General features: G+C 72.1%; 101 protein-coding genes (2 of these 101 running past the window's edge). 50 read left to right on the forward strand and 51 right to left on the reverse strand.

Features of this window, described 5'->3' with window-relative positions:
• The 3 genes in view from ACBR40_RS30295 to ACBR40_RS30305 are tightly spaced (at most 19 nt apart) and all read right to left on the reverse strand, a layout consistent with a single transcriptional unit that may run on beyond the window.
• Positions 1–875 carry the beginning of an N-6 DNA methylase gene (locus ACBR40_RS30295; RefSeq protein ID WP_371250946.1) on the reverse strand. The gene continues 934 nt to the left of window position 1, outside the view, so only the first 875 of its 1,809 coding nucleotides appear in the window; it begins with the start codon at positions 873–875; the stop codon falls past the left edge of the window.
• On the reverse strand, positions 875–1,456 hold the full coding sequence (locus ACBR40_RS30300) for a M48 family metallopeptidase (protein ID WP_371250947.1): 582 nt from the start codon (positions 1,454–1,456) through the stop codon (positions 875–877). The genes ACBR40_RS30295 and ACBR40_RS30300 overlap by 1 nt, the downstream gene beginning before the upstream one ends.
• A 19-nt stretch (positions 1,457–1,475) precedes the next feature.
• A complete protein-coding gene (locus tag ACBR40_RS30305) occupies positions 1,476–1,661 on the reverse strand; it encodes a hypothetical protein (protein ID WP_371250948.1) in 186 nt (61 codons plus the stop codon).
• 202 nt (positions 1,662–1,863) lie between these two features.
• Between ACBR40_RS30305 and ACBR40_RS30310 the strand changes: the two genes are divergently transcribed.
• The 10 genes from ACBR40_RS30310 to ACBR40_RS30355 all read left to right on the forward strand — a co-directional run bounded on the left by ACBR40_RS30310 (position 1,864) and on the right by ACBR40_RS30355 (position 12,994).
• Entirely contained in the window at positions 1,864–4,431 is a 2,568-nt protein-coding gene (locus ACBR40_RS30310; RefSeq protein WP_371250949.1) for a UvrD-helicase domain-containing protein, read from the forward strand.
• Between the two features lie 81 nt (positions 4,432–4,512).
• Positions 4,513–4,704, forward strand: coding sequence for a hypothetical protein (locus ACBR40_RS30315; RefSeq protein ID WP_371250950.1), 192 nt, complete (start codon positions 4,513–4,515; stop codon positions 4,702–4,704).
• A gap of 15 nt (positions 4,705–4,719) precedes the next feature.
• Complete coding sequence (locus tag ACBR40_RS30320) at positions 4,720–5,511, forward strand: serine/threonine-protein kinase (RefSeq protein WP_371250951.1); 792 nt, start codon at positions 4,720–4,722, stop codon at positions 5,509–5,511.
• 63 nt (positions 5,512–5,574) lie between these two features.
• Complete coding sequence (locus ACBR40_RS30325) at positions 5,575–6,027, forward strand: hypothetical protein (protein WP_371250952.1); 453 nt, start codon at positions 5,575–5,577, stop codon at positions 6,025–6,027.
• Positions 6,028–6,042: 15 nt separating this feature from the next.
• Positions 6,043–6,492: a PASTA domain-containing protein gene (locus ACBR40_RS30330; protein ID WP_344208632.1), complete on the forward strand. Its 450-nt coding sequence runs from the start codon at positions 6,043–6,045 to the stop codon at positions 6,490–6,492.
• A 339-nt stretch (positions 6,493–6,831) separates the two neighbouring features.
• The gene (locus tag ACBR40_RS30335; RefSeq protein ID WP_344208634.1) at positions 6,832–7,500 is read left to right on the forward strand and encodes a Crp/Fnr family transcriptional regulator; all 669 of its coding nucleotides are present in this window, start codon (positions 6,832–6,834) and stop codon (positions 7,498–7,500) included.
• Positions 7,501–7,605: 105 nt separating this feature from the next.
• Entirely contained in the window at positions 7,606–8,532 is a 927-nt protein-coding gene (locus tag ACBR40_RS30340) for a hypothetical protein (protein ID WP_371250953.1), read from the forward strand.
• On the forward strand, positions 8,516–10,549 hold the full coding sequence (locus ACBR40_RS30345) for a hypothetical protein (protein ID WP_371250954.1): 2,034 nt from the start codon (positions 8,516–8,518) through the stop codon (positions 10,547–10,549). Before ACBR40_RS30340 ends, ACBR40_RS30345 begins: the two co-directional genes overlap by 17 nt.
• Positions 10,546–11,670 (forward strand): hypothetical protein, encoded by a 1,125-nt coding sequence (locus ACBR40_RS30350; RefSeq protein WP_344208640.1) that lies wholly within the window; start codon positions 10,546–10,548, stop codon positions 11,668–11,670. The genes ACBR40_RS30345 and ACBR40_RS30350 overlap by 4 nt, the downstream gene beginning before the upstream one ends.
• On the forward strand, positions 11,663–12,994 hold the full coding sequence (locus ACBR40_RS30355) for a DUF4407 domain-containing protein (protein WP_371250955.1): 1,332 nt from the start codon (positions 11,663–11,665) through the stop codon (positions 12,992–12,994). The genes ACBR40_RS30350 and ACBR40_RS30355 overlap by 8 nt, the downstream gene beginning before the upstream one ends.
• On the opposite strand, the gene ACBR40_RS30360 is transcribed toward ACBR40_RS30355, so the two are convergent.
• From ACBR40_RS30360 to ACBR40_RS30380, 5 genes are all read right to left on the reverse strand, one after another.
• On the reverse strand, positions 12,991–15,066 hold the full coding sequence (locus ACBR40_RS30360) for a restriction endonuclease (RefSeq protein WP_371250956.1): 2,076 nt from the start codon (positions 15,064–15,066) through the stop codon (positions 12,991–12,993). The genes ACBR40_RS30355 and ACBR40_RS30360 overlap by 4 nt on opposite strands.
• Before the next feature lie 334 nt (positions 15,067–15,400).
• Positions 15,401–15,775: a DUF742 domain-containing protein gene (locus ACBR40_RS30365; protein WP_344208646.1), complete on the reverse strand. Its 375-nt coding sequence runs from the start codon at positions 15,773–15,775 to the stop codon at positions 15,401–15,403.
• Positions 15,772–18,459: a nitrate- and nitrite sensing domain-containing protein gene (locus tag ACBR40_RS30370; protein WP_371250957.1), complete on the reverse strand. Its 2,688-nt coding sequence runs from the start codon at positions 18,457–18,459 to the stop codon at positions 15,772–15,774. The genes ACBR40_RS30365 and ACBR40_RS30370 overlap by 4 nt, the downstream gene beginning before the upstream one ends.
• Before the next feature lie 167 nt (positions 18,460–18,626).
• Complete coding sequence (locus ACBR40_RS30375) at positions 18,627–19,295, reverse strand: DUF998 domain-containing protein (RefSeq protein ID WP_371250958.1); 669 nt, start codon at positions 19,293–19,295, stop codon at positions 18,627–18,629.
• Positions 19,296–19,453: 158 nt separating this feature from the next.
• Positions 19,454–20,590: a S1 family peptidase gene (locus ACBR40_RS30380; RefSeq protein WP_364456902.1), complete on the reverse strand. Its 1,137-nt coding sequence runs from the start codon at positions 20,588–20,590 to the stop codon at positions 19,454–19,456.
• Between the two features lie 183 nt (positions 20,591–20,773).
• Here ACBR40_RS30380 and ACBR40_RS30385 point away from each other — a divergent pair, with 183 nt between their 5' ends.
• Positions 20,774–21,271 (forward strand): hypothetical protein, encoded by a 498-nt coding sequence (locus ACBR40_RS30385; protein WP_371250959.1) that lies wholly within the window; start codon positions 20,774–20,776, stop codon positions 21,269–21,271.
• On the opposite strand, the gene ACBR40_RS30390 is transcribed toward ACBR40_RS30385, so the two are convergent.
• Positions 21,265–22,416: an MFS transporter gene (locus ACBR40_RS30390; protein ID WP_371250960.1), complete on the reverse strand. Its 1,152-nt coding sequence runs from the start codon at positions 22,414–22,416 to the stop codon at positions 21,265–21,267. The two genes, ACBR40_RS30385 and ACBR40_RS30390, sit on opposite strands and share 7 nt — an antisense overlap.
• 145 nt (positions 22,417–22,561) lie before the next feature.
• Between ACBR40_RS30390 and ACBR40_RS30395 the strand changes: the two genes are divergently transcribed.
• Both ACBR40_RS30395 and ACBR40_RS30400 read left to right on the forward strand, forming a co-directional pair.
• Positions 22,562–23,296, forward strand: coding sequence for a radical SAM protein (locus tag ACBR40_RS30395; protein ID WP_371250961.1), 735 nt, complete (start codon positions 22,562–22,564; stop codon positions 23,294–23,296).
• The gene (locus ACBR40_RS30400) at positions 23,272–23,838 is read left to right on the forward strand and encodes a radical SAM protein (RefSeq protein ID WP_371250962.1); all 567 of its coding nucleotides are present in this window, start codon (positions 23,272–23,274) and stop codon (positions 23,836–23,838) included. The genes ACBR40_RS30395 and ACBR40_RS30400 overlap by 25 nt, the downstream gene beginning before the upstream one ends.
• 14 nt (positions 23,839–23,852) lie before the next feature.
• Here the strand turns inward: ACBR40_RS30400 and ACBR40_RS30405 are convergent, their stop codons facing one another.
• Together ACBR40_RS30405 and ACBR40_RS30410 are read right to left on the reverse strand one after the other, a co-directional pair.
• Positions 23,853–24,116 carry a hypothetical protein gene (locus tag ACBR40_RS30405; RefSeq protein WP_371250963.1) on the reverse strand — a complete coding sequence of 88 codons (264 nt, stop codon included), beginning with the start codon at positions 24,114–24,116 and terminating at the stop codon, positions 23,853–23,855.
• Between the two features lie 146 nt (positions 24,117–24,262).
• On the reverse strand, positions 24,263–25,603 hold the full coding sequence (locus ACBR40_RS30410; protein ID WP_371250964.1) for an RNA-guided endonuclease InsQ/TnpB family protein: 1,341 nt from the start codon (positions 25,601–25,603) through the stop codon (positions 24,263–24,265).
• Here ACBR40_RS30410 and tnpA point away from each other — a divergent pair.
• From tnpA to ACBR40_RS30430, 4 genes are all read left to right on the forward strand, one after another.
• Positions 25,589–25,981 (forward strand): IS200/IS605 family transposase, encoded by a 393-nt coding sequence (gene tnpA / locus ACBR40_RS30415; protein WP_371251031.1) that lies wholly within the window; start codon positions 25,589–25,591, stop codon positions 25,979–25,981. The genes ACBR40_RS30410 and tnpA overlap by 15 nt on opposite strands.
• Before the next feature lie 177 nt (positions 25,982–26,158).
• Complete coding sequence (locus ACBR40_RS30420) at positions 26,159–26,653, forward strand: MarR family transcriptional regulator (protein WP_364456911.1); 495 nt, start codon at positions 26,159–26,161, stop codon at positions 26,651–26,653.
• 32 nt (positions 26,654–26,685) lie between these two features.
• Complete coding sequence (locus ACBR40_RS30425) at positions 26,686–26,874, forward strand: hypothetical protein (protein WP_329587413.1); 189 nt, start codon at positions 26,686–26,688, stop codon at positions 26,872–26,874.
• A 96-nt stretch (positions 26,875–26,970) separates the two neighbouring features.
• Complete coding sequence (locus ACBR40_RS30430; protein ID WP_371250965.1) at positions 26,971–28,389, forward strand: xylulokinase; 1,419 nt, start codon at positions 26,971–26,973, stop codon at positions 28,387–28,389.
• Between the two features lie 10 nt (positions 28,390–28,399).
• Here the strand turns inward: ACBR40_RS30430 and ACBR40_RS30435 are convergent, their stop codons facing one another.
• The 8 genes from ACBR40_RS30435 to ACBR40_RS30470 form a co-directional block, all read right to left on the reverse strand.
• Entirely contained in the window at positions 28,400–29,560 is a 1,161-nt protein-coding gene (locus ACBR40_RS30435) for a hypothetical protein (protein WP_371250966.1), read from the reverse strand.
• Entirely contained in the window at positions 29,557–30,063 is a 507-nt protein-coding gene (locus tag ACBR40_RS30440) for a SigE family RNA polymerase sigma factor (RefSeq protein WP_371250967.1), read from the reverse strand. Before ACBR40_RS30440 ends, ACBR40_RS30435 begins: the two co-directional genes overlap by 4 nt.
• A 61-nt stretch (positions 30,064–30,124) precedes the next feature.
• Positions 30,125–30,493, reverse strand: a complete 369-nt coding sequence (locus ACBR40_RS30445; RefSeq protein ID WP_371250968.1) for a hypothetical protein — start codon at positions 30,491–30,493, stop codon at positions 30,125–30,127.
• An 82-nt stretch (positions 30,494–30,575) separates the two neighbouring features.
• Positions 30,576–31,379 carry a TNT domain-containing protein gene (locus ACBR40_RS30450; RefSeq protein ID WP_371250969.1) on the reverse strand — a complete coding sequence of 268 codons (804 nt, stop codon included), beginning with the start codon at positions 31,377–31,379 and terminating at the stop codon, positions 30,576–30,578.
• A gap of 256 nt (positions 31,380–31,635) precedes the next feature.
• A complete protein-coding gene (locus ACBR40_RS30455; RefSeq protein ID WP_371250970.1) occupies positions 31,636–33,132 on the reverse strand; it encodes an arabinofuranosidase catalytic domain-containing protein in 1,497 nt (498 codons plus the stop codon).
• Between the two features lie 203 nt (positions 33,133–33,335).
• A complete protein-coding gene (locus ACBR40_RS30460) occupies positions 33,336–34,604 on the reverse strand; it encodes an RNA polymerase sigma factor (RefSeq protein ID WP_344208678.1) in 1,269 nt (422 codons plus the stop codon).
• A 57-nt stretch (positions 34,605–34,661) separates the two neighbouring features.
• Positions 34,662–35,036: a YciI family protein gene (locus ACBR40_RS30465; RefSeq protein WP_344208680.1), complete on the reverse strand. Its 375-nt coding sequence runs from the start codon at positions 35,034–35,036 to the stop codon at positions 34,662–34,664.
• A gap of 37 nt (positions 35,037–35,073) precedes the next feature.
• The gene (locus ACBR40_RS30470) at positions 35,074–35,733 is read right to left on the reverse strand and encodes a DUF998 domain-containing protein (protein ID WP_371250971.1); all 660 of its coding nucleotides are present in this window, start codon (positions 35,731–35,733) and stop codon (positions 35,074–35,076) included.
• 413 nt (positions 35,734–36,146) lie between these two features.
• Between ACBR40_RS30470 and ACBR40_RS30475 the strand changes: the two genes are divergently transcribed.
• Together ACBR40_RS30475 and ACBR40_RS30480 are read left to right on the forward strand one after the other, a co-directional pair.
• Positions 36,147–37,049: a squalene/phytoene synthase family protein gene (locus ACBR40_RS30475; RefSeq protein ID WP_371250972.1), complete on the forward strand. Its 903-nt coding sequence runs from the start codon at positions 36,147–36,149 to the stop codon at positions 37,047–37,049.
• A complete protein-coding gene (locus ACBR40_RS30480) occupies positions 37,046–37,906 on the forward strand; it encodes a DMT family transporter (RefSeq protein ID WP_371250973.1) in 861 nt (286 codons plus the stop codon). The genes ACBR40_RS30475 and ACBR40_RS30480 overlap by 4 nt, the downstream gene beginning before the upstream one ends.
• Here ACBR40_RS30480 and ACBR40_RS30485 read toward each other — a convergent pair.
• Positions 37,802–38,959 carry a hypothetical protein gene (locus ACBR40_RS30485; protein ID WP_371250974.1) on the reverse strand — a complete coding sequence of 386 codons (1,158 nt, stop codon included), beginning with the start codon at positions 38,957–38,959 and terminating at the stop codon, positions 37,802–37,804. The two genes, ACBR40_RS30480 and ACBR40_RS30485, sit on opposite strands and share 105 nt — an antisense overlap.
• Positions 38,960–39,001: 42 nt before the next feature.
• Here ACBR40_RS30485 and ACBR40_RS30490 point away from each other — a divergent pair, with 42 nt between their 5' ends.
• From ACBR40_RS30490 to hpnH, 7 genes are all read left to right on the forward strand, one after another.
• Positions 39,002–39,724, forward strand: a complete 723-nt coding sequence (locus ACBR40_RS30490; protein WP_371250975.1) for a polysaccharide deacetylase family protein — start codon at positions 39,002–39,004, stop codon at positions 39,722–39,724.
• 157 nt (positions 39,725–39,881) lie between these two features.
• Entirely contained in the window at positions 39,882–40,760 is an 879-nt protein-coding gene (gene hpnC, locus ACBR40_RS30495) for a squalene synthase HpnC (RefSeq protein WP_371250976.1), read from the forward strand.
• 10 nt (positions 40,761–40,770) lie between these two features.
• Positions 40,771–42,114 carry a hydroxysqualene dehydroxylase HpnE gene (hpnE, locus tag ACBR40_RS30500; protein ID WP_344208694.1) on the forward strand — a complete coding sequence of 448 codons (1,344 nt, stop codon included), beginning with the start codon at positions 40,771–40,773 and terminating at the stop codon, positions 42,112–42,114.
• On the forward strand, positions 42,111–43,103 hold the full coding sequence (locus ACBR40_RS30505; protein ID WP_371250977.1) for a polyprenyl synthetase family protein: 993 nt from the start codon (positions 42,111–42,113) through the stop codon (positions 43,101–43,103). Before hpnE ends, ACBR40_RS30505 begins: the two co-directional genes overlap by 4 nt.
• A 1-nt stretch (position 43,104) precedes the next feature.
• Complete coding sequence (gene shc / locus ACBR40_RS30510; protein ID WP_344208698.1) at positions 43,105–44,985, forward strand: squalene--hopene cyclase; 1,881 nt, start codon at positions 43,105–43,107, stop codon at positions 44,983–44,985.
• Positions 44,982–45,602: a hypothetical protein gene (locus ACBR40_RS30515; protein WP_371250978.1), complete on the forward strand. Its 621-nt coding sequence runs from the start codon at positions 44,982–44,984 to the stop codon at positions 45,600–45,602. Before shc ends, ACBR40_RS30515 begins: the two co-directional genes overlap by 4 nt.
• A complete protein-coding gene (gene hpnH, locus ACBR40_RS30520; protein WP_344208702.1) occupies positions 45,599–46,603 on the forward strand; it encodes an adenosyl-hopene transferase HpnH in 1,005 nt (334 codons plus the stop codon). The genes ACBR40_RS30515 and hpnH overlap by 4 nt, the downstream gene beginning before the upstream one ends.
• Positions 46,604–46,611: 8 nt before the next feature.
• On the opposite strand, the gene ACBR40_RS30525 is transcribed toward hpnH, so the two are convergent.
• The 8 genes from ACBR40_RS30525 to ACBR40_RS30560 all read right to left on the reverse strand — a co-directional run bounded on the left by ACBR40_RS30525 (position 46,612) and on the right by ACBR40_RS30560 (position 60,478).
• Positions 46,612–47,349: an SDR family NAD(P)-dependent oxidoreductase gene (locus ACBR40_RS30525; protein ID WP_344208704.1), complete on the reverse strand. Its 738-nt coding sequence runs from the start codon at positions 47,347–47,349 to the stop codon at positions 46,612–46,614.
• Complete coding sequence (locus ACBR40_RS30530) at positions 47,346–50,294, reverse strand: FAD-binding and (Fe-S)-binding domain-containing protein (RefSeq protein WP_371250979.1); 2,949 nt, start codon at positions 50,292–50,294, stop codon at positions 47,346–47,348. The genes ACBR40_RS30525 and ACBR40_RS30530 overlap by 4 nt, the downstream gene beginning before the upstream one ends.
• Before the next feature lie 5 nt (positions 50,295–50,299).
• Complete coding sequence (locus ACBR40_RS30535; RefSeq protein WP_371250980.1) at positions 50,300–52,066, reverse strand: thiamine pyrophosphate-dependent enzyme; 1,767 nt, start codon at positions 52,064–52,066, stop codon at positions 50,300–50,302.
• Between the two features lie 58 nt (positions 52,067–52,124).
• Complete coding sequence (locus tag ACBR40_RS30540; protein ID WP_371250981.1) at positions 52,125–53,891, reverse strand: glycoside hydrolase family 15 protein; 1,767 nt, start codon at positions 53,889–53,891, stop codon at positions 52,125–52,127.
• Between the two features lie 19 nt (positions 53,892–53,910).
• Entirely contained in the window at positions 53,911–55,008 is a 1,098-nt protein-coding gene (locus ACBR40_RS30545) for an enolase C-terminal domain-like protein (RefSeq protein ID WP_371250982.1), read from the reverse strand.
• Between the two features lie 39 nt (positions 55,009–55,047).
• Positions 55,048–56,430, reverse strand: coding sequence for an FG-GAP repeat domain-containing protein (locus ACBR40_RS30550; RefSeq protein ID WP_371250983.1), 1,383 nt, complete (start codon positions 56,428–56,430; stop codon positions 55,048–55,050).
• Positions 56,431–56,460: 30 nt separating this feature from the next.
• On the reverse strand, positions 56,461–57,837 hold the full coding sequence (locus ACBR40_RS30555) for a VCBS repeat domain-containing M23 family metallopeptidase (RefSeq protein WP_371250984.1): 1,377 nt from the start codon (positions 57,835–57,837) through the stop codon (positions 56,461–56,463).
• 97 nt (positions 57,838–57,934) lie between these two features.
• Positions 57,935–60,478, reverse strand: a complete 2,544-nt coding sequence (locus ACBR40_RS30560; RefSeq protein ID WP_371250985.1) for a helix-turn-helix domain-containing protein — start codon at positions 60,476–60,478, stop codon at positions 57,935–57,937.
• A 177-nt stretch (positions 60,479–60,655) separates the two neighbouring features.
• Here ACBR40_RS30560 and ACBR40_RS30565 point away from each other — a divergent pair, with 177 nt between their 5' ends.
• Positions 60,656–61,837 carry a hypothetical protein gene (locus ACBR40_RS30565; RefSeq protein ID WP_344208721.1) on the forward strand — a complete coding sequence of 394 codons (1,182 nt, stop codon included), beginning with the start codon at positions 60,656–60,658 and terminating at the stop codon, positions 61,835–61,837.
• A 25-nt stretch (positions 61,838–61,862) separates the two neighbouring features.
• Here ACBR40_RS30565 and ACBR40_RS30570 read toward each other — a convergent pair whose 3' ends face one another.
• The 5 genes from ACBR40_RS30570 to ACBR40_RS30590 form a co-directional block, all read right to left on the reverse strand.
• A complete protein-coding gene (locus ACBR40_RS30570) occupies positions 61,863–66,170 on the reverse strand; it encodes a trypsin-like peptidase domain-containing protein (RefSeq protein ID WP_371250986.1) in 4,308 nt (1,435 codons plus the stop codon).
• Positions 66,171–66,187: 17 nt separating this feature from the next.
• Positions 66,188–66,535, reverse strand: coding sequence for a CU044_2847 family protein (locus ACBR40_RS30575; protein WP_344208725.1), 348 nt, complete (start codon positions 66,533–66,535; stop codon positions 66,188–66,190).
• 100 nt (positions 66,536–66,635) lie between these two features.
• Positions 66,636–67,094 carry a DUF3592 domain-containing protein gene (locus tag ACBR40_RS30580; RefSeq protein ID WP_344208727.1) on the reverse strand — a complete coding sequence of 153 codons (459 nt, stop codon included), beginning with the start codon at positions 67,092–67,094 and terminating at the stop codon, positions 66,636–66,638.
• A gap of 25 nt (positions 67,095–67,119) precedes the next feature.
• Positions 67,120–68,043 (reverse strand): alpha/beta fold hydrolase, encoded by a 924-nt coding sequence (locus ACBR40_RS30585; RefSeq protein ID WP_371250987.1) that lies wholly within the window; start codon positions 68,041–68,043, stop codon positions 67,120–67,122.
• A gap of 142 nt (positions 68,044–68,185) precedes the next feature.
• Positions 68,186–68,902 carry a TetR/AcrR family transcriptional regulator gene (locus tag ACBR40_RS30590; protein WP_371250988.1) on the reverse strand — a complete coding sequence of 239 codons (717 nt, stop codon included), beginning with the start codon at positions 68,900–68,902 and terminating at the stop codon, positions 68,186–68,188.
• A 93-nt stretch (positions 68,903–68,995) separates the two neighbouring features.
• On the opposite strand from ACBR40_RS30590, the gene ACBR40_RS30595 reads away from it, so the two are divergent.
• Positions 68,996–69,733, forward strand: a complete 738-nt coding sequence (locus ACBR40_RS30595; RefSeq protein WP_344208733.1) for a siderophore-interacting protein — start codon at positions 68,996–68,998, stop codon at positions 69,731–69,733.
• Between the two features lie 3 nt (positions 69,734–69,736).
• Here the strand turns inward: ACBR40_RS30595 and ACBR40_RS30600 are convergent, their stop codons facing one another.
• From ACBR40_RS30600 to ACBR40_RS30615, 4 genes are read right to left on the reverse strand one after another with little or no spacing between them, the layout of a single operon-like run.
• Complete coding sequence (locus ACBR40_RS30600; protein ID WP_344209107.1) at positions 69,737–70,486, reverse strand: amino acid ABC transporter ATP-binding protein; 750 nt, start codon at positions 70,484–70,486, stop codon at positions 69,737–69,739.
• Between the two features lie 29 nt (positions 70,487–70,515).
• Positions 70,516–71,421 carry an amino acid ABC transporter permease gene (locus ACBR40_RS30605; RefSeq protein WP_371250989.1) on the reverse strand — a complete coding sequence of 302 codons (906 nt, stop codon included), beginning with the start codon at positions 71,419–71,421 and terminating at the stop codon, positions 70,516–70,518.
• 2 nt (positions 71,422–71,423) lie between these two features.
• A complete protein-coding gene (locus ACBR40_RS30610; RefSeq protein WP_344208737.1) occupies positions 71,424–72,383 on the reverse strand; it encodes an ABC transporter substrate-binding protein in 960 nt (319 codons plus the stop codon).
• A 15-nt stretch (positions 72,384–72,398) separates the two neighbouring features.
• Entirely contained in the window at positions 72,399–73,970 is a 1,572-nt protein-coding gene (locus ACBR40_RS30615) for an amidohydrolase (protein ID WP_371250990.1), read from the reverse strand.
• Positions 73,971–74,087: 117 nt separating this feature from the next.
• Between ACBR40_RS30615 and ACBR40_RS30620 the strand changes: the two genes are divergently transcribed.
• The 3 genes from ACBR40_RS30620 (at position 74,088) to ACBR40_RS30630 (ending at position 77,673) form a co-directional block, all read left to right on the forward strand.
• Positions 74,088–74,963 (forward strand): LysR family transcriptional regulator, encoded by an 876-nt coding sequence (locus tag ACBR40_RS30620; protein ID WP_371250991.1) that lies wholly within the window; start codon positions 74,088–74,090, stop codon positions 74,961–74,963.
• 95 nt (positions 74,964–75,058) lie between these two features.
• On the forward strand, positions 75,059–75,505 hold the full coding sequence (locus ACBR40_RS30625; RefSeq protein WP_371250992.1) for a hypothetical protein: 447 nt from the start codon (positions 75,059–75,061) through the stop codon (positions 75,503–75,505).
• Entirely contained in the window at positions 75,502–77,673 is a 2,172-nt protein-coding gene (locus tag ACBR40_RS30630) for a hypothetical protein (RefSeq protein ID WP_371250993.1), read from the forward strand. The genes ACBR40_RS30625 and ACBR40_RS30630 overlap by 4 nt, the downstream gene beginning before the upstream one ends.
• Here the strand turns inward: ACBR40_RS30630 and ACBR40_RS30635 are convergent.
• Both ACBR40_RS30635 and ACBR40_RS30640 read right to left on the reverse strand, forming a co-directional pair.
• Complete coding sequence (locus tag ACBR40_RS30635) at positions 77,600–78,016, reverse strand: DoxX family protein (RefSeq protein ID WP_344208743.1); 417 nt, start codon at positions 78,014–78,016, stop codon at positions 77,600–77,602. The genes ACBR40_RS30630 and ACBR40_RS30635 overlap by 74 nt on opposite strands.
• Before the next feature lie 162 nt (positions 78,017–78,178).
• Positions 78,179–79,039: a universal stress protein gene (locus ACBR40_RS30640; RefSeq protein ID WP_371250994.1), complete on the reverse strand. Its 861-nt coding sequence runs from the start codon at positions 79,037–79,039 to the stop codon at positions 78,179–78,181.
• Between the two features lie 210 nt (positions 79,040–79,249).
• Between ACBR40_RS30640 and ACBR40_RS30645 the strand changes: the two genes are divergently transcribed.
• The gene (locus tag ACBR40_RS30645) at positions 79,250–80,146 is read left to right on the forward strand and encodes a sulfotransferase (RefSeq protein WP_344208747.1); all 897 of its coding nucleotides are present in this window, start codon (positions 79,250–79,252) and stop codon (positions 80,144–80,146) included.
• Here the strand turns inward: ACBR40_RS30645 and ACBR40_RS30650 are convergent.
• Together ACBR40_RS30650 and ACBR40_RS30655 are read right to left on the reverse strand one after the other, a co-directional pair.
• Positions 80,141–82,129, reverse strand: a complete 1,989-nt coding sequence (locus ACBR40_RS30650) for a sensor histidine kinase (protein ID WP_371250995.1) — start codon at positions 82,127–82,129, stop codon at positions 80,141–80,143. The genes ACBR40_RS30645 and ACBR40_RS30650 overlap by 6 nt on opposite strands.
• Positions 82,126–83,376 carry a sensor histidine kinase gene (locus ACBR40_RS30655; protein ID WP_371250996.1) on the reverse strand — a complete coding sequence of 417 codons (1,251 nt, stop codon included), beginning with the start codon at positions 83,374–83,376 and terminating at the stop codon, positions 82,126–82,128. The genes ACBR40_RS30650 and ACBR40_RS30655 overlap by 4 nt, the downstream gene beginning before the upstream one ends.
• Before the next feature lie 186 nt (positions 83,377–83,562).
• On the opposite strand from ACBR40_RS30655, the gene ACBR40_RS30660 reads away from it, so the two are divergent.
• From ACBR40_RS30660 to ACBR40_RS30670, 3 genes are read left to right on the forward strand one after another with little or no spacing between them, the layout of a single operon-like run.
• A complete protein-coding gene (locus ACBR40_RS30660; protein ID WP_371250997.1) occupies positions 83,563–84,162 on the forward strand; it encodes a hypothetical protein in 600 nt (199 codons plus the stop codon).
• Positions 84,163–84,185: 23 nt separating this feature from the next.
• The gene (locus ACBR40_RS30665; RefSeq protein WP_371250998.1) at positions 84,186–85,355 is read left to right on the forward strand and encodes a sensor histidine kinase; all 1,170 of its coding nucleotides are present in this window, start codon (positions 84,186–84,188) and stop codon (positions 85,353–85,355) included.
• Positions 85,352–86,020: a response regulator gene (locus ACBR40_RS30670; protein ID WP_371250999.1), complete on the forward strand. Its 669-nt coding sequence runs from the start codon at positions 85,352–85,354 to the stop codon at positions 86,018–86,020. Before ACBR40_RS30665 ends, ACBR40_RS30670 begins: the two co-directional genes overlap by 4 nt.
• Positions 86,021–86,069: 49 nt before the next feature.
• Here the strand turns inward: ACBR40_RS30670 and ACBR40_RS30675 are convergent, their stop codons facing one another.
• Both ACBR40_RS30675 and ACBR40_RS30680 read right to left on the reverse strand, forming a co-directional pair.
• Positions 86,070–86,987, reverse strand: coding sequence for a hypothetical protein (locus tag ACBR40_RS30675; RefSeq protein WP_371251000.1), 918 nt, complete (start codon positions 86,985–86,987; stop codon positions 86,070–86,072).
• A complete protein-coding gene (locus ACBR40_RS30680; protein ID WP_371251001.1) occupies positions 86,984–87,460 on the reverse strand; it encodes a hypothetical protein in 477 nt (158 codons plus the stop codon). The genes ACBR40_RS30675 and ACBR40_RS30680 overlap by 4 nt, the downstream gene beginning before the upstream one ends.
• A gap of 244 nt (positions 87,461–87,704) precedes the next feature.
• On the opposite strand from ACBR40_RS30680, the gene ACBR40_RS30685 reads away from it, so the two are divergent.
• Both ACBR40_RS30685 and ACBR40_RS30690 read left to right on the forward strand, forming a co-directional pair.
• Entirely contained in the window at positions 87,705–89,492 is a 1,788-nt protein-coding gene (locus ACBR40_RS30685; RefSeq protein WP_371251002.1) for an ElyC/SanA/YdcF family protein, read from the forward strand.
• Complete coding sequence (locus ACBR40_RS30690) at positions 89,434–90,261, forward strand: WbqC family protein (RefSeq protein WP_344208771.1); 828 nt, start codon at positions 89,434–89,436, stop codon at positions 90,259–90,261. The genes ACBR40_RS30685 and ACBR40_RS30690 overlap by 59 nt, the downstream gene beginning before the upstream one ends.
• Positions 90,262–90,445: 184 nt before the next feature.
• Here the strand turns inward: ACBR40_RS30690 and ACBR40_RS30695 are convergent, their stop codons facing one another.
• Entirely contained in the window at positions 90,446–91,789 is a 1,344-nt protein-coding gene (locus ACBR40_RS30695; RefSeq protein WP_371251003.1) for an FAD-binding oxidoreductase, read from the reverse strand.
• Between the two features lie 179 nt (positions 91,790–91,968).
• Between ACBR40_RS30695 and eno the strand changes: the two genes are divergently transcribed.
• A complete protein-coding gene (gene eno / locus ACBR40_RS30700; RefSeq protein WP_371251004.1) occupies positions 91,969–93,243 on the forward strand; it encodes a phosphopyruvate hydratase in 1,275 nt (424 codons plus the stop codon).
• Positions 93,244–93,258: 15 nt separating this feature from the next.
• Here eno and ACBR40_RS30705 read toward each other — a convergent pair whose 3' ends face one another.
• Positions 93,259–93,738 (reverse strand): VOC family protein, encoded by a 480-nt coding sequence (locus ACBR40_RS30705; RefSeq protein ID WP_371251005.1) that lies wholly within the window; start codon positions 93,736–93,738, stop codon positions 93,259–93,261.
• Between the two features lie 107 nt (positions 93,739–93,845).
• Here ACBR40_RS30705 and ACBR40_RS30710 point away from each other — a divergent pair, with 107 nt between their 5' ends.
• Genes ACBR40_RS30710 through ACBR40_RS30720 form a run of 3 tightly spaced genes read left to right on the forward strand, consistent with a single transcriptional unit; the run spans position 93,846 to position 95,889 of the window.
• Positions 93,846–94,664, forward strand: coding sequence for a patatin-like phospholipase family protein (locus tag ACBR40_RS30710; protein WP_371251006.1), 819 nt, complete (start codon positions 93,846–93,848; stop codon positions 94,662–94,664).
• A 5-nt stretch (positions 94,665–94,669) separates the two neighbouring features.
• Positions 94,670–95,437 (forward strand): helix-turn-helix domain-containing protein, encoded by a 768-nt coding sequence (locus ACBR40_RS30715; protein WP_371251007.1) that lies wholly within the window; start codon positions 94,670–94,672, stop codon positions 95,435–95,437.
• A gap of 53 nt (positions 95,438–95,490) precedes the next feature.
• Complete coding sequence (locus ACBR40_RS30720) at positions 95,491–95,889, forward strand: VOC family protein (protein WP_371251008.1); 399 nt, start codon at positions 95,491–95,493, stop codon at positions 95,887–95,889.
• Here ACBR40_RS30720 and ACBR40_RS30725 read toward each other — a convergent pair.
• Positions 95,870–98,068: a polysaccharide lyase 8 family protein gene (locus ACBR40_RS30725; RefSeq protein ID WP_371251009.1), complete on the reverse strand. Its 2,199-nt coding sequence runs from the start codon at positions 98,066–98,068 to the stop codon at positions 95,870–95,872. The two genes, ACBR40_RS30720 and ACBR40_RS30725, sit on opposite strands and share 20 nt — an antisense overlap.
• A gap of 18 nt (positions 98,069–98,086) precedes the next feature.
• Positions 98,087–99,073, reverse strand: a complete 987-nt coding sequence (locus tag ACBR40_RS30730; protein ID WP_371251010.1) for an Lrp/AsnC family transcriptional regulator — start codon at positions 99,071–99,073, stop codon at positions 98,087–98,089.
• A gap of 85 nt (positions 99,074–99,158) precedes the next feature.
• On the opposite strand from ACBR40_RS30730, the gene ACBR40_RS30735 reads away from it, so the two are divergent.
• Positions 99,159–100,520 (forward strand): DHA2 family efflux MFS transporter permease subunit, encoded by a 1,362-nt coding sequence (locus tag ACBR40_RS30735; protein WP_371251011.1) that lies wholly within the window; start codon positions 99,159–99,161, stop codon positions 100,518–100,520.
• 5 nt (positions 100,521–100,525) lie between these two features.
• Here ACBR40_RS30735 and ACBR40_RS30740 read toward each other — a convergent pair whose 3' ends face one another.
• The 3 genes from ACBR40_RS30740 to ACBR40_RS30750 all read right to left on the reverse strand — a co-directional run bounded on the left by ACBR40_RS30740 (position 100,526) and on the right by ACBR40_RS30750 (position 104,838).
• On the reverse strand, positions 100,526–101,869 hold the full coding sequence (locus ACBR40_RS30740; protein WP_371251012.1) for a hypothetical protein: 1,344 nt from the start codon (positions 101,867–101,869) through the stop codon (positions 100,526–100,528).
• A 92-nt stretch (positions 101,870–101,961) separates the two neighbouring features.
• Entirely contained in the window at positions 101,962–102,432 is a 471-nt protein-coding gene (locus ACBR40_RS30745; protein ID WP_371251013.1) for an ATP-binding protein, read from the reverse strand.
• A 126-nt stretch (positions 102,433–102,558) separates the two neighbouring features.
• Positions 102,559–104,838, reverse strand: a complete 2,280-nt coding sequence (locus ACBR40_RS30750) for a xanthine dehydrogenase family protein molybdopterin-binding subunit (protein WP_371251014.1) — start codon at positions 104,836–104,838, stop codon at positions 102,559–102,561.
• 74 nt (positions 104,839–104,912) lie between these two features.
• On the opposite strand from ACBR40_RS30750, the gene ACBR40_RS30755 reads away from it, so the two are divergent.
• Positions 104,913–105,392, forward strand: a complete 480-nt coding sequence (locus ACBR40_RS30755; protein WP_344208798.1) for an MSMEG_6728 family protein — start codon at positions 104,913–104,915, stop codon at positions 105,390–105,392.
• Here ACBR40_RS30755 and ACBR40_RS30760 read toward each other — a convergent pair.
• A complete protein-coding gene (locus ACBR40_RS30760) occupies positions 105,308–106,411 on the reverse strand; it encodes a carboxymuconolactone decarboxylase family protein (RefSeq protein ID WP_371251015.1) in 1,104 nt (367 codons plus the stop codon). The two genes, ACBR40_RS30755 and ACBR40_RS30760, sit on opposite strands and share 85 nt — an antisense overlap.
• A 165-nt stretch (positions 106,412–106,576) precedes the next feature.
• On the opposite strand from ACBR40_RS30760, the gene ACBR40_RS30765 reads away from it, so the two are divergent.
• The 7 genes from ACBR40_RS30765 to ACBR40_RS30795 form a co-directional block, all read left to right on the forward strand.
• Positions 106,577–107,740 carry a sensor histidine kinase gene (locus ACBR40_RS30765; RefSeq protein WP_371251016.1) on the forward strand — a complete coding sequence of 388 codons (1,164 nt, stop codon included), beginning with the start codon at positions 106,577–106,579 and terminating at the stop codon, positions 107,738–107,740.
• Positions 107,737–108,414 carry a response regulator transcription factor gene (locus tag ACBR40_RS30770; protein ID WP_344208805.1) on the forward strand — a complete coding sequence of 226 codons (678 nt, stop codon included), beginning with the start codon at positions 107,737–107,739 and terminating at the stop codon, positions 108,412–108,414. The genes ACBR40_RS30765 and ACBR40_RS30770 overlap by 4 nt, the downstream gene beginning before the upstream one ends.
• Positions 108,415–108,427: 13 nt before the next feature.
• The gene (locus tag ACBR40_RS30775; RefSeq protein WP_344208807.1) at positions 108,428–109,027 is read left to right on the forward strand and encodes a sulfite oxidase-like oxidoreductase; all 600 of its coding nucleotides are present in this window, start codon (positions 108,428–108,430) and stop codon (positions 109,025–109,027) included.
• A gap of 1 nt (position 109,028) precedes the next feature.
• Positions 109,029–109,757, forward strand: a complete 729-nt coding sequence (locus ACBR40_RS30780) for a ferredoxin reductase (protein ID WP_371251017.1) — start codon at positions 109,029–109,031, stop codon at positions 109,755–109,757.
• Position 109,758: 1 nt separating this feature from the next.
• On the forward strand, positions 109,759–110,025 hold the full coding sequence (locus ACBR40_RS30785; RefSeq protein ID WP_020542957.1) for a DUF6510 family protein: 267 nt from the start codon (positions 109,759–109,761) through the stop codon (positions 110,023–110,025).
• Between the two features lie 171 nt (positions 110,026–110,196).
• On the forward strand, positions 110,197–111,615 hold the full coding sequence (locus tag ACBR40_RS30790) for an LCP family protein (RefSeq protein WP_344208812.1): 1,419 nt from the start codon (positions 110,197–110,199) through the stop codon (positions 111,613–111,615).
• A gap of 31 nt (positions 111,616–111,646) precedes the next feature.
• Positions 111,647–113,892: the 5' portion of an AAA family ATPase gene (locus ACBR40_RS30795; protein ID WP_371251018.1), read on the forward strand. It continues 418 nt past the right edge of the window; only the first 2,246 of its 2,664 coding nucleotides appear in the window; it begins with the start codon at positions 111,647–111,649; its stop codon lies off the right edge, out of view.

Raw genomic sequence — 113,892 nt, forward strand, 5'->3', positions numbered from 1 at the left:
CCGCGTATTCGCCTGCCCGGACGGCGACCGGCGGCCACACTCGGCATCATGATCACCACAAGCCCGCCTGGTTTCACGTGCGCCAGGCAATGCTGTACCCAGGCAAGTTCGGACTCACCGCGCGGTGGCAGACCGAACTCCCAGCGCGGGTCGCTGGTCAGCTCCTCATATCCCCAGCCGCGCTCGTTGAACGGCGGATTGCAGACCACGGCGTCGAACTGCGTGCCGGCGAAGGCGTCGTCACGCAGCGAATCGCCGGCTTCGATCTGCGCCGCATAACCATGAAGGCGTAGCCGGACACTGGTCAGCCTGGCGGCGTTCTCGTTCAGCTCCTGGCCCGATATGTGGATGCCGTGGCTTTCCAGCAATATGGTGCCGATTCCACAGGCCGGGTCGAGAACGGTGCCGCCCTCAGTGCTGCCGATCGCGGTCATCAGTCTCGCCACCGCTGGTGGAGTAGCAAGCAGGCGGCGGGAATGTAGATCGACATAGCGCTCACATATCCCGTCGAATGCGGCGCTCACGCCCTCCGCCTGCCCGATGTCCCTGATCTCCCTGGTCAGAGCATCATCAAGCCTGGCGCTCTCCCCCAGCAGAACCGCGCCGACCTCGGCCACCACCTCGCCCAACCGCAGATCGTCAGTGCTGCTGCGCAGCCGCTGCCAGAGTCGTTCCAGTGGTGACACCTCGACATAACGGCCGTGGTCCCGGAGCCACTGCTCCACTTCGCTCAGCGAGAAGGCAGGACTTGAGGCGGTGCCGCCCACAGGCTGGGGAAAGTCGTCGAAGCGCTTGCGCCAGTTACTCACCGCGGCCCGGCCGACGTCGGCCATCCGCGCGATGTCAACGGCATTGACCAGGACGTCGTCTTGCATCAGAGCCCCTCCTCCGGCAACCACAGCTCGTTTCCGGCATGGCGGAGCCGCCCGCGATAGTCCTCATGCCCTGGTAGCGCCCGCTCGACGGTGCTCCAGAACTCGGCCCCGTGATCGGGCCTGCGGATGTGGGCCAGCTCGTGAACGAGCACGTCGTCGATCGGGCTGGGGGGCAGTTGCATGGTGGCCCAGTGGATGTTGACCTGTCCGTCCCTCGAACACGATCCCCATCGGTAACCGAGCGGCCGGACTCGTAGTCCGTTGACCTCGACGCCGAGCCGGGTCACCCAGGGGCGCACCCGCTTGGACAGCCAGGGGTGGCCGACCCAGCGATACCAGCCGACGAGTTCCTTGGCAGGTGGGGCGTCGCCCAGCTCCCGCTTCTCCGCGAGCTTGCCGTACAGCCAGGGTCTTTTGGCCCCCACCACCTTGGTCAGCTCGGACTTCGACAGCTGGGGTGGAACGACCGCGGTAATGGAGGCGTCCCGTTCGACGGTCAGGCGTACGTTCTTGCGCCGATCGCTCACCGAGACGGCGACCTCCAGGTCACCGACTCGCAGGACTCCTGGTATTTCACTCACGGTCACCAGCATGCCAGGGTCACGCTTTGGGGATCGTCGCGTGGTTGTTCTTGACGGCGTCCCGGGCCTTGTCCGCCACCTGCTCCAGCTGATCGACGTCACCGAGGTCGGCTGTCACGAGGATCTCGAAGATCTCGCCGCGGAAGTCGGCGACGTCGGGGCGCTTGTCCCAGAAGCCGTGCCGCGGCAACGTCAACTTCGCCACGTGGTGGCCTCTCTTGATCGGTCGGTGTGCGTCAGGGGCCCAGTTTCCCAGCGACGGAGGGTCTGCGCGGTTTCTTCACGCTGTAGAGAGCGAACGGCTGTGTTGACAGCACTCTAGGAACGACTTACTACTGTCGTCAACACCAAATGCTATACCTGTGTACTAGGATCACAAGGCAGGCTCAGGTTCCCCCGGAGGTCAGATGAGCACGCTCGATCGGAACGCGGTGATCGCTGAGGAACAGCTGGCCGTCGATCACATCTACGACTGCGTCGACCAGGACCGGAAGGCTGTCGAGAACTTTCGATCCAGCAGCCTGGGAGATTGCCCGGACGCCGGGCTGTCGTCTCATCCGGACCTTCCGAAGGAGTACGGACGCCGCGAGGATCTCGGCCGACAGCCCCTGGTGATCGCTCGGATCGACCTCCTTGAGGACCCCGATGACAAGCTCACCTGGTACATCGGCCGGGCCACCGTACGAGACCGCCAAGGCGACCTGGCGTTGGTGAAGTGGACGTCCAAGGCGGCGACCGCCTGGCGCCTGGCCACTCCCGACGAGCCCGCGGATGTGCGGCGGCAGCGTCAGCTCCGCTGCGACGGCCCCAAGGTTGTCGACTACAGCGACACCGAGATCCAGGTGATCAACGCCAAGGGGGAAACCATCGCGGCTCCGGTCACCGACGACGAGCCCGACCTGTTCCTCCTCGCCGACCTGGACCTTGCCCGCGACGGCGTCATGCGTGACATCGTCGAGACGATCCAGCGCCACCAGCTCAGGCTGGTCGCCGACGAACGGAAGGGCGTGCTCGTCATCCAGGGCGGGCCGGGCACCGGCAAGACGGCGGTCGGGCTGCACCGTGTGACTTGGTTGCTCGACAATGAGCACTTCACCCCTGATCAGGTGCTCGTCATCGGCCCACACAAAGCGTTCCTTCAGTACGTTCGTGATGTCCTTCCCCGTATGGGCAGCCGAGGTGTGGCGACCGTGGACATCGCGGAGCTCTGGACGGGCGACGTCCGGGGAACCGATCCGGTCGCTGCCCGGCTGGTCAAGTCGGACGACCGAATGGCCAGGGTGCTGCACAACGCGGTCGAGAACCTCATCCGGGAGGATCTCGCCACCGAAGAGGGCTTCAACTTCCGCGGCGCGCGGCTGGACATCGACAAGGCCGAGCTTGTCCGGCTTGTCACAGCGGCTCGCGAGGCCAGGGGTTCCTACCTCGTACGGCGTCGCCGCTTCGTCGACACCGTCATCGACGGGTTGCTGACCCAGTACGCCGAGGCAACCCGGGTCAAGAAGTCCGACGGCGCGCTCCGTGGCAACTTGGAGAAGGCTCCGGCCGTTTCCACGCTCATCAACCGGATCTGGCCGTCAACCAGCGCCGAGCAGATTTATCGGCAACTGCTCGCGGACAAGGACGCCCTTGCCGCTGCGGCCTTCGGCGTGCTCACCCTCGACGAGCAGGCCGCGCTCGTCCGCCCGCCGGCCAGACGAGTCGCGGACGAGCCCTGGTCGGCCGAGGACCTCGTCTGCCTGGAGGAGCTCCGGTGGCTCCTGACCGGTGAGAACGAACGGCGCTACCAGCACCTGGTCATCGACGAAGCCCAGGACCTGACGCCCATGCAGGCCAAGTCGCTGGCCCGCTGGTGCCCGTCCGGCTCGATGACCATCCTCGGAGACCTGGCGCAGAGCACGGGCATCCGCCAGTACGACGTCTGGGAACGCCTGGCCGACATCCTGGCCGGCGCCGAAGGCTGGCACATCGCCGAACTGGGCGTCGGCTACCGAGTGCCGTCGGAAGTCATGAAGTTCGCCGCGATGCTGGGGACGGAGATCTCGCCGTCCACGGCAATCCCGGCTTCCGTTCGACCGTCCTCGCCGGACACTCTGGCGATCGTTCCGGTCCCCCGGCAGCGCATCATCACCGAGACGGTCACCAGGGCCCAGCGGTTGGCCATGCAAGACGGCGACCAGGCACGTTCCGTCGCGGTCCTGACTCCCGCGCAGGACGAGCTCCATACCGAACTCGCCCGACAGATCGCCGCCGCCCAGGAGTCCGCGTTGCCGGGAATGGGACAGCGGGTCGCCGTCATGCCCGCGCACATGGCGAAGGGTCTGGAGTTCGACCACGTCGTGGTGGTAGAACCGCATCTGTTCGCCGAACAGAGTTCGACGGGGCTTCGCCAGCTTTACGTCGCTCTGACGCGGTGCACGCAGTCCCTGACGGTGCTCCATTCGTCCCCTCTGCCTGCCGAGCTAGGCGGGCCTGTCAAGGTGCCTGTGGCTGAGATCAAGAAGACTGATGCTGTCCCTTCGTCCCAGAGTGAGCGGTTCGCCGACGGGGATGAGTTTCGAGCTTTCCTCAAGGAGCAGGCGGCGGCCAGCCGGAAGCAACCGGCGCACGCCCGCCTCAAGCACATGCTCGCCGCCGAGTTGTACGGCAACGAACGCGAGCCCGTGCTGGACACCGAGTACGCCGACATCCTCTGTGAGGACGAGCGCGGGCTCGGGTTCTACATGATCTCAGCGCAGAGCGTCGACACCTACGCCGAGCTTCGCGCCATGGCACCTCGGCTCCTGGAAGCCGAATGGGCCAGCGGCAAGCACAAGGAGATCGATCGGCTCTTCCTCCTCTTCCTCGTCCTGCCGAAGGCGCCTCAGGACCTGTGGGCGGTCGACATCATCAAGGCGCTCTTCGACGTCTCGATCATCTGGAAGACCGAGACCGGCTGGGACGGCCCGTTCGTGGAGGCCGCTCTGGGGCAGTGACGGCAGGACCGCACGGCCACGATGTCGGCTCCCCGCGAAGCTGCGAACGCCGGCGCCGAACGCCTCCATATCATGCGGTTCATGACTGCCGGGCCCGATCGGGCCGCCCTCCAGACGAACCTGCGTCAGAGCCTGGCCTGGGCTCTGATGCCGGTCTGCTGCTGCGGCGGGTTACCAATCCCCTTCATGATCGGCTATGCCGCCTATCGGCTCCGCAACACGACATTGTGGATCTTCGCGGCGGCCTATCTCGCAGTCGAGGGAGCGGTGTAAGCCTGGCCAGGACCGGTGGCGCCCAGCCCGGCCCCTGCACCGGCACAGGCATGGATCGGTCCGTACGCACTCCTCACCAAAATAGGCGAAGGAGGTCAGGGACAGGTCTATCTGGCTCGTTCTCCGGACGGCGGGCAGGTCGCCATCAAGCTGTTGCATGCACGAGTGGCCTTCACGGAGCGGGACGGCTTCCTCGCCGAGGCCAGTGCGGCCCGCCGGGTGCCAGGGTTCGCAACCGCCCGGGTGATCGACGTCGGCGTCGACGATGGGAGACCGTACATCGTCAGCGAGTACATCCAGGGTCCCTCTTTCGATCAGCTCATTCGTCTCGAGGGTCCGCGTTCCCCGGACAGCATGGTCCGGCTGGCCATCGCGACAGCCGCCGCCCTCAACGGAATCCACCAGGCGGGCATCGTCCATCGGGACTTCAAGCCGGCCAACGTCCTGCTCGCCACCGACGGCCCACGAGTGATCGACTTCGGGATCGCACGCGCCGTCGAGCGGCTCACCATTTCGGGAGGCGCCAAGGGCACTCCGGCCTTCAAGTCGCCCGAACAGGTCGAAGGCCGTCCGATCAGTCCCGCCTCAGACGTCTTCAGCTGGGGCGCGACCATGTACTTCGCGGCCGCCGGTCGCCTGGCCTTCGATGGTCCGTCCGTCTGGGCAGTCGAGAACCAGATCATCCACTCCGACCCGGATTTCCGCATGGTGCCCGTTCCTTTTCGCGACCTCCTTCGGCAGGCCATGCACAAGAGCCCGCATGAACGCCCGTCGGCATGGCAACTCCTCCTACTGCTGTCACGCTGAACTTGCTTGCATACTCAGTTCACAGCCTCTAGTCTTTGTTCGACGAGAGAGGCGGGGTCTGTGATGCGTACTCTGCGAGCCGGACGAGCCATCCACTTACTGGACATCGAGAACCTGACCGCGTCACCGTCGCCCACCGCGGCGGAGATCGCACACACCATGTCCGACTACCTGCAACGGGTGCCGGTCGGGCCTTTGGATCAGTTCGTCGTCGGCGTCAACCCGCGATCGCTCGTCGAGGTGGGCCGAGTGATCCATGGCGCTCAGATCCTCACCCGTTCGGGTCCGGACGGAGCCGACAGCGTGCTCGCCGAGATGGCCGTGAGCGACCGCGTCGACCTCCGCTTCGAACGGGTCGTCATCGGGTCCGGAGACGGCTACTTCGCCGACTTGGCCGTCTGGCTCGCCGCTCGTGACGCGCGGGTCACGGTGGTGACCCGCACCGGCCTGCTCAGCTGGCGCCTCTACGTCGCGGTCCGCGACATCACCTACCTCGACGCGGCTTTGGCCGCCTGATCCCAAGGACTCACCATGACGTACCAACCCCCTGTGCCGCCTCCCGCACGCCGGGGAATTCCCGGCCCGGCGGTCGCCCTGATCGCCGTTCTCGCCCTGGGCGCGGGTTGCGTCGGCGGTGTGGCCGTGGGAAGTGCCGGCAGCACGCCGACCACGGCCACGGCCCCCACCTGGGCGGCCTCCGCGGAGGCGTCGCAGGACACCGCTCTTCCTCCCGCCGAGAAGGAGAAGGACCGTCTCGTGAAGCTGCCCGACTTCAAGGGGCAGAACGCCGCGATCGCCCAGCAGTGGCTGGTCGATCGGGGATGGGACGAGTTCAGCGACATCAAGCTCGGCTCGCAGGACCGCTACGACACGATGGTCCTCCTGCCGGAGAACTGGACGGTGACCAAGCAGTCCCACAAGGCCGGCACCAAGGTCGCGGTCGGCACGACCATCGTGCTCACCTGTACGAAGGCGTCCTGACAGCCCCGCTCGTCCTGCGTACCGGAAGCAGCCGTCAAATAAGTACATAGAACACAGAAGCCACAAAGAACGATATCAAAAGCACATAGGTCACAGATCGGTTCCTATGGCTCGCCAGACCATGCGAACTACAGGAATATTGTTCCGTTCACTTAGAAATTTCGACTGATTCTTCGGGATAAGCCGGACAAGATACTTCATATCCGCACATCCCTGACCACTCACGCCTGGCTCCTAGATATTCCAGGGTGTAGCTTCTTACAGCTTCACATCGATGACCAAGGCGCTTAATCCGTGATAAATGATCAACTGCCCGCTACGTGGCCCATTGGCACCTTCATGCACAGACTCAGCCCGGAGGAGCGGACGGAACTGCTGGCTCTCGCGCCGCCGTCCCCGCGGCGGGCCGGCGAGCCACTCATACAGCAAGGGGACCGAGGAGGGTCCGAGGTCTACCTACTGAGGTCCATGCCAGGCCAGAGGCCCACGGCGTGCGTGAAGGTGACGGCCTACCTGGAAACGGGCGCGGCAGCCATGCTGGGCATTCGGGTCAGCGGCGATGTGGTCGGCGAGCTGGCGGCCCTGCGCAGAGAGCCGAGATCGGCCATGGTGACCACGTGCAGTCCGATGTTGGTGCACGTCATCCGGGCCCAGGCGTTCACGGACTTCCTCGATCGTCACCCCGCGGCCTGGAACGCGCTGGCCAGGATGATCGCCGACCGGCTCGACTGGGCCAACCGCAGAAGAACCGACTTCGCTCAGTTCAGCGTGCCGGTACGGGTCGCGAACGTGCTGGTGGAACTCGCAGGCCGACACGGCATCGACCGGGTGGACGGGAAACGAGACCTCGGGATCGATCTCACCCATGAGGAGATCGCCAATCTGATCGGGGCCGGAAAAGACGCCGTCTTCAAGGCCATCCGATGTCTCAAAGATCTCAAACTGATCGATCCCAGTCATCGCCGGAAGATCATCATCGACCCGGTCAGACTGGCCGAGTTCCGATAAAGCGTACTGGTACGTCTTGGGGCGAAGAGATCTTCGCCAGACTCTATCCCCGACGATCTCCCCGGCCACTCCGTGGGATCTTTTCCGCAACCACAAGGTGACGTGATGCTCGATTCCGATTTCAGCCGCCGCTTGATCATGGCGGTCGATGCAGAGGGATACGGCCGCGGCGATGATCTACGGCACGACTCGATCCAGTCGGGTCTGGCCCAGGTCATGGACCGTGGCGCCCGTGAGACCGGACTGCGCCGTGACACCTGGACCCGCCAGGAGGCCGGCGACGGCGAGGTCATCGTCCTCCCGGACGGCGAGCCCGAACTCCGGGTCATCGACGACCTGATCCGTCGCGTACGCAAAGCACTCCACGACCACAACCGCGAACGCCGGGACGACGCCCGTCTACGGATCCGCGTGGCCATCGGCCACGGCGTCGTGAAGCGCGGCGCGATGGGCTTCGTCGGCCAGGTCGTGGTGACCACCTGCCGGCTGCTCGACGCGAAGGCCGCTCGTGCCGCCCTGAAGGCGAACCCGCGCGCCGACCTGGTGCTGATCCTCACCGATCGGCTCTACGAGGACGTCGTCCGGCAGCTCCACACCTCCTATAGGCCGGAGTCCTTCACCCGACTGGAAGTGCCGACCAAGGAACGCACCGAGATCGCCTGGATGTGGATCCCCTCCGAAGACCTGGACCAGAAGGGAACCCTCGACATGGACAACCTGCCCGAGGTCGCCGACACCCTGTGGGCGCTGATCGCCGGCGGCGCCCTCGAACGTCTGGGTGCCTACGGCACCGAGACCGGCCTCGGTGGCGCCAGGAGACTGCTCGCGAAGATCAAGGCGTTCCGGTCCGAGCAGGGCCGACCGGCCGACCCGGAGTCCCGCGACGACCTGCTGGAGTCCCTGGAGAGGCTGGTGCGGGTCGACGCCGCCGCGAAGCAGTTCGCCCAGCAGTTCAACGCCGAGCAGATGACCGTCAACCTGATCACCGCCCCCATTTCCGGCGAGGAGATCAACTTTGGCATCCGAAACTGACTCGCCGCCCGAGGGGGTGAGGATCGGCGGAGAGGCCACGCCGGTCGATCTGACTGATCAGCCTCAGTCGACGGACGAGATCTTCGCGCAGGTCTCCCACGTCCAGACCGTCATCAACCACATCCACGGCAACATCGGGGGAGCCTCCTTCGGCATCTCGGATTCCCGCCCCAAGTCGCGCCGCACGTCCGGCCCCGTATCCCAGCACGAGATGGCGGAGGCTCGCACCTGCTACGTACGCCACGCCAGTTACAGGGCCGCCGCCGAACAACTGGAGAGCAACAACATGGTGGCCTTGATCGGCAACGCCGGCACGGGCCGACGGACGGCAGCGCTCAATCTGCTTCACGATGTCGTCGCCGCCCGGCCCGACATGGTGGTGGAACTCAGTCCGGCCTACACGCTGGAGAAGCTGGCCGCCCGCGAGATTCGGCCAGGCCACGGCTATCTGCTGTGTGACTGGCCCAAGGACGACGTCGAGGGGAGCATCGCTGACTTCCACGTACGGGAGATCAGGCGCCGCGTGCGGGATGCCGGAGCTTACTTGGTGATCACAGGGACGGCTACCTCGCTGCCCGACGGGGACCAGATACCCTGGCTGCCGCCGCCGGCCGGCGACGTCCTGCGGGCCCACCACGTGGCGTCCGAGATCGCTGACGAGGCGGCCGCCCAGATCACCGCCGACCATGCCATGGCCGACGTGGTGGCACTGGCGCGCGAGCTGGCCTCAGGGGTTCCGCTGGACAAAGCGCTCGACAGGCTGGAGTCCGCCGGGCGCCGTGACGTGGTCGCCTGGTTCGACGGCCCACGCACCCGGGGTGAGCTCTTCGAGATGGCTGCCATGGCCTTCACCGCCGGTCTTCCGGAAAGCGGCTTCGAGATCCTGCTCGCCCGGCTGGAGTCCATCGCCGGCATCGGCGGGGAAAAGGCGGATGCCATCTCGGCCGACGATCCGATGCCGAGCCGCCGCCTGCTCCGGGTGGCAGAGGGCTCGCTTTTCGGCCTGGCACCGGGGCGCAGGCTGGTGTTCAAGGTCGAGGGGCATCGAACGCACGTCATGCGGGAGCTGTACCAGCGGCACGGCATGCGGTTGTGGGATCCGGTCATCGAATGGCTGCATGAGTGCGCCAATCTCCGCGACCCGAGCGTACAGGCGGAGATCGCCAGGGGCGTGGCGGTTCTGGCCTCCGTCACGGACTACTCGTACGTCGAAAGCACGTTTCTCACCCCATGGGCCCGAGGAGGGGGCGTCATGCGCAGGCAGGCGACCGCCGCGATGGCCATCTCATGGTTGTGCCTGGACGAAACGACCCGTCCGGAGGTTCTGCGTACGGTCACCTCGTGGACGAGGGCATCCGCGGTCAGACCCAAATTCACCGCCAGCCTGGCCTGGTCCGGTGAGCTGGGCATCCGATTTCCGCTGGAGGCGACCCGGATGCTCTGGCTGCAGATCAAAGTCAGTGAGAAGCCGGTTCGGCACGCAGAGATCGCATTGGCTCGGCTGTTCGCAGCGCTGACCGAGGCCACCGGCAACGCCCTCCCGATGCTCGATCGGATGGCGGCTCAGATCAGCAACGACAGGCGGATCGGCCGCGCAGTCGACCCGTCGATCCGGGCGATCTTGAGTGTCCTGTCGGCTCGCGCGGACGGGGTCAGGGTCCCCACAGTCACCGCCCACCTGCGTAGTCGCCCCGAATCAGCTATCCCCCTCGCCCAGCTGTGGTCGGCGGTTCTGGTCAAGCGCCCTCACCGCAGGGACGCGCTGGCCGCCCTGTACGACGCCGTCTGCGCGTTCGACGAGCGTGACGACGACGACCGCAGCCGTGTCCGTGCCCTCTTCGCAGCGCTCGTGGAGGCGCTTCCTGCGAGGGAACGGCCGCTGCTGGCCCATGATCTGCGGCGTTACGCGATCTCCCGCAACACCGACGAGAACCGGATGGAGCTTCTCCTGTCGCTGCTCCGGATCTTCTTGAGCCCCGCTGCACTGTCCCTCGACACCACTGGAAAGCGTCCATGAGCTACCCCGTGATCAGGCAGGTCCCCCTTGAGCCTGTCGCCAGGAAAGGGTTCCTGAGCAAGCCCCGCCGGCCGATCTCCAGCCTGCCCCGCCAACTTCCGCACGAGCGGCTCGTCTTCGAATACGACGGCACGTTCGTGCTGGGCGACCGGCGGCTGCACGGTGACGAACCGCACGTGCTGCACGGCGACAGCGTCAGCGTCGTGGACGTGTCCAAGGACCACCCGGTGACGATCCACGTACCGATCAACTCCTCTGGCGCCCACGACTTCAGGGTCGCGGTGCGGTTCCACTGCACGGTCGACGAACCGATCGAGGTGGTGCGTGCCGGTCTGACCGATGTCTCCGATCACCTCGTCACCTATATCCGGGCCTACCACAAGCTCTTCGAGCTCGGCCGCGACTACGAGTTGCACCAGGTCCACGACCTGTGGACGCTCGTGCACGCCCAGGTGAAGGCCTACGCGACCCTGGTGCCGTGTGTGCTGTCCGGCATGACCGCCGAGTTCTCCGGCCTCGACGTGTACGCCCCCGAAGAGATCGCTCGGGGGCGGCGGCACTACGAGACCAGTCTGCACAACATCCAGGGCGAACACGGCCTCCGCGACGCCAGGCGCAAGCTCGACCGTGACTTCGAGCTGGACGAGCAGGACTACCTGCACACCAAGGGTCGTAGCGCCAACGACTTCACCCGGCAGGAGGCGACCCTCGACCGGGATCAGCAGATCAGCGAGGCCACGAAGGTCAGGGACTTCCTGAACAGCGGTCCTGGCGCCGCCGACAGTCTGTACGTCACGGTGCACGGCCTCAGCGAGCAACAGGTCGCCGAACGGTACGCCGCCCTGGGAGACCGTGAGTACAGCGCTGTCCAGCACAGGATGCAGCGCGAGCACGAGTTGCAGGTCGTTCAGGCTCGTGGCAGGGCCGAGGTCGTCCGGGCGGCGATCGCCCAGGGCCTGTTCAACGAGAACACCGGAAAGGAACTGCTTGCCTCGTTCGACGATGTCGAGCCGGACGCGGAGGCGAGGGACCTCGAAGGCCCGGCCTATGAGCCCCGCGCCGAGGTGACGGCCGGCGACCCCGACGACGACTTCTTCATGGAGGAGGACGTCCGTGGTTGACATCCTCCACGAGTCCAAGGCCGGCGAGCAGCGCGGACGGCGTCCCCGGCGCCGGGAGCGGCTCACGCTCGGGGTGTTCCTGCGTCGGTTCACCGGAGTCGACGAGAAGATCCTCGCAAGTGTCCCGCAGGAACGTTCCCGCTACACCAGCCTCGGCGCAGTCGTGATCAGCACCGCGCTCATCGCGGGCACCTCCATGCTGGGCGCGCTGACCCTGCTCTCGCAGGCGTCCCTGCTCTACCTGGTGCCGGTCGCGGCGCTGTGGGGCCTGATCATCGCCAACATCGACCGATTCCTGATCACCAGCCTGCACGGCGACAACGACGGCTGGACCCGCTGGGGCAACCTGCTCATCCGCCTCGCCCTCGCCGTCGTCATCGGGATCTTCATCGCCGAACCCCTCACCCTGAAGATCTTCCAGGAGCGGCTCGATCGGCAGATCCTGGTGGAGCGCGACCAGGCGATCAGCTTGACGGAGAGCCGATACAAGCAGTGCAACCCCCTCGACGGGCCAGCTCCTTCGGGGGTCGACTGCACCGGCTATCTTCTCGACGGCGGCGACCAGGCGCTCGCCATCGAACGGAACATGACGCAGAGGCAAAGCAGCCTCAAGGCCGCCGAAGACCAGTTGGCGGCAGACATCAACCGACGCCAGGAGTTGGAGGCGCTCCGCGGACGGGAGTGTAACGGCATAAAGGTGGCGAACCGCACCACAGGCGTCGAGGGCAACGGCCCTGAGTGCAAGGTCCGGACGAACGATCTCACCACCTTCCTCGCCACCCATGACATTCCCCGACAGCAGGCGGAGATCGCGAAACTGAGGACCGAGATCGGCTCGCTGACGGCCGATCGCGCCAGCGCCGAAGAGCAGCGTTCGACGGCTCTCAGCAAGAAGATCACCGCGCGCGTCGAGGAGAAGAAGCGGGCCTACGCCGACATCGGCCTGCTGGACCGATGGGAGGCATTGGGCACACTCGCAGGCCAGAGTGGCATGGTCAACTTCGCTCACTGGTTGCTGCGGATCATCTTCGTCCTGCTCGACTGCATGCCGATCATCTCGAAGATGCTGAACGGCAAGACCGAGTACGACCGCCTCCTCACACAGGAGCTGCGCGCCGGCTCAGCCTGTCACGAGGCCGAACTGAACTTCACCACCCGGCAGACCACCGGCGAGTACGAGATCAGGCTGCGCGAAGAGGAACGCCGGCTGAAAGCCGAACGCGGCCGGATCGACCGGGACCAGCGCGTCGACGAGGCCTCCAGGGACGACGAGATCGACCGCCTCGCCCGCACTTTCATGACCTCGACGCCCACGCGCCGTTAGACCACCGGATCGCCGTCGGGCTCGGGAACCATCTCAGCATCCTCCTCTGTCATGCCCGGATCGGTCCCGGTCGCGGCCAGCGTGGCGATCCGGGATGCGGCCTCGTTGCGAGCCAGTCGGCATACGGTGAGCATCGAGTTCAGGCTGGCCCGCAGGTCGTCCTTGACCGCTTCGAGAGCCGCGTCCCTACGGAGCCACGTGACCTTCCGCACCTGCCGGAAGTCGGCAGGCTCGTACGGATGGTGTTCGTAGGGCCCGGTGACCTCCCCGATGGCGATGCGGCCGGGAAGCGATTGGAGCGGCATGACCACCAGGTCTCCGGGCTGGATCTCGGTGGTGAATCTCCAGAGTTGTCCCATCCAGTTGGCGATGGTGTTGGGATTGTCCGCCGGGAAGGCGTTGCGCAGGGCGTCCGCCAGCGCCTCCCGGGTCGGGTATCGGCTGAGGTCTCCCACCTCATGCCAGCCGACGATGATCAGGCCCTCTTCCAGCGCTCGCACTTCACGCTCCCCCTCGCTGCCGCCGCGCACCAGCCATGCGCGAGGTGAGGTGTCTGCGTTCAGGAGGTCGTTCAGCGCTCCGATGACGACCGTGGAGGCATCCGGCCTTTGCAGCGCGATCGGTGCCAAGGACGGCCTCCTCGCGAAGTTGGCGGCGGAGAGCTGCGCCGGCATGCTCGCCCACCCGGGAAGCACGGAGAGGGCGTGAGCGAGCCGCTCCAGGCGATCCACCGGCACGCCCCTGTTGCGCATCCACTCGAAATTGATCGACAGCACCGACTTGCTCACGCCGGTGTAGATGCTCCACATCGCTGCCTCGTCGTGCCCGGTGCTGAACCAGGCGGTGACGGAGGGATGGGCGGCTTCCCCGAAGTAATAGCCCCGGAAGGCTGGATGGCCCTCCGCATGCCGATAGACCGCGAGGAGTGTGTCGGCCACGCCAGGAGGACAGTATTCGTCGAGGGCGTGGAGAAGGCTCTCCTCGGTCCATCTCGACAGTGCCCGGATCGCGCCTCTGCGCTTCGCGTCAGGCTGGACCGGAGCAGCCCCCAAGGAGCCGGCCTCGGCCGGTGGGAGACTGTGATCCGTGGCCGGCGGCAGATCACCGAGCGCCTGGAGTATCGCGATCACCACCGACTCGAGCACATCGATGGTCTGCTCGGTCTCCTGCGCAGTGATCCTCATCTTGCGGTGGAAGCTGCCTGGGTCGTGGTCGCCGGTGTGCGCGATGTTGTTCCGGCGTCTGGCTATCTCGGCAAGCTTCCTGCGTATCCGATCGGCCGCGATCGGCTCGCTCGGGTCCTGATCAGTCAGCTTGCCCGCGACAGCTGTCCACAGACTGACCTTGCTGACATGAGAGAAGCCTTCCGCGATCTTGTCCGGGTGCTGGAAGGTCTTGAACTCGAAGAAACGCTCCAGTGCGGCACGGAACGCGTCCTCCAGCGGCTCGGCGTTCCGGTGTACTTTCTCCACCAGCTCGACCGGCATGGACAGGCGGCTGAAGTTGTTCGGACGCGGGGATCCCGGCCTCTGCGCCAGCGCCACGGCCCGATCGATGATCTCTTGAGTGACCCAATGGTCGAGGGCCGCGACGGCCTGGGTCCATGCAGCACGGTAGAGATCAGTGACGTCGAAGGCGGCGACGCCCAATCTTTCCAGATTGCGACCGCCGTGCACGAGTTGCCGGGCATAACCCAGGTTGCGTTGATATTGCTCGAACGCATTGGGGAAATCACCGGCCCTGATGAGCCGCCGCTCACGGTACTGGCGTTGCAATTCCCGATATATGGAGATATCTGGGAAATCGTCCAGCGCCTTGATCCCGATGCTGGTTATCGACCAGCCGTTCCTTTTGGTCATCCATCCCAGGGACGCCGCCTCGCCGGTGCGGAAGCTCACTTGGGTCCACCAGAGGATCTCGCCGTGCGCGTCAGGACGTCGCAGGTCGCGTGGTATCTCAACGCGCTCCGCTATCGCCTCACGTACAGCGCCGGGCTGCATCGGGCCCCCAGCCTCACGTAGCACCTCCAGGGCTATGCGGAAAATCGGCATAATCTGCTCGGCGAAGGACATGCGACACGCCTCTCTATGCCCAAATATCAGCCTCGGCTCAGCCGCGAGGATATCAATTCTCCCCAGGAGAAAGAATCATCACGCAACACGGGTGGCCAATAAGTGCAATGAACCCGTGCTGCATTATGGCGATGCCCAGATCACGTGACTGCGGTTTATCGGACTGCCATGGCCGGCGACAGCGGCTTCGGAGGCTCGTCGTGAGCTCCCCAGGCAGGCCAACAGGCGTCAACCTCGGGGAGCGGTTTTCGACTTCTTCGGCCCCGCCCGGAGCGGGTTCCATCGCCGCACACCGCGTACGTGCGCGGACCTCGGCGAGGCAGAGGAGAGCGCGTCAGAGCGCTCTCAGGCCGTTGATCACTTCGCGGAGCAGGCTCTCCGTGGGTGAGGACGCGCGGTCGCGTTGCGGGCGGACCGCCACCAGGCCGTACTCCAGCAGGTCGCCCAGCAGCACCCTGATCACGCCGACCGGCAGGCCGACCTCCGAGGCCAGCTCGGCCACCGGCGTGGACTTGCCGGACAGGCAGGCGAGCACGCGGCGGTGCTGGGCGCTCAGTTCGGCGCCCGACGGGGCGGGCAGCCCCGTCGCGCCGACGTTCGCCAGCAGGTCGAGCGCCGAGGACGCGGGTCTCGTGCGTCCGCGCGCCACCGCGTAGGGCCGCACGACCGGCCCGGCCTCCTCATCGACCCATTCGTGCTCGCGGCTCACGATTGAGTTCCCCCATCCTGGTCGCTGTCCTGGCGGCCGCGCTGCCAGCCGGACTGGAGCGAGGAGAGCAGCGCCCTGGCCTCCTCGGGCGAGCGCTCCGGCGCGGGCGCGGGCTCCGGCGGCGGCGCCTCCTTGAGGCGCGGCGACAGGCCGTTCTGGCGCTGTCTGCGGGGCAGGCTCGCCGGGGGCCGCCCGTCGGCGGTCTGGGGCGGGCCCGCCTGCTGCTCGGCGGGCTGCTGCCCGCTCGTACGCGCCCGCCGCGGCAGGACCGCCGGCCCGTCACCGTTCCGCACCGGCGGAGCCACGGCAGGACCACCGCCGCCCCGGAACGGTGAGACGTCGGGAGCGTCGCCGCCCCGGAACAGAGAAACCTCCGGCGCGTCGCCGCCTCTGAGCGGGGAGACCTCCGGCGTGTCACCTCCGAAGGGCGAGGCCGCAGGGGCGTCGCCGCCCCGGAACGGGGAGACCTCCGGCGCGTCGCCGCTCCGGAACGGAGAAACCTCGGGCGCGCCGCCCCCGAAGGGCGAGGGCGCGTCGTTGCCCCGGAACGGGGAGACCTCCGGCGCGTCGTCGCTTCCGAACGGCGAGAGTGCGGGGGCGTCGCCGGTGCCGCCGAAGAGCGGGGCGGGGTCGGGGCGGGGGCCGAGTTCGTCGTCCAGAGGCTGGGCGGGCTGCGGGAGGGCGGGGCCGCGTCTGCTGGTGTGCACGCGCCGCGGCAGCCCCCCGTTCGCCGCGTTCCCGTTGGTCGCCGGCCCGTCCGTACGCACCACCGACACGGACACCGGCTCGAAGTCCAGCGCCTTCGCGGGCGTCACCAGCGGCTCCACGAGCGACCCAGGCACGAGCACGATGGCGGTGGTGCCGCCGTACGGCGACGGCTTCAGCGTCACCTTGATCCCGTGCCTGGCCGCGAGCATGCCGACGACGGCGAACCCGAGGCGCTCGGTCTGCGCCGCGTCGAACTCCGGCGGGCTGGCCAGCCGGCAGTTGATGGCCTGCCGGGTGGCCTCGTCCATGCCGAGCCCGCGGTCCTCGATCTCGACGGCGAAGCCCCTGCCCACCATCTCGCCGCGTACCGAGACCTCGTTGCTGGGCGAGGAGAAGGCGGCGGCGTTCTCGATGAGCTCGGCGAACAGGTGCATGAGGTCGGCGACCGCGGCGCCGGAGACGCCGGCCTCGGGCATCGGGTAGACCCGGACCCGGGTGTACTCCTCGACCTGGGCGGCGGCGCCGCTCAGCACGTCCTCCATCGGGATGACGCCGCGCCACCTGCGCCCGGCCGAGCCGCCCGACAGCAGCACCAGGCCCTCGGCGTGGCGGCGCATGCGGGTGGTCAGGTGGTCGAGCTTGAACAGAGGCTCCAGCGCCTCCGGCTCCTCCGTCTGGCGCTGCATCTCGTCGAGCAGCTTGAGCTGGCGCTGCAGCAGCGACTGGCTGCGCCTGGCCAGGTTGCGCAGCGCCTCCGACAGGCCCTCGCGGAGGTGGGCCTGCTCGACCGCGGCGTCCACGGCCGTGCTCTGCACGCTGTCGAAGGCCGCGGCGAGGTCGGCGACCTCGCTGGTGGCGTTCCTGGCCACCCTGATGGGCGGCGCCTCGGCGGCGATGTCCACGCGCTCGCCCTTGCGCAGCTTCGCCACGACGTCAGGGAGCCTGATCTCGGCCAGGTCCAGCGCGGTACGGCGGAGCGCCGCGAGCTCACGCGTGATGCGGCGGCCGAACCGTACCGAGATGAAGATCGAGACGATGACCGCGACGAGGCCGAGCGCGCCCGCGACGGCGGCCTGGACGACGATGGCGATGCCGGCCGGCTCCATCCGGCCGAGCAGCTTGTCGCCGGTGCGCCAGACGGCCTCCTGGTATTCGTCCTGCACCTGGGTGGCGATGCCGCGCCAGAGCTCGATGTCCAGCGGCTGGCCGCTGATGGTGCTCTCCACCAGGTTCTCCATGGTGACGTACCTGGGGGAGTAGTAGATCCGCTCGAACGGGGCACGCAGCTCGGTGTCGAGGTTGGCGAGGGCCTTCGGGAACAGGTACGCCCTGGAGCCGTCGATGCCGGCCAGCATGTGGAGGTCGTGCATGGTGGCGCGGCCGTTCGAGGCGATGATCAGCGCGTGCTCGCGGCTGAGCAGCTCGCGCACCTCGTCGGCGGCGATCACGCCCTGGGCCTGGAGCGAGAGCTCGACGTCGGTGCTCATGTTGAGCCGCGAGTACAGCAGGTGGATCTCGTCGGAGATCTTGGCGTACTCGGTGACCAGGCTGCCCGGGGTGAGCCGGCGCTCGTCCACCTTGCGGCGGATGTCCGGGATGCGGTCGATGGCGGCGAAAACCGTCTGGAGCTGGTTCTTCATGTCCGGCGTCAGCGCCGCCTGTACGTCCTCCGTGGCCGCGCTCTGCGTCAGGCGCTTCCTGCTGGCGTCCACCTTGGCGCGGGACTCGGCCAGGGCGTCGGGATCGGTGACGTTGTTCCCGAGGCGCTCGGCGGAGGCCAGGCGCTCCTTCTGGAGGTTGCCGATCAGGCCGTCGGAGTGGTTGATGACGCCGGTCCAGATGGTCTCGACCTTGAGCAGGTTGAGCGCCTCACCCGCCGTGGTGCTCGCGGCGAAGCCCCACAGTGCGACCAGGGAGACCAACGGGATGACGAGCAGCGTCGAGATCTTGAATCGGATGGATCTGCCCGATGCCATGACACCTGCTCCCGGATAGAAGATCGCGGGAGAGAATAGCATCGAAACGCCTGGTTTTAAGATCGACTAGCGATAAATCTGTGATATGTCGGGAAAACGGAGGCTTTGGGGCCCCTGGGGACACCCCATGTGACCTGCCGGAAACCGTCCGATCCAACCCCTGGATGTCAGGCCGCCGTCGTCAGCTCGCTGCGCACCCGGGTGGCCGTCCGGGCCAGGGCGGGACGCCACGACAGCCAGGCCAGCCAGAACGCCAGCACGCCCAGCAGCGTCACCTCCGCCCCCAGCAGCAGCCGCTCCACGAGCCCGATCATGACCCGCTCCCCCGGCAGGGCCACGTACGTGATCGCCAGCAGCCCGAACCCCCCGGCCAGCGCCACCCACTCGACGACCCGCGCCACGGGCTTCCACGCGGCGTCCGCATTCAGCCGGGGCACCAGGAGCGCCCCTGCGGCCGGCAGGCTCACGAAGGCGGCGACGGACACGTACCGGTGGATCTGCGCCGCCAGGTCGAGGTTCTGCCCGATCGGCGTCGTCGGGATGACCGCCGCCACCACCAGCGCCCCCGACCACAGCAGCAGCAGGCGCTCCGGCATCCCCCGCACCGGAGCGCCCGCGGACCGCAGCCCCGCCAGCAGGGCCAGCGACCCGAGCCCGAGCACCGCCATCGCGACCTCCGTGACGCCCCCGCGGTCGGAGACGGCGTACTCGCTGATGGTCACGTTCATGGGGTCGAGGTAGGGGTCCGGGCCGAACTGACCGGCCACCACCGCGATCACCGCGAACACGATCGAGCCACAGGCGGCGGCCGGGAGGAGCTTCTTTGCTGCGGTCATGCCACCACCATCCCGCCGCCGCCCCTCCCCCGGCATCCGGCGCCGTCCCCGATCCGCCCCTGACCCGACCCTGACCTCCTCAGGGTTCCGGGCACGGAAAGGACCGCGCAGCGTGCCCGGGTCTGGTGGGCGCGCTGCGCGGCGTGGGGGGGGAGGGATCAGCCGGTACGGAGGGTGAGGCCGTACGCGCTCAGAGCCTCATTGACCGGCTGGTGGTACGTGGTGCCGCCGACCGAGCAGTTGCCCGAGCCGCCGGAGGTCATGCCCTGGGCCTGGTTGCCCGAGATGAACGAGCCGCCGGAGTCGCCGGGCTCGGCGCAGGCGCTGGTCCTGGTCAGGCCGGTGACGGTGCCCTGCGAGTACCTGACGGAGGCGTTGTGCTGCTGGATGGTGCCGCAGCGCCAGCCGGTGGTGGAGCCGGAGCGGCAGATGGACGCGCCCACGGACGCCTGCGTGGACCCGCGTACGGTCACGTTCGCGCCGCCGGAGCCGCGCACGTACGGCGTGGCGGTGTTGCCGCTGTCGGCGGCGACCCACGCGTAGTCGTTGCCGGGGAAGGACGAACCCTGGAAGGTGCCGGACGGGTTCGAGGTCCTGTTGCCGGCCCGGCCGCAGTGGCCGGCCGTGGTGAAGCCCTGGACGCTGCCCTTGGTGACGGGGAAGCCGACGCTGCACCGGCTGGAGCCGATGTAGTACGGCGCGCCGCCGATGATGTTGATGAAGAGCGTCGGCTGCTCGGCCGTCGCCGCCACGCTCACCGCGCCGCGGTCCACGCCGGCGGCGGCGACCAGCGCCTCGGCGGCCTGGACCGTGGGCGCCTGGACGGAGACGGTGTTGGTGGTGACGTCGACGTACCAGAGGGTGGCGTTGTTCTTGGCCTTGCGGGGGGCCTGGTCCAGCTTCTGCTTGACCGCGTCGAGGTCGGCCAGGGAGCGCTGGACGACGACGGGCTGCGCGCCGCGCGCCGAGATGGCCGGAGCGGCGGCGGCGTCAGTGGTGGCGACGTTGAGCTTGCTGGCGTCGGCGTTGAGCCAGGCGCCGCCGAACGAGCCGCCGAGCTGGCTGCTCAGCGCGGTCTCGGTGGCGGCGGCGCGTTCCTCGTTGGCGAGCCGGGTGACGACCTGCGCCTCGGAGAGGCCGAGGTCGCGCTCCATGGCGTCGATCACGGCCGGGGGGACGGACGGGGAGGCTGCTTGAGGCGCGGGTTCCGCCGCTGCCGCGGCCGAGCTGAGGGGGGTGGCCAGGCTGACGGCGAGGATGATGCCGCCGGCCAGCGCACAGCGTTTACTCGACATGTGCACTCCTCGGGTGGGGGTGCTGTCAAGCTAACGGCTGGTAGGGCCGCCGTTCAGATGTTAATGAGCCCCTATTTCGGTGTTATGGCGGCTTTTTGGTCCTGGTTCAAAAGGTGACATCTCCCGCCTTAAAGGCGAACGCCGAGGTGGGCCGGTAATGTCCCGGGGCTGGAGGTGTTGTCGGTGCGCAGTGGTGTTCGTCATCTTCTCGGCGCCGGCGCGGGACTGCTGGCCACGCCGCTCGTGGCGGCGGGTTTCGCGTACGGTCACGTCCAGCTTCGCGTCGCTCCCGACTGGCTGCCGCTCGCCGCGTTCGCGGGCGCGGCCCTTCTGGTCGGCGTCCTTTCCGGATCGCGGCTCTCCCCGCTCGCCTCGCTGCTGCCCGGCCTCGCCCTGACCGGGCTCGCGGTCGCGGGGCCGGCCCGGCTCGACCTGAGCTGGCTCCGGGCGCCCGGCATGTACCTGGCCGGCGGGCAAGTGGCCGGCGCGTACCTGGCCGCCGTCGAACAACTGGTGAGTTTCGGCGCGCCGGCCGCCGGGTGCGTGCTGCTGGCCGCCTCCGCCTTCCCGTCCCGGTGGCGGGCCTGGCCGGCCGCGCCGGAGGCGCCCCCTCCCCCGCAGCCGGAGGAGGAGACGCCCGCGCCGCCGCCGCTGCCCAAGCGGATCCCGTCGCGCTACTGAGCGACGACCCGCTCCCTGCGGCCGGCCAGCACGGCGACCACCAGGTACGGCACGGCGAACAACGCGAACGCGGCCCCGTTCGACAGCCGCCCGGAGACCGCGCCGTAGCCGGCGTAGACGGCTAGCGTGATCACGTTCACGCCGAGCCCGGCCACCGACGTGACGGTGGCCCTGGCCGCCCCGCCGATCCGCTCCTGCAGCCGGGCGTCGGCCACCACCCCGGCGAGCTGGAACGCGCCGAACGCCACGGCGATCAGCACGAACCCGGCCGGATGCCCGCTCAGCGCCCCTGCCGCGAGGGCGACGGCCGCCGCCGCGACGGTGAGGCCGTAGGCCCGGTCGGGCAGCCGCGCCGCGACCCCGGCCAGCAGCCCGCCGGCCGTGGCCCCGATCCAGACGACGAGCACCAGCAGAGGCACGGTGCTCTGCGCGACGCCGGTCTCGACGCCCAGGAACGGGATGTACTCCTCCAGCGCGCCCCAGATCGCCGTGACGACGGCGACCAGCAGCAGCGCCCGCAGCACGGCGCGATCGGCGCGCGCCGCGGCGAGCCCCGAGCGCAGGACCGCGAGGTAGCCCTCCTCCCCGGCCGCGCGCGGGGCGCGGTGCTCGGGCAGCGTCAGCGCCGTGACCGCGCAGAGGACGCAGGCCGCCACGCTGGCCGCGCCGACGACGGCGTAGCCGCCGGCCGCGAAGACGGGCACCGCCAGCCCGATGGCGAGGGCGTTGGCCACGAGCCCGGCGGCCTCCGCCCGGCCCATGACGGCGGCGTAGCGGTCTTCCTGGCCCCGGCGCTGCAGCTCCTCGTACGCCAGGGCCTCGTAGGAGCCGGACGCGAGGGCGCCCTGCGCCCCCCACAGCACGAACCCGGCGGCGAAGGCCCAGAAGGACGGGACCGAGACCCACAGGGCGTAACCGGCCCCGGCCAGCAGCGGGCCGAGGAACAGCAGCAGCCGCCTCGACACGGTGTCGGCCCAGGCCCCGGACGGGACCTCCAGCACCATGCCCGTCACCGACCAGATGACGAACAGCACGGATGCCTCGGCGACGGACACCCCGGCGTCGGCGAACAGCAGCGTGTAGACCGGGTAGAGCAGGATGAATTCGCCTAAGAACGCATAGGCGTACAGCTTGAAGACGAGCATGAGGCCCTCCAGCAGGACGAACAGGATCTCCGGGAGCTCGTCGCCCCGGAGGTCCGCGCGCCCCGCGCGGGCCTGCGGCCGTCAGTCATCAATGTCGTCGGATCATGCCCGCGAGTCTAGCGGCCCCGCTGCTACCCTGCGGTGCGTGGCCAGGGCAGTGAGCGTGGTGGTGCGCTATCGCAAGGCGGTGACGTACGGCGTGCACGCGCTGCTCGCCGCGCTGGAGACCGCGCAGGTCGAGCACGAGCTGCGGCTCGGCACCACCCCCGAGGAGACCGCCGGGCACATCAGGGACGCCGGGGCCGACCGCGTGCTCACGCTATGGTCGTTCTACTCGCCGGACGCCGAGGCCATGGCCGCCGAGCTCGCCGTGGTCAAGGAGCTGAGCGGCGGGCGCGGCCTGCACATCGCGGGCGGCGTGCACGCCACGGCCGAGCCGCAGCAGGTCATCGACGCCGGCTGGGACCTCGCGGGCATCGGCGAGGGCGAGTCCACGATCATCGCGCTGGTCCGGGCGCTGCGCGAGGACGCGCCGCTCACCACCGTCCCCGGCCTGGCGATCAGGGACGCCGACGGGGTCGCGCTCCGCACCCGGCCCGCGCCGCAGCTCCCGCTGGACGCGTTCCCGTCCTTCGTGGGCAGGAACGGACCCATCGAGATCACGCGTGGGTGCCGTTACACCTGCCGCTTCTGTCAGACGCCGTTCATGTTCGGCGGCCAGTTCCGTCACCGGTCGGTGGCGAGCGTGCGCGAGCACGTCCGGGGCATGGTGGAGCGCGGGCTGAAGGACATCCGGTTCATCACGCCCACGTCGCTGTCGTACGGCTCCCCGGCCCCGACCCCGACCTCGGCGCGGTGGAGGAGCTGCTGGCGGGGGTGAAGGAGGAGCTGCCACCGCACGGCCGGGTCTTCTTCGGCAGCTTCCCGTCGGAGGTGCGGCCCGAGCACGTGACGCCGGAGGCGATGCGCCTGCTCAAGCGGTACGTCGCCAACGACAACCTGATCATCGGCGCCCAGTCGGGCTCGGACAAGGTGCTGGCCGCCTCCGGGCGCGGCCACGACACCTCACCGGTGCGCGACGCGGTCCGCATCGCGGTCGAGCACGGCTTCCGGCCCAACGTCGACTTCATCTTCGGCATGCCCGGCGAGGACGAGTCCGACCAGGCCGCCTCGCTCCGGCTCGCCGCCGACCTGGCCGAGCTGGGCGCGCGCATCCACACGCACACGTTCATGCCGCTGCCCGGCACGCCGTGGCGGGACGCCGAGCCGGCCTTCATCCCGCTGACGACGATGCGCGAGCTCGACCGGCTGGCGCAGCGCGGCGACGCCTACGGGCACTGGCGCAAGCAGGCCGAGCACTCGGCCCGGCTGGCCGAGACCGCCAAGAACTACCCGCGCCGCGCCCGGCGCAGGCGCGCCTGACCGGGCTGGGCGGGTCAGGCCGGGCGGCCCGTGTCGTCGTCCTCGTCGTGCCCGTCGTCGAAGGCGGCGGTCAGCGCCCGCTCGAACGCGTCGCTGACCGGCCGCAACGCCTGCGAGAACGCGTTGACGAGCGGCCCGATGATCTCGGACACCTCGGTCATGAGGTCGGGGCTCTTGCTCTCGGGAGGCGCCCAGCGCATGGCGTCGGCGCTCAGCGTCTCCCATTCCTCGACGACACCGTCGATGGCGTCGAGCACATGATCAGGATCGCTTGGCATGACGGCTCCCCGCGGCGAGAAAGGGGTCAACACCACGGTAACCCAGCCAGGGGCGCGGCGACCGCTCAGGCCGGGACGGAGACCCAGCCTCCCAGGCCAGGTGTTGACGTGCTCCTCCACATGAATGCGGAGGATTCCTGTGCTGCCTAGGCAGCAGCTCGCGGCACCGGGGCGGGCGAGACTGTGGGACAGGATGCTTGGCGCTTCACAGACCCCGACACCTCGGAGTATCCACGCCCTGTGACCGCCCGTCCGGCGGCAGCGGTGTACCGGTGGAGCTGATTTCTGGCGGCGTTGGTGTCGGCATTGCCGATCCATCCGCACGCCGGGTTCTTGCACACGAACCGGGCCTGACTCTCGCGCGAGCCCGGCACGGTGGTGTGGCAGCGGTGGCACTGGCGGCTGGTGCCGTGCGGCGGGACCTTGGCCACCAGGCCGCCCCGATCGGCGGCCTTGTAGGCCAGCAGATCCACCGTGCGGCCCCACGCCTCCCCGGCGATGGCCCGGTTCAGGCCCCGCTTGCGGGCGACGCCCCGGCCGGGTTCCTCCACGGTCCCCGCCGCCGAGGCCATCATGTTCACGACACGGAGGTCCTCCACCACGATCACGCTGAACCGCTCGGCCAGCATCGTGGTGGACTTGTGCTGCCAGTCGAGAGCCCGGCGCTTGGCTTTCGCACGGAGCTTGGCGATCTGGTCGTAGATGTGGCGCTCCCGGTTCGAGGCCGGAGCGCCCTTCGTACGGTGCGCGCGCCGGCGAGCGCTCGCGCGTTGCAGGCGCAGCAGCCGGGCCTGCTCCCCGCCGGTGAGCCATGGCCCGTGCGTGAGGTGCTCCCCTGTGGACAAGGCGAGGGGGACCGCGATGCCCCGATCCATCCCCACGGTCGGCCCCTGATGCGGGGCCGGGACCGGGACATGCAGTTCGGTGCGGAAGACGATGTGCCAGCCGAGGGCGTCCTTGACCAGCCGCGCCCCGGTGACCCGCCCTGCGGGTGAGCCCTTGGTGACGCCGGGCAGGTCTTTGGTCCACCGGAACCGGACCCGGCCGATCTTGGGCAGGTTCACCGCGCCCCATCTGCGGTTGATCCGGGTGATGCGCAGGTCGCGGGCCTGGGGGACATCGACGGCCATCCGCGACCGCACGCGGCTCTTGAACGCGGGCCGCCCGGCAGGATGTTTGGGGTCGAAGAAGTTCACCCACGCCCGCCGGTAGGTCTTCAGCACCGCCTGCGCGGCCTGAGCGGGCAGGTCGTTCAGCCAGGCGATCTCCCGGCGTGCCGTACGGATCGCCTCGTCGCAGTCCTTGAGCGAGGCGAGGCGGCCCTGCCGGAACGTCGTGTACTCATGCAGCAGGTTCCACAGGGCACGCGCGCAGTGCGCCTGACGGTCCAGGGCGGCGCTCTGCGCCCGGTCCAGGTCCAGCCGCGCAACGTGCACCCGGGCCCGCTTCTCCCCCTCCACGCCGGCGATCGTATCGTCCGGTGTCACGGACCAACCTTTGATTTACACAAGGGACGGCACTTACTCGGTGTCCGCCTCGTGTTCGTGACCAAATACCGGCGGGAGGTGTTCACCGCGCCGACGCGGACCTACTGCGATGAAATCATGCGGGACGCCTGCGCGAGCTTCGACATTGTCCTGGTCGAGTTCAACGGCGAGGACGACCATGTCCACCTGCTGGTGAACATCCCACCCAAGATTGCCCTGCGCGTCCTGGTCAACTCCCTCGCAGGCGGCTCGGCGCGTCACCTGCGCAAGGAGTACGACGCTTTATGGTCCCGCTCCTCTTACGCGGGCTCGGCCGGCGGCGCGAACCTGGCCACCATCAGGGCCTACATCCAAGGCCAGGACCGGCCCACTGGCTGAGGTTCAGGCCCGCTCGCGCCCTGGCGGGCACTCCCGCGCGGGTAGAAGGCGACGCTGCGCTCGACGTCGCGGACGTACAGGACGGCGTGGTTGAGGCGCTGGACCGGCATGATGATCCCCTTTCGCGGGTGTCTCGCCTTAAGTATATGAGAGTTCAACTAAAATGGGAGGGTGACGATGACGACCCGATGGCTGGACGAGGACGAGCAGCGGACCTGGCGCGCGTTCCTGGCGGCCACCCGGCACGTCCAGGAGACGCTGGACCGGCAGCTCCAGCGCGACGCGGGCATGCCGCACGCCTACTACGAGATCCTCGTGCGCCTGTCCGAGGCTCCCGAGCGCACGCTGCGCATGAGCGAGCTGGCCAGCCGGGCCGGCAGCTCGCAGAGCCGGCTGTCGCACGCCGTGGCGCGGCTGGAGGAGCGCGGCTGGGTGCGCCGCGAGCGCTGCCCGGCCGACGGCCGCGGCCTGCTCGCCGTCCTGACCGACGACGGGTACGCCGCGCTCGCCGCCGCCGCTCCCGGCCACGTGGAGGAGGTCAGGCGGACCCTGTTCGACGTGCTGGAGCCCGGCCAGGTCGCGGCGCTTGAGGCGATCTGCACCGCGATCGTGTCAGCTCCCGGCGGGACACACGGCGGAGGTAGCGCGCGAAGTGTCGGGCCGAGGCCGTAGCGTTCTCCCGGTACCCGAGCGAGGAGAGGCCGATGCACCACTCAGAGAAGGCGCTGTTCCTGGCGGTCCACGGCATCGCGGGGCGGTTCGCCGGCCAGCCCGTGCCCGTGGTCATGGAGGCGCTGCTGCGCGGCCTGCCCAAGGCCCCCGGCCTTGAGGTGACGGAGATCCGCAAGATCGCCGAGGAGATCAGCGTCGGACGCGATCCCTCGGGCTTGTGACCGCCTGATCGCGGGGGAGGGGACGGGCGAAAACGGCACGGCGGGGTTACCATTTGTCGCGTCTGATCCAGCTTGCGCCCGACAAGGAGTCCGTGAGTGACGCTGGTCGCCGGGGTCGATTCTTCGACGCAGAGTTGCAAGGTCGTCATCCGTGACGCGGAGACGGGCGCGCTGGTCCGCGAGGGCCGGGCCCGGCATCCCGAGGGCACGGAGGTCCACCCGTCGCACTGGTGGGCGGCGCTGCTGGAGGCCCTGGAGGGCGCCGGCGGGCTCGACGGGGTCGCGGCCGTCAGCGTGGGCGGGCAGCAGCACGGCATGGTCTGCCTGGACGAGTCCGGAAATATCGTACGCGATGCCCTGCTCTGGAACGACACCCGCTCCGCCCGGGCCGCCGCCGACCTCACCACCGAGCTGGGCGGCCCTCAGGCGTGGGCCGACGCGGTCGGCTCGGTGCCGGTGGCGTCGTTCACGATCACCAAGCTGCGGTGGCTCGCCGAGCACGAGCCCGACAACGCCCGCCGCACCGCCGCCGTGTGCCTCCCCCACGACTGGCTGACCTGGCGGCTGGCCGGGGCGCTCGCCTCCGGCGTCCCGTTCTCCCGCGAGGGCTGGGCGGACGCGCCGCTCGCGCCCCTCGACGCGCTCACGACCGACCGGGGCGACGCCTCCGGCACCGGCTACTGGTCGCCGTTCACCGGCTCCTACCGCACCGACCTGCTGAAGGCCGCCTTCGGCGGGACGCCGCTGCTGCCCCGCGTGCTCGGCCCCACCGACCGGGCCTACGACGGCGGTGTCCTGCTCGCGCCCGGCACCGGCGACAACATGGCCGCCGCGCTCGGCGTGGGCGCCCGCCCCGGCGACGTCGTGGTCTCGCTCGGCACCTCGGGCACCGCCTTCGCGGTCGCCGAGCAGCCCAGCGCCGACCCGACGGGCGCGGTGGCGGGGTTCGCCGACGCGACGGGCCGCTTCCTGCCGCTGGTGTGCACGCTCAACGCCGCCCGCGTCCTCGACGCCGCCGCCCGCATCGCCGGCGTCGGCCTCGGCGAGCTGAGCGACCTCGCGCTCCAGGCCCCCGCCGGGGCCGGCGGGCTGACCCTGGTGCCCTACCTCGAAGGCGAGCGCACCCCCAACCGCCCCACCGCCACCGGCTCGGTCCACGGGCTGACGCTGGCCACCGCCACCCCCGCCCACCTGGCCCGCGCGGCCGTCGAGGGCATGCTGTGCGGCCTCGCCGACGCCCTCGACGCGCTGCGCACGCGGCCCGAACGGGTGCTCATGATCGGCGGCGCGGCCCGCTCGGAGGCCGTCCGGCGCATCGCGCCGACCGTCTTCGGCGTGCCCGTCACCGTGCCGCCCCCCGCCGAGTACGTCGCCGACGGGGCCGCCTACCAGGCGGCGACGCTGCTGACCACGCCGGAGTGGCGGGGGGCGGAGGAGACGGCCACGTACGACGGCGAGGCCGTCCCCGAGATCCGCGCCCGCTACGCCCGCGCCACCGAGCACATCCTCGACTGATCGTGCCCGCTCATCGGCCCGCGGTCGGGGCGTAGGGCTCGCGCCAGAGCTCCCGGCCGGCGGCGTCGTACCCGACGACCTCGAAGCCCTTCCCGTAGATGTCGCCGTCGCGCCCGTGCCTACCCGCGAACAGCCGCACGCCGATCCCCCACGGGTCCTTCCTGGTCGTGGCGGTCGCCCTGCGCCCGTCCGGGAAGACCAGCTCGACCTCGGTCGTCCGCAGGTCGGCCACGACGCCGAACCAGCGGCGCTCGCGCTCGTGCAGCAGCACCGGGATCCTCCCCCCGCCCAGGTCGCGCAGGAGATCCTTGGCGCGTACGAGGTCGGCGGCCACCGGATCCCCGTCCAGCCGCCAGATCAGGGTCCGGTCGGGGACGTCGAACACGTTGGCGCTCAGCCCGCCGCCCAGCCGCAGCACCGTACCGACCGGCTCGGCCGTCGCCTCCGGCACGGTCAGCGGCGTGTGCGTCGCCGTGGCCACCGTCAGGCCCCGCGCGTCGGTGAACTCGAAGCCCGTCACCCGCGTCGAGGCGGGCAGGGTGACCGTCCAGATGGCCCGGGGCGCGCCGGCCGGACGCGTGATCTGCGCGGGCGTCCTTCGTCCCGTGGCCGAGACGGCGTTCACCCCCGCGACCCGGTCGCCGGCCGCGCCGAAGTACAGCGTCTTCTCGGGCGGCGGCCACGACTCGGTGGTTCCTTCGAACGACGCATCCCCGCTGACCGGCCCGGCGTTGCAGGAGGACGACGACCCGCCCGTCCTGTTCCGGTGCAGCCGGCAGAAGGCCAGGGCGCCGTCGGAGCGCCGCGCGTACCAGAGCTCCACAGCCCCGCCGAGCGCCGGGTCGTCCACGACCAATCGGTCGCCCAGCGGCGGCTTGCCCTCCAGCCCGATCTCGCGGCCGGACGCGTTCACGCCTGTGGACGGCACCGGCTGGAGAACGCCGGTGGCCACGTCCACGCCACCGCCGCCGCCCAGCCCCGTCGTCACGACGGCCACGGCCGCCGCCGTGCCCACCACCGCCGCCAGCATCCGCATCCGGTCGCGCCGTCTGCCCCGCGACCGCGCCACGACCCGGCCGGGCAGCCCGGCCGGCGACTGCGGCGCGTCTTCGGCGGCGTGCCGGAGGGTGCTCCGCAGCAGGCCCTCCACCCGCTCGTCCTCGGTCATCATGAAATGCCCTCCTCGGCCTCGCGACGGTCGTCTGACAGGGCGGAACGCAGCTTGCCGAGACCCAGGGAGGCGTGGCTGCGCACCGTCCCGCGCGAGATCCCGAGCACCCGGGCGATCTCCTCGTCCGCCAGGTCCTCGTAGTAGCGCAGGACGAGCACGGTCCGCTGCTTGCGCGGCAGCCCCTTCAGCGCCTCCCACAACCCCTGCTCCGCCTCGGACGGCAGCAGGTCTTGGCGTACGGGTGCGTCCGGCACCTCGCCGAACAGGTGCTCCCGCCTGCGCCGCCGCCAGACGCTGATGTGCAGCCTGGCCATGATCGTGCGGGTGTACGCCTCGGGGTCCTGCTTGCGCCGTACGCGGGGCCAGGCCCGGTGCAGCCTGATCAGCGCCTCCTGCGTCAGATCGGCCGCGTCGTGGGCGTTGCCGCTGAGCACGTAGCCGTACCGCAGCAACGCGTCGGCGCGATCCGCCACGAAGCTCTCGAACCTGGAGTCATCCTCCAAGATCCAACCTTTCCTCGTTCCGTCCCCCTGTAGACGGACCGAGCCCCCGAACTGTTGAACCTCACCCGGTCGCCTTGGCCTCACTCATGAGCCAGGCGCAGATCAGGGCGGTGACCACGAAGCCGGTCGTCGCGGGTACGGCGACGAAGAGGTGGAGCGGGAGGTTCCCGTCGGGCATCCAGGAGCCGTAGTCCGGCTGGAGGAAGGCGACCGCCAGCATGGCGAACGGCGCCAGCATCCCCACGAGCGGCCAAGGAGACAGGCGGGCCAGCCACGCGGCCACCAGGCTGAGCGGGAAGGGCGCGAGCGCGAACGCCGACAGCAGCTTGAGCTCGGAGTCCGAGTCACGGGTCGGCCAGTGGAGGAGCAGCAGCAGCAGCGCGAACGCCACCGCGGCCCCTGCCAGGGCGGACCTCAGGATGAGGCGCACAGCGTGATTCTGGGGCATCAGCCGCGGCCGGGTCGACGTCAGGGGCCCCTGCCGACGGGAGGTCGGCGGGGCCCCGGCCGGTTCACTTGACGGCGGTCACGAGATCGACGGACGCGAACGGATTGAACTCCTCCAAGAACCCCCTGGCCACCAGGACGCTCACCGGCACCTCGTCGTTCGTCTGCGGGAACCCGGGGACGAGCCTGCTGATCACGTGATACTGCGTGCCGCCGCCCGGCATCTGGAACGCGGGAGCGGCCGGGCCCACCTCGACGCCGAACGCGGTCCTCACGACGAACGCGTGATAGTTGCACAGGTTCATGGGGGCCGCGGAGCTGGTGTTCAGGTTCCGCGGCGGCAGTCCGCGTCTGATGAACAGGTCGCCCATCGGCGCCAGGAACGAGCCCGCGTTGCTGCCGAACCGGTCGAGCTTCATGCCGGGCTGCAGGGTGGTCGTCTTGAGCAGCAGCCGGCCGTTCGGGTAGTTGCCGGAACGGCCGAAGCCGGAGTCGGGCGGGAAACGGTAGTTGCGCAGGTCGTAGTCCCAGTAGCGGGAGAGGAAGTGCTGCGGGGAGAGGCCGCCCAGCGGCACGTAGCCGTGCAGGATCGCCCCCAGGTAGCCGGTTCTCGGCAGGACGGTCGGCCCGAGGTCGGGGTCGCCGGTGATGTAAGGGGGGCCGCAGACCCGCTTGCCGGGCACCGGGACGGCGGCCGACCCGGTGGGCGTGTCCTTGCTCGAAGACGGCGTGCTGAGCTCCAGCTGCTGCTGGACGAGCTGGGTCTCGGGCTGGACGGCGCTCTCGGCGTACGCGGCCGTGCCGCCCATGGCGCTCAACATCGTGCACAGCGCGGCGGCCAGCATGGCGCCGCGTCGGTTTTCCGGCATGACTTTCCCGTCGATCCTCAATGGCGAACGAATGAGAACTGATCACCAGAGAATGGACGGCCAAGCGCCGCGTATAGTGATCGATTCCTACATTCCCGCCATCGCCGGAATCGCAATCTCGGGCACTCTAAGAGAACAGCAAAACTCGAAGGCTAAATAGTCATATGTGGTGATTTGTATTCGATGTCGGGTATGGCGCGCTCCTCCTCGACGGCCGCGCGGCCGTCGAGGAGGAGCCGGCGCGAGCGGGCCGGCTCTACGGTGCGATCGACCAGAGCTGGCAGGTGTTGTTGAGCCACATCCACAACCGGACCGGCGTGCCGTTCGCCGTGCCGCAGTTCTGGTTGTCGAGCACCATGCCGCTGTTCTCCACCACGAGCTCGTACCGCCCGTTGCCCGCGGGCACGACCGCCCACTGCTGGCAGAGGTTGCCGAGCGGCTGCCACAGGTTGACGGCCGTGCCGAGGGCCAGCCCGCAGTTGACCGCGTCGAGCACCTTGCCGGCGTTGACGTTGGTGATCGTCCACTTGTTCGCGCCGACGCTGGTGAAGCGCCACTGCTGGCAGGCGTTGCCGAGCGCCTGCCACTGGTCGATCTGCGTGCCGTTGGCCGTGCCGCAGTTGACCGCGTCGAGCACCTTGCCGCTCGCGAGGTTCGTGATCCGGTAGGTGGCTCCGTTCACGGGGAAGGTGACGCTCTTGCTGTAGCCGACGGAGACGATGTTGGCCTGCACGGCGTTCTCCGTGGCGTCGCTCGGATAGCCGCTGGTCATGACGCCCTCGAAGAACGATCCGACGGAGCCGTTGCTGTTGTCGCCGCCGATGCCGAGGATGATGGCGCCCTGCTTGGTCATCGGGCGGTAGCCCGCCTGGGTGGGCAGCGGTCCGTCGTACCGGGTCGCCAGGCCGCCGGACTGGGCGTTGCCGTCCTTGATGGCGTACGTCGAGGTGCCGTTGTTCTTCAGCATGGCCGTCACGAACGCGGAGTTGCGGCCGGTGTTCGCGGTCCAGGAGCCGTTGCCGCCGGCGAACAGCCCGTTCTCCAGGTCGGCGGCGACGCGCGGCCCGCCCGCGCACGGCGAGAACCAGCAGAGCGTGCCGAAGTAGATCGCGTCCATGTCGCCGTTGCCGGTGTCCATGTTGTTCGTCTCGGCGTTGCCGTAGTCGAAGCAGCACCGGTCGTTGACGTGCGTGCCCTCGGTCACCATGTACATGCCCTCGGGCTGGCTGCCGGTGGCGACGCCGTTCGTCGCGTTGTTGCGGTAGCCGTTGCCCGCCGACATGTAGATGCCGTAGACCTTGTGGCCGCCCGCCGTCACGGGCAGGGCCGCCGCGTTCGCGCCCTGGTCGGCTGTGGGATTCGCGCCGCCGCCCGGGGCGATCGTGAGGTCGTTGTGGCGCGAGGTCTGGTCGTAGACGCGGACGATCGTGCAGTACGTGCCCGAGCAGAAGGAGTCCTGGGTGGCGGCGTTCGCGTAACCGCCGGCGCTGAGCACGCCGATGTTGGCCGTCGCGCCGTCGGACCAGCGTCGCACCTGGTAGAGCGGCCCGTTGTAGGAGCCGAAGAGGGCGCGGGTGGTGCTGTGCGCGGCGACGCACGGGGTGCCGCCGCTCGCGTAGATGTCGCAGGACGACGTCCCGGCCGCCTGTGCGGCGCCTGGTGGCACGGCGACCAGCGCGGTGACGACGAGCGCCGCCGAGGAGGCGACGGTGAGGGCCGTTCGCCGCCAATGGCGCAAGGACCAGAAACCCATGGTGTGCCTTTCTTGTGCGGCGAGGCAGCGCGGTGCCAGGCGGTGAAGGGAATGATTGTTAGCGCTAACATCAGCCGCCGGAGAACCGGCTTGTTAGCGCTAACATTTATGGCCATAATATTTCCGCGGCGTTTCGACCAAAGTGTCATCGCCGAGATGGCGACTGTCAATAGCCGTCGAAGGCCGGTGTCAACTCCGCGCGCTCAGGCCAGACGGGCGCCGAGTGCGGCGGCGCGGTCCAGGAACAGGTCGCGCTCGCGGGCGTTCCTGGTCAGCTCGGCCGCGCGCCGGAACTCGGCGCTCGCCTCCTCGGCCCGCCCCAGCTTGGCCAGCAGGTCCCCGCGTACGGCGGGCAGATGCGCGTACCCCCGCAGGGCCCGCTCGTCCCGGAGGCCGTCGGCGATCTCCAGGCCGCGCGCGGGCCCGTACGCCATGCCGACCGCGACCGCCCGGTTCAGCTCGACGATCGGCGAGGGCGTGAGGTGGGCCAGCAGCCGGTAGAGGGCGGCCATGCGCTCCCAGTCGGTGGCCTCCGGGGTGAGCGCGCGGGCGTGGCACGCGGCGATGGCGGCCTGCAGCCCGTACGGACCGAGCGTGCCCAGCTCCTCGGCGCGGCGCAGCGCCGCCAGGCCCCGGCGGATCAGCAGCCGGTCCCAGCGGCTGCGGTCCTGGTCGAGCAGGAGGATGGGCGTGCCGTCGGGGGCGGTCCTGGCCGGGAGCCGCGACGCCTGGATCTCCATGAGCGCGAGCAGACCGTGGACCTCGGGCTCTTCCGGCATGAGTCCGGCCAGCACGCGGCCGAGGCGCATGGCCTCCTGGCACAGCGACGGGCGGATCCAGTCGTCGCCCGCGGTCGCCGCGTACCCCTCGTTGAAGATCAGGTAGATGACCTCCAGGAGGGAGGCCAGCCGGGCCGGCAGCTCGGCGGGCGGCGGCAGCTCGATCGGGATCCTCTTGTCGGCGAGGGTGCGCTTGGCGCGCGAGATGCGCTGCCCGACGGTGGGCTCGGGGACCAGGAAGGCGCGGGCGATCTCGGCGGTGGTCAGGTTGCCGAGCAGGCGGAGCGTGAGCGCCAGCCGGCCCTCGACGGGGAGCGCGGGGTGGCAGGCGGTGAAGATCAGGCGGAGCAGGTCGTCGCCGATGTGGTCGTCGAGGGCGTCGTCCAGCTCGGCCTGCGCCGACTCCTGGCGGAGCTCCATGTCCATGCCGATCTCCTGCAGCTTGCGCTGGTAGGTGTCGCGGCGGCGGAACTGGTCGACGGCCCGGTGCTTGGCCGTGAGCGTCAGCCACGCCCCCGGATTCTCGGGCACGCCCTTGACCGGCCACTCTTCGAGCGCGGCCACCAGGGCGTCCTGCGCCAGCTCCTCGGCCAGTCCGATGTCGCCGACCATGCGGGCCAGAGCCGCGATGACCCGGGCGGACTCGATCCGCCACACCGCCTCCACCGCCCGATGCGCAACAGCTACCGTCATATGTCCTGAATACCATCAGGCCGGGGATCATGTCCCCGGCCTGGTGGAGCGGCCCGGTCAGGCCGGCGGGGCGAAGTCCTCGGGCCCGAACAGCCGCAGGACGTCCGACTCGCCCTCCCATCCCGGCCACAGGTCACGGTGCAGCTTGACGAAACGGGTGGTCCATTCCACGACCTCCTCCTTGCTCCTGACCTCGTACAGGGCGTAGCTGATCAGCTCCTTGGCCTCGGCGAACGGCCCGTCGCTGACGGTCAGCCGGCCCCCGCTCACCTCGACCCGCGCTCCCTCGGAGCTGGGGGCCAGGCCGCTGTTGTCGAGCAGGACCCCGGCCTCGGTGGCCTCCTGACCGAGCTTGAAGATGGCCTCCATGAGGTCGGCCGGCGGCGGTCCGGCGGGCTGGGCGGTGGCCTTGAACGTGACCAGGTAGCGCATCGTGAATCTCCTTCTCGTTATGAGGTGTTACAGGTGGTCAGGCGGCGTCACGGGACAGGCTCAGCGACACCAGCGACAGCCAGGTCCAGACCGCGACGATGCCGGCGACGAACATGAGGTTGGTCCAGGCGGCGCCGGCCCCGCTCGCGATGCCGACGAACGAGCCGAGGAACAGTGTGCCGGTGACGCGGGAGTACAGAGCCCAGCCGCCGTGGCCCTGGCGGGCCTGCCGGGAGGCGATGACGTAGCAGGCCGCCGCCATGCACAGGAACCCGACGCCGCCGACGGCCATGTGCAGGGTCCCGGACAGGGTGACGACGCCCGGACCCTCAGGGGTCCCCGCGGGGAAGCCCATCGCGGGGTCGGCGGGGAAGACCGCGGCGCCGATCATGCCGGCGCCGAACACGCCGACCAGGGCCGGCGCCCACCGGGCTCCCCGTCCGGGCGTCAGGGCGCGGCGCAGGCCGGCTGCCGCGGCGATGGTGGCGAGGGCGGCGACGACGAAGTTGGCGGTCTGGATCCAGCCGAGCTCTCCGTTGGCCAGGAAGCTCCACGGGTGGCGGGCCAGGTCGAAGCCCTCACGGGTGAGCGCCTGGGCCAGGGCGACCGTCACGTAGAAGGGGCCGGCGAGGACGCCGCAGCCGAGGAGCAGGCGCTGGGTGGAGACCGGGCGGGTGTGGGCGAGCTGCAGAGTCATGGTCGTCAACCTCCTGTCGCGGGACCGGCGCATCCGGACCGTCTGCCTACGCTGCGAACGGGGCGGGCCGATTTCGACACCCGCCCCCAAGATCTTTCAAGATCTTTTCGGGACGCGGCACCCCGGCCCGGCGGCGGGGTTCGCGACCGCCGCCGGACGGGGGCGGCCCGGCCGGCCCCGCCCCGGCCCCTGGGCGACCGCGCGGTCCCTCCCGGCCGCGGTCGTCCTGAAAGTCTCCGGGCATTCACCGAGCGAAACAAAGAGGTGGCGGGATTCTTCAACCGCGCGCAAACAAATGGCCCGGTCATGTCCGGCGGCTCCCTTTCCGGCCGACGCTCGGGTTTATCGCCACGAGCCAGCGGACAGCCCTCATCCATGCCATGGGGAAAAATACGCAAACGGCCGTCGCTGCCATGATGTCCGAGCATTCGAAGAAGGCGTACCGGCACTGCGAGCAGATCATGCGCAGTCAGGCCCGCAACTTCTCGTACGGTCTGCGGCTGCTCCCCGTCCCCAAGCGGCGTGCGCTGAGCGCCGTCTACGCGCTCGCCCGCAGGATCGACGACATCGCCGACGGCGACGGCCCGGCCGGGCAGCGGCTGGCCGGGCTGTCGGCGGTCCGCGAGACGCTCGGCGCACCCGTCCCCGAGGCGCACGACCTCGTGCTGGTGGCGGTGTTCGAGGCCGCGCGCCGTTATCCGATCCCGCTCGGCGCGTTCGCCGACCTGGTGGACGGCTGCGTCGCCGACGTGCACGGCAGGACGTACACGGAGTTCGAGGACCTGGTCGGCTACTGCCGGTGCGTCGCCGGCTCGATCGGGCGGCTCTCGCTGGGCGTGTTCGGCTCGGACGACGCCGAGGCTGCCACGCCGCTCGCCGACGCGCTCGGCGTGGCCCTGCAGATCACCAACATCCTGCGCGACCTGCGCGAGGACCGCTTGGCCGGGCGGATCTACCTGCCCGCGGAGGACCTCAAGCGGTTCGGCTGCACCTTGGACGTCGACGCGTCCGGCCGGTTCGTCGACCCGCCGGAGCGTCTGGCCGAGCTGGTCAGGTTCGAGGCCGACCGGGCGCGCGACTGGTTCGCCGTCGGGATGGGCCTGCTGCCGCTGCTGGACGCGCGCAGCGCCGCCTGCACGGCCACCATGGCCGGCATCTACCGGTGCCTGCTCGACCGCATCTCGGCCGATCCCCGTCGCGCGGTGGCCGCCAGGCTCTCCCTGACGACGAAGGAGAAGTCCGTGGTCGCGGTGCGCGCCCTCGCCCGCGCCGGGCGCGCGAGAGGCCGGCCGGCCGATCGCGCCGGGTTCCGTTGATCACAGCCGCGCTGCTGGCGGTGCTCGCGGCGCTGTGCAACGCCGTCGCGTCGGTCCTGCAGCGCCGCGCGGCGCTGACGGTGCCGCAGGGGCCGGCAGCGCAGGCGGGCCTGATCCTGGCGCTGGTGCGGAAACCGGTGTGGCTGTGGGGGATCACGGCGCTGATCGGCGGCTTCCTGTTCCAGGCCGCCGCGCTGTCGCGCGGAGCCGTCGCCCTGGTCCAGCCGGTCATGGTGGTCGAGCTGCCGTTCACCATGATCATCCTGTCGATGGCGTTCGGCATCGTCCTGGATCGGCGCACCTGGCTGGCGATCGGCGCGCTGTCGGCCGGGCTCGCGATCTTCCTCATCGCGGCGGCTCCCGACGTGGGGCGGTGGCTGCCCGACGCGATCGGCTGGATCGTCGCCACCGCCGTGACCGCGGCCGTCGTGGCCGCGCTGGTCGCGGTGGGGGTCCTGGCGAGGGGAGCGCTGCGGCCCGCGGCGCTGGGCGTCGCCGCGGGCATCGGCTTCGCCTTCACCGCGACGCTCATCAAGAGGTGCACGGCCATCGCCGAGGAGGACCTGAGCGCGCTGCCGCGGTCCTGGCAGCTGTACGCGATGGTGCTGGCCGGCCTGTGCAGCCTGCTCCTCCTGCAGCACGCCCTGCACAGCGGTCCCCTGGTGATCGCGCAGCCCGCGCTGACCATCAGCGACCCCATCGCCGGCATCCTCTACGGCGGGCTGTTGTTCGGGGAGCCCATCCGCTCCGGCTCATGGATCGTGTTCGAGGCGATCGGCATCGGGAGCATGGCCTACGGCGTCATCCAACTGGCCCGCTCGCCGATCGTCCAGGCCCAGAACACTCCCCTTCGGTGAGGAGACGAGACCCGCCTCGGCCGGCATCGCGGCGAACAGGGCGGAGGCGCGGTCCGCCTGGCGCCCACGCGCCCGCGCGTCGGCGAGGCGGTCCAGCGCCTCCAGCAGCGCGGCCGCGTCGCCGGTGCACGCGCTCACCCCGGCCGCGGCCATCGCCCGCGCGCCGTCGCGCCCGTGGCCGCTGATCGGCCGGTGGACGACGACCGGCAGCCCGGCGGCGAACGCCTCCTCGCAGGTCAGGCCGGAACCGTTGTCGACCAGGGCGTACGCGGCCGCCATCAGCTCGGGGACGTCGTCGCGCCAGCCGAGCGCGGGCCCCAGTCCGGCCAGGCGCAGGCGGCGGCGCAGCGCCGCGTTGTCCCCGCACAGCACGAGCGGCGTGTACCGCCCCGACCGGGCCAGAGCCCGCGTGGTCGCGACGATCTCCCCCGCTCCCCATGACCCTCCCGACACCAGGACGAGCCGGGCGCCGGGGTCCGCGCCCACGCCGCGGGCCACCCGTACGGGATCGGCCACCGCCTGCCCGAACACCGGGCGGACGACCGGCGCGCAGCGCAACGCCGGCCGACGGGTGCATGCGGCTATATATCCAATGATGTCGGGATTCGGGCACAGGTACCGGTCGTTGCCCTGGTGCAACCACAACCGGTGCACCGCGAAGTCCGTGACCAGCACCGTGCTCGGGCACGGCAGCCCGCCGCGCTCGCGCAGCCGCCCGGTGATCTGCGCGGCCAGGTGGAACGTCGAGACGACCTCGTCGGGCCGCCAGTCCTCGACGAGCCGGCGCAGGCGGGCGGCCGCGAGCACCGTGAGCGGAGACGTCCCCGGCGCCCGTTTGCCCACGAAGAAGACCTGGTAGATGAGCTCGTAGAGCCAGGGGGCGCGCAGGATCATCCAGCGGTACCCATGACGCAGCGCCGGTCCCAGCCGGAGCGGGAAGAGCAGGAGGACATCGATGATCCGCGCGTCGGCATCCTCGGCCGCGAGCCGCGCGGCCAGCTCGGCGGCGACCCCGTCGTGGCCGCTGCCCATGGACGCGGTGAGGATGAGCACCCGCCGCCTCCCCGCTCCCCCGGGCGGACGAGCGGCACGACGATGAGCCGGTTCGCCCTGCCGCTCGGGCTGGCCTGCCTGTCCCTGCTGCACGCGGCCCCGGCCGCCACCTGGCTGCCGTCGGTCCGTCGCCGGATGCCCGCGCTGGCCGGCGCCGGTGACCCCGCCCACGTGGCGCTCACCTTCGACGACGGCCCCCACCCCGGCTCCACCCCGCGTTTCCTGGACGAGCTGGGACGCCTCGGCGCCCACGCGACCTTCTTCGTCCTCGGCGAGCTGCTCGAACGCCATCCGGGGCTGGGCCGCCGCATCGTGGCCGAGGGCCACGAGCTGGCCGTGCACGGCTGGCGGCACGGCAACGCCCTGATCGCCCCGCCCGGCCGGCTGACGGCCGAGATCGGCCGCGCCGCCGCCCTGGTGCGGGAGGTCTGCGGGGTCCGCGCGGCCTGGTACCGCCCGCCCTACGGGGCGCTCAGCCTGGAGGCGCTGGTCTCCGCCCGCGCGCTGGGGCTGCGTCCCGTGCTGTGGACCGACTGGGGCCGGGACTGGGAGGCGGCCGCCACGGCGCGCTCGGTCCTCGCCACCGTGACGGCCGGGCTGCGCGGCGGGGCGACCGTCCTGCTGCATGACTCCGACCACGCCTCCGTTCCTGGTTCCTGGCGATCGGCGCTCGACGCCCTCCCCGCACTCGTGGAGCGCTGCCGGCTCATGGGCCTGCGGGTGGGGCCGCTGCGCGACCACGGCGTGGCGGCGAGCCGCCGTTAAATGCCGGTGCAGCGGGTTTCCATAATGGCGAGTCCCCTTTCCCCGCGCATTCAAACGCCAATATACCGGCGGCCCCGAAAAGTAAATGCAGCGCCAATGGAACGGAAACGAATCACCTTCAGGTTTGCGCTGCCCGGCGACGGATAATTTCCCTGTCGTGCTGTCACGAAAGGGCTATTCACAGGAGCTCGCGAAAAAGGCCCGCCGGGAGAACTTCCCGGTGGCCTCGCGGCTGCTGCCGCGCCGGCACCGCGACCACCTCATGGCCGTGTACGGCTTCGCGCGCTCCGTGGACGACGTCGGCGACGAGGAGCCTCCCGGTGACCGGCTGCGTCTGCTGGACGAGTTCGAGGCCGACCTGGCGCGGCTCTACGACGGGGAGACCCCGCGGCTGCGGCCGGTCCGCGCGCTGGCCCCCACCGTCCGGGAGTGCGCGATCCCGGCCGAGCCGTTCCACCACCTCATCGAGGCCAACCGGCGTGACCAGTCGGTCACCCGCTACGAGACGTTCGACGACCTGCTCGGCTACTGCGCGCTCTCGGCGAACCCGGTCGGCCGGCTCGTGCTGCACGTGTTCGGCGAGGTGAGCGACGCCCGGCTGGCCCTGTCGGACCGCGTCTGCTCGGCGCTGCAGATCATCGAGCACTGCCAGGACGTGGGCGAGGACTACCGGCGCGGACGCGTCTACCTGCCGGAGAAGGACCTGCGGCGGGCCGGCTGCCCGGACGGCCATCTCGCGGCGACGGCCACCTCGCCGCCGCTCCGCGCGGCGGTGGCCGTGCAGGCCGCGCGGGCCGCGAAGCTGCTGGGTGAGGGGGAGGCGATCGTCGCCACGCTGGCCGGCTTCGCCCGTACGGCGGTGGCGGGTTATGTCGCGGGAGGTCACGCGACCCTGGCCGCGCTGGCCGCCGCCCGCTACGACGTCCTGGGCCGTGCCGTGCGCCCGCGCCGCCTGCGCCTGCTCGCGGCGTGGGCGCGGGTCCTCATGACCACGAGATCGTCCGATCCGGCGCTCCAACGCCTTCCTTCGGCATGAGGGGGCCGCGATGAGTCCCCGGCCGGGCTCCGAGCCGGTGGCGGTGATCGGCGGCGGCCTGGCCGGCATCTCGGCGGCCGTCGCGCTCACCGAGGCCGGGCACCGCGTGACGCTGTACGAGGCCCGCCCGAGGCTGGGCGGCGCGGCCTGCTCCTTCCAGCGCGACGGGCTGACGGTGGACAACGGCCAGCACGTCTTCCTCCGCTGCTGCACGGCCTACCGCGGACTGCTCGACCGGATCGGCGGCACCGCGCTGGTGGATCTGCAGAGCCGGTTCGACGTGCGGGTGCTGAGCGCGGCGGGCCGGTCGGGGCGGCTGCGCAGGGCCGCACTGCCGGGACCGTTGCACTTCGTGCCCGCGCTCGCGGGCTACCGCCTGCTCGGTCCCGGCGACCGGGTCCGCGCCCTGCGCGGCTCCATCGCGCTCAGCAGGCTCGATCCGGCCGATCCCGTCCTCGACCAGGTGACGTTCGGGAGCTGGCTCGCCGCGCACGGCCAGCGGGCCCCGGCGCGACAGGCGCTGTGGGACCTGCTCGCCGTGGCGGCGCTCAACACGGGCGTCGAGGAGGCCGCGCTCGGCCCGGCCGTGAAGGTGTTCAAGACCGCGCTGCTCGGCCGGCCGGACGCCGCGGACCTGGGCATCCCCCTGGTCCCTCTGGGCGAGCTGCACGACACCGCCGCCAGGGCGGCCATCGTCCGGCGCGGCGGCGACGTACGGGTGGGGGCGAAGGTCAGCGCCATCGAGCCCGGACCGGCCGTCGTCGTGGACGGCGCCAGGATCGGGGCGTCGGCGGTCATCGTGGCCACCCGCCACGAGCAGGCCGCCAAGCTGGTGCCCCTGGACGCGGCGCCCGGCAGGGACACGTGGACCGCCCTCGACGCGAGCCCGATCATCAACGTGCACGCCGTCTACGACCGCCCGGTCATGCCGGCGCCGTTCGTCGCGGTCACGGACTCGCCGGTGCAGTGGGTGTTCGACAAGACCCGCGTCGCGGGCCTGCGCCGGGGCCAGTACCTCGCGGTGTCCGTGTCGGTCGCGGACACCTGGATCGACCGGCCGACCGCCGACCTGCGCGAGGTGTTCGTCCCCGCGCTGCGCTCGGTCCTGCCCGCCGCGCGCCGGGCCCGGCTGACCGACTTCTTCGTCACCAGAGAACGGCGCGCGACCTTCCGCCAGGCGCCCGGCAGCGGGGCGCTCCGCCCGCGCAGCACCACCCACTGGCCCGGCCTCTACCTCGCCGGCGCCTGGACCGACACCGGCTGGCCCGACACCATGGAAGGGGCCGTACGCAGTGGACTGCACGCGGCCGGCCTGGTCAGGCGGCACCTGCGACGTCAGGAGACGACGCCATGACCCTGACCCTGCCGGCCGTCGAGGCCGCCCGCGAGCTGGTGGAGCCGGTGCTGCGCGAGGCCGTCGGCCGTCTCGACCCGCTCTCCGCGCGCGTCGCCCGCTATCACTTCGGCTGGGCGGACGGCGGCGAAGCGGGCGGCGGCAAAGCGCTGCGGCCGACGCTCGCGGTGTTGTCCGGCCGGGCGGCCGGGGCGGACGTCGAGCGCTGCCTGCCCGCCGCCGCGGCGGTGGAGCTCGTGCACGCCTTCTCGCTCCTGCACGACGACGTCATGGACGACGACCCGGTACGCCGGCACCGACCGGCCGCCTGGACCGTCTTCGGCCGCCCCCACGCGCTCCTCTGCGGCAACGCCCTGCTCACCCTGGCCGGGGAGCTGCTGCTGGAACAGGGCTGTGCGGCGGCGGCCCGCGCGCTCAACGACGCCGTGCTCGCGCTCGTCGCGGGCCAGGCCCTCGATCTGGAGTTCCAGGACCGGGACGACGTGACGAGGGAGGAGTGCCTGCTGATGTCGCGGTGCAAGACCGCCTCGCTGCTCGCCTGCGCCTGCTCGATCGGCGTCACGGCGGCCGGCGGCCCCGCACCTCTGGCCGGCGCCCTGGCCGCGTTCGGAGCCGAGGCGGGCCTGGCCTTCCAGCTGGCCGACGACCTGCTCGGCATCTGGGGCAGCACCGAGGCGACGGGCAAGCCGGTGCTCGCCGATCTGCGTACCCGTAAGAAGAGCCTGCCCGTGGTCGCCGCGCTCACCGGCGGGACGGCGGCCGGTCGGCGGCTCGCCGCACTGCTGGCCAGGCCCGAGCCGCTCGCCGAGGCCGACCTGCACGAGGCCGCCCGCCTGGTCGAGGAGGCGGGCGGCCGGGCGTGGGCCGAGGCGGAGGCCGGGCGGCGGCTCGACGCGGCGGTCCGGTGCCTCGACGAGGCCGACCTGCCTCCGGACGTACGAGCTGAATTCCTGCACCTCGCCCGATTCATCGCATCCAGGGACCACTGACATGACGACTCTTGAGACCCGGAACGTGCTCACCGGAGCCGAGCACGCCCTCCAGAGCGCCTGCGACCACCTGCTGGGCCTGCGGTCCCCGGAGGGCTGGTGGAAGGGCGAGCTGCAGACCAACGTGACCATGGACGCCGAGGACCTGCTGCTGCGGCAGTTCCTCGGCATCCGCACCGAGCGGGACACGGCGGAGGCCGGCCGGTGGATCCGCTCGCAGCAGCGGGCCGACGGCACCTGGGCCAACTTCCACGAAGGACCCGCCGACCTGTCCACCACCGTCGAGGCGTACGCCGCGCTGCGGCTCGCCGGCGACCCGCCCGACGCGGCGCACATGCGCGCCGCCCGCGGCCCGATCCTGGACATGGGCGGCATCGAGGCGAGCCGGGTGTTCACCCGGATCTGGCTGGCGCTGTTCGGGGAGTGGCCGTGGCGGCGGCTGCCGGTCATGCCGCCCGAGCTGATGTTCCTTCCGCCGTGGTTCCCGCTGAACATCTACGACTGGGCCTGCTGGGCCAGGCAGACGATCGTGCCGCTGACCGTCGTGACCGCGTGCCGGCCGGTGCGCCGGCTCCCGTTCGACCTGGCCGAGCTGCGCACCGGACGGGAGCCGCGCCGGGCCGCGGGCGGAGGCTGGGAGAGAGCCTTCGGCGTCCTCGACAGGGCGCTGCACCGCTACGAGCGGCGCCCTTCGCCGATCCTGCGGCGGGCCGCGCTGAGGCGCGCCATCAACTGGATCGCCGCGCGTCAGGAGGCCGACGGCTCCTGGGGCGGCATCCAGCCCCCCTGGGTCTACTCGGTGATCGCGCTCCACCTCGCCGGCTACCGGCTCGACCATCCGGTGCTGACCAAAGCCATCAAGGGACTCGACCGGTTCACCATCAGGGACGAGAACGGACGCCGGTTGGAGGCGTGCCAGTCCCCCGTCTGGGACACCGCGCTCGCGGTCAACGCCCTGCTCGACGCCGGCACGCCCGCCGACCACCCGGCCCTCACCGGAGCCGCCGCCTGGCTGCTGCGCGAGGAGATCACCACGACGGGCGACTGGGCCGTGCGCAGGCCCGGACTGTCGCCGGGCGGATGGGCGTTCGAGTTCGACAACGACGGCTATCCCGACATCGACGACACCGCCGAGGTGATCCTGGCGCTGCGCAGGCTGGACGTCCCCGGCGTACGGCCGGCGATCGAGCGCGGGGTCCGGTGGATGGCCGGCATGGCGAGCTCCGACGGCGGCTTCGGGGCGTTCGACGCCGACAACGACCGCGTGCTCTGCACCAAGCTGCCCTTCTGCGACTTCGGCGCGGTGATCGACCCGCCGTCCGCCGACGTCACCGCGCACGTCGTCGAAGCCCTGGCCAAGGAGCGGCCCCACTCCCCCGAGCTGCGCAGGGGCGTGGTCTGGCTGCTCAGGGCGCAGGAGCGGGACGGCTCGTGGTTCGGCCGCTGGGGCGCCAACCACGTCTACGGCACCGGGGCCGTGGTGCCGGCCCTCGTCGCCGCCGGGGTCGACCCGGGACATTCCTCCGTACGCAACGCCGTGGCCTGGCTCGAACGGCACCAGAACGACGACGGCGGCTGGGGAGAGGACCTGCGCTCCTACCGTGACCCCGCCTGGATCGGCCGCGGCGCCTCGACGGCGTCGCAGACCGCCTGGGCGCTGCTCGCCCTGCTGGCCGCCGGCGAACGCTCTCCGGCAGTGGAGAACGGCGTGCGCTGGCTCGTCGAGCACCAGCGGCCGGACGGCACCTGGGACGAGCCCTACTTCACGGGCACCGGTTTCCCCGGCGACTTCTACATCAACTACCACCTCTACCGGCTCGTCTTCCCGATCAGCGCCCTCGGGCGCTACCTGCGCCGCGACACCCCGCCGGACGTCCGATGACCGGCCTGCTGATCTGCGCCGCGCTCGGCATCGAGGCCCACGCGATCAGGCGCGGCCTGCCGGCCCACCTCACGGACGTCAGGGTGGTCACCACCGGGATCGGCCCGCGCCGGGCCGCCCGCGCGGCCGGCCACCTGCACGGACAGGGGGCGGTCGCCGTCGTGGGGTTCGGCGGCGCCGTCGCCGCCGGTCTCCGGCCGGGCGACGTCCTGGTGGCCGACGAGATCCGGTTCAGGGGACGGACTCATCCCTGTCCTTGGGCCGCCCTGCTCGTGGAGGAGCTGGTCCGCGCCGGCCTGCCCGCCAGGACCGGGCCGCTGCTCACCGTCGACCACCTCGTCAGGGAGGCCGAACGCCGCCGCCTCGCCGGTCAGGGCGTGCGGGCCGTGGACATGGAGAGCGGGCCGCTGGCGCGCGCCGCCATGGACCGGCCGCTCGCCGCCGTACGGGTCATCGTCGACGCGCCGCGGGCGCCGCTGCTGCGGCCTGCGACGCTGGCCCGTGGCCTCGCCGCGCGGCGCACGCTCACCACCCTCGGCCCCTTCCTGATGCACTGGGCAGCGGCCGTCGCCCCCGAACCCGTTTCCGTCCCGCTACGCAAGGAACCGCTGCCATGACGATCCCGCTTCGGCAAAGCCTGCGCATCGGCGGCTACATCCTCGGCCAGCGGCTCCGGGGACGGACCAAGTTCCCGCTGCTGGTCGAGCTGGAGCCGTTGTTCGCGTGCAACCTCAAATGCGCCGGGTGCGGCAAGATCCAGCACCCCGCCGACGTGCTCAGACGGCGCATGCCGGTGGACCAGGCCGTCGCGGCCATCGAGGAGTGCGGCGCGCCCATGGTCTCGATCGCCGGCGGGGAGCCGCTCATGCACCCGCAGATCGGCGAGCTGGTCCGCCGCCTCGTCGGCATGAAGAAGTACGTCTTCCTGTGCACGAACGCCCTGCTGATCCCCAAGAAGATCGACGAGTTCGAGCCTTCCCGTTACTTCGCCTGGACCGTGCACATCGACGGCGTCCGCGAACGCCACGACGCGGCGGTGTGCAAGGAGGGCGTCTTCGACGAGGCGGTCGCCGCCGTGCGCGAGTGCCAGCGGCGCGGCTTCCGGGTGACCACGAACACGACGTTCTTCTCCTCCGACAGCCCGCAGACCGTCATCGAGGTGCTCGACTACCTCAACGACGAGCTCGCCGTGGACCAGATGATGATCTCGCCCGCGTACGCGTACGAGAAGGCGCCCGTCCAGGATCGGTTCATGGGCGTGCGGGAGACGCGCGAGCTGTTCCGCGAGGCGTTCAAGGGCGGGAGGCGGAGCCGCTGGCGGTTCAACCACTCGCCGCTGTTCCTGGACTTCCTCGAGGGCCTGACGGAGCTGCCGTGCACGGCCTGGGCGATCCCTTCGTACTCGCTGTTCGGCTGGCAGCGGCCCTGCTACCTGATGGCCGACGGGTACGCCCAGACCTACCGCGAGCTGATCGAGGACACCGACTGGTCGGCCTACGGCCGGGGCCGCGACCCGCGGTGCGACAACTGCATGGCGCACTGCGGCTACGAGCCCACCGCCGTCCTCGCCACGCTCGGCTCGCTGAAGGAGTCGCTGCGGGCCATCAGGAGCGGCTGAGCGAGAGGTCAGCCGAAGCGCCGCGCGAGCAGCCGGAACGGTCCGGGCGCCGCGCCGCGCAGCCTGGCCGGCAGCCTGAGCCAGCCCGGCACGAACGACTCGGGCCGGCCGTGCAGGATCGCCGCCACGACGGCCCGCGCCACCCGCTCGGGCGGGATCGGCGCCGGCCAGCCGCGCGTGTAAGGTGCGCCGCGCCGGACGAAGAAGGGCGTGTTCACCACCCCCGGCAGCAGGACGGACACGCCGACCCCCGGCGCGTGGCGCAGCTCGTGGCGCAGGCCCTCGGCGAAGACCACCAGCCCCGCCTTCGTGGCCGAGTAGACCGCCTCCCGCGCCACGCCCACCGCTCCCGCGATGGAGGCCACGAACACGACGTGCCCGCGCCCCGCCGCCAGCATCCCCGGGAGCAGCAGCCGCGTCAGCGCGATCGGCGCGGCGAGGTTGACGGCGAGCAGCCGTTCGGCGCTGCCGGCCGGCATCTCCACGAACGACCCGGCCCACCCCACCCCGGCGTTGTTCACCAGGACGTCCACGTGACCGGCCCGCGTGACGAGCTCTTCGGCCTGGGTGGCGACGTCGCAGACCACCATGTCCCCGCCCGTCGCCGCGGCGACGGCCGCGAGGCGTTCGCGGTCGCGGCCCGCCAGCGTCAGCCGGGCGCCGGTGCCCGCCAGCGCGTGCGCGGTGGCCGCGCCGATCCCCGAGGAGGCCCCGGTGATCAGCACGTGGGCGTCCGCGAGCCTCATCGCGTCGGCCCGCAGGTGAGCCGGGTGCTCGCCTGGGCGAGGAGTTCGGCCAGGTGGAGCGGGCGGTCCGCGGCTTTGGTGTGTTCGAGCTGGGTGCGGCAGCTGAAGCCGTCGGCCAGGACGAGCGTGCCCGGCTCGCTCTCGCGGACGGCGGGCAGCAGCTCGTGCTCGGCGCAGGCGAGCGAGGTGTTCAGGTGCCCGGCGGTGAAGCCGAAGTCGCCGGCCAGGCCGCAGCAGCCGCCGACGGTCTTGAGCTTGACCCCGGCCTGCTGGAGCAGGCGCTGATCGGCCTCGTAGCCGAGCACGGCGTGCTGGTGGCAGTGCGGCTGGGCGACGGCGGCGCGGTCGATGCGCGGCGGCCGCCAGCCGTCGGTGCCGGTGAGCAGCTCGGCGAGGGTCTTCGTCTGCTCGGCCAGCCGGGTGACGTCCTGGTCGCCGGGGAGCAGGTTGGCCGCGTCGTCGCGGAAGACGGCGGTGCAGGACGGCTCCAGCCCGACGATCGGGATGCCGCTCCTGAGCAGGGGTGCGAGCGTGTCCAGGGTCCGCCGCAGCACGCGGCGGGCGACGCCGAGCTGCCCGGTGGAGATCCAGGTCAGCCCGCAGCACAGGGTGCGCGGCGGCACGATCACCCGGTAGCCGGCGGATTCGAGCACGGCGACGGCCGAGGCCGCGATGCGCGGGGCCAGGTTGTCGGTGAAGGTGTCCGGCCACAGCAGCACCTCGCCGAGGTCGCCGCTGCCGCGCGGCCCCCGGCGGCGGTAGGCGTCGCTGAAGCGGATCCCCGCGAAGGACGGCAGCGGCCGGGCCGGCTCCAGCCCGCCCAGCCGCTTGACCAGCCGGGCCAGGCCGGGCGCGTGGGTCACGGCGTTGACCAGGCCGGGCGCGAACGAGGCCAGCCGCGCCCACACCGGCAGCCAGCCCATGCTGTAGTGGGCGGCGGGCCGGAGCCGGCCCGCGTAGTGGTGGGCGAGGAACTCGGCCTTGTACGTGGCCATGTCCACCTCCACCGGGCAGTCGTGCTTGCAGCCCTTGCAGGCCAGGCACAGGTCGAGGGCGTCGTGGACGGCCGTGGAGCGCCAGCCGTCGGTCACGGTGGAGTCACGGTGGCCGTTCAGCATCTCGAACAGCAGCCGGGCGCGGCCCCGGGTGGAGTGCTCCTCCTCGCCGGTGGCCCGGTAGGAGGGGCACATGACGCCGCCCTGGTGGCTGCGGCACTGGCCGACGCCGACGCAGCGCATCACGGCCCGCTGGAAGCTGCCCTGGTCGTCGGGGTAGCCGAACTCGGTCTCCGGCTCGGCGGGCGTCCAGGCGCTGCCCAGCCGCAGGTCCGTGGTGATCCCGTTGGGCGAGACGATCTTGCCAGGGTTCATCCGGTCGTCGGGGTCGAACACCGCCTTGACCTGCTGGAACGCGGTGACGACGGCGTCGCCGAACATCTTGGGCAGCAGCTCGGCCCGCGCCTGGCCGTCGCCGTGCTCGCCCGACAGCGAGCCGCCGTAGGAGACTGCCAGGTCCGCGGCCCGGTCGAGGAAGGCGCGGAAGGCCGCCACGCCGTCGGCGGTGAGCAGGTCGAACGGGATGCGGGTGTGCACGCACGCCTGGCCGAAGTGGCCGTACAGGGAGGCGTCGCCGTAGCCGAACTCGTCCAGCAGCCGGCGCAGGTCGCGCAGGTAGTCGCCGAGTCGTTCCGGAGGGACGGCCGAGTCCTCCCAGCCGGGCCAGGTGTCGGCCATGCCCGGCCCGCGCGCGGTGGCGCCGAGCCCCGCCTCGCGCAGATCCCAGAGCTCCGTCTCGGACTCGGGGTCGTCGAAGAACGCCACGTCAGGGCCGTTCCCGTCGCGGCCGATGTCCTCCAGGAGCGCGTGGGCCCGCCGGTCGGCGTCCTCCTGGTCGTCACCGGTGAACGAGGCCATCAGCCAGGCGCCGCCCTCCGGCAGCCGGGCCACCGCCTTTCCGTGCATGTGCTTGCGCGTCTCGTAGCCGATGAGCTTGTCGTCGATGCCCTCCAGCTGGAGCGGCCGATGCGCGGTGATCGGCAGCACGGCGTCGCCGGCCGCGGCGATGTCGTGGTAGCCGAGCACGACCAGGCTCCGCGCGGCCGGTACGGGCACCAGCGCCAGCTCGGCGCGGAGCACGGTGACCAGCGTGCCCTCCGAGCCGACCAGGGCCCGCGCCACGTCGAACGGCCCGCCGGGCAGCAGCTGGTCGAGGTTGTAGCCGGAGACCCGGCGCGGGATGTCGGGGTAGCGGCGGCGGATCTCGTCGGCGTGCTCGCTCATGATCTCGCGCAGCCGCCGCAGGATCTCGGCCGGGCGGCCGCCCTCGGCGGTGATCCTGGCGTACTCCTCGTCGCTCGTGGGGCCCACCCACATGCGGGTGCCGTCGTAGGTGAGGATCTCCAGCCGGACGACGTTGTCGGCGGTCTTGCCGTAGAGCTGGGCGGTGGACCCGCACGAGTTGTTGCCGATCATGCCGCCGAGCGTGCAGTGGGAGTGCGTGGACGGGCGCGGGCCGAACATCAGGCCGGTCGGCTTGAGCCGCCGGTTGAGTTCGTCCAGCACGATGCCGGGCTCGACCACGCAGGTACGCGCCCGCTCGTCCACGGAGACCAGGCGGTGGCAGAACTTCGACCAGTCGATGATGACGGCGGTGTTGCAGGTCTGGCCGGCCAGGCTGGTCCCGCCGCCGCGCGAGGTGATCGGCGCCCCGTGCTCGCGGCAGATCGCCACCGCGACCTCCGCGGCGTCCACCGTGCGCGGCACGACGACGCCGAGCGGCACCTGGCGGTAGTTGGAGGCGTCGGTGGAGTAGGCGCCCCGGCTGCCGGGGTCGAAGCGGACCTCGCCGTCGACCTCGGCGGCGAGGTCCCGCTCCAGGTCGCGCACCCGCACGTAGGGCTGCGCGGTCCGGAGGGCGGGAGCGGGAAGCGTGGCAGGACGGGTCATCACCTTCACCAGCCCATCTGGGAGATCTTGTCCTTGAACAGGGTGGTCGCGATCGACGCCTTGTGCGGCTGGCCCTTCATGAACGCCTCGGCGAACTTCTTCGCCTGCTCGTACGTCACCTTGCCCGGCATCGGCGGCTCGTTCGGGTTGACGTCGGCGTCGACCAGCGCCGGCCCGTCGTGCGCGAGCGCCTCCCCCACCGCCTCGGCGAGGTCACGGGGGTCGCTCACCTTGCGGCCGTAGCCGCCGCAGGAGCGGGCCCAGGCGGAGAAGTCGGCGGCGGGCTCGGCGAAGCGCACGCCGTGCTCGGGGTAGCCGAGCACCATCTGCTCCCAGAGGATCTGGCCCAGCGCGTTGTTGTTGTTGACGATCACCTTGATCGGCAGCCGGTGCTGGGCGGCGGTCAGGAACTCGGCCATCAGCATCGCGAAGCCGCCGTCCCCGACGAACGCGATCACCTGCCGGCCGGGGAAGGCGTGCTGCATGGCGATCGCGTACGGCAGGCCCGGCGCCATGGTGGCGAGGTTGCCCGACAGGTAGAAGCCGCGCTCGCCGCGGATGGTCCAGTGCCGGGCCGCCCAGGTGGCGATGGTGCCCGAGTCGCAGGTGAGGATCGCGTCGTCGGTGGCGGCCTCGTCCACGCAGGCCATCAGGTACTGAGGGGCGATCGGATCGCGGTCGGGCGTGCGCAGGGCGGCCATGTCGGCGCGCCAGCGGTCCATCGCCTTGGCGTACTTGGCCAGGTGCCCGCGGTCGCCGTTGCGCTCCAGCAGCGGCAGGAGCGCGGCGAGGCCCTGTTTGGCGTCGCCGATCATCGGCACCTCGGTCGGCATGCGCACGCCCGCCCTGATCGGGTCGGCCTCCAGTTGCACCACGCGGGCCTGGCCGGGCTCCGGCAGGTGCTTGGTGTAGGGGAAGTTGGTGCCGATCATGAACAGCGTGTCGCAGTCCTCGACGAGCTCCTCGCCCGGCCGGGTGCCGAGCAGGCCGATGCCGCCCACGGCGAAGGGCGAGTCGTCGGGGATGACGGCCTTGCCGGGCAGCGTCTTGATCACCGGCGCGCCGAGCACGTCGGCCACCGCCAGCACCTCGCGCCGGGCGTGCAGCGCGCCCGCGCCGGCCAGGATCGCCGGCCGCGCGGCGGCGTTCAGCACCGACGCCGCCGCCTCCAGGTCCTCCTGCCGGGGGACGCCGGGAGCGCTCAGGTAGATCGGCGCGGTGGCCGGCGGGCGGGCCGGCGCGACGCCGGGGTAGGGATCCTCGTGGGCGTCGGCGACCTGGACGTCGTTGGGGATGGTCAGGTGGGCCACTCCGCGCCGGGCGTAGGCGGCCCTGATCGCGAGGTCGACGACGCCGGGCAGCTGCGCGGGGTTGTCGATCAGGAGGTTGTACTCGGTGACGTCCTCGTACAGCCGGTCCAGGTGGACCTCCTGCTGGTAGCCGGTGCCGAGCACGCTCGTCTCCTGCATGCCGGTGATGGCGAGGACCGGCTGGTGGTCCAGCTTGGCGTCGTACAGGCCGTTGAGCAGGTGGATGCCGCCCGGCCCCGAGGTGGCCAGGCACACCCCGATCCGACCGGTGGCCTTGGCGTGCGCGGTGGCCATGAAGGCCGCCGCCTCCTCGTGGTGCACCAGCAGGAAACGGACGCGGTCACGGTGGCGGCGAAGGCCCTCCATGATGCCGTTGATCCCGTCGCCCGGCAGGCCGAACACGGTGTCCACACCCCAGGCGACCAGCCGTTCTATGAGCGATTCTGCGACGATACGGGTCATGCCCGGCGTCCTGCCCGGCCTGCTGGAGCGGAATGCTGACGAATGCGGAAAGTGTTCGTCAGTCCGGGGCCAGCGCGGCGGCGGTGTTGATGACGGACACGTGGCTGTACGCCTGCGGGAAGTTGCCGGCCTGCCGGCGGAGGGTGGTGTCGTACTCCTCCGAGAGCAGCCCGACGTCGTTGCGCAGGCCGAGCAGCCGGTCGAACAGCTCGCGCGCCTCGCGGCGCCGGCCCAGCATCGCCAGCGCGTCGGCCAGCCAGAACGAGCAGGCGAGGAAGGTGCCCTCGCGGCCGGGCAGCCCGTCCACGCCCTCCTGCTGGGGCCGGTAGCGCAGCACGAAGCCGTCCTCCATCAGCTCGCGCCTGATCGCGTCCACGGTCCCCGCCACGCGCGGGTCGTGCACGGGCAGGAAACCGAGGCGCGGGATGAGCAGCAGCGCGGCGTCCAGCCCGGTCGAGCCGTAGTACTGGGTGAAGGTGTTGCGGTCGGCGTCGTAGCCGCGCGCGCACACCTCGTCGTGGATCTCCGCGCGCAGCGCCCGCCACCGGTCCACCGGCCCGCCCAGCCCGTACGTCTCCACCGCCCGCACCATCCGGTCGGCGGCCACCCAGGTGAGGATCTTGGAGTGGGTGAACTGCCGGCGCGGGCCGCGCGTCTCCCACACCCCGTTGTCGGGCCGCCGCCAGGCCCCTTCGAGATAGTCCATGATGCTCCGCTGCAGGTCCCACGCCTCCTCCTCCACCGCGAGCCCCGACCGCCTGGCGAGGTGCAGGCATTCGAGGGTCTCGCCGTAGACGTCGAGCTGGAACTGGCCGGAGGCGGCGTTGCCGACGACGACCGGGGACGAGCCGTCGAAGCCGGGCAGCCAGTCCACGGTCCACTCGGGGATGCGCCTGGCCCCCTCGACGGTGTACATGATCTGCATGTCGGCGGGGTGACCGGCGACGGCCCGGAGCAGCCAGTCCCGCCAGGCGCGGGCCTCGGCGTCGTAACCGGCCGACATGAGCGCCTGGAGGGTGAACGTGGCGTCGCGCAGCCAGCAGTAGCGGTAGTCCCAGTTGCGCGAGCCGCCGAACTGCTCGGGCAGGGAGGTGGTCGCGGCGGCGACGATCCCGCCGGTCGGCTCGTACGTGAGCGCCTTCAGCACCAGCAGGCTGTCGCGCACGGCGGAGTCGTCGTCGCTCCGGTGGTGGCACCGGCCGATCCAGTCGCGCCACATGCGCACGGTCGCGTCCAGGGACTCCCGCGCGTCGATGGCGTGCGGGCGCGGCAGCCACGAGTGCTGCCAGGTCAGCACGAACGGCACCCGATCGCCCGGACCCACCATGAACTCCGCCGTGGTACGCCGGCTGTCCTCGTTCTGGCGCAGCGGGACGGGGGCGCGCAGCCAGGCGGCGTCGGGCCCGGCCACGGCGGCCAGGAGGCCGTGATCGTGGCGCAGCCAGGGCTCGTCGCGCCCGTAGTCGAAGCGCAGCGCCAGCTCCATGCTCATCTCGACCCGGCCGCGTACGCCCTCGACGATGCGGACCACGTCGGGCGCCTGGCCGCGCGGCGGCATGAAGTCCAGGATCCGCACCGCGCCGCCGTCACGCTCCCACGTGCTCTCCAGGACCAGCGTGCCGTCCAGGTAACGGCGGGAGGAGCAGGGCCCCGCTCCGGCCGGGGCCAGCAGCCACCGGCCCGCGCCGGGATCGGCGAGCAGGGCGGCGAAGCAGGCGGGAGAGTCGAAGCGCGGCAGGCACAGCCAGTCCACGGAGCCGTCCCTGCCGACCAGCGCGGCGGTCTGCATGTCCCCGATGAGGGCGTAGTCCTCGATCCTCCGCATCTCCCCGTCACCTCCGGCTTCACGCTGTGCGGTACGGCTGAGCGGCGTCGGCGCGCAGCGTCAGGCCGTGGCCCGGCCCCCCGGTTACCGGGGCGGCCAGCCCGCCGCTGGGGTCGGCGGCCCCGTCGAACAGCTCGGCCTCGATGCGCTGGTGATCGTGGAACCACTCGATGTGCCGCAGGTTCGGGGTGGCGGCGGCGGCCGGCAGGTGCAGGTTGGGCGCGCAGTGCGCGGAGACCTCCAGGTTGTGCCCGGCCGCGATCGCGCAGGCGGCGAACCAGCCGGTGTAGCCGCCGCAGCGGGTCGCGTCCGCCTGGAGGCAGTCCACCGCCTCCGCCTGGCACATCCGGGTGAAGTAGGCCGGGTCGCCGCCGTACTCGCCCGCGGCCACGTCGGCGCTGATCCGCTGCCTGACCAGCCGCAGGCCGGCCAGGTCGTCGGAGGAGACCGGCTCCTCGAACCAGCGCACGTCGTGCTCGCGCATCCGCTCGGCCTGCCGGACGGCCTGCTTGGCGGTGTAGCCGCCGTTGGCGTCCACGTACAGCTCGGCGTCGTCGCCGATGACCCGCCGGGCCAGCGCGACCCGGCGCAGGTCCCTGGCGGGTCTGGTGCCGGACGACTCCCCTATCTTGATCTTGACGCGGCCGATGCCCAGGTCGTGCACCCAGTGGGTGAGCTGGGCGGCGGTCGTGTCGTCGTCGTAGGTGGTGAAGCCGCCCGACCCGTACAGCGGGACCCGTTCGCGGGCCGGCCCGAACAGCCCGGCCAGCGACGTCCCCAGCAGCCGCGCCTTCAGATCCCACAGGGCGACGTCGAGGGCGGAGACGGCGTACCCGGCGAGGCCGGGCCGCCCGGCGTTGCGCACCTGGCGGACCAGGGCGTCCCAGATCGCCGGGATCGCCAGGGCGTCCCTGCCCTCGACCACCTTCGCCAGCGCCTCGCCGATGAACCGGGCCGCGGCGGCGGGCGCGTACGTCCAGCCCGTCCCCGTCATGCCCTCGGCGTGGACCTCGGCGACGACCAACGTCGTGGCGTCCCAGGCGAGCGTCCCGTCCCCTTCGGGCCGGTCGGTCGGCACCCGGTAGGCCGCGGCGGTCACCTGCTCGATCCTGCTCATGTGACGGGCTTCTACCCCGTCCGACCTCGGCAAACGAGGTCAGAAGATGGCGTCGAAGGCACCCCAGTTGTTGCCGATCGCGTCACCCGTTCCCGCCTTGAACCCGCCGCTGCCGTTGCCGAGGTAGAGGTGCAGATCCTTCGTGGCGGAGTTACGGACGATCACATCCGCCTTACCGTCACCACTGAAGTCACCGGGCGAGAAGATGGTGTCGAACGCTCCCCAGTTGTTACCGATGGCTGCGCCTGTCCCCGCCTTGAAGCCGCCGCTGCCGTTGCCGAGGTAGAGGTGAAGGTCCTTCGTGCTGGAGTGGCGGGCGATGACATCGGCCTTACCGTCGCCGTTGAAGTCGCCCGGCGAGAAGATGGTGTCGAACGCTCCCCAGTTGTTACCGATGGCTGCGCCTGTCCCCGCCTTGAAGCCCCCGCTCCCGTTGCCCAGGTAGAGGTGCAGATCCTTCGTGGCGGAGTTGCGGGCGATGACATCCGCCTTACCGTCGCCGCTGAAGTCACCCGGCGAGAAGATGACGTCGAAGGCGCCCCAGTTGTTACCGATCGCGTCACCCGTCCCCGCCTTGAACCCACCGCTCCCGTTGCCCAGGTAGAGGTGCAGATCCTTCGTGGCGGAGTTGCGGGCGATGACATCCGCCTTACCGTCACCGCTGAAGTCACCCGGCGAGAAGATGACGTCGAACGCACCCCAGTTGTTACCGATCGCATCACCCGTCCCCGCCTTGAACCCACCGCTCCCGTTCCCGAGATACAGATGCAGGTCCTTCGTGGCCGCGTTGCGGGCGATCACGTCCGCCTTGCCGTCGCCGCTGAAGTCGGGCTTCGAGAGCGCGTCCACGATGATCTGGGCGTCGGCGGCCTGGACCTGGTAGCGGTCCGGGTAGGCGGACACCTGGACCGCCTGGCACACCTCGCCGACGGGAGCCGTCTTCCAGCTGTCGCCGGGGTAGAGCCTGATCATCTTGTCGAGGAAGGCGTTGGTGGCCCACGTCGGGTTGAGGCGCTGGGCGCTCGTCCCCCAGGAGGCGCGCTGCTGGAACAGGCCAAGGCTGTCGTGGTCGACCTCCTCGCTGATGTTCTGGATGCTGGACTCCACGATGGTCGTGGCGATGGCGATCACCGCGGCTCGGGGGGCCAGGCCGCGGTCACGTACGGCCTTGATCACCATCCGGGCGCAGGAGACCCGGTAGGCGGACATGTAGCCGCGCATCTTGGCGTTGAGTGTGCTGTTGAGCTGGGTGGCCAGAGCCGCGTCGGCCGAGGTCGTGCCGTTGGGGTCGCAGGCGGCGAGCTGGTAGGCGGCGTTGAGGCGCACGGCCGGCTCGGGTTCGGCCGCCATCGCCGGGTACGCCGATAAGCCGAGAACGGTGATGACGGCCGCGGCCGTCATGCCGAGAGGGGTTTTGCGCATGACAGTCCTCCAAGGGAAGTGGGGTTCGGGTCAGAAGATGGTGTCGAAGGCGCCCCAGTTGTTGCCGATCGCGTCACCGGTCCCCGCCTTGAACCCGCCGCTGCCGTTGCCCAGGTAGAGGTGCAGATCCTTCGTGGCGGAGTTACGGACGATCACGTCCGCCTTACCGTCGCCGCTGAAGTCACCCGGCGAGAAGATGGTGTCGAACGCGCCCCAGTTGTTACCGATCGCATCACCGGTCCCCGCCTTGAACCCACCACTCCCGTTCCCGAGGTAGAGGTGCAGGTCCTTCGTCGTGGAGTTACGGACGATCACGTCCGCCTTACCGTCGCCGCTGAAGTCACCCGGCGAGAAGATGGTGTCGAAGGCGCCCCAGTTGTTACCGATCGCGTCACCGGTCCCCGCCTTGAAGCCGCCGCTGCCGTTGCCGAGGTAGAGGTGCAGGTCCTTGGTGGCGGAGTTGCGGGCGATGACATCGGCCTTCCCGTCACCGTTGAAATCGCCCGGCGAGAAGATGACGTCGAACGCACCCCAGTTGTTACCGATCGCATCACCCGTCCCCGCCTTGAACCCACCGCTCCCGTTCCCGAGGTAGAGGTGCAGGTCCTTCGTCGTGGAGTTACGGGCGATGACATCGGCCTTCCCGTCACCGTTGAAATCGCCCGGCGAGAAGATGACGTCGAAGGCGCCCCAGTTGTTACCGATCGCGTCACCCGTCCCCGCCTTGAACCCACCGCTCCCGTTCCCGAGGTAGAGGTGCAGGTCCTTCGTCGTGGAGTTGCGGGCGATGACATCGGCCTTCCCGTCACCGCTGAAGTCGGTCGCCGAGGACCCCTGGCCGCAGTTGTTGCTGGTGACGTTGCGCCAGGTCTGGCCGTTGGCCGAGCCGTAGGTGACGCCGTTGAAGGTCGGCCTGACCCGTTCCGAGCCCGCGTACCCCCAGGTCGCCGACCCGCTGCCGTCGGCGTCGTACCCCAGCTCGAAGTGCAGGTGGGGATGTCCGTTGCTGGTCGGGCCGGTCGCGCCGACCCGGCCGATCGACGATCCCATCTGCACCTTCGCGCCGACCGAGACGCTGCGCGACTGCAGGTGCAGGTACGTGGTGAAGTAGCCGCCGCCGTGGTCGATCTGGATCACGTTCCCGGCGTTGCTGTGGTAGAAGGACTGGTTCACCGTGCCGGCGGCCGGCGCGACGAGGAGTGCGCCGTCGGTCCCCTGCTGGTCGGGTTCCCGCACCATGTCGAGCGCGGGAGCGTGCGCCCAGGTGTCCAGCCGCCACTGCTGGCCGCAGGGGAAGGGGAGCTGGAGGTTGGGGGCGGCCATCGCCGGGGTCGCCGCGGCGACCAGGCCGAAGGCGGCGATGAGCGAGGTGGTGACGGCAGCCCTCATGGGCGTGTTTCTGAACATGGCATTCCTCCTGGCGCGGATCGGACGCTCCTCATCGAATCCCGCGACAGGGAAGCGGACCAGGACGTTCGACCTGACGTTCGTCCTGACGCCCGCCTCAGGTGGTCGGCGCGGCGCCTTCCTGCGTGCCGAGCCGGCGGGCGAGCTCGGCCGCGGCGGGCGCTTCCAGCGCCTGGTAGATCTGGTACGCCTGCATGAGCAGCTCCCGCGCGGCGGGATCGCCCTGCTGCTCGCCGGCGTCCGCGAGGGCCACGAGCGTGCGCGCCTGGAGAGCGGGGACCTGCTCGTCGACCCAATACCGCAGGGACCGGCGGAGGCGCGCGGTGGCTTCAGGGTTGCCCTGGCGGGCCTCGATCTCGCCCAGGCTCAGCTCGGTGAGCGCCAGCCCCCAGCGGTGTCCCTGTTCGCGGAACAGCGCGGCGGCGGCGGTCAGCGCCTGTTGCACCTCCTCCAGCCGGTGCGGCTCGTGCGCCAGCGCCTCGCCCAGCACGCGCAGGCTCTGCGCGGTGCCGATGAGGTCGCCGACCTGCTCGAAGATCGCGGCGGCCTCGCGGGCCGCCGCCTGCGCCTGCCGGGGCCGGTCGCAGGCCCGGAGCGCGCCGGAGAGGCCCCGCAGCGCGTACGCCTCGGTGAACCGCGCGCCGCACGAGCGGGCGATGCTGAGCGCGGAGGTGATGACGTCGACCGCTTCGGCCGTGTCGCCCCGTTCGCGCAGCACGAATCCGAGGCTCGTGAGCGCGAGGGCCCTGGCGAGCGGCAGGTCGGCCTGTCCCAGCCGTTCTGCGGCCGTACGCAGCTCGGCCTCCGCCTCCTGGACCCGGCCGATGAGGCTCAGCATGAAGCCGATCTCCTTGCCGGCCAGGGCGACGCCGGCCAGGTCGCCGATCTCTTCCGCGAGCGTCCGCGCGGCGTTCAGCGCCGACATGGCGGCCTTCGGATCGTCGAGCTCGATGAGGCAGCTGCCGAGCCCGCGCAGCATCGTCGCCTCGCCCGCGCGGTCGCCGGCGCGCCGGCAGGCGGACTGCGCCGCGCTCACGGCCCGCCGCCAGTCGTCGTAGTAGCCCCGCAGCTCGTAGAAGTCGGCGCTGCAACCGGCCAGGCAGCGCGCGGTCGCGGCGAGACCCGCCTCCGCGCAGGCCGACACCAGCACGGCCAGCGCCTCCCGCTCGGCCTCGAACCACTCGACGGGCCGGTCGGCGACGGCGGCGGCGGCCCGCTGGTCGGTGAGGGCCGCCGGATGGTCCCTGTCGTCGAGGTGGAAGCGCAGGCAGTCGAGGTGGTCCTGCGCGTGCCTGGCCAGGGCCAGCCAGCCGGTGGCGGCGCGGGCCAGCGCGGCGGTCCACTCTGATTGGGGAATTGCGGCTTCGCGCCGCTCGCGGGCGTACAGACGGGTGATGTCGTGGAAGCGGTAGCGCGGCTGGCCGGCCCGGTCGGAGCCGAGCGCCTCCAGCAGCCGCGCGTCGAGCAGCTCTTCGAGCACGGCGGTTCCCGCGGCGGGATCGACGCCCAGCAGGGCGGCCACCGCCCATTCGGGGAAGGACGGCACCCCCAGCTCGCCGAGCAGCGCGAACGCCCGGGCGGCCGTGGGGGTGAGCCCTTCGTGGGCGAGGTGCAGCCCCGGGCGTACGGCCAGGTCGCCGTGGCGCAGCTCGTTGAGCCGCCTGCGTTCGTCGGCCAGTCGCTCGTTGAGCGCCTCGACGCTCCAGTGCGGACGCGCGGCCAGCCGTGCCCCGGCGATCCGTACGGCCAGGGGCAGCCCGCCGCACGCCGAGACCAGCTCGACGGCCGCCGCGTGCTCCGCCCGTACGCGTTCTTCGCCGGCGACCTGGGAGAGCAGCCGGACGGCCGTCGGACCGGACAGCGGCCGCAGGTCGATGGAGGTCACGCCGGGCAGGCCGGTCAGGGGTAATCGGCTGGTGACCATCATCGCGACGCCCTTGGCCGGCAGGAGCTGCTCCACCTGGCGGTACCCGCCGGCGTCGTCGACGACGAGGAGCACCCGCTGGACGGCCAGCCGGTCCCGGAACAGCGCGGCGCGCGCGTCCACGCCCACGGGCAGGGCCGAGCCGTCCACGCCGAGCGCCCGCAGCCACTGGGCCAGCACCTCGGCGGGGTCCACGGGGTCGGCGGTGCCGCCGCGCAGCGCCGCGTAGAGCTGCCCGTCGGGGAACCACGACGCGAACCGGTGCCCCGCGTGCACGGCCAGGGCCGTCTTGCCGACGCCGGGCGGCCCGGAGAGCACCGCCAGCCTCGCGTTGTGGTTGCCCGGGTCGAGGACCGAGGCCAGGAGGGCGAGCTCGTCGTCGCGGCCGACGAAGTCGGGGGCGTCCGCGGGGAGCTGCCTGCACGTCGAGCCGGCGTCGGGGACGCTCTCGCCCGCGGGGTCGCGGTCCGTCCGGCCGGCGCGGCTCGCCCAGAACAGCGTGTGACCGGCCGCGATGAACTCCTCCCGCTCCTCGCCGTCCAGGTCCAGCGCCGTGGCCAGCTGCTCCAGCGAGCGGGGGCGCGGGCTGCGGCCGCGGCCCCGTTCGAGTTCGGCGACCGAGCGGGAGCTGATGCCCGCACGCTCGGCGAGCGCTTCTTGGGTGAGCCGGCGGCGGAGCCGGTGGGATCGAAGCAGCACGCCGAACGCGTCCCCCACGTCTTGCGCCTCCCGTGTTGGCGTCTGTGAGGGTCCACACCATATGTCGTGATCAACGTCCGGCTCAATGTCCGCTCCAACGTCGGGGTGAACGTCATGGTGCGGTGATCGCGGGTCGGCTTTGCTGAGGACGGCCGGGCCGGGCAGGGCGTCCGGCCGGACAGAAGGAGGGTCCCTGTGAAGGGAAGCATCGTGGCGGCGCTCGCCGCCGGGGTCGTGCTGTGCGGCCTGCAGGCGCCGGCCCGCGCGGACACGCCCACGCTCTTCGGCGCCTCCGTCCATCAGTCGCCGGGGCAGACGTTCGCGGCGGCGCTGGCGGGCACCGACGCCGCGTACGGCACTCCCCCGGCGCTGCGGGTCTTCTACTCCGGCGCCCCGGGGGCGTGGACCGACGCCAAGCTCAACACTCCGGGCCGGGCGACCATCGTGTCGTTCAAGTACCCGCCGAAGGACGTGCTGGCGGGCAAGCACGACGCGTATCTGCGCGCGTGGTTCGCGAGCGCGCCGCGCGACCGGGACGTCTTCTGGTGCTTCTACCACGAACCCGAGAACGAGATCCAGGACGGGCTGTTCACCGCGGCGGACTACAAGGCGGCGTGGAGACGCATCGACGGCCTCGCCGACGAGGCGCGCAACGCCCGGCTGTCCGCCACCACGATCCTCATGGACTGGACGCTCAGCCCGAGCAGCGGCCGGCGCTGGCAGGACTACTACCCCGGCTCCTCGTACGTCGACGTCATGGCCTGGGACGTGTACGGCTTCGACGAGGCGAAGTCCGAGACGATGGCCGCGCACGACGCGAGCCGTCCGGGCCTGGAGGTCGCCCGGTCGCAGGGCAAGCCGTACGCCGTCGCGGAGCTCGGCGTGCGGGACCACGCCAATCGTCCGGCGATGCTCAGGGACATCGCGAAGTGGATGCGGAACACGGCCGACGCCCGCTTCGTCACGTACTTCGACGCGTACGGCTGGCCGGAGTACGCCCTGAACGGCGACGACGCGAGCGTCCAGGCGTGGCGCGGCGCGGTGACCGGCACGCTGTTCGCCGGCACTCCGGCGCTGACCACGTCCGCCGGTCCGGCGGCGCCGACCTCGACCTCCATCGAGTGGACGACCCTGGTGGACCCCGCCCAGAAGAGCGGGTGGGTGTCATGCGCGTCGTGGACTCCCGCGACCGGCGGCAATTTCTCCGAGGGACCGCGCCGCCACGTCACCGGCAATCCCGAGACGGTCACGTGCACGAGAGGGAACCTCCTGCCGAACACGGCCTACCGGGCCCGGCTCAAGTGGTGGGACGCCGAGACCGGCGGAACGCTGCTCCACGCCGGCAACACCGTCGACCAGACGACCGCCCCGGCCTGACCGGCAGGGGGATCGCCGCCGCTCCTCAGAGCGGGCAGACGACGTCCGGCAGGCCCGCCGGGAGGCCGCGGCGCTCGTCCTCGCTGAGGTCGCGGCCGATGACGGCACACAGGTGGGATTTCCACAGCTCGGGATCGAGCCGGATCAGGCTCACGACCTGGTTGTCGCTCCTCAGCAGCGTCCTGCCGTCGTCGGTCGAGGCGAGGAACTGCTGCTTGGCGGCGAAGGTGTAGGTGGTCATCTCGACGGTGTCGGAGTCGAGCACGCGCATGAACCGCACAGACGGCCCATAAGCCAGGAAAAAACCTGGATTGCCGGACTCGTCCTCTTCGAGGATTCCCAGCGAGGATCCGTTGACATCCAGGGGTCCGAGCGGGCCCAGGATCCTGCGCGTTCGCTCGCGGTCCCGCACCGACCACAGCTCGATCATGCCGCCGGGGGTCAGCACCATGGCGTAACGGCCGCCGCGCTCGACCGCCGCCGTGACGATGGGGGTGCCCAGATTGATCCGCAGGGCCGGGTCCTCGGTCCGCCCGGCCAGGTCGACGGCGCGGAGAGTGTGCCTGGCCACGTCCGTGACCTGCACGTATCCGAGCCGGCTGTGCCGCTGCACGTGGAACTCCCCGAGGCCGGGAAACAGGTCGCGGAGGTCGAGCGGGTCGGAGAGCCGGCGGCCGTCGCGGGCGTTCCAGTGCTCGATCACAGTGCCGGAGACCGTCACCAGGTCGTCGTCCCCGCGCTCGTTCCTGATGAAGAAGAAGCGCACCCGGTCCCTGCTCCCGTCCTTGAGCAGCGGAGGAGGGCGGGTCGTGACCCGGGTCACCACGCGCAGGCCCGGCAGGCCGTAGACCGTGATCCTGTTGTGGTCGTCCACCTCGGCCACGTCGGCCGCCAGAGTCTGGGCGCGGTTGACCGCCAGGATCAGGTTCGGGTCGCTGGGGGCGGGCGGGATGGGGGTCTCGGCGAGTGTTCTCTCCTCGCCTTCGGTCTCCATGACGATCAGCCGGTCCGCGGCCTCCCCACCGTCCTTTCCGACGCGGACCAGCATCGCGCGCCCCCGGTCGATCAGCACCGGCGGGCTGAACGACCCGAGCCCGGAGTCGGCGGCCAGCCGCCAGCCCGTCACGCCGGCCTCCGCGCGATGCACCACCACCGGATGGGCGGCCGCGTCCAGGAGCGGACCGAGCTTGCCCGTGTAAGCGGGGAGGTCAGGGCCGAGGAAGCGGCGCGGCGGCGTCCCTTGCCTGGTGCCGAGGAGCGTCCACTTGCCGGTGCCCTCGTGGAGCGCGACGTTCTCCCCCGTCCGGTCGACAACGGGCCGCCTGCACCAGTTCAAGCTGCCCGGAGGTGTGTAGCGGGTCAGCTCCCGGCCGTCGGACACCCTGATCGCCCGGTAGACGGCCGTTCCCCCCTCGGAGGGCTTCCGGCACACCACGAGGACGTTGCCGTCGGCCGACACCTCGGCCTCCAGCGCGCCGCCCGCCGGCACGTCACGGCGGTCCTCCAGCTCCCTCACGGCGCCGGTGCGCAGGTCGAGCGAGACCAGAGGGCGCGCTTCGTCCTTCGGCGCGCCCACCAGCGTGCTCTCGTCCGCGCCGAACCACACCTGGAGCAGGCGGGGAAACCGCCCCGGTAGGTCCTGGAGCCGCTCGGCGGCGAGGTTCCACACGCGCAGCTGCCCGTCGAACGTCACCGTGGCGATCCGCTCGGCGCCCGGCGAGAAGGCGACGATGTTGTAGCTGCCGCTCTGCCCGCCCAGGGTGAACTTCCGCAGGGCCGCGCCGGGCAGCGAGTGCGCGGGGCCCACGACGATCTCGGACGCGGTGTGCCGGACGTCGTGCCAGATCATCTCGCCGCTCCCGTCCGGCATGTACGCGATGCGCCGCCCGTCCCTGCTGACCAGTGGGAAGGTCGGGTTGCCCGGGACGGCGAGATGCCTGCGCAGCACCCGGCCGCCGGCCTGGCGGACCGACAGGACCGCGCGGCCGCGCCGGGTCGAGGCGAGGGTCACCGTGGCGTCGGCGCTCATCGTGGCGTTCAGTATCGGCCCCTGGAAGCCCGTCACCGTCCAGGCGGCCTGCCTGAGCTGGTCATAGCGCTGGAGCAGGGCGTTCCTGGCCTCCTGCGTCGGCGAGAGCTCGTACGCGGCAACGGCCGCCAGGGCCGCCAGCCCCGGGTCGTCCTCGACCATCTCCTTCGTGAAGCCGGCCAGCATCTGTGACTTGTTGTCGTCCGCCTGCTTGGCGCTGACCCCCAGCTGGTTGACGAGGGAGGTGGCGAGGACCACGAACGTCGCGGCCACCAGGGCCAGCGCCGCCCGCCCCGCCCGCCTGCGCCGCCGCAGCGTCCGGCTCCGCTCCCGGGCCTGGGCCAGGAACTCCCGTTGCTCTCCGGTCAGGTCGTCCTCGCGCTCGCCCAGCCAGTGGCCGGCCAGCAGGGACTCCGCGACCGGCAGCAGCGCCGGCGACCGCCCGCCGTGCTGCCAGCGCCGCAGCTCGTGGGCCAGCTCCGCCTGCCCGGCCAGGAACTTCCTGTCCGTCTCCACCTGCTCGCGCAGCGCCGGCCACGCGGTGATCAGCGCCTCGTGCGCGAGCTCCGCGCTCTCACTCTCGCCCTCGCCGCCGCGCAGCACCAGCAGCCGCCGCCCGGCGAACGCCTGCGCGAGCTCCCACTGCCGGTCGTCCACCTCGTCCCTGGTGAGCCTGCGGCGCAGCAGGGTCTGGCTGCCGGGCAGCATCCGCACCAGTTTGGTCAGCAGCAGCCGCGCCGCCTCCTCCTTGTCCGGATCGCGGGCGATCAGGTCGCGCCAGGCACGCTCGGCGTGGTCCTCCAGCGCGCCCGACACACCCCCCATCCGCTTGTAGGCCGCGTACCGCAGGTAGCCGCCGTCCTGCTGGTCCCATAGCTGGCGCAGGACGAAGTTCAGCAGCGGGAGGACGCCGGGCTCCTCGCCGGCGTCGTCCAGGATGCGCCGGACCAGCCCCTGCTCGTACGCCACGGCCGGCAACCGCTCGACGGGTCTGGTGATCACCTCTTCGAGCTGACCGGCGGACATGGGAGCGAGCGGCATCGTCGTGCCGCCGAGCAGCGCGGGGCCCAGCCGAGGGTGCCGCATGACGGCGTCCACCAGGTCGGAGCGCAGCGTGACCAGGATGCGCACGCCGCCGATCGGACCGCCCGGCGGGAACAGCAGGGCGGTGAGCTCGTCGAGCTCGGCCGGGGTGCGGTTGAGCAGCGCCTCGGCCTGGTCGAGGACGACGACCGTGCCGCCGGGGGCGCCGCCGCGGATTCGGTGAAGGGTGTCCGCGAGCCCCCGGCCGGTGAGCCACTCGTCGATCACACTGGCGCTGTCCACGCGGGCGGGGCCGTACCGGCCGGACCGGACGGCCTCGTACAAGGAGGTCGCCAGCGCGAAGCGTACAGAGGAGACGCCGCCGGCGTTGAACACGAACGCCTCGTCCCCGTCCGCGCGGATCCTCGGCACCACCCCGGCGCGGGCCAGCGAGGACTTGCCGCAGCCCGAGGGGCCGTAGACGGTGACGGTGCGGGCGGCGGAAAGGGCCGTGACGACGGCCTCGACGTCCTCCTCCCGTCCGAAGAAGACGCCGGCGTCGCTCTCCTCGTACGACTCCAGACCGCGGAAGGGCGAGGGCGGGCGGAGCACGGGGCCGAGTACGGGGATCTCGCGCACTATGGTCCTGGTGTGCATCGCGTACGCCCGCTGCACGTCACCGACCGGCTGCGCGGCCACCAGCAGGCCGATCACGGCGTTCAGCCCGTCGTGCCAGACGGGGGCGCCGCTGAAGCCGGGCGTGACGTACACGGCCTGCCCGTCGGCTCTCGACAGCTCCAACCAGCCCTCACCGGTCGGGCCGCTGAGCCTGCCCGCGAACCAGGTGCCGCCCGGCGCGTGCCGGGGGAATCCCACCGCGAGCACGTCGCCGCCCCGCACCCGTCCTGGATCGGCCATGGGGAGCGGGCGGACGTCGACGATCGGCTCCGGCAGTCGCAGGACGGCGAGGTCACCGGTGCGCTCGGGGGCCCTGATCGGCACCCAGTGCTCGACCAGGGCAGGCCACGCCGGGCGCCCGCCACCGTCGATCGGAGGCTCGGACAGCGCGAACTCCACCGTGACCGCCGTCCCCTCGGCCACGGGCTCCTCGCGGGGCCGCTCCAGCGCGTCCGACACCACATGGGCGCAGGTCAGCACGAGGTCGGCGGTGATGAGAAAGCCCGCGCCCCCCGTCGTGCCGCGCGGCCCCCTGACCTGGACGACCGCCCCGGCCATCGCTTCGTAAGGGTTGCCGGACCACGTCCGCGTGGTGTCCGCCACCGAGTCCTCCTGCCGGCTCAGTCCTCGCCGGGCCGCTCGCCTCGTCTCCACGTCAAGCTCACCGAGAAGTTGGCCTCGGTCGCCGTGCTCGCGATGACGACATCCGCCTCGGCCGAGAGCGAGACCCCGAACTCCAGCACCATCTCGTCCGGCGCGTGGGCGAGCCCCTGGAAGCGCGTGACGAAGCTCTCCGCGACGGGGCGGACGGTCTCCAGCATGCGCCCGAGCGAGCGTTCCGCCCGGACGACGGTGTTGGCGGCTCTGCCCACTCGTACGAGGGTTTCGTCCACTTCGCGAATCTGGACCCGGACGAACTCGCCGTCACCCACCGGAACTTCCACCGTGCGCACAGAACGATCACTCATCGATGTCCCCTCCGTCACGGCCAGTGATCGGCTCCCGGATGCCGACACGATAGAACAGATCCGGCACGTCCGGCCGGGCAATCTGCCGATCCGGCAGGAATCAGCGCTTGGCGCTCCGCCGTCCCAGGACGAACACGATCGTGCCGATCGAGGCGAACACCACGCCCAGCCCGCCGGTGATCACCGGGGCCAGGTAGGCCGACCAGAACGTGGAGATCCGCGCGTCGGACGGGTCGTCGGGGTCGTAGGCGACGGGCACGCCCTCGCCTTGCCTGTAGGCCGGCGGGTTGTTGCCGGTGGAGCTCTGGAACGAGTACCGCCTGCCGTCGACGGTGAACTCCACGGTCGGGTACCACGTGGTGCTGCGGCGCGTGTAGCCGTCGGAATCCCGTGACGTGGTGGTCCGCGGGGTCAGCCCGGTCACGGTGCCCTCCGTCCGCTGGGCCGAGGCCAGGAAGCTCGCCGTGGAGGCGGCCAGTGCGAGGGTGACGCCGAGCAGGATCAGGCCGACCAGGGCGAAGATCGCGCCGATGAGGGTGAGGGGCCGTCCGTTGTGCATGGGACGAGTGTCCCAACACGTACGGTCAGGCGTGGGAGCGGGCGGCGGCGGCGACGCGCTGGATGGCGCGGACGGCGAGGTCGGGCTGGTCGAGGTAGATGTAGTGCGCGCTCTTCGCGGCCGTGCTCAGCTTGGCGCGCTTGGACAGGGCGAGCCACTTGCGCTGGCCGGCGGACCACGCCCGCTCCAGGCGGAGGCCGTACTGGGGGACGGCGGCCGCGAGGTACTGCTTGCCGTGCTGGACGACCTCCACGGGGATGTTCCCGGCGGAACGCACCTTGCCGTCGGCGATGACCAGCTTCTCCGGGTTTGCGCCCTGGAAGACGGCGAGGTTCTGCGCGCGCAGCTCGGCCGCCTGGCCCTTCGCGGACGCCGGGATGGCCTTCTTGACGTCGGCGAGCATCGTCGGCGACGTGGCGTCCAGCAGCACCACGCCCTTGACCCGGTCGCGGTGCTCGGGGGCGTACCTGGCGGCGATCAGGCCGCCGAGCGAGTGCCCGGCGAGCACCACCGGCCGGTCGCCGGCGACCCGGTCGAGCACCCCGGTGAGGGTCTTGCCGACGGCGGCGAAGTCCTGCTGCCCGGCGGGGGCGTCGCTCGCGCCGGCGCCAAGCCGGTCGTAGGAGCAGACCCGGTTCTTGCCGCTCAGGGTCTTCTGGAGCGGAGCCAGCTTGTCCAGCCCGTCGCCCAGCCCGGCCAGCAGGACGATGACCGGCGCGCCCTTCGCCGAGCGGCCCGAGCAGGACACGTTCACCGACCGGCCGCCGACCTTGATCTTCTGCGGGCCCGAGGAGGCGGCGAAGGGGTCCCAGTTCTCCAGGGAGGTGTTCGCCAGCGGGTCCCATTCGGCGGCCGGGGCGGCCGACGCGGCCGGGGCGCCGGCGATCCCCACACCGACGACGGTGCAGCACAGGGCGGCCACGGCGGTTGCCTTGAACGTGCGGAGCATGCTGTTCTCCAGGTGATCTCGGGGAGCGGTTCGAACCGCTGCTGTCACATCGAGAACGTTAGGGAACGGGCGCCCCCCGGGTCGTCACCGCACGGTGGACATCCGCCGGTAGCTCTCACGGGGGACAGCCGGCCGGCGGGCTCTAGTCGGGGGTGGCGGCCAGGTCGAGGGTGACGGCCAGGTCGCGCAGGCACTCCTCGAAGACGGGCTCGGCGTCGGTGTAGGCGAAGTCGAGCTGGTGCAGGACCTCCATGCACAGCAGGCCGTACAGCCTGATCCAGCAGGACAGGAAGACGTGCGCGGCTTCGGGCGGGAGCCGCCCGTCGATGGACTCGGAGTAGGCGATCAGCTGCTCGCGCTGGGACGCGGGCAGGGCGGCGAGGTCCGGCACCGGGAACCCCCGCGTCCGCCACAGCTCGGCGACCAGGTCCAGCAGGACGAACTCGAACCGGAGTGCGGCCTGGTGGCGGCTGGAGTCGGGCCGCCGGTCCGGCGGGGCGACCGGGTTGGCGAAGATCCAGCCGAACTCGGCGGGATGGGCGACGGCCCAGGCGCGCATCGCGCGGCAGGCGGCCAGCAGGCGCTCGCCGGTCGGCGCGTCGGCGTGGGCGTCGCGGCCCTGCTCGACGGCGGCGGTCAGCTCACGGAAGAAGCCCGCGGTCACCGCGCCGACCAGCTCGTCGTGGCCGGAGTAGTAGTGGTAGAGGGCCGGGCCGCTCATGCCGACCTGCCTGGCGACCGCGTTGACGGTCACGGCGGCCGAGCCCTGCTCGACCAGCAGTTTGCGCGCGGCCGCGTGGATCTCCTCCAGCGTGGCCCGGCGCAGCCTCTCCCGCCTGTTGCCGGTCTTCTGGGACATCGTCGCTCCTCCCGCTGTTGTGCCGTTGACATTCTATTGCATCTATGTTTGCTTAATAGCTCTAAATAACTTAGAGGCAGTAAGGAGCGGGACGTGCTGCGCGACCATCTGTCAGGCAAGTACGCCAGGGAGGCCACCGTCACCGTCACCGAGCAGGTGACGCCCACCGTCCGCCGGATCCGGCTGGAGACGGACCGGCCCGTCGAGTTCCCCTACACCCCCGGCCAGCACATCAGGATCCAGCTCATGGACCCGCTGTCGGTGCCGGGAATCCTCCGCCCGGGAGAGACGCTGCGGACGTACACGATCTGGGACCTGGACGCCGGCAGGACCGGCATCGAGCTGCGCGTCCACCTGTACGACGGCGACGGCATCGGGCTGCGATGGGCGCGGAAGGCCGCGCCCGGGGAGCGGGTGACGTTCTGGTGGCCGCAGGGCGACTTCTTCACCCGGGAGGCGGCCTACCACGTGTTCGTCGGGGAGGAGACGGCCGCCGCCGCGTTCGGGCCGATGCTCCGGGCGCTGGACGCCGCCGCCGAGGTGCACGGGGTGCTGGAGAGCGAGGCCCCCGAGCACGACCTGCCCATGCCGGACGTCGCCCGGCGGGTGCGCCGCGTCCACCGCCGCGGCGCGCCCGCCACCGCGTCGGCGGTGCTGCTCGGCGCCGTGGCCGAGCTCGACCTGCCCGGCAACGCCGGCGCCGCGTACGTGGCCGGGGAGGCGAGGACCTGCCGCCTCGTCCGCGACTACCTCGTACGCGAGCGCAACTGGCCACGGACCTCGATCAAGGTCAAGCCGTTCTGGACCCCGGGCAAGCGGGGCCTGCACTGACCGTCAGCCGGCCTCCTCCCGTTGGCTCAGCACGCTGGACAGGAACGCCCTGGTCCGTTCGTGGCCGGGGTTGGCGACCAGCTCGGCGGGCGGGCCGCTCTCGACCACGACGCCGTCGGCGAAGAACGTCAGCCGGTCGCCGACCTCCCTCGCGAAGGCGATCTCGTGGGTGACCACGACCATGGTCATGCCGTCGGCGGCGAGACCGCGCATGACCTCCAGCACCTCGTCCACCAGCTCGGGGTCCAGCGCCGACGTGGGCTCGTCGAACAGCATCAGCTCCGGGCTCATCGCCAGCGCCCTCGCGATGGCGACGCGCTGCTGCTGGCCGCCGGAGAGCTGGTGGGGCCGCTTGTGGGCGTGCTCGGCGAGGCCCACCCGCTCCAGGTGCTCCATCGCCGACCTCCGCGCCCGCTCGGCGGGCAGGCCGAGGACGTGGACGGGCGCGCAGGCCACGTTCTCCAGCGCGCTCTGGTGGGCGAACAGGTTGAAGCGCTGGAACACCATGCCGATCCTGCGGCGGAAGGCGGCGAACTCCTTGGGGGACCACGGCCGGTAGCGCCCCTCGTGGAGGCGGTGGCCGACCTCCTCGCCGAGCACCCGCAGGCTGCCGCCGAGCACCGGCTCCAGCCCGTTGACGCAGCGCAGGAAGGTCGACTTGCCCGACCCCGACGGCCCGATGACGCAGCTCACCTCGCCAGGCGCGACGGCGAAGTCCACGCCGTTGAGCACCTGCGTGTCGCCGTAGCTCATGCGCACGCCCGCGGCGTGCACGACCGGGGTCACGCCGCCGCCTTGGACAGGAGCCGGACGCTCCGCCCGCCGCGGACCAGCCGTACGGCGTCGGCGCCGAAGCGCCGCTCCAGCCTGCTCTGCAGGAAGGTCGCGATGGCGGTCATGAGCATGTACCACAGGCTGGCCACGATCAGCAGCTCCATGATCAGGTTGTTGGCCTTGTAGATCTGGCTGGCGTTCGTCATCAGGTCGTGCCCGGCGACCACGTACACCAGCGAGGTCGTCTTCAGCATGGAGATGAACTCGTTGCCGGTCGGCGGGATGATGATGCGCAGCGCCTGCGGCAGCACGATCACCCGCATGCGCTTGGCCGGGGTCATGCCGAGCGCGTACGCCGCCTCCGTCTGCCCCTTGTCCACGGCCTGGATGCCGGCCCGCACGGTCTCGGCGAAGTACGCCGCCAGGTTCAGCCCGAGCCCCAGCATGGCCGCGGTGAAGCCGGTCATCACCTCGTTCGTGTCCCACTTGACGCCGATCATGGTGAACGGGATCTTGAGCACCAGCTCGGGGAACAGGAACGCCAGGTTGTACCAGAAGATGAGCTGCACCAGCACCGGCGTGCCGCGGAAGAACCAGATGTAGAGCGTGGCGAGCCCGCTCAGCACCGGGTTGTGCGACAGCCGCAGGATCGCCATCCCCACGCCGAGCACCAGCCCGAGCACGGTCGCCAGCACCGAGATCTCGATGGTGACCCAGATGCCGTCCAGGATGCGGTCGTTGAACAGGTATTCGGCGACCTTGTCCCAGTGCAGGCGCGGGTTCACCACCATCACGTAGACCAGCCAGCCGGCGACCGCGATCGCGGCGGCCGCGGCCGCGAGCCGGCCCCAGTGCCGGGTCCTGACGACCGGGATGCGCTCTCCGGAGGGCCCGGTGAAGGGTTCCGTGCGCATGCTCACTTACCGCCGTTGATCACCGCGGACTGGACGGCCAGCTTGTCCAGGTTCCACGCGGCCAGCAGCTTGCCGTACTCGCCGCTCGCGATCAGGGAGTCGAGCGCGCCCTTCACCGAGTCGATGAGCTGCTGGTTGTCCGGCTTCATGCCGATGCCCCACGGGCTCTCGGTGCCCTCCAGGGCGAGGGCTTCGATGTCCAGCTTGGGGTCGTCCAGCTTGTACGCCGCCACCACGTAGTCGGTGATGGTGGCCTGCGCCCGCCCGCCGGTGACCTGAAGCATGGCCTCCTGGTCGCCGGGGAACTTCAGCAGGTTCACCGGCTTCTTGCCGGACTTGTCGCAGTCGGCGGAGTACTGCTCGGCCAGCTCCATCGACGAGCCGTTGTCGACCACGGAGACCGTCTTGCCGCACAGGTCGGCCGGGCCCTTGATCCCTGCCGGGTTGCCCTTCTTGACGATCATGCCGGCGCCGGCCTGCACGTAGTCGACGAACGTGACCTGCTTCTGCCGCTCCGGCGAGTCGGTCATGGAGGAGATGACGAAGTCGTAGCGGCCGGTCAGCACGCCGGGGATCTGGGAGTTGAACTCCTCGTCGGTGATCGTCACCTTGACGCCGAGCTTCCTCGCGATGGCCCTGGCCAGCGCCGGGTCGAAGCCGATCGCCGTCTTGCCGTCGCTCGCGTACAGCTCCATGGGCGGGTAGCCGATCGAGCTGACCACCTTCAGCCCGTCGGACTTGAGCTTCGCGGGCACCTTGGCGGCCAGGCTCTCGTCCGGCGTGATGGCGTTGATGACGTCGGCGGCCTTCTCCTCGGCGGGCGCCTGGTCCAGCGTGACCGCGGGCGCGCCGCCCCCGGACTCGGTCCCGGTCGAGCCTCCGTCCAGGGACTGGGCGCCACAGGCCGTGGTGGCGGCCAGCAACGCGCCGGCGGCCAGGACGGTGATGGTACGGATCTTCACGTGGGGGGCTCCTTCTCAGAGGCGCTGCCAGCGGACTTCGCCGCCGACGACGGTGGTGAGGACCTGGGTGCGGAGCACGGCCTCCGGCGCTTCCAGGTAGGGGTCGGTGTCCACGGCGATGAAGTCGGCGAGCATGCCGGGGGCCAGGACGCCCTTGCGGTCGCTCTCACCGGCCGCGTACGCGGCGCCGAGCGTGTGCGCGGTGATCGCCTCCGCCATGCTCAGCCGCTGCTCGGGCTGCCAGCCGCCGGCCGGGGTGCCGTCCTCGCGGGTACGGGTGACGGCGGCGTACAGCGCGGCCCACGGGTTCGGGCTCTCCACCGGCGCGTCCGAGCCGAAGGCCAGCGCGACCCCGGCGTTGAGCATGCCGCGCCAGGCGTACGAGGCCAGGTCGTGCCCGGCGAGCAGCGAGTCGACCAGCGCGATGTCCGTGGTGCAGTGCACCGGCTGCATCGAGGCGACGACGCCGAGTCTGGCCATCCTGGTCAGGTCCTCGGGGCGCAGGTGCTGGGCGTGCTCGATGCGGTGCCTCAGGCCGGGGGTGGGCCCGATCTGCTCGTACGCGTCGAGGACCAGCCGGTTGGCGCGGTCGCCGATGGCGTGGGTGGCGACCGCGATCCCGGCCGCCGCCGCGGTGCTGAAGATCCGGACGAGGTCTTCGTACGGAGTGACCGCGATGCCGGTGTTGTCGTGCTCGCCGGCGAAAGCCTGGTGCATGTGGCAGGTGTGCGAGCCGAGCGCGCCGTCGCTGAACACCTTGACCGGCCCGGTGCGGAGCCAGTCGTCGCCCTGGCCGGTGCGCCGGCCCTCGGCGATGGCCGCCTCCAGGTGGACCGTGGGGATCGCCTTGTGCACGCGGATCTTCAGCTCGCCGGCCTCGCGCAGCTCCAGGTAGGCGGCGCGGCAGTCCTCGCCGTCGATGTCGTGCACGCTGGTCAGGCCGAACGCGAGCAGCTCCTCCTGCCCGGCGCGCAGCCGGTCGCGCAGGTCGCCGGTGACCATGAGGGCGCGCAGCGGGTACGACGCCGACTCGCGCAGGATGCCGGTGGGCTCGCCGTCGGCGTACCTGACGATCTCGCCGCCGACCGGGTCGGGGGTGGTGGCGTCGATCCCGGCCATCCGCAGGGCGGCGGAGTTGGCCCAGACGGTGTGGCCGTCCACGTTGGGCAGCGCCACGGGCAGGTCGGGGCAGACCGAGTCGAGGGCGTAGCGGTCGGGCTGGACGGGCGGGTTCCAGATGTTGCTGTTCCACCGGCCGCCGAACAGCCATCCGCCCGGCCGCAGCCGCGCGGCGTGCTCGGCCACCGTGGCCAGGGCCTCGTCCAGGGAGCGCACGTCGCGCAGGTCGACGCCGCCGAGGCTCTGGGCGTACTGGGCGGTGTGGATGTGGGCGTCGTACAGGCCGGGCAGGACGGCCGCGCCGTCGAGGTCCACCAGCTCGGCTCCCGGGCCCGCGGCCTCGCGCACCTCGGCCTCGGAGCCCACGGCGACGATCAGCTCGCCGTCCACGGCCATGGCCTGGGCGACGGGCCGGCCGGTGTCTCCCGTGCCGCCGGTGCGGATGGAGGCGTTGCGAAATACGCGCATGCTCTTGGATCTTCCAGGGGTTTCGAGGAGTGGTCCGACTGACTGTAGGGGTGGCGAAAACAAGGTCGGAAGCGCTATAACCAGGACATTTAGCGCGGCTCAGAGCAAGGAACGCTTATGCTGAAGCCAGAACATCTCCGCACGCTGCGTGAGGTCGTGCGGCTGGGATCCTTCGCCGCGGCGGCCAACCGGCTCGGCTACACCTCCTCCGCCGTCTCCCAGCAGATGGCCTCGCTGGAGCGGGAGACCGGGGTGCGGCTGTTCGAGCGCTTCGCCCACAGCGTGCTGCCGACCAGCGCCGCCGAGGTGCTGGCCAGGCAGTCCGAGACCCTGCTCGCCGACATCGAGCGCATGGTGGCGACGGTCAGGGAGGTGCACAGGAACAGCGAGCCGCAGGTCCGCCTGGGCGTCTTCCCCAGCATCTGCGACCTGCTGTCGAGCGTGCTGCGGGACCTGGAGCCGGAGGAGCGCTCCGGCATCCGGCTGTCGGTGGCCGAGCCCTCGCAGCTCATCGCGCGGCTGGGCGCGGGCGGCGAGATGGACGCGGCGATCGTCTACCAGGTGGGCAACTCGGGCCTGTCGTGGCCGTCCACGCTGTCGAGGCGGTGGGTCGCCGAGGACCGCTACCGGCTCGTCCTGCCACGGACCTGGCCCGACCTGTCACCGCACCGGGCCGAGCAGCTCGTGGACCTGCCGTGGATCATGCACCATCCGGGCAGCAGCGACGCCACGCTCTTCGAGGCCATGCTCGGCCACTGGAAGCTGCATCCGCGCGTGGTCTGCCACTCCGACGACTTCAAGGTCACCCTCTCGCTGATCGGCGCGGGCCTCGGCGCGGCCCTCATCCCGGACCTCGCGCTCCGCGACCACAGCCCGGACGTCGTCGTGGTCGACCTGCCCTGGCTGAACATCAGCCGCAGCATCTTCACCCTGGTCCGCCCCGAACGCGAAAGCGCCCGCCTGCAGACGCTGCTGGACAGGCTGGCGTTCTGAGCCGGCCTTACCGTACGGGACGCCTCCAGCCACAGGTTCGATGTGATGCCGATGGGGTCTTCGGCGCGTTGACGGCAGGGCGCGTATCTACGCTCATGGCCACACCCCCCGTCCTGCTGGAGGCCGCCATGTCCGGGCCTGATCGACTGTTCACCGAGCCGAGACCGGTCAAGCTGGCGCAGGCCTGCCTCTTGGCGCAGGCGCTGATCCTCGTCGTGCCGTTGCTGATGCTGATCCAGTACTTCCGGTGGATGTCCGGCGAGTTCACCGGCCTCGCCCTCATCCTGATGGTCGTGCAGACGGCGGCGGTTCTCGGGGTGTCCGCGCTGGCCCTCCTGACCGGGAGCCGGCGCAACTGGGTGCGGCTGTCCGCGATCTGGCTCCAGGCGCTGGTCGCGCTCCGCAACCTGACCGCCATGGTCGACGACGGCGCGTCCTTCTGGGGCGCTCTGGGTCTTCTGGTCGCGGGCGTGGGGGCGACGCAACTTCTCACGGAGCCGGCCCAGAACTGGTTTCACCTGCGTGGGCGGCAGACGTCATGAGCGCCGAGGGGCCGGCCGTCCGGCCCGAGCGCCCCGGCGACGTCTGGGGCCGGATGCGGCGTCACGACGTGCTCCGGCACGCCTACCCCGGCGCGGCGCGGCACCTGATCGGGCTGGTGGTGCCCGGCCTGCTGGTGTTCCTGCCGCTCGGTCTGATCGCCGTGTCGGCGCTGGTCGTGATCGTGGACGTGGACGGTTCGGCGGCGGTGGTCAACGGCGCCTTCGAGCTCGTCGGCTCGCCTGGCGCACCGGTGCTGGTGTGGTCGGCGGTGGTGTCGGCCGCCACGGTGGCCGCACAGATGGTGGTGCTGCCCGCGACGGTGGTCCTCGCCGCCGGACGGCTGGCCGGCGAGTACGTCCCCGTCTCCGCCGCGATGCGGGCGGCGCTCCGGCGCTGGCCCGCGATGCTGGCATTGGTCCTGGTCGGCGCGGTCGTGCTCGCGGCGGACACAGCGGCCGGCCTGGGCCTCCTCCTGTGGAACGGGGCGCAGGTCACGGCTTACGGCGTGATGGTGTTCCTGCTCCTGTTCTCGCTGCCGTGCCTGCTGGCCGTGCCGGGCGTGGTCCTGAAGGAACGGTCCGCGAGGAGCGCGCTCGCCCTGGCCTACCGGCTGACGTCCGACGCCCCTTGGGCGACCGCGCTCACGCTGGCGTTCGGCGTCGTGATCTTTCCCGCGCTGGCCCAGCAGGCGGTGAACGTGGCGACGTCAGGAACACCCATCCTGCGGATCGGGCTGGGCTGGGCTCTGGCGCTGGTCGCGGTGCCGTTCCAGGCGACCGTGATCGCGCGCCTGTTCCTGCACCGCCTCGCCGTCGCGGGGATGACCATCGAGTTCAAGGAGGTCGTCGGCGGTCTGCCGGCGGGCACGCCGCGCCCGGTCAGGCCCGTGCCGGTGCTCGCGGCGCTCCTCCTGCCGACCCTGCTGTACGGCGCCGCGGCGCTGGTCAACCCGCTCGGCTGGCTGGAGGTCTCCGAGACGGCCGTCACGAAGAACGTCGACCTCTCGGAACCGCAGGCCCTCTACCTGGGCCAGGACGGACGCATGGTCATGCTCATGGACGGCTCTCGTGAGGCGAAGCTGCTGACCTGCGCGGACAGCGGGTGCGCCCGCCCTCGGCTCACCTGGGCCGAGCCGGTCGCCGTCGGCGGTGAGCCGACAGCGGTCAGCGCCCGGCTGGCGGACGGCCGCCTCGCCGTGGCGACGTGGGCGGTGGAGGGGCGCTACCCCTGGGTGTACGACGAGAACTGGCGCGCCCGGCTCAGGCTGCGGATCTGCGACGCGGCGAACTGTGTGCCGGCCCCCGGCGGCAAACCTCTCGCTGAGATGACCTGGCGCGACCGGAAAAGGGTGGTCGCCCTGGCTGCTCGGCCGGGCGGCGGCCTGGTGGTCGCACAGCTCCACGGGATCCCGGAAGACAGTGACGCCGACGAGGAAGCGCTCTCGCTCACCATCTGCGACGACCCGGCCTGTGCCCACCCGCGCGTGAAGGAGGTCGCCAAGGTCCCCGCGAACGGCCCGCGCGCCCTCGTCGCCGACGTGGACCCGGACGACCGCCCCGTCATGCTCCACCTCGATCAGGACAGCGGCGCCGTTCACGTGGTCTCCTGCGACGACCTCGCCTGCGCCCGGGCGCGGGTGGAGCAGCCTGTCGAAGGTGACGCGTCCGCTTACTTGTTCGGCGGTCGCGACCGGCCCCACGCCGTCATGGTCGTCCGGGCCGACGGCCGTCCGCTGATCGCCTACCAGGACATGGCCGACGGCACGATCAAGCTGCTCGACTGCCGCGACCGGGCGTGCTCGCGGGCTGCTTCGGCGGCGCTGACCGCGCCCGGTGACCGGCACGCGGGGCCGGCGATGGCACTGGATCGGGCGGGGCGGGCTCTGGTGGCCTTCCGCGACCTGGACCGCGACCGGATCGTCATCGCCGCCTGCGCGGAAACGCGTTGCACACGGACTCCGGTCACGGCGATCACGCGCGGTGGCGGCCTGGGCCTGGCCATGGCGGTGGACGGCCGCGGCAGGCCGGTGCTCGCCTGGCTGGACTTCGGGGACGCGGACGACTGGGACCTGGTCGTGACCACGCCGCTGAACCTCAGCGCGCGAGCGATTCCTCGGGGGTCCGCAGTGTGGACAGCGCCCAGCGGCCCGGGCCGAGGACGGCGATGAGCAGGAAACCCCAGCAGAAAAGGGCGGCTTTCTCGCCGCCGTTCTCGATGGGGAACAACGCCTGCGGCTGGTGCACGACGAAGTAGGCGTACGCCATGGTGCCCGAGCAGATGACGGCGGCGGCCCGCGTGGCCACGCCGAGCAGGACCATGGTGCCGGCGACGAGCTCGATGGCGGCGGCCCACCAGCCCGGCCATTCCGCGAAGGCCGGCGCCGGGCCGCCCTGCGGGCCGCCGAGGACGCCGAAGAGGGTGGCCGCGCCGTGGCAGGCGAACAGCAGCCCCAGCACGATCCGATAGAGGGCCAGGAAAAGGTCCTGATGCTGCTTGAACAGGGATTCCATGAAGGCGTCCTTTCACGAAATGGGAGCGCTTCCAGCAGAGTCAAGAATGTGGCTTCACCACGTCAACTCTGGTCAGTCAGGTAGATCGGCCGGGAAAAGCAGAAAGAGGGCGTTCACTTGGTTCGACGCCATTCCGATAAACATTTCGAGATGGTGAAAATTTCAACCGTCTGCCGTGGGACGGGCCCGTACGATCGCCACCGGGCAGGGCGCCTGCCGCAGCAGGCCCGAGGCCACGGAGCCGAACCGCCCGTGCGGGCTCCCGACCACCACCAGGGTCGCCTCGGCGACGGCCGCGACCGTCTCGGCCGCCCGCGCGTTCGCGACGCGGAGCTCGACGGCGAGGCCGGGATGCCGGCTCCGCCAGGGCGCGACCGTGGCGGCGAGCCAGTCCTCCGAGGCCTCCTGGAGGGCCATCGGGTCGAGCGCCGGGTACGTCATCCCCGCCCACGCCACCGGCGGCTGGTGCCAGGCGTGCACGACGAGCAGCGGCAGGCGTCGCATGGCCGCCTCCTCGCAGGCGAAGCCGAGCACGGCGTCGGCCTTGCCGTCGTCGGCCACACCGGCCACGATCGGGCCGGGGTCCGGGGTGCGCGGCAACGCGCCCCTGCCGCGTACGACGATGACCGGGCAGCGGGCGTGGGCCGCCGCGTGGCTCGCCACGGAGCCGATGACCGCCCGCGCCATCCCGCGCAGCCCGCGCGAGCCGAGCACGATCAGCTCGGCCTGCCCCGACAGCTCCTCCAGGCGCTCGGTGGGCGAGCCCTCGTACAGGTCGCCCCGCACGTCGAGCCCGCCTGCGCCGGTCCGCGCGCAGTCGGCGCCGTGCCACAGCACGTGCTCGGCGGCGCGGCGGAGCGAGTCGCGGCCCCCCGGGTCGCCCTCGCCGTACGGCCACTGCCAGGCGTGGCAGACGGTCAGGGAAAGCCTGCGCAGCTCGGCCTCGTCCATCGCCCAGTCCAGGGCCTGCATGGAGTGGTCGGAGCCGTCGTAGCCGACGAGCACGCCCAATGACTGTTCCACGGTCCCCACTCTGCGCGGACGGTGGCGGGGTGGCGCGAGGACACGGGGACCGCCTCTCGAAAGCTTGCCCATTCCGTGGCCGCCCTTGGTCCGCGCGCCAGTTCGGTTTTATGCGAGGTTTATCCGGAAGTGGGGCAAGATGCCGTTGTGGCTCCTGCCACGGCTTTTGTCGGAAGGGGACACGGGGGTGAAGGGCTGAGCACAGCGCGCATGGGAGTAGTCAACAAAGGTTTCAAACGACGGGCACGGCTCCTGCGCGAGGCGCTACGCCCCCCACGGCAGCTCACCGGCCCGCTCACCGGCACCGCGCCGGGCGCCACGGGACCGCAGGTCCGGCGCCCGCCGAAGCGGACGCAGGTCGTCGACTACGCCGTTCCGACCATGCCGCGCCTGGTGCGCTCGCCCGTCTTCCTCATCGCCCCGGTGCGCTCCGGTTCCACGCTGCTGCGCATGCTGCTGAACGCCCACTCCCGCGTCCGCGCCCCGCACGAGCTGCACCTGCGCACCGTCGGCGTACGGCTCACCCCCGGCTTCTCCGAGGCCGCCATGCTGGAGCTCGGGCTCGACCAGGTGGAGCTGGAGCACGTGATCTGGGACCGCATCCTGCACCTGGAGCTGCTGCGCAGCGGCAAGGACGTCGTGGTCGACAAGACGCCGGGCAACGTCTTCGTCTGGGAGCGGCTGAAGTACGCCTGGCCGCACGCCAAATTCCTGTTCCTGCTGCGCCACCCGATGGGCGTGGTCTCGTCGCTGGAGAACCGCAAGGAGAACACCGCCTCCAGGGAGGCGCTGGAAGCCACCGCGTGCAAGTACTTCAAGCCCCTGGAGCAGGCCCGCCGCACCCTCGGCGGCCTGACCGTGCGCTACGAGGACCTGACCGCGCAGCCGGAACGGGTCACCCGGGAGGTCTGCGCGTACCTGGGCGTGGAGTGGGAGCCCGCCATGCTGGCGTACGGCGAGCGCAACCAGGAGCAGTTCGTGCCGAACCTGGGCGACCGCAGCGACAACATCAAGTCGGGCCGCGTCCAGGCCGCCCGCACCTTCACCGGAGCGGACGGCCTGTCCCCCAGGCTCGCCGAGTACGCCGCCGCATGGGGCTACTCATGACAGCGTGAGCGGCAGGGTCGCCGTGACGGTGGTGCCGCCCTGCGGACCCGAGGTGATGACGCAGGTGCCGCCGATCTCGGCGGCCCGCTCGCGCATCGAGGTCAGCCCGACCCCCGGCGACGGCTCCTCGGGCAGCCCCACGCCGTCGTCGGCGACCGTCACCAGCAGCACGCCGTCGCCACGGTCCAGCGTGACCACGATCCGGCTCGCGCGGGCGTGCCTGCGGGCGTTGGTGAGCGCCTCCTGGACGATGCGGTACGCGGCCGTCTCGACCCCGGCGGGCAGCTCGCCCAGGGGCTCCCCCGGCATGCGGATCCGCACCCGGGGGCCCGGGGTGGCGCGGGCGAACTTGCGCAGCGCCCCGGGCAGGCCCAGCTCCTCCAGCGCGGGCGGGCGCAGGCCGTCCACCAGCTCGCGGACCGAGCCCAGCGTGGCCGTCATCTCCTCCCTGAACCGGACCAGCAGCTCCTCCACCGAGTCAGGATCGCGTTCGAGGCGGCGGCGGGCCTCGTCCAGGGTCATGGTGACGCTGGTCAGGCTGGGGCCGAGGCCGTCGTGCAGCTCGCGGCCGAGGCGGCGGCGCTCCTCGTCGCGGGTGGCGGTGATGCGCTCGCGCGAGTCGTGCAGGTCGGTGCTGAGGCGTACCGCGTGGGCCAGCTCGGCCAGGTGCTTGGCCATGACGCGGAGCTGCTGCCGGCTCTGCCGGCCGCCGGCGAGCAGCAGGCGGCCGGCGTGCTCGCCCTGCCAGACCAGCTCGATCTCGCGCGGCCGGGCCCCCAGCTCGCCGTCCGCGAACGACACCGCCGGCTCCCCCGCCACCCGTACGCCCGCGCCCCGCGCGCCCAGCGTGGTGCGCACGATCGACAGCGCCTCGGCCAGCGCGGCGGCCGGGTCGCCGGCCCGCTGCACGGCGCGGCTGAGCAGGTCGGCCGCCCGGTACGGATCGCGTTCGACGTTGAAGAGCCGGTCCACCGAGCGTTGCAGGCGCAGCCGTACGGGGTGGAAGACCGCGGCCGTGGCGAGGGCGGCGGCCAGCCCGGCGACCGTCCCGTAGTCGCCGGCGACGCTGTTGGCCGCCCAGATGAGCCCCGAGTACGTGAGGCCGGCGACGACGGCGAGCGTGCCGTACACGAGGGTGCGGTCGAGGATGAGGCGGATGCCGTAGAGCTGGTGGCGCAGCGCCGAGGCCACCACGGCGATGGGGATGCCGGCCGTCAGGAAGATGCGCAGGCCGATCACGACGGGATCCTCCGACCCCTGGCTGCCCACCCAGTAGCCCATGAAGATCACCATCGCCCAGAGGTACCAGGCGATCTGCCGGCGCACCTCGGGCGTGGCCGCCCGGTACCTGAAGCCCAGCGAGGCGACGCTCAGCAGGCTGAGCAGGATCATGGGGAGCCCGATCCACTCCTCGACGACCTCAGGGATCCGGCCGAGCGCCGGCACCCCGAACGGGTTCTCGATGGGCAGCCCCAGCTCGAACTCGGGGTCGGGGCTCAGCCCGAGCAGCAGCGAGTGACCGACCATGAGGACGAGATGGCCGTAGAGCACCGGCCGCCACCGCTTCGAGGGCAGCCGGCCGTCGGGGAAGAGCAGCGGCATGATCCCGGAGAACGTCGGCACCACCAGGAGCCACAGCCAGAGGGACGGCCAGGCGAGGTACGGCGTCAGCGGGCCGGGCGCGTACGTGTGGGTCCACGCGGTCAGCGCGAACAGCAGCAGGTAGACCGCCCAGAGCACGCCCGTGCCCCAGAGCAGCCACGGGAACAACAGCCGCGGCCGGTGCGTGACCAGGAAGGCCCCGGCCGCCGGGAACAGCAGCCCGACCGGGTCGGGGCCGCCGTCGAGCTCGTTCCAGCCGGCGAGCTGCGCGCCGAGGACGCTGGTGACGATCGTGGCGACGGGCGCGGCGGCCGCCAGGGTCCATACGACGACGAGCAGCGCCCGGCGCGTGGCCGGTGTGCTTCCGCTGGCGGTTGTCACGCGGGCTCCTTGACCGGAAGTTCCACCACGACCTCGGTGCCGCCGCCGGGGCGGGTGTCGTGCTCGTACGTGCCGCCCAGCTCCTCGGCGCGGTGCCGCAGCCGGGTGGCGCCCTCGCGGCGCTGCTCGGGCAGGCCGATGCCGTCGTCGGCCACCGACAGGCAGAGCCCGCCCGGCCGCCGCTCCACCCGGATCAGCGCGGTGGTGGCGCGGGCGTGCCTGCGCACGCCGGCCACCGCCTCGTGCGCGATCCGGTACGCGGCCACCTCCACGGCGGCGGGCAGGTCGCCGAGCGGGCCGGACACCGCGACGTCCACGCGCGGCCCCGGGGTGTCGGCCAGCGTGCGGAGCGCGCCCTCCAGGCCCAGCTCGCCGAGGTCGGTGCCGTCGAGCGCGGGCGGGCGCAGGCCGTACACCAGCTCGCGCACCTCCACGATGGCCTCGGTCATGCGCCGGCGCATCCTGGTCAGCAGCGGATCGACCGCCTCGGGTCCGCCGGCCAGGCTGATCCGCGCCTCGTCCGCGCTCAGCGCCAGCTCGGTGAGGGTCGGGCCGAGGCCGGCGTAGAGGTCGCGGCGCAGCTTGTGCCGCTCCTCCTCGCGGGTGAGGAGCATGCGCTCGCGGGAGCGCCGCAGGTCGGCGCTGAGTCGTACGGCGTGGGCGACCTCGGCGAGCTGGCGGGCCAGCATGTCCAGCAGGGCGGGGTCGGCGGGCTCGCCGGCCACCAGGAGCCAGCCCATCGAGGTGCCCTGCCACTCCAGCCGCAGCACCGTCGGGCTCGCGCCCACCTCACCGTCGGCGACCGTGCGCGAGCGCCCGCCGGGCAGCACCACCTCGACCGCGACGCCGGGGGCGCGCAACGCCCTGCGGGACGCGGCGACGGCGGAGGCCAGCGCCTCGGCCGGCCCCGGAGCCTCCTGCACCCGCCGGTTGACCCGGTCGGCCACCCGGTACGGATCCCGCTCGATCCCGAACACCCGGTCCGCCGCCCCCTGCAGCCCCACCCGCACCGGATGGAACAGCGCGCCCGCGACCAGCGCCGCCACCAGCCCCGCCGAGGAGGTGAGCGGCCGGCCGAGCGCGATGATGCCGAAGTAGACCGCGCCGACCACGGCGGTGAGCGTCAGGTAGACCAGTGCGCGGTTGAGCAGGACGAGCGCGAGGCGGCTCCGCCGCATGCCGGAGAGAACCGCCACCCGCACGAGCAGCGGTCCCGCCACTCTCAGCAGCATGAGCTTGATGGTCATGTGTCGCGCACATCATAAATCGCACGATTCACCGCGTCTCCGGCACGCATGGCCCCATGATTGTGGCGACGCCTTGCGTACCGGTTGCGGCCCGCCAAAATCGGGCGACTCGCCCTCAGGAGTGAGCGGCAGGATCGCTCCCACCGGCGATGTCCCCGGCCCCCTCCGCCGAGCACGATGAGCGACATGAAGCTCCTGAACCTCCGTGCCGCCTTCATCGCCGCCCCCCTGCTCGTCCTCGCCTACGGTGTGATCCGCATCCTCGACGGGCTCGACGGCGAACGGGGCCCCGGCCTCGCCTGGACCACCGGGCATCTCGCCTTCGTCGCGGCCCTGCTGCTGTTCGTACCGATCTACTGGCGTTTGCGGCGGATGGCGGGAGGCGGGGCGCTCGCGACCGCCACCGCGACCGCCGGCACCGTCGGCGTCGCCGCGCTGGTCGGGCAGTTCGGGATCGACCTCGTCGTCGGCTTCATGTCGGCCGACCACGCCGCCATGAGCGTGCTGTTCGATCGGGTGCAGGCCGTGCCCGGCGTGTCGTTCGCGGTCTACGACGTCCTGCCGAGCCTCTTCTACGTCGGCCAGCTCGCCCTGGTCACGCAGCTCGCCGCGCAGCGCCGGGTCAAGCTGTGGACGCCCGTGCTGGTGCTGGCCGACCTCGCGCTGCCGTTCGTGGACAAGGACCTCATCCCGCTCGGCGCGCTCTGCCTGCTGGTGTCGTTCGTGCCGTTGGCCCGCGCCTCCGCCGCCGTCGCGCCTGCTCGGCCCGCCGCCGTGTACGCATGACGCGGGCGGCAGGATGGGATGCCGTGTCCGACGTACGGTTCCTCGTCCCGCTCCGCCGCTGGGCGAACACGCTGCCCCCGATCTGGGTGGACGCCGCGCTGGCCGCGCTGATCTGGATCGCGCAGCTCTGGCCGTTCATCAGCCGCGACAACCCCGCGGGCGGGCCCTGGCACTGGTGGGGGTACGTCGTCGTCACGCTCGCCTCGCTGCCGCTGATCTGGCGGCGGCGCGCCCCGGCAGTCGCCCTGGTGGCCGCGCTCCTGGCGATCGCCTGCTACGACCTCGTGGCGGGCGTGGCCGCCCAGCCCGTCTGGTACGGCGCCATGGTCGCCCTCTACACGGTGGCCGCGACCTGCACCCGACGGGTCAGGATCACGCTGTTCGCCCTCTCGTGCGGCGGCGGGCTGCTGCTCGTCGGCTCGTCCGACACCGCGATCCGGGGCGTGGTGCTGTTCGTCACCGCCTACGCCGTCGGCCGGGCGGCGGCCGCCTCCCGCGCCCACGCGGCGGCGCTGGAGGAACGCGCCGCCCAGCTCGCCCGCGAGCGGCAGGTCGCCGCCGAGCGGGCCGCCGAACGCGAGCGGGCCAGGATCGCCCGCGACATGCACGACATCCTCGCCCACGCCGTCAGCCTCATGGTGGTGCAGGCCGAGGCCGGCCCCGTCGCGGTCGCCGCCGACCCGGCGCGCGCGGTGGCCGCCTTCGACGCCATCTCCGCCGCCGGACGGGACGCGATGGGCCAGCTCCGCCGCCTGCTCCAGGTGCTGAAGGAGGAGGAGGGGCCGCGCGAGCCGCAGCCCACGATCGACGGGCTGCCCGCACTCGCCGAGCAGGTCAGGGCGGCCGGGATCGAGGTCGTCCACACCGCGGACGGCGAGCCGAGGCGGCTGCCGCCGGACGCCGAGGTGGCGGCGTACCGGATCGTGCAGGAAGCTCTCACCAACATCGTCAAGCACGCCGGCGCGACCCGCGCCGGCCTCACCCTCACCTGGCGGGACGACGCACTGATGATCGACGTCACCGACGACGGCCGCGGCCGGGGACCTGCGTTCCCCTCCGGCGGCAACGGCCTGATCGGCATCCGCGAGCGCGCGGCCGCCTGCGGCGGCGACGCGCAGGCCGGCCCGCTCCCCGGCGGGGCCGGCTTCCGCGTCCGCGTCCGCCTGCCACTCGCGGGCAAGGCGGCGGCGTGAGCGTGCGCGTGGTCGTCGCCGACGACCAGGAGCTGGTACGCGCCGGATTCGGCATGATCCTCGACGCCCAGCCGGACATCGAGGTCGTCGCCGAGGCGGGCGACGGCGCGCAGGCCGTCGCGGCCGTGCGCGAGCACCGGCCGGACGTGCTGCTGCTCGACATCCGGATGCCGGTCATGGACGGCATCGAGGCCGCCCGGCGGGTCTGCGCGGACGGCACCTGCCGGGTGATCATGCTGACCACGTTCGACCTCGACGACTACGTCTACGACGCGCTGCGCGCGGGCGCCAGCGGCTTCCTGCTGAAGGACGTCCGCCGCGACGACCTCGTCCACGCCGTACGGGTGGTCGCCGCCGGTCAGTCCCTGCTCGCCCCCGCGATCACCACGAAGCTGATCGCCGAGTTCGCCGGCAGAGCCGCCCGCCCGACCGGCCAGGCGTCACCCGAACGGCTGTCGGCGCTCACCACGCGCGAACGGGAGACGCTGCGGCTGATCGCGCGCGGCCTGTCCAACGCGGAGATCGCCCAGGCCATGGTGGTCAGCGAGCACACGGTGAAGACACACGTCAGCAACGTCCTGACCAAGCTCGGCCTGCGCGACCGGGTGCAGGCGGTGATCGCCGCGTACGAAACCGGCCTCACCGTCCCCGGCGACCCGAACTGAGGGCCTTCGCGCTCCTCGAAGCACACACATGCGCCCGACGGGTGCCCAGTCAGCCCCTTGCCCGCTGATGGGCCAGCCAGGCGCGGCCCGCCTCAGCCGCTCGGGCGCGAGCGTCGCGGATCTCCTTCGGGCCGTAACGGGCCTTGTACTCGCGGAACAACGTCCACGCCGCGGCGATCCCGGCCACGGCCGGCCGGGGCGCGCTCTTCCATGGCGTGAGCGTGGTCAGCAGAGCATCGACCTTGCCCGGCGCGTGGCCGGCCTCGACGAGTCGGGGCGCGAACAGGGCGGCGTCCAACCAGGCCGGGCCACGTGCTGCGAATGACCAGTCCACGACCTTGACGCGCTGACCGGCGACGAGAAGGTTGCTCGCGCTGAGGTCATAGTGCAGGAGCGTGTCACCGCCCAGGTGCGCCGGGTCCAGGCCCTCGAACGCCTCCTCGAACAGCTCCCGATCGGGTAGCTCACCGATCGGTCCGTCGAGCAGAGCCCGCCCCTTGGCGACCAGCGCTTTGACATTGTCGGACACCGGCATCGCACCGTTCGGGCACGGCGTGAGGATCGCGCCGAGCAGCGCCATCGTGTCGAGCACCGGAGCCAGGTCCGGTGATGCGGGCGACAGGTCGGCATGGCGGGCGTTGTCGCCGACGTACTCCCACACCGCCGCGTGCCATCCGCCCAGGGTGTCGGCCCAGAGCATGCGCGGGGCGGGGGTGTCCTCGGGGAGGTTCTCGCCTGCCCACCGCTCCCGCAGGTGCAAGCGCGCGGCCTCGTGGGTGCGGTCGATGGCCTTGACGAACACCTGCTCGCGGTCGCCGCGCTCGATGTCGAGGCGGGCGACCACGCCCGGCATGATGCCGCCGGACATCGTCTCGGCCTTGAGGACCCTGCCGAACTGCGCCTCGACAGCGTCGATGACCGAGTCGGGCAGTTCCTCCCATGCCGTACGGGGCGCGCGGGCGCTCATGCGGTAATCCCTTCGGGGCTCGGGTCGTCGGCGCAGCCCTGGTAGCACTGGCTGCAATCTCCTGCGGTCAGCCACAGCGCTGGGTCCACGGTCAGGCCGAGGTCGCGCATGGCGTTGATGCTGTCGCCCAGCCTTGCCACGAACGCCGCCTTGTCGTTGCCGGGCTCCTCCGGATTGTGGTGGAGGAATCGGCCGGCGACGCGCTGGCACCAGTCGGCGTAGTTGTGTGTGTCGAGGATGAACGTGTGCCACCCGAGGTCAACCTCAGGCGACGGGGTGAGGCCGGCCCCGGGGTTGCGGGCGCAGGCGTACAGGAACAGGAGCGCCTGCTCGATGATGCGGCCGGCGTACTCGGTCGGCTGGTTGTGCTGGTGTGCGACGCGGGCCGTGAGCCGGTCGAACAGGTCATCGTCGATCAGGTCGGCGGCGAGGACGTCGGCGGGGTGCGTGCCGTCCGTCGTCAAGATGCTCATGTGCTTGGTTCTCCCATCGGGTGTGGTTCTGCCCTGCGGTGCGGTGTTGGTCGGGCCTCACCGTCCTCTCACCGGGGCGTGTACGGGGACTCGTGGGCCAGGCGAAGCGGGGGCCGATGACCCGCTCTTCGAGCATGACCATCGCTGACCTGCCTGGATACGAACCGCTGTCGCACTTTCGTTGCACTTGCGTGAGCTCCCGGTATCTCTCCGTGCTTCCATGGCCGTGGAAGGGAGCAGCGTCGTGACGACCGTGCATGAGTGGACCGGCCTGGAAGCCCGTGCGCTGCGGCTTGCGCTGCGAATGAGCGTGCGTACGTTCGCCCTACACCTCGGCGTGGCACCCCGCACCGTGGCGAAGTGGGACCACTTCGGCTCCTCCACGCGGCCGCGACCGGACACCCAAGCGATCCTGGACACCGCGCTCGCTCGCGCGGACTCGGCGACCCACCTGCGGTTCGAGACCTTGCTGCTGGAACTCGGTCAGGGCACGGAACAGGGGCTCAGGGTCACCCGCGTAGGACCACGAGCATGGGAGTACGAGACGTGGACGGACGACCTCGACCGGGCCGTGGTCGCTCTCGGCCGCCAGAGCTTCAACTACGCCGCAGACCTGCTGAACCGATGGCTGGCCCGCTACGACCTGCACACCCTGGACGACAAGGGCCTCTACCTGTTCGCGCGATCCACGACTTTGCTCGGCGACCTGCAGCGCGACCAGGGCGCGGTGACCGGCCCGCTCTCCGCGCGCCGCTCCTACCTCAACGCTCGCTCCGTCTACACCCAGCTCGACATCCCGCGCCGCGTCGCCCAGCTCGATCTGTCGCTCGCGGTCGTCGCCGAGATGTCGGGCCAACTGAACGAAGCCGCCCAGGAGTACGAGGTGCTGGCCGTCGACGACCGGCTCTCACCGCGCGACCGGGCACGCGCCCGCCTGTGGGTCGGGACCGCCCTGAGCAAGAACGGCAAGTACGACTACGCCGCCCGGTTGATGACGACCGCCATCCGGGAGTTCGAGGGCATCGGCGAACCCGAGGACTGGTCGGTCGCGCACCAGAAGCTCGCCCTGGCTCACCGCGGCGCGGGGAACCTGGCGGAGGCCCTACGCCTGATCGACCTCGCCCGGGCCACCGCCGTCACCGATGCCCCCATGCAACGGGTACGGCTGGAGACGGCCTACGGGCACATCCTGCTTTCTGACCGGGACACCGTGGATGATGGGCTGGTGATCCTCGACCGTGCCGCGCGAGAGGCGGCACAGCACGGGCTCGCGCACCAACTGCGCAGCATCGAGGGCATCCAGCGGACCCACCAGGGGAACGTCCGTCCTCCCCTCCCACGGCGACCAGGGAGCAGCCGAGTGAGCGTCAAGCAGCAGCAGGTCATCACCGACGAGCAGTGGCGGCACGCCCGCACCGTCTGGGGCTACCACCAGATGCGCCACGACCTGCGCCGGTGCGATGTGGCCATCGGCTTGGGCAGCCATGATCTCGGCGTCGCGCGTGCGGCCGTCAGGCTGTACCGCGCCGGATGGTTCCCGCTGCTCGTCTTCACCGGCGCCACCAGCCCCACCACCGCAGCCCGGTTCCCGCGCGGCGAAGCCGTCCACTACCGCGAGCACGCCGTGGAACTCGGTATGCCCGACGAAGCGATCCTGCTGGAGCCGAACGCGACCAACACCGGGCAGAACATCAGCCTGTCGCGGCAGGTCCTGGCGGACTCCGGAGTCGAACCTGCGTCGGTATTGCTGATCTCCAAGCCGTACATGGAGCGCCGCGCCTACGCCACCGCCCGGAAGGTGTGGCCGGAGGTCGAGGTGGTGTGCGCCTCCGAGCCGCTGGAGCTGGACGACTACGTCAGCTCGATCGGTGATCCAAAGCTGGTCGTCGACATGCTCGTGGGCGACCTCCAGCGCGTGATCGAGTACCCGAAGCTCGGCTACGCCATCGAGCAGCCCGTACCAGGAGAGGTCCATGACGCCTATCAGGCTCTTCTCCGCGCCGGATTCGACAGCAGACTTCTGCCGTCCTGACCTGCCGTACGGCGAGGTGTGCGCGATCCACCAGCCGAACCTCTTCCCCCGGCTCTCGACCTTGGCCAAGCTGTACGCCGCCGACTACTGGATCGTCATGGACGACGTCCAGTTCACCCGGCGCGACTACCAGCACCGCACGCGCCTCGGCTCACTCGACGGCTCGGGACAGGCACAGTGGCTCTCCATAGCGACCCACCTGCCGCACGGCCGTTCGACGTCCATCCGGGGAGCTCGTCTGGCCGACCCCGCGCGCTGTCGGCGTCGCATCGCGCAGCTCCTCGCCGACCACTATCGGCGCAGTATCCACTGGCCGCCGTTCAGGCGGCGGCTCGAATCTCTCCTTGCCCGGTTCGAGAGCACCGACCGGTTGGTTGACGTGACCGAGTTGTCCACGCGCCTGCTGCTGGAACAGGTCAGGTGGCCGGGACGAATTCTCCACAGCAGCGATCTGTTCGCACGGGGCGGGCGGTCGCAGCGGCTCGCCGACCTCGCGTGGCTGACCGGCGCGACGACGTACCTGTGCGGAACCGGAGGCATGCGGTACCTGGAGCCGCCCGCGTTCCAGGTTCGCTCGATCGAGATCCTCCCGTTCCGAACCCCAGCGTCGGGCATCTGGGAATCGGCTCGCGAGATGAGCGCCGTACACGCCCTGATGCTTGCCGGCCCGCATGCGCTGCGGCAGGAGTTCGAGACGCTGAAGGCGCGGGTGCTGGCGGGTGAGCCCGCGAGGTCCAGCGGGGCCGCCGGCGAGCCCAATGCGCTCTGAGTCAGGCATCCGCCGGCGACCTCCAAGCGCTCTCGGCTCCCAGCGGGCTTCCCCGGTGGATCGCCGATGTCGAGCCGGGCTCGGTCCACGATCTGACCGCCGCTCGCGCGCATGTGCTGGGGACGTTGTGTGTTCGACCCGAAGAACGGCCGGGTCGCCGGGCGGCGGCGACCCGGCCGGGGGCTCAGCCGAGGACCGGGAAGTTGGAGCGGAAGATCCCGTGCGGGTCGCGGGCGCGCTTGATGTCGCGCAGCCGCTCCAGCGTGGCGGCCGGGAACGCCGCCGCGGCCGACTCGCCGTCGCCGAGGAACGTGAACGGCTTGAAGCCGGTGGTGTGCGAGGCCAGCGCCCCGGCGATCGCGCCCATCCTGGCCGTCCCCGCCGCCGCCAGCTCGGGCACCGGCGCGGGGGCGATCATGCTCAGCAGGTACGGCTCCGCCAGGTGCCCGCAGGCGCCTCCGTCCGTCTGAGGCCGGGCCAGCGCGCCGCCGAGGTGGCGGATCTGGACCGTGGCCAGCGGCGCGATGCCCTCGGCCGTCGCCCCCAGCAGGGCCGCCACGGCGTCGTCGCCGAGGTCGGTCAGCAGTTCGCCGCGCGACAGGACGGGCATGGGCTCGGTCGGCTCGGCGCAGATGGAGCCCAGCTCGCTGACCGGCAGCTCGCCGCGCGTGTCCAGCAGCGCGCCGGGCACCGACTCCAGCGGGCGCACCAGCTCGCGGCCGGCGGCGGCGTCGCCGAGGAAGGTGAGGTCGACCATGACGGCGGCGAGGCCGCGCAGCGGCTCGGGCACCTCGGGGAAGGGCGGGAACTCGGCGAGGGTGAACCACAGGCTCAGCTCCTCGGGCGCGTTCGCGGTGATCTCGCGGAAGGCGGCCATGACCTCGGCGGCGCGGGCGGCGGGCCACAGCAGGCGGCCGCCGTACAGGCGGGCCGCGGGGAACAGCTCCAGCTCCAGCGCGGTCACCACGGCGAAGTCGCCGCCGCCGCCGCGCAGCGCCCAGAACAGCTCGGGGTCGGAGTCGGCGGTGACGCGGGACGTGGCGCCCTCGGCGTCCACGATCTCCAGCGCGCGCACGGCGTTGGCGGCCAGGCCGTGGGCGCGGCCGTACCAGCTGAGGCCGCCGCCCAGGGTGTAGCCGGTCACGCTGACCACGGGCGAGCTGCCCGCGGGGCCGGTGAGGTCGTGCTTGGCGGCGGCGGCCAGCAGCTCGCCCCACGAGGCCCCCGCCTCGACCCGCGCCACGCGCTCGTCGGGGCGGATCTCCACGGCGCGCATGCGGGACGTACGGATCAGGATCTCGCCGTCGAGGCCGCTGGTGGCGCCGTGCCCGCTCGGCTGCGTGGTGACGCGGAGCCCGGACGCGGCGGCCTGGCGTACGACGGCGGCCACGTCGGCGGCGCCCTCGGCCTCCACCACGACGGAGACCCGCTGCGGCACCGCGCGGTTCCACGGCAGCGCCGCCTGTTCGAAGCCGTCGTCGCCGGCGGAGAGCGTCAGCCCGCGCAGCGCCCTGTCGTCGATGGTCATGTGATCCCCCTGTCGTGGCGGTGTCGTCGATCGCCAAGGGTGGACCAGAGCGCTAAACGCTGGGTTGGATGTGACTTGTGCCGGACTTGTCCAAGAGAGTCAGGTTGATCTGCCCTATGTACGTGCCGACGACCATGACACCGTCGAGGGGACGGTGACGCACCGAATCTGGAGGAAACGTGTGCGCGTTCCACATCATCGACCTGGGCGCCATGCAGATCCTGGACTCCCGCGGTCGCCCCACCCTGTCGGTCACCCTCACCCTGGCCGGCGGCGCGACCGGGTGGGCCGGCGTTCCCTCCGGCGCCTCCACGGGCGCCCTGGAGGCCGTCGAGCTGCGTGACGGCGACAGCGGCAGGTACGCCGGCGCCGGCGTGACGCGAGCCGCGGCACGCATCACCGGCACCATCTTCCACCGGTTGAAGGGCCGGCCGTGGTACTCGCTCGCCGACGTCGACCAGGCACTCATCGAGCTGGACGGCACGCCGGACAAGAGCCGGCTCGGCGGCAACGCCACCGTGGGCGTGTCGATGGCCGTCGCGCGGGCCGTCGCGGCGGCGCACGGACAGCAGTTGTGGGAGTTCCTGTCCCCGTCCACGGTGCGGCCCAGGATGCCGGTGCCGCACTTCAACATGGTGAGCGGCGGCATGCTCGCCTCGAACCAGCTCGACTTCCAGGAGTTCATGATCGCGCCGATCGGGGCGCCGTCGATGGCGGAGGCCGTACGGGCCGGGGCCGAGATCTACGCCGTGCTGCGCGCGAACCTGGCCGCCGCCGGCCGGCCCACCGGGCAGGGCGACGACGGCGGCTTCGCGCCCGACTTCACCCGGCCCCGCGAGGTGCTGTCGGCGCTGATGCGGGCCATCGACGACGCCGGCTACACCGCCGCCCGCGACCAGGTCGCCATCGCGCTGGACCCGGCCGCCACCCGGTTCCGCCGCCCCGACGGCGCCTACGAGGTCGCCGGCGAGCGGCTGTCCGGCCCGGAGCTGGTCGAGATGTACGCGGACCTGGCCGCCGACTTCCCCGTCTGGAGCATCGAGGACGGCATGGCCGAGGACGACGCCGACGGCTGGCGACTGCTCACCGAACGGCTCGGCGAGCGGCTCCAGCTCGTCGGCGACGACGTCTTCTGCACCAACCCCGCCGTCATCGAGCAGGGCATCGCCGGCAACATCGCCAACGCGGCGCTCATCAAGGTCAACCAGGCCGGCACCGTCACCGAGACGATGCAGGCCATGGACCTGTGCCGCAAGCACGGCTACGCGCGCATGGTCTCCCACCGCTCCGGCGAGACCGTGGACGACTTCGCCGCCGAGCTGGCCGTGGCCACCGGCTGCGGGCAGTTCAAGGGGGGCGCGCCGGCGCGCGGCGAGCGCGTCATCAAGTACAACCGGCTGATGCACATCGCCGGGCAGCGGCCCGACCTGCCGTACGGGCTGGCCGAGCGGTGACGCGCCCTCCCCTGGTCAGCCCGCTGCGGCGGCCTCCTCCAACGCCCGGATGTCGATCTTGCCCATGCGGAGCATCGCCTGCATGGCGCGCCCGGCCCGGCCCGGATCGGGGTCGGTGATCAGCTCGGGCAGCCGGCTCGGCACGATCTGCCAGGACAGGCCCCACCGGTCCTTGAGCCAGCCGCACTGCGACTCCTCGCCGCCGTCCGCCGTGAGCCGCGCCCACAGCTCGTCCACCTCCTCCTGCGTCTCGCAGTCCACGTACAGCGAGACCGCCTCGTTGAAGGTGAAGTGCGGGCCGCCGTTCAGCGCGAGGAAGCGCTGCCCGGCCAGCTCGAACTCGACCAGCATCACCGTGCCGGCCTCTCCAGGGCCGGCGTCGCCGTTGCGCTGCACGCGCACGATGCGCGAGCCGGCGAACAACGAGGTGTAGAAGGTGGCGGCCTCCTCGGCCTGGTGGTCGAACCACAGGTACGTCGTGATCTTCTGAGTCATCGTCGAGCCCCTTTCACTAGCCTGTATGGCGTTTCGTCAACAACGCGTCGAACGGGCTCCGGCCGGATCGACACGGCGGCCGGATTTTTTTCGCGGGGAGTTCGCACATGAACAGAAGAGCATTGGTGCTGGGCGGCGGCGGGGTCGCCGGGATCGCGTGGCTGACCGGCCTGCTGGCCGCGCTGGCCGACGCGGGCGTCGGCGTGACCGCCGCCGACCGGATCGTCGGCACCTCGGCGGGCGCCACGGTGGCCGCCCAGGTCACCTCCGGCCTGCCGCTCGCCGACCTGCTGGCCCGGCAGACCGACCCCGCACTGCAGACGCCCGAGCTGGCGAGCGGGGTCGACATGGCGGAGCTGTGGACCCGGTTGCAGGCCGCGTACGGAAGCTCGCCCGACCCGGCCGAGCAGCGGCGCAAGGTCGGCGAGCTGGCCCTGGCGGCCTCGACGGTGCCCGAGGCCGAGCGGCGGGCGGTCATCGAGGCCCGGCTGCCGGTGCACACCTGGCCGGCCCGCGACCTGGTGATCACGGCGGTCGACGCGCACACCGGCGAGCCGCGCCTGTTCACGCCCGGGTCGGGGGTGGAGCTGGTCGACGCGGTGGCGGCCAGTTGCGCGGTGCCCGGCGTGTGGCCGTGCGTACGGATCGGCGGGGCGGCGTACACGGACGGCGGCGTGCGCTCGTCCACCAACGCCGACCTCGCGGCGGGCTTCGACCCGGTGCTGGTGATCGCGCCGATGGCCGAGCTGGGCGAGCCCTCGTGGAGCGGGCTCGGCGGCGCGGTCGAGGTGATCGAGCCCGACGAGGCGTCGCTGGCCGCGTTCGGCGCCGACCCCCTCTCCCCCGCCTCCCGCACGCCGAGCGCCGAGGCCGGCTACGCCCAGGGCAAGGCCGCGGCGACCAGGGTCGCGTCCTTCTGGGGGTGACCGACGTGCGGAGGTCCGCCGCGCTGGCGCCGTTCGTGGTGACGCTGAGCCCCTATGAGCTCGGCGCGGACGGCACGCATCGGGGGCTGCCCTCGTCCACGGTGTCGGTCACCATCCCCGAGGCGGACTCGCTGGAGATCGGGTGGCCTGGACGGTCCGGCTCGCGTGAGCGGTTCCGGGCCGTTGTCGCCGGTCTTCATCTGGATGCGGCCGAGTTGCGGCAGGTGGGCGGCACGCGGGGCGTGTGGCTGACGCTCAGCCCGGCGGGGGCGGGCGCGCTGCTGGGGGTGCCGGCGGCGGCGCTGGCGGGGCAGGTCGCCGATCTCGCCGACGTGGCTCCGGCGATGGCGCACCTGCCGGAGCGGCTGGCGGCGTGCCGGTCCTGGCCGCAACGCCGGGCCGTCGTCGAGAGCGCCCTGCTGGCCGGGCGGACGCGGTACAGCGGGGGTGAGGAGCTGCGGGCCGTGCTGGCGGCGCTGTCCGGGGCCAGTCGGGTGCAGGAGGCGGCTCGGCGGCTCGGGTGCTCGCGGCGTCACCTGAGCGGTACGGTCCGGCGGGAGCTGGGGGTGACGCCGAAGGAGTACCAGCGGCTCCTGCGGTTCGAGACCGCGCGTGGCGGGCTCGTGGCCGCCGCCCGTGCCGGGACGGTCAGCCTGGCGGCGGTGGCCGCCGCGGCGGGGTTCGCCGACCAGGCGCACTTCACCAGGGAATGGCGGGTCATGGCCGGGTGTACGCCTGCCGAGTGGCTGCGCGTCGAAGGACTCACCGCGTAGGGCGTGCCCAAATCTTCAAGACCGTCGCCTCCGCCCGGCCCGACGATGGGCGCATGACGTCTCTCTTTCCCCGGCTCGTCGTGCCCGACCCCGAACTCGCGTCGGCGTTCTACCAGGCCGCCCTGGGCGCTGAGCAGGTGTTCAGCGCCCCTCCGGGCGACGACGGCAGGCCCAGTGTCATCGATCACCGCGTCGGCGGGGCGTCCTTCCGGGTCTCGCCGGCCGTCGCGGCGTGGGGGTGGCTGTCGCCCGACGATCTCGGCGGGTCGGCGGTGCTCGTGGAGATCGAGGTCGACGACCCTGACGTGGTCGGGGCACGCATGGTCGCCCACGGCGCCGAGGTGGTCGTGCCGATCGAGAACCGGCCCTACGGCAAGCGCTCGGGCCGCGTCCGTGACCCGTTCGGCCACCTGTGGATCATCTCCGGAGAGCTCAAGCCAGACGTACGGTGACCGAGGCGCCCTCACGGGCGGCGAGACCCCGGAAGGACAGGGTGGAGCCGGTCAGGAGGGCGTCCCCGGCGAGCAGGCCGGCGATCGGCCGGTCCCAGGTGACCTCCAGCTCCTCCAGGTCGCGGCGGGGGTCGGACACCGCCAGCGCGGCCGTGCCGTCGCCGTGCTCGCGGGCCAGGACCGCGCACGGGGCGGAGGCGGTCAGGCCGCCGGCCGTTCCGGCGAGCCAGAAGTTCGCCGCCGTGAGGCCGAGGGCGGGCACGTGCACGGCCTGCGCGCCGGTGCTGTTGGCGAGCACCCGCACGCGGCCGGGGTCTGCCGCGCGGGCCCGTGTCTCCTCCGGCGTCGCGCCCGGCAGCAGGACGTAGTGGTAGCCGGCCGAGCGCGGGTCGACGCCGTGGTCGAGCCAGAGCGTGACGTAGTCGCGGGCGAACCCGCCGCCCGCGCGGCGCTCCCGCAGCGTGCGCAGCCGCCCGCCGGGCGCCAGGTAGCCGCCGTGGCCCTCCAGATGCGCCCAGCCCTCCCCCTGGGTGAGCCGCGCGGCGGTCCTGCGGTTGTCGACGATCGTCTCGACCGGCGTGCCGTCCTCGGCGGTGATGCCCGCGCCGAGGCAGACCACGGCGTCGTCGAGGAAGAACCACGACGCGAACGCCTCCAGCGTGCTCTCCAGCCCGCTCAGGTGCTGGCCGACAGTCGCGTACGTGCCGTCCGTGGCCCCGCCGACCCACCGCCACGGCGTACGGGTGTCGCCCCACGCGCCGCCCGCGCCGTCCGGCAGCCGCCTGGCCGAGACGGTCGTGCCGGGCAGGCGGTAGGGGTCGACGGTGGGCCAGAAGGCGTCGGAGTAGTGCTCGCCGTGGCCGTCCGCCCACCAGTAGAGCATCCCCGAGCCGGTGTGCCAGCCGCGCGGGTTCTCGCCGTTGCCGTGCTCGTAGTGGCCGATGCGGTCGGAGGACATGCTGAGCGCCGCGCACCAGCCGGGCCGCCGGTGCACCGCCCGCGCGCTCATCGGCAGCAGCCGGTGCCCGACCGGCTCGGGCGCGGCCGGCACCGCGGGATCGGCCTCGACCGCCGCCAGGCGGGCGTGCGCGGCGGGCTCCAGCGCGGGCCGGTGACCGCTCCGCGCCGCCCAGCCCTTCACCAGCGCCTGCCAGCGGGCCCGGTACGCGGCCGGGGCCACCTCGCCGAGCAGCAGGATCGCGTCGGCGAGCGCGTGGCCCCGCTCGTGGTCGCCGAAGGGGCGCCGGCCGACGGCACGCCCGCTCACGAGGTCCATGCACGCCCCGTCGCGCACGAACGGCGCGAACGAGCGCTCCACCACCTCGAAGGCCACCGGATGGGTGACCTCCCACGGCGAGCCGCGCAGCAGCGCGAAGATCACGGCCGCGCCCGACAGCAACGTCACCCCGTAGGAGCCCTGGTAGGGGACGTACGCGTGCTGGATGAACGAGCCGTCCCGGTAGAAGCCGTCGCCCTCGCCGACGTACCGGAACACCGGCGCCAGCGCGGCGACCGCGAGGTCCGCCCTGCCGTGGTCGCCGTCGAGCATGGCCCGCAGGAGCATCACCAGGCACAGGTCCACCCGGTTGGCGGCGGTGCTGGTGCCGCTGTAGGAGCCGAGGCGGTGCTGGGGGACGAAGTGGTCCACGGCCCCGGCCAGCGCGCGCCGGCGCTCCTCGCCGAGCTGCGGCTCGACCAGTGCGGACGCGTCGAGCAGCGCCTTCGGGACGCCGATCTGCCAGTGCCACCAGTTGCCCGCCGGGTAGGCGCCGGCCGCGTACACGTGCCGCCGGTAGTGGTCGATCCCGGCGGCCACCGCCTCGGCGAGCGCGGGGTCGCCGGTCAGGCCGGTGCCGGGCAGCGCGTACGCGCGGGCCATCGTCCGCAGGCGGCGCGGCGTCGCGACGAAGGAGGGGAACGGCTGGTCCGGCCAGAGCCGGCCGGGCCCCGCCGCCATCGTGTCCAGGTGACGGGCGGCGGCCCGGCCCAGTGCGGCCAGCTCGGCCCGGTAGGGTTCGGCCGCCGGGTCGTAGCCGGAGCCCGCGGCGAGCTCGCGCCAGCGGCGGCGTAAGCGGACGAAGCAGTCGTCGGGCGTGCGCGCGACCCCGGCCGGCGTCAGCGCCCCGGCCACCCCGGCCGCCGCCACCCCGCCGGCCCGCAGGAACGCCCGCCGCCGCACCCTTCCGATTATCGGCGCTCAGCCGGGCAGCAGGGCGCCGGCGCGTTTGATCGTGCGGATGATGGGGGCCGTCTCGATCTGGCGGATCGCGGGCAGCGCGCCCAGGTCCTCGGTCAGGTAGCGGTAGAAGGCCGCGTCGTCGCGGCACACGATGCTGGCCGCCAGGTTGTGCGGGCCGGTCGTCGCGCCCGCGAAGGCCACCTCGGGATGCCGGGTCAGCGCCCGTCCCGTCGCGTGCAGCTCGGCGGGCGGCACCGACATCCAGAGCTGCGCCTCCACCTGGTAGCCGAGCAGCGGGGGCAGCACGTCCATGTCGAAGAAGAGCACGCCGGCCGCGCACAGCTGCTCCATGCGGCGCTTGACCGTGGACTCCGACCAGCCGGTGGCCGCGGCGAGGTCGGCGTGGACCGCCCGGCCGTCCAGCGACAGCGCCCGGAGCAGCGCCTCGTCGCCCGCGCTCAGGGAGACGACGGGTTCGCCGGTGGAGCCGTGTCCCGGGTACGCCCGGCCGGCCTCCAGGCGGGCCACCTGGTCGGCGGAGAGCGCCGCCAGCCCGGCCCAGCCGATCCGCCCGCCGACGAACACGTGCAGCGTCCGGTGCGCCACCACCGACAGCACCCGGCTCGTCCTGGCCAGCTTGTTGAGCAGCAGCTCCTGCCGCTGGGCGGGCGTGCGCTGGAGGGTGCCGCAGGAGATCTCGGTGCCGCCGGACAGCAGGTGCACCCAGGACGTGTCGGGGCGCCGCCCCAGCGCCTCGGCGATCGAGCTCGCCGCGTCGGGCGTGCACCGCAGCCGCAGCGCCCACGACTCGTAGCCGAGCCGCCGCCCGTCCACCACGCCGACCACCCGCAGCATCCCGGTGGAGCGCAGCCGCCGGTAGCGGCGCGCCACCCGCTGGTCGGACACGCCGAGCACGTCCGCGATCCGGCTGAACGAGGCCCGCCCGTCCACCTGGAGCGCGTGCAGCAGCCCCCGGTCCACCTCGTCCAGCGTGATGTTTTCCACCACAGGAGCGTAGCTCGCACGGAAATCCGGCAGAACGGCCCGGTTTTCGGGCAAGGACCGGCATCCGTCCCCGACCTTGGCACTCATGACACAAGTGACGACCCCCACCACGACCGCGAGCTGGCGGCCGCTGGTCGCCGCCTGCCTCGGCGCCTTCATGCTGCTCGTCGACGTGACCATCGTCATGGTCGCGCTCCCCCCGATCGCCGCCGATCTGCGGATGTCGTTCGGCGACACGCAGTGGCTGCTCGACGGCTACGCGCTGGCCCTCGCCGCCCTGCTGCTGGCGGCCGGGTCCGTCGCGGACCACGCCGGCCGCCGGCGGGTCTACCTGGTGGCGCTGGCGGTGTTCGCGCTGGCCTCGCTGGCCTGCGGGGTCGCCCCGAACGGCGCGCTGCTGCTGGCGGCCAGGGTGGTGCAGGGCGCGGGCGGCGCGGCCATGATGGCCACCACGCTCGCCCTGGTCAGCGCCACCTACGAGGGGCGGCAGCGGGGCATCGCGTTCGGCGTGTGGGGCGGCGTGAACGGGGCCGCCGCCGCCGTCGCGCCCGTGCTCGGCGGCCTGCTCACCGAGCACCTGCACTGGCGGGCCATCTTCCTGGTGAACCTGCCCATCAGCCTGGTCGCCGCCTGGCTCACGCTGCGCTCGGTCAAGGAGTCGCGGCTGCCGGGCGGGGCCGGGCTCGACTGGGCGGGGATGGCGACGTTCACGGTGGCGGCGGGGGCGCTGACGTACGGGCTGATCAAGGCCGGGCAGCACGGCTGGGCGGCGGCGCGGACGCTCGGGCCGCTGGCCGCCGCCACGGTGGCGCTGGCCGCGTTCCTGGTGATCGAGCTGCGGAGCCCGCGGCCCATGCTGGACCTGCGGCTGTTCGCGAACCGGTCGTTCAGCGGGATCATGGCGGGCGCCGGGCTGCTCATGCCGGCCGCCTTCGCCTGCCTCGCCTTCACCTCGCTCTGGCTGCAGCAGTCCCTGGCGCTCGGGCCGGTGCTGGCGGGGGTGGCGCTGTCGCCGATGGCGGTCACGTCCCTGGTGGTCTCGGTGGCCGCCGCCCGGCTGCTCCCCCGGCTGTCGCCGCGCGTCGCGCTCGGCGGCGGGCTGCTGCTCATCGCCGCGGGCGCGTTCCTCCAGGGCCGGCTCGGCCCGGACACGGGCTGGACCGCGCTCGCGCCCGGCCTGGTGGTGGTCGGCGTCGGCGTGGGCCTCGCCATCCCGGCGCTCAACTCGGCCGCCATGGGCGCCGTCCCGCCGCACCGGGCGGGCATGGCGGCCGGCGCGGTCAACACGGTCAGGCAGCTCGGCTACGCGCTCGGCGTCGCCGCGCTCGGCCTGCTCTACCAGGGCGGGGGCAGGGCGGCGTACGCGGCGCTGAACGAGGTCTACCTGGCCGCCGCGCTGACCGGGCTGGCGGCGGGGCTGCTGGTCCTCGCCGCCGTCCGGCGCTGACCCGCTTACTTGTCGTACTCGTGGGCTCCGGCGTCCACGGGGCCGTCGCTGCCGTCGATGGCGCGCCCGGCGACGTCCTGGTCGCTGAACCGCGTCACGCCGAGGTCGATGGCCGGGCTGCCGGCGCGGAGCCTGAGCGGCTGGGCGGCGTCGGTCAGGTCGAACAGCGGGTCCGCCGTGACGTTGGCGGTGCCGCCCATCTGGTGCTGGCGGGCGCCGAAGAACACGTTGTGGTGGCTGTCGGTGACGCCGGGGCCGTAGGCGGTCTTGACCACGGCCTGGACGATGTTCTGGGACATGGACAGGTGCGCGTTCGTGCAGGAGGCGTCGCAGATCACGCCCTGGGAGTCGGCGTGGGTGAGGCGGACGCTGTTGTTGCGGAAGACGGTGCCGAGGACGGGGCCGTTGGGGTCGGGATCCTCGCCGGGCTCCTGCGGCCCCCTCGTCACCAGCGCGGCCTGGGTCTCCGGCCCGGTGATCACGTTGTACTCGAAGACGTTGCCCGAGGTGCCGTCGGGGTCGGACGGGCTGCCGTCGGGGTTGACGTCCCTGCTGGTGCCGAGCTCGGTGAAGGTCTCGTTGTCCACGGCGATGTTGTGGTGGATCCGGTTGCGCGAGCCGAGGAAGATCTCGACGGCGGCGCCGTCCGTGCCGTAGTCGTAGCTGAAGGCGGAGGAGCCGCGGATCTCGTTCCAGCCGATGTTGGAGTCGTCGCCCTGGACGAGGATCGCGAACGCGCCCGAGTCGTCGTTGTCGTCGACGTCCTTCGGGGTGAGCGTGCTCATGTGGTCGTTGTCGACGAAGTCGTTGGCCGTCACCGCCGTGTAGCGCGTGCCCTGCTCGATGTAGACGCCGGCGGCGGCGCCGGTGATGAGGTTGCGCTCGACCACGTTGTCGTCGCCGGAGACCTTCACTCCGGCCCACGTGCAGCGCGCGCCGTCTCGCGCGATCCCGATCTGCAGGTTGTAGAGCTCGATGTGGGCGCCTTCGAGGCTCACGCACGCCTCGGCGTGCCCGGTGATCACGGGGCGGGCGGCGGCGGTGCCGTAGGCGTCCACGACGATCGGCGCGGCGGAGGTGCCCGAGCCGGTGATGGCGAGCTGCTGCCCCTGCCAGGTGCTGCCGCGGGCGAGCAGCAGCCGGTCGCCGGGGGCGAGGGCCGCGCCGGACGCCTTGGTGAGCGTCTTCCACGCGGTGGCGGGCGAGGTGCCGGCCGCCGCGTCGCTGCCGTTGACGGCGTCCACGTAGTAGGTCCGCGCGGCTGCGGCCGACGCCGGTGAGGCGGTGAGGGTCGCGGTGAGCGCGAGGACGGCGACCGCGGCGCCGGCACGCGGGATCCAGACAGACATACGGCCTCCAGGGCGGCCGGGGCCCGTCCCTCGACGAAGATCATCCACGGCTCGCGGCTGACACTGTAGCCGGGAAGTCCTGACTTAATAAGCTATGTCCCAGAACGAATCGGCACGACGGCGCACGCCGGCCCCTGGCGGGGCAGGGCGAACCAGGTGCCCTTGCCCACCAGCTCGGGACGCGTGGCGTAACGCTGGGGGTGGCAGCCGTAGAAGCCGTCGGAGAGCCGGGCCACGATGCGCAGGCCGCGCCCGTGCTCGGCCTCCAGGTCGGGCGGCCCGGGCTCGGGCGGGGCGGGGCCGCCGTCCACGACCACGCACATGATGTCCTTGGCGTCCACGTGCAGCAGCAGCTCGTACGGCGCCTCCCCGTACATGAAGGCGTTGGTCACCAGCTCGCTCACCATGAGCACGGCGTCGTGGACGAGGTCGGGGTGCAGGCCGAGGTCCGACAGGTGCCGCCGGATGACCGTGCGCGCGTGAGCGACCGTCCGGGCGTCCTCCCGCAGCGGCCACACGTACCGCGTCCCGCGCCGGCGGGGCGATCGCAGGGTGGTCGTCATAACGTCTCGCTTCCGGGGGTTCACGGGTGAACTGAAGCGGCTGTCGAAACGTGTACGCACGAGACGGCCGTCCGGCTCGATGTTTCCGGTGAGAAATCGTGAACTCACGGAAAGGAGAACGGAACCTCAGCGCAGCAGCGACCACACCGCCGCCGGGGTCAGCGGCACGTCCGTGACCCGGTCGGCGACCTCGGGAAGGGCGGCGGCGACCGCGTTGGCGACGGCGGCCGGCGGGCCGATCGTGCCCGCCTCGCCCACCCCCTTCATACCGCCCGGCGTGATCGGCGACGGCGTCTCCAGCAGGACGACCTGGATGTCCGGAACCTCCCGGGTGGTCGGCAGCAGGTAGTCGGTGATCGGCTGGCCCTCCTCGCTGTAGCCGATGTCCTCGGTCAGCGCCTGCCCGAGCCCCTGGGCGACGCCGCCGTGGATCTGGCCCTCCACCACGGCGGGGTTCACCAGCACGCCCGCGTCGTTGACCGCCCAGTAGCGCTCGACCTCGACCGCGCCCGTCTCCGGGTCCACGGCGACGGCCGCCGCGTGCGCGCCGTAGGCGTAGGTGTAGCCGGGCGGGTCGTAGCTGACCCGCTCCTCCAGGCCGGGCGGCACGCCCTCCGGCAGGTCCCAGCCCCGCCAGGCGGACGTGGCCAGCTCGCGCAGCGGCACCGACGCCTGCGGGTCGCCCTTGACCCGTACGACGTCGCCGACGAGCTCAAGGTCCTCCTGCGCGGCCTCCAGCCGGTGCGCCGCGATGGCCAGCAGCTTGTCCCGCAGCCGCGCCGCCGCCCGCACCAGCGCGCCGCCGCCGAGCGTCAGCGCCCGGCTGGCGATCGACCCCACCGACGAGTACGGCGTCGCCGCCGTGTCCCCCAGCACCACCCGCACCCGCTCCAGCGGCACCCCCACCCGGTCGGCTGCGAGCTGCGCCAGCGCGGTCTCGATGCCCTGGCCCATGCCGACCACGCCCGAGGCGACGACCACGGAGGCGTCCTGCTCCATCCGCAGCACCGCCGTCTCGTAGCCGCCGGCCAGGATCCCGATGGCCTTGAGGTCGTCGGACGGTCCCATGCCGGTGCTCTCGACATGGCAGGACCAGCCGATGCCGCGCCGCCGGCCGTCGTCCTTCACCACCGGCTCGACCAGGTCGCGCAGCGTCCGCAGGGCACGCGGATAGTCGCCCGAGTCGTAGCGCTGATGGACGCGGGTCGTGCACGGCAGCTCGTCCGGCCCCAGCATGTTGCGCAGCCGCAGCTCGACCGGGTCGACGCCCAGCCTGCGGGCGGCCTCGTCGATCAGCCGCTCCCGCGTCAGCGTCCCCTCGGGCTGGCCGAAGCCCCGGTAGGAGCCGGTGGGGGTCGTGGTGGTCACCACGGCCCGCACGCGGACGGCGACGCGCTCGAACCGGTAAGGGCCGGGCAGCAGCGTGGCGGTCACCGCCGCCGTCGAGGCGCCCGCGTTGGACGGGTGGGCGCCGAGGTCGGCGAGCACGTCCGCCTCCAGGGCCAGGAACCGCCCGTCGTGGTCCAGCGCCAGCCGCCCCCGGTGCACGGCGGCCCGCGCGGGCAGCGTGGCCAGCAGCCGGTCGCCAGGGGCCTCCGTCCAGGCCACCGGGCGGCCGAGGCGCGTCGCGGCCAGGCAGATCAGCGTCTCGTCCGGGTAGACGTGCTCCTTGGCGCCGAAGCCGCCGCCGGTGTCGCCGGCGATCACCCGTACCCGGTCGTGCGAGAGGCCGAGCGCCTCGGCCAGGTGCTCGCGCACGTGGTGCGGCGCCTGCGTGGAGATGTGCACGGTCAGCTCGTCGCCGGACCAGTCGGCGACGACGCCGCGCGGCTCGATGGGGTGCGGCGAGACCCGTCCCATCCGGAACGTCATCTCCACGACGTGCGCCGCTCCCTCGATCACGGCCGCGCAGTCGTCGTCGCCGAGCAGGAACTCGGTGACGACGTTCGTGCCCAGCTCGGGGTGGAGCAGCGGGGCGTCCGCCGCCAGCGCCCGCTCCGCGCCGACGAGCGCGGGCAGCTCGCCGAGCTCCAGGTCGACGAGGTCGGCGGCGTCCCTGGCGGCCTCGGGGGTACGGGCGACGACGAGGGCGAGGGGCTGGCCCGCGTACCTGATGGTCTCGTCCAGCACCAGGTAGCCGGTGAGGCGCTGGCCCGGTGAGAGGTTGACGCAGGGCAGGCGGAGGCCCGCGGCGTCCGCCGGGGTGATCACGTCGAGCACGCCCTCGGCCGCCCAGGCTCCCTTGACGTCGCAACCGAGCAGCCGCCCGTGCGCGATGGGGCTGCGGATCACGTGCGCGTAGACCTGGCCGGGCAACCGGACGTTGCCGACGTACCTGGCCCGTCCGGTCAGCAGCCGGGCGTCTTCCCGTCGCGGCGTCCTGGCGCCCACATATCCGTCTCCCATGGGCCGATTGTGAGCGCGCTTCGGCGAGCGGTCCAGACGATCCAGGGGTAGGAGCAGGTCAGAGGGGGTGGCCGATGCAGACGTTCCTGCCTTATCCGGATTTTGTGGCGACAGCGGGGGTGCTCGACCCGCTGCGGCTCGGCAAGCAGCGGGTCGAGACCCTGCAGATCCTGCGCGCCCTCACCGTCCCCGGCTACGGCTGGCGGCACCACCCCGTCGTCAAGATGTGGGCCGGGTACGAAGAGGCGCTCATCCGCTACGGCCTGGAGGTCTGCGACACCTGGTGCGCCCTGGGCCGCGCCGACACCTGCGCCGCCACCATGACCACCGAGCTGGCCCAGCTCCGCGGCACCTCCGAGATCCGCCGCCAGCCCGAGCTCGCCACGGCCGGCGAGCTGCCGCCCTGGCTCGGCGACGAGGCCCTGCACCGCAGCCACCGTTCGGCCCTCCTGCGCAAGGACCCCGCCTACTACCGGCCGAAGTTCGGCGACGAGGAGCCCGACGACCTGGAGTACGTCTGGCCCCGCTCCGACCGCCTCCCGCCTCCGGCGTAGCCCGTCGGCGGGAGGCCCGCGATTATCACGCTCTCCGCCCACTCGGTCGCGAGGATCGCCCCATAGGCGATGATCCGCACCAGCGCGGCGTCCCCGCCGGCGCCGGAGCCGCGCCAGGCGGCCACGTCGGCGTCCGTCACCCGGTACGGCGCCAGCGCCGTGAGCAGCGCCAGCCGGGCCGCGGGCCGGTCGGCGGGCGGGAGCCCGGCGAGCAGGCCGTCCAGCCGGGCGCCGCCCATCAGCGGGTGCTCGCCGTCCCAGGCGGCGACCGCGCCGGCGACGGCGTCCCTGGCCTCGACGCTGAGCAGGTCGCCCCCGTCGCCCGCCACCGTGCGCAGCGCCGCGTAGGCCACGCCGGCCGGCCTGCGCCGCGCCCAGCCGGGCTCGGGACGCCCGCCCAGATCGGCGATCAGCGGCAGGGCCGCCCCGCCGGTCAGCCGCCTGCGCACCGTCCGCGACATCGCCCGCCCGCCCACGCTCCGCACCAGCCGCGACCGCTGCAGGTTGCCGGGCAGCAGGTTCTCGGTGAGCAGCGCCGAGGCGATCCGGTTGACGAAGTGAAAGGTCAGCGCGGTCCCGACGTACTCGGGGGCGTGCTCGGCGGGGAACGGCGCCGGGCCCCGGTCCTTGGCCCAGGCCAGCAGCCGCGCGTGCTCGGGATCGTCGGGGACGCCGCCTGCGGCGACGGTCTCGGCGAGCCGGTGGTCGCCGGTCGCGTGCAGCAGCGTCGTGTGCGCCGCCACGCAGAACGGGCACCGGTTGGCCAGCGACACCCCCAGCGCCACGACCTCCTTGCCGGTGCGCGGGACGTCCCCCGCGAGCAGCGTCTCGCGCAGCAGCGCCCAGGTGGCCGCCAGCACCTCGGGCGCGGGCGACAGGGTCAGGAAGACCGCCATGCGCGCCATGCCGAAGTCGTCGGCGAGCTGCCGGTAGACGTCGGCGACCCGGCCGGTCGCGGCGTCGGGCGGCACCGGGGTCACGTAGCGGAACTGGCCCCTGTTTCTGGTCGTGTCGTCCATGCCGGACATCGTGCGGCCCCAGCGGGCCCGCGGTCGTCGTGCCGCCGGATGCTTCTCCCCGTACCCCGCGCAACCGGGATGCCCGCCGCGTACTACGCCGGAAGTAGCCGGAGAATACGCCCTTCTGCGGAGGATCAGCGCCGGGAAAAACCCTAATCTGCAGAGGTGAGGTATCTGGAGCGCTTGGGGCCGTCCGCCCAGGACGCGCTGCTCGCCGGGGTCGTCGCCGTCATGCTGACGGTCAACGTGCTCATCGGCACACCGCACCCGGACCCGGCCGGCCTCGCGATCGACCTCGGGACCGTGCTCGCCGGCTCGCTGGCGCTCGCGGCCTGGCGGCGGGCTCCCCTGCCGGCGCTCGCCGGGAGCACGGCCGCCATGCTCGTCTACGCCGTGCACGCCCAGCCGGGGCCGCCGGCCGCGTTCCCCGTGATGATCTCGGTGTTCGGCGCGGTCAGGTACGGTCACCGGCTGCTCCCCGCGCTCGCCGCCACCGCCTTCCTGGGCGCGAGCCTCGCCACGGATTTCGCCACCGTCACCGACCGGAGCGCCAAGGAGATCCTGCAGGCCACGACGCTGCTGCTCGGCTGGTTCGTGGCGGCCGGGGTGGCGGCGACGGTGACCCGGCACCGGCAGGCGTACCTGGAGCAGGCCCAGCAGCGGGCCGCCGAGGCCGAGCGCACCCGCGAGGAGGCCGCCAGGCGGCGGGCGGGCGAGGAGCGGCTGCGCATCGCCAGGGAGCTGCACGACTCGCTCACCCACAGCATCTCGGTCATCAAGGTGCAGGCCGGGGTGGCCGTGCACCTGGCGCGCAAGCGGGGCGAGGAGGTGCCCGCGGCGCTGCTCGCGATCCAGGAGGCGAGCGGTGACGCCATGCGCGAGCTGCGCGCCACCCTGGAGGTCCTGCGCGACCCCGCCCCCACTCCGGAGGAGGACGTGCCGAGCGGGCTGGACCGGCTCGACGACCTGGTGCGGCGGGCCCGTTCGATCGGCCTGCCGACCACGGTGACCGTCGCGGGAGCCCGGCGCGCGCTGCCGCCCGAGGTGGACCGGGCCGCGTACCGGATCGTCCAGGAGGCGCTCACCAACGTCTCACGCCACGCCGGAGCGGCGGCGGCGCGGGTGCGCGTCGAGTACGCGGACGCCGAGCTGGTGGTCCAGGTGGACGACGACGGCAGCGCGTCGGCCGGCGAGCCCCCCGTCCCCGGCACCGGCCTGCGCGGCATGCGCGAGCGCGTGTCGGCGCTCGGCGGCCGGCTGCGCACCGAGCCCCGCCCCGAGGGCGGCTTCACCGTCCAGGCCGCGCTGCCGCTGCGGGAGCCGGCGTGATCCGCGTGCTGCTCGCCGACGACCAGGCGCTCATCCGCGGCGGCTTCCGCGCCCTGCTGGAGGCCGAGGACGACCTGGAGGTGGTCGCCGAGGCCGCGAACGGCGAGCAGGCCGTCGCGCTGGCCCTGGAGCACCGCCCCGACGTGGCCCTGGTCGACATCCAGATGCCGGTCATGGACGGCATCGAGGCCACCCGCCGGATCGCCGCCGACGACCGCCTGTCCGGCACGCACGTCGTGATCCTCACCAACTACGGCCTCGACGAGTACGTCGTGGGCGCCCTGCGGGCCGGCGCCGGCGGCTTCCTGGTGAAGGACACCGAGCCCGCCGACCTGCTCCAGGGCGTCCGCGTGGCGGCCCGGGGCGACGCCCTGCTGTCCCCCGCGATCACCCGCCGCCTGATCGGCGAGTACGTCGCCCGCCGCCCCGGCCCGTCCCCCGAGGCCCTGGGCGTGCTGACCAACCGCGAGCGCGAGGTCACCGCGCTGGTCGCCCGCGGCCTGTCCAACGACGAGATCGCCGCCCACATGGTGATCAGCCCGACCACCGCGAAGACGCACGTCAGCCGGGCGATGACCAAGCTGCACGCCCGTGACCGGGCGCAACTCGTGGTGTTCGCCTATGAATCCGGGCTGGTCGCCCCCCGACGTGGTGAAATGGACGTCGATCACTAGGGAGGAGCGGTTCGTGGGCGTGGTTTCGCGAGGCTTCCGTGGACGGCGCAGGGACGACGACGACCGGCTGCCTCCCGGCCAGTACCTCGTCGAGGACTTCCCCGTGCTGTCCGCGGGGCCGACGCCGCGGGTGCCGCGGGAGCGTTGGGAGTTCACCATCGGCACGGAGTCGGGGCACGCGCACCGGTGGTCCTGGGACGAGCTGATGGCGCTGCCCCAGGAGACGCCGACCGTCGACCTGCACTGCGTGACCAAATGGTCGAAGCTGGACACCAGGTGGCAGGGCGTCTCCCTGGACGTGCTCTTCGAGGACGTCGAGAGCGCCGCCGACCACGCGCTGATCCACTCCTACGGCGGCTACACCACGAACCTGCCGGTGGAGGACCTGCTCGACGGCAAGGCGTGGATCGCGCACCGCTTCGACGGCGAGGAGCTGGCGCCCCAGCACGGCGGCCCGGCCCGGCTGCTCGTCCCGCACCTCTACCTGTGGAAGTCGGCCAAGTGGGTGCGTGGCATCCACCTGCTCGACGACGACCATCCGGGCTTCTGGGAGACCGCGGGCTACCACAACTACGGCGACCCGTGGCGCGAGCAGCGTTACGAGGGCGACTGAGGTGCGCGGCCGCCTCCCCTGGCGGGCCGCCCGCCTGCGCGAGGGCAGGGCGGAGACGGCCACCGCGCGCACGCTCGTGTTCGAGGTGCCCGGCTGGCCCGGCCACCTGGCGGGCCAGCACGTGGACATGCGGCTGACGGCGGAGGACGGTTACACCGCGCAGCGCAGCTACTCGCTGGCCGCGCCGCCGGACGGCGAGCTGGTCACGCTGACGGTGGAGACCGTGCCGGACGGCGAGGTGTCGCCGTACCTGACCGGGGTGATGGAGCCCGGCGACCAGGTCGAGATCCGGGGGCCGGTGGGCGGCTGGTTCGTCTGGCGGCCGGCGGGCAAGGCTCCGGTGCTGCTGGTCGGCGGCGGGTCCGGGATCGTCCCGCTGATGGCGATGATCAGGGAGCGCCGCCGTACGGGCAGCCGGGCGCCGTTCCGCCTGGTCTACTCGCTGCGCGACCCGGAGAGCCGCTACTACGCCGAGGAGCTGCGCCGGCCCGATCCCGGCCTGGACGTCGCCTACCTCTACACCAGGGCCGCGCCCGACGGCGCGTCCCGCCCGGCCGGGCGCGTCACGCTGGCCGACCTGGCGGAGGGCGGCTGGCCGGCCGGGTTCGAGGCCGACTGCTACGTGTGCGGGCCGACCGGGTTCGTGGAGGCCGCCGCCGACCTGCTGCTGACGCTCGGGCACGCGCCTGAGCGCATCCGTACCGAACGATTCGGCCCGACCGGAGGGTGACATGACCGCTGACCACCTGGACGGCAACGTCCTGGCGGGCCCGCTCGGCGAGCTCTTCGCCGTGGACCTCACCGCGGCGACCGGCCGCTGCGTCCACTGCGGGCGCACCGGCCCGGTCGGCGAGATGCGCGTCTACGGCCCCGAACCCGGCCTGGTGGCCCGCTGCCCCGGCTGCGAGGAGGTGCTGATGCGGCTCGTCCGCGGCCCCGGCGCGGCCTGGCTCGACCTGCGGGGCGTGGTGTCCCTCCGGGTTCCCCTGCCCGAGTGAGGCATGGCGGGCGGATGAACATATCGGGTCCTTCCCGCCCGGACGTCCGGATGCGGGCCCGCACGCGCCGCTGACTGGATACACTCGGGCTCGATCCACGGCCGAGAACTGTACGGCGAGGCTCTTGGCCAGGGGCGGCCCGCCCTTCGGCCCCGTCCCTTGGGGAGTCACGTGAGCAGCGGGCTTGTCGACGCGCCGGCCTCGGAGCCGGACTCGGAGCCGGGCGCGCAGCCGCGCCGGCGCCGCCGCTGGCTGCGGTGGGTGCTGGCGATCTCGGTGACCGTCGTCCTGCTGGTGGCGGGCGTCGCGGTCGGCGTCCTCGCCAAGCTCAACGGCAACATCAAGCACGAGGACCTCACCTCCGACGACCTCGGCACGACCCGCCCGCCGAAGGTCGCCGGCACCGCGATGAACGTCCTGGTGGTCGGCTCCGACCAGCGCGACGGCAAGAACGCCAGATACGGCCACTCGATCGCGGGCGAGCGCACCGACACGATCATGCTGATGCACGTGTCGTCCAAGCGCGACAACGCGATGGTCGTCAGCTTCCCGCGCGACTCGCTCGTGCAGCTTCCGGCCTGCCGGGCCACGGGCGCGTTCCCTGGGCAGCGGGCGCACCTCGGCATGATCAACGAGTCGTTCAACTCGGGCGGCATCGGCTGCACCTGGAAGACGATCGAGCACCTCACCCACATCCGCATCGACCACTTCGTGAAGGTCGACTTCACCGGCTTCAAGGGCATCGTCAACGCCCTCGGCGGCGTCGAGGTCTGCCTGCCGCAGCGCGTGGACGACAAGAAGGCGCTGCTGCACCTGCCCGCCGGCCGGCAGAAGCTCAACGGCGAGCAGGCGCTCGGCTACGTACGCGCCCGCTACAGCTTCGGCGACGGCTCCGACATCGGGCGCATCCAGCGGCAGCAGATGTTCATCGCCTCGATGGTCAAGCAGGTGATGAGCGGCGAGACGCTGACCGATCCGGCGAAGCTGTTCGGCCTGCTCGACGCGGCCACCAAGGCGGTCACCACCGACCGCGACCTGACCACGGGCGTCATGAAGGACCTCGCCACCAGCCTTCAGGGGCTCGACGCCGGCAAGATCCGGTTCATCACCACCCCGTGGCACTACTCGCTCACCCAGCCGGGCCGGGTGGAGTGGACGCAGCCGCAGGCCAACCGGCTGTTCCAGATCGTCGCCAAGGACCAGAGCGTCGAGGGCGTCAAGGGCGGCCAGGCCAAGGTGGGCCGCTCCAAGATCCAGGTCGAGCTGCGCAACGGCACCTGGCGCGGCGGCCTCGGCACCCAGGTCGCCGCCTTCCTCGAACAGCGCGGCTACCACGTCACGAAGATCGGCGACACCGCCCGCAAGCCGTACGCGAAGACCACCGTGCTCTACGGCCCCAACGGCGAGACCCGCGTCCCGACCCTCACCGGCGACCTGCTCGGCGCGTCGCTGCGCGAGCTGCCCAAGGCCCGGACCAACCAGCTGGTGCTGGTGATCGGCGACGACTGGAAGGGTCTGAAGGAGCTGCGTCCCGACGACGGCGAGGCGATCAAGGGCTTCGACGCCACCCACGACTCCTGCGCCACCTGAGGACCGTCCCGCGCCGGATAAAGTCCTTTTCGTGCTTTATGGGAGAGCCGCGGAGACCACCGCCGTCACGCTCCTGCTCGACTCGGCCCGCGACGGTGAGGGCGGCGCTCTGGCGCTGCGCGGGGAGGCCGGCGTGGGCAAGTCCGCCCTCCTCGACCTGGCCGCCTCCCTCGCGGCCGCGAGCGGGATGCGGGTGCTGCGCGCCGACGGCATCGAGCCGGAGTCCGACCTCGCCTTCGCCGCCCTGCACCAGCTCCTGCGCCCGGTGACCGGCCTGCTGGACGCGCTGCCGGGTCCGCAGCGCGACGCGCTCTCCGCGGCCCTCGGCCTCGCGGACACCCCCCACTCCGACCGGTTCCTGGTGGGGGCGGGGGTGCTGTCGCTGCTGGCCGAGGCGGCGGCCGCGGACGGGCTGCTGTGCCTGGTGGACGACGTCCAGTGGGTGGACCGGGCCTCGGCCGACGCCCTGCTGTTCGCGGCCAGGCGGCTGCGCACCGAGCGGGTCGCCGTGCTGTTCTCCGTACGCGGGGACGCGCTGCTCAAGGGCGTGCCCGAGCTGCGGGTCGGCGGCCTCGACGAGGAGAGCTGCGCCGCCCTGCTCGCCTCCGGCGGGCCCGTCGCGCCCGACGTCGTACGGCGGCTGACGGCCCTGACCGGGGGCAACCCGCTCGTGCTGCGCGAGGGCGTGGCCGCGCTGTCGCCGGCGCAGCTCGCCGGGCAGGCTCCCCTGCCGGATCCGCTGCCGGGGGGCGCGCAGCTGTTCGGCGAGCAGGTGGCCAGGCTGTCACCGGAGGCCCGGCGGTTCCTGCTGGTCGCGTCGCTGGAGGCGGAGCTTGCCCTCGTCGTACGGGCCGCCGGGGAGGCGCTGCACGAGGTGGAGGCCGCCGGGCTGGTGACCGTGGCCGACGGGACGGTCAGGTTCCGGCACCCGCTCGTGCGCTCGGCCGTGCACGCCGCCGCCACGTCGGCCGAGGTACGGGACGCGCACGTCACCCTGGCCGGCCTGGTGGACGGCGACCGCCGGGCCCTGCACCTGGCCGCCGCCGCCCTGGCCCCGGACGAGACGGTCGCCGCCGAGCTGACCGCCGCCGCCGCGCGGGCCCGTACGCGCGGCGGCCACGGGGACGCGGCCACCGCGCTCGCCCGCGCCGCCGAGCTCACCCCCGACCCCCTGCGCAAGGCGGAACGGCTCAAGGACGCCGCCACCGCCGCCTGGCTCGCCGGCCGCCCCGGCCAGGCCCAGACCCACCTCGCCGAGGCCCGCGAGCTGGCCGAGCACGGGGAGGGCGGGCTGCTGGAGGAGATCGCGCAGCTGCGCGGCCGGTTCGAGCTGAACAGCGGCGACGCCTCCGAGGCCGTCAGGATCCTGGCCGCCGGCGACGGCATCGAGATGCTGGCCGACGCCTCCGAGGCCGCCAGTTACGTGGGCGACGTCGCGGCCATCGTGGAGCTGGGCCGCCGGGCGCGGGCGCACCCGCCAGGCTTCCTCCGCGACGTGGTGGCCGGCATCGGCGCCATGCTGGAGGACGGCAGCGGCGGCGAGCTGCTGCGCGGGGCGCTGGCCCACACCGGCGAGCTGACCCTGGCGGCGGAGCTGCTGTGGGGGTCGGCGGCGGCCAGCTATCTCGGGGAGGCCGACGTCTCCGCCGAGCTGGTCGAGCGGGCCGGGCGCGCGGCCCGCGTGTCGGGGATGGTGGGGCAGCTCCCGGTCGTGCTGGAGTTCGTGGCCACGGGCGAGCGCTTCAAGGGCCGCCTCTCGGAGAGCGCCGCCGTCGCCGAGGAGGGCCTGCAGCTCGCCCGCGAGGCCGGCTACACCAACTCCGTGGCCGCCCACCTCGCCAACCTGGCCGTCGTGGCCGCGCTGCGCGGCGAGGAGGAGCGCTGCCGCGAGCTGGCGGAGGAGGCGCTGTCCATCGCCGTCCCGCACCGGATCGGCCTGCGCGCGGGCGTCGCCGGGTACGCGCTGGCGCTCCTGGACCTCGGCCTCGGCCGGTACGCGGCGGCGCACGCCAGGTTCGCGGCGCTCGCCGCGGCCGGCCCCGGCGCGGGCCATCCCACGGTGACCTGGCGCTCCACCCCGGACCGGGTGGAGGCCGCCCTGGCGGCGGGCGAGCACGAGGCGGCGGCGGAGGCGCTGGCCGCGTACGAGCAGTGGGTCGCCAACGCCGTCACCGACGAGGCGCGGGCGCTGCTGGCCCGCTGCCGCGCCCTGCTCGCCGCCCCCGGCGCGGACGCCGAGCTGTTCGAGGAGGCGCTGCGCCGGCACGGCGAGCCGAT

The organism is Nonomuraea sp. AD125B (genome assembly GCF_041402765.1).
GTDB classification, from domain to species: Bacteria; Actinomycetota; Actinomycetes; order Streptosporangiales; family Streptosporangiaceae; genus Nonomuraea; species Nonomuraea bangladeshensis.

What these genes read in the sequence shown, in the direction of transcription:
- ACBR40_RS30645 (WP_344208747.1), top strand. Translation starts at nt 79,250, where the DNA reads ATGGGAGTAGTCAACAAAGGTTTCAAACGACGGGCACGGCTCCTGCGC.
- ACBR40_RS30465 (WP_344208680.1), bottom strand. Translation starts at nt 35,036, where the DNA reads ATGCGCTACCTGGTCACGTTCAAGGCCACCGCCCAGCCCGCCGGACCG.
- ACBR40_RS30600 (WP_344209107.1), bottom strand. Translation starts at nt 70,486, where the DNA reads ATGAGCTACGGCGACACGCAGGTGCTCAACGGCGTGGACTTCGCCGTC.
- ACBR40_RS30720 (WP_371251008.1), top strand. Translation starts at nt 95,491, where the DNA reads ATGACGTCTCTCTTTCCCCGGCTCGTCGTGCCCGACCCCGAACTCGCG.
- ACBR40_RS30505 (WP_371250977.1), top strand. Translation starts at nt 42,111, where the DNA reads ATGACCCTGACCCTGCCGGCCGTCGAGGCCGCCCGCGAGCTGGTGGAG.
- ACBR40_RS30585 (WP_371250987.1), bottom strand. Translation starts at nt 68,043, where the DNA reads ATGCTCCGCACGTTCAAGGCAACCGCCGTGGCCGCCCTGTGCTGCACC.
- ACBR40_RS30710 (WP_371251006.1), top strand. Translation starts at nt 93,846, where the DNA reads ATGAACAGAAGAGCATTGGTGCTGGGCGGCGGCGGGGTCGCCGGGATC.
- ACBR40_RS30760 (WP_371251015.1), bottom strand. Translation starts at nt 106,411, where the DNA reads ATGGACGACACGACCAGAAACAGGGGCCAGTTCCGCTACGTGACCCCG.
- ACBR40_RS30755 (WP_344208798.1), top strand. Translation starts at nt 104,913, where the DNA reads ATGCAGACGTTCCTGCCTTATCCGGATTTTGTGGCGACAGCGGGGGTG.
- ACBR40_RS30460 (WP_344208678.1), bottom strand. Translation starts at nt 34,604, where the DNA reads ATGACGGTAGCTGTTGCGCATCGGGCGGTGGAGGCGGTGTGGCGGATC.
- ACBR40_RS30330 (WP_344208632.1), top strand. Translation starts at nt 6,043, where the DNA reads ATGACGTACCAACCCCCTGTGCCGCCTCCCGCACGCCGGGGAATTCCC.
- ACBR40_RS30690 (WP_344208771.1), top strand. Translation starts at nt 89,434, where the DNA reads ATGACGCCTATCAGGCTCTTCTCCGCGCCGGATTCGACAGCAGACTTC.
- shc (WP_344208698.1), top strand. Translation starts at nt 43,105, where the DNA reads ATGACGACTCTTGAGACCCGGAACGTGCTCACCGGAGCCGAGCACGCC.
- ACBR40_RS30605 (WP_371250989.1), bottom strand. Translation starts at nt 71,421, where the DNA reads ATGCGCACGGAACCCTTCACCGGGCCCTCCGGAGAGCGCATCCCGGTC.
- ACBR40_RS30315 (WP_371250950.1), top strand. Translation starts at nt 4,513, where the DNA reads ATGACTGCCGGGCCCGATCGGGCCGCCCTCCAGACGAACCTGCGTCAG.
- ACBR40_RS30675 (WP_371251000.1), bottom strand. Translation starts at nt 86,987, where the DNA reads ATGAGCGCCCGCGCGCCCCGTACGGCATGGGAGGAACTGCCCGACTCG.
- ACBR40_RS30475 (WP_371250972.1), top strand. Translation starts at nt 36,147, where the DNA reads ATGATGTCCGAGCATTCGAAGAAGGCGTACCGGCACTGCGAGCAGATC.
- ACBR40_RS30450 (WP_371250969.1), bottom strand. Translation starts at nt 31,379, where the DNA reads ATGCCGGAAAACCGACGCGGCGCCATGCTGGCCGCCGCGCTGTGCACG.
- ACBR40_RS30420 (WP_364456911.1), top strand. Translation starts at nt 26,159, where the DNA reads ATGACGACCCGATGGCTGGACGAGGACGAGCAGCGGACCTGGCGCGCG.
- ACBR40_RS30335 (WP_344208634.1), top strand. Translation starts at nt 6,832, where the DNA reads ATGCACAGACTCAGCCCGGAGGAGCGGACGGAACTGCTGGCTCTCGCG.
- ACBR40_RS30695 (WP_371251003.1), bottom strand. Translation starts at nt 91,789, where the DNA reads ATGACCATCGACGACAGGGCGCTGCGCGGGCTGACGCTCTCCGCCGGC.
- ACBR40_RS30380 (WP_364456902.1), bottom strand. Translation starts at nt 20,590, where the DNA reads ATGTCGAGTAAACGCTGTGCGCTGGCCGGCGGCATCATCCTCGCCGTC.
- ACBR40_RS30545 (WP_371250982.1), bottom strand. Translation starts at nt 55,008, where the DNA reads ATGAGCAGGATCGAGCAGGTGACCGCCGCGGCCTACCGGGTGCCGACC.
- ACBR40_RS30620 (WP_371250991.1), top strand. Translation starts at nt 74,088, where the DNA reads ATGCTGAAGCCAGAACATCTCCGCACGCTGCGTGAGGTCGTGCGGCTG.
- ACBR40_RS30655 (WP_371250996.1), bottom strand. Translation starts at nt 83,376, where the DNA reads ATGACCATCAAGCTCATGCTGCTGAGAGTGGCGGGACCGCTGCTCGTG.
- ACBR40_RS30455 (WP_371250970.1), bottom strand. Translation starts at nt 33,132, where the DNA reads ATGGGTTTCTGGTCCTTGCGCCATTGGCGGCGAACGGCCCTCACCGTC.
- ACBR40_RS30635 (WP_344208743.1), bottom strand. Translation starts at nt 78,016, where the DNA reads ATGGAATCCCTGTTCAAGCAGCATCAGGACCTTTTCCTGGCCCTCTAT.
- ACBR40_RS30750 (WP_371251014.1), bottom strand. Translation starts at nt 104,838, where the DNA reads ATGGGAGACGGATATGTGGGCGCCAGGACGCCGCGACGGGAAGACGCC.
- ACBR40_RS30740 (WP_371251012.1), bottom strand. Translation starts at nt 101,869, where the DNA reads ATGTCTGTCTGGATCCCGCGTGCCGGCGCCGCGGTCGCCGTCCTCGCG.
- ACBR40_RS30405 (WP_371250963.1), bottom strand. Translation starts at nt 24,116, where the DNA reads ATGCCAAGCGATCCTGATCATGTGCTCGACGCCATCGACGGTGTCGTC.
- hpnE (WP_344208694.1), top strand. Translation starts at nt 40,771, where the DNA reads ATGAGTCCCCGGCCGGGCTCCGAGCCGGTGGCGGTGATCGGCGGCGGC.
- ACBR40_RS30680 (WP_371251001.1), bottom strand. Translation starts at nt 87,460, where the DNA reads ATGAGCATCTTGACGACGGACGGCACGCACCCCGCCGACGTCCTCGCC.
- ACBR40_RS30660 (WP_371250997.1), top strand. Translation starts at nt 83,563, where the DNA reads ATGAAGCTCCTGAACCTCCGTGCCGCCTTCATCGCCGCCCCCCTGCTC.
- ACBR40_RS30535 (WP_371250980.1), bottom strand. Translation starts at nt 52,066, where the DNA reads ATGACCCGTATCGTCGCAGAATCGCTCATAGAACGGCTGGTCGCCTGG.
- ACBR40_RS30340 (WP_371250953.1), top strand. Translation starts at nt 7,606, where the DNA reads ATGCTCGATTCCGATTTCAGCCGCCGCTTGATCATGGCGGTCGATGCA.
- ACBR40_RS30555 (WP_371250984.1), bottom strand. Translation starts at nt 57,837, where the DNA reads ATGTTCAGAAACACGCCCATGAGGGCTGCCGTCACCACCTCGCTCATC.
- ACBR40_RS30390 (WP_371250960.1), bottom strand. Translation starts at nt 22,416, where the DNA reads ATGCTCGTCTTCAAGCTGTACGCCTATGCGTTCTTAGGCGAATTCATC.
- ACBR40_RS30630 (WP_371250993.1), top strand. Translation starts at nt 75,502, where the DNA reads ATGAGCGCCGAGGGGCCGGCCGTCCGGCCCGAGCGCCCCGGCGACGTC.
- ACBR40_RS30615 (WP_371250990.1), bottom strand. Translation starts at nt 73,970, where the DNA reads ATGCGCGTATTTCGCAACGCCTCCATCCGCACCGGCGGCACGGGAGAC.
- ACBR40_RS30375 (WP_371250958.1), bottom strand. Translation starts at nt 19,295, where the DNA reads ATGACCGCAGCAAAGAAGCTCCTCCCGGCCGCCGCCTGTGGCTCGATC.
- ACBR40_RS30435 (WP_371250966.1), bottom strand. Translation starts at nt 29,560, where the DNA reads ATGATGACCGAGGACGAGCGGGTGGAGGGCCTGCTGCGGAGCACCCTC.
- ACBR40_RS30550 (WP_371250983.1), bottom strand. Translation starts at nt 56,430, where the DNA reads ATGCGCAAAACCCCTCTCGGCATGACGGCCGCGGCCGTCATCACCGTT.
- ACBR40_RS30425 (WP_329587413.1), top strand. Translation starts at nt 26,686, where the DNA reads ATGCACCACTCAGAGAAGGCGCTGTTCCTGGCGGTCCACGGCATCGCG.
- ACBR40_RS30350 (WP_344208640.1), top strand. Translation starts at nt 10,546, where the DNA reads ATGAGCTACCCCGTGATCAGGCAGGTCCCCCTTGAGCCTGTCGCCAGG.
- ACBR40_RS30325 (WP_371250952.1), top strand. Translation starts at nt 5,575, where the DNA reads ATGCGTACTCTGCGAGCCGGACGAGCCATCCACTTACTGGACATCGAG.
- ACBR40_RS30705 (WP_371251005.1), bottom strand. Translation starts at nt 93,738, where the DNA reads ATGACTCAGAAGATCACGACGTACCTGTGGTTCGACCACCAGGCCGAG.
- ACBR40_RS30580 (WP_344208727.1), bottom strand. Translation starts at nt 67,094, where the DNA reads ATGCACAACGGACGGCCCCTCACCCTCATCGGCGCGATCTTCGCCCTG.
- ACBR40_RS30625 (WP_371250992.1), top strand. Translation starts at nt 75,059, where the DNA reads ATGGCCACACCCCCCGTCCTGCTGGAGGCCGCCATGTCCGGGCCTGAT.
- ACBR40_RS30360 (WP_371250956.1), bottom strand. Translation starts at nt 15,066, where the DNA reads ATGTCCTTCGCCGAGCAGATTATGCCGATTTTCCGCATAGCCCTGGAG.
- ACBR40_RS30785 (WP_020542957.1), top strand. Translation starts at nt 109,759, where the DNA reads ATGACCGCTGACCACCTGGACGGCAACGTCCTGGCGGGCCCGCTCGGC.
- ACBR40_RS30575 (WP_344208725.1), bottom strand. Translation starts at nt 66,535, where the DNA reads ATGAGTGATCGTTCTGTGCGCACGGTGGAAGTTCCGGTGGGTGACGGC.
- ACBR40_RS30530 (WP_371250979.1), bottom strand. Translation starts at nt 50,294, where the DNA reads ATGACCCGTCCTGCCACGCTTCCCGCTCCCGCCCTCCGGACCGCGCAG.
- ACBR40_RS30515 (WP_371250978.1), top strand. Translation starts at nt 44,982, where the DNA reads ATGACCGGCCTGCTGATCTGCGCCGCGCTCGGCATCGAGGCCCACGCG.
- ACBR40_RS30310 (WP_371250949.1), top strand. Translation starts at nt 1,864, where the DNA reads ATGAGCACGCTCGATCGGAACGCGGTGATCGCTGAGGAACAGCTGGCC.
- ACBR40_RS30525 (WP_344208704.1), bottom strand. Translation starts at nt 47,349, where the DNA reads ATGAGGCTCGCGGACGCCCACGTGCTGATCACCGGGGCCTCCTCGGGG.
- ACBR40_RS30590 (WP_371250988.1), bottom strand. Translation starts at nt 68,902, where the DNA reads ATGTCCCAGAAGACCGGCAACAGGCGGGAGAGGCTGCGCCGGGCCACG.
- ACBR40_RS30470 (WP_371250971.1), bottom strand. Translation starts at nt 35,733, where the DNA reads ATGACTCTGCAGCTCGCCCACACCCGCCCGGTCTCCACCCAGCGCCTG.
- ACBR40_RS30490 (WP_371250975.1), top strand. Translation starts at nt 39,002, where the DNA reads ATGAGCCGGTTCGCCCTGCCGCTCGGGCTGGCCTGCCTGTCCCTGCTG.
- ACBR40_RS30745 (WP_371251013.1), bottom strand. Translation starts at nt 102,432, where the DNA reads ATGACGACCACCCTGCGATCGCCCCGCCGGCGCGGGACGCGGTACGTG.
- ACBR40_RS30540 (WP_371250981.1), bottom strand. Translation starts at nt 53,891, where the DNA reads ATGCGGAGGATCGAGGACTACGCCCTCATCGGGGACATGCAGACCGCC.
- ACBR40_RS30370 (WP_371250957.1), bottom strand. Translation starts at nt 18,459, where the DNA reads ATGGCATCGGGCAGATCCATCCGATTCAAGATCTCGACGCTGCTCGTC.
- hpnH (WP_344208702.1), top strand. Translation starts at nt 45,599, where the DNA reads ATGACGATCCCGCTTCGGCAAAGCCTGCGCATCGGCGGCTACATCCTC.
- ACBR40_RS30735 (WP_371251011.1), top strand. Translation starts at nt 99,159, where the DNA reads ATGACACAAGTGACGACCCCCACCACGACCGCGAGCTGGCGGCCGCTG.